Genomic DNA, 115,343 nt, shown 5'->3' with positions numbered 1-115,343 from the left:
ATGTGTAGAAGATAGTTAAAAAAGTCTCACTCATCTTGCCCTCCAACCATCTCAATGCCAGAAATTTCATCTAGATCATCACTATTTGGTGCTAAATTTTGGCTTTTAGTTTCATTTAATTCAGACAAAACACTATCGCTTATAAATTTTGCATGCAACAAGAAGAAAAAATGGTCGCCATTTAATGGATAAAATTTACTATCTTTTATAAGCTGGTGCATCTTTTCTCCACTTTTAAGCGGAGTAGCCTTGTCATTTTGTCCCCAAAATATAAATGCCTTTGAACGAAGGTGGCTAAATTTTGAACTAAAGTCTTCATTTACGACATTTTTTAGCGTTTCATACATCGTTCTGCTCATTCCGCTAACATCTTTTGTGGCAAATACTTTATAAAATTTGCCAAAACCAAAAAGCTTAAAAAATTTAAAAATAGCGATCTTAAGACGCACCAAAAGACGCTTTTTGACTAAAATTCCAGCCGAGCTAAGAAGCACAATATTTTTTGGCTCCAAAAGAGTAGCGACCTTGCCACCAAAACTATGTCCGACTATAATCTCTGGCTCTTTTGGCAGGGTTTGAATAAAGCGTTTAAGTATCTTTGCATAATCACTCGTATTAAGAGGGGTAAAAATGTCACTAGTTCCAAAGCCGGGCATATCAACATAGATATGTTTGTACCCATTAAAATGCTCGCCAAATGCCTTTTTCATTATCTCTTTATTTGCCCCCCAACCGTGCAAAAAAAGTATAGTATTTTCGTGGTTTTGGTTGAGTATTTCGTAGCTGATTTTATATGTTTTTAAGCCGTATTTTATCTCTTTACTCGCCATTACTATCTCTTTTGTTTGATGTGTAAAAATTCTTTAAAATTTCAACCGCCTCTTGCAATCGCTCATACTCGCTCATACTCAAAAGGACGGCTTCAAATTTATTGTTTTTGACGATGACTGCACGCTTTAACTCAGCTTTGCTTATCTTTCCAAGTATTGCACTGAAATTTCGCACAACCTCAGTTGCTGTAAAAACTTCATCTTTGCTAAATGTTGTCATTTGCTCTCTTTATGTAAAATTTTATGCAAAATTTAGCGTATTTTTGGTTATAAACTGCTTATAGGCTATATTTTACCGCCCTTTGAGTGTGTGATAGAGTTAATAAATTTATAATCAACCTTAATATCTCGCTCCTTTACAAGCGAATCCGCAAGCGCTTCAATGACAGCTGTAAAGTCTTCAAACAGATAATTTGCAAGACTTCCTGGATTTGGGTTTATCTCATTTAGATAAACCTCTTCATTAAAGGCAAAAAAGTCACATCGTATAAGCGCTCCATCAAAACCTTGTGAATATATCTTTTTAAATGCATCTTTTAGGTTTTTTTCAAGTTTGTCTGAAATTTCAGCCTCTGTTATCTTCGTCTCGTTTGAAAAGCTCATATATTTTTGTTCATAATCAAGGTACTCTTTCTTTTTTGGCTCCTCTATCATCGAAAAGATAAACTTACCGCCCACCTTACAGCCCGCAATGTTAAATTCTCTTATCGCACTTACAAATGGCTCAACCAAAATTTCATCATCAAATTCAAAGCCCACATCAAGCGCATACTCAAGCTCGGCGTCATCTTTTACTATGCTAATGCCGATACTACTGCCAAGATGACTTGGTTTTAAAATAACCGGATAAGCAGATTTTATACTATCACCGCGTCTTATAACTTCATACTCTAGCGTTCTCACGCCTGCTTTTTGGGCTAAAAGTTTTGTTAGGCTCTTGCTGTAGCTCATGGCACTTGCTTCAAGTCTTGGTCCAATGTAGCTAACACCGAAAAAATCAAGTAAAGCAGCCATCTTTCCATCTTCGCCATCCATGCCGTGAACTAAATTTATATATACATCTACATCTAAAAATTTTGCACCAAAAAGCGACTGGATACTAAATCCTCCATTGCTAAGGATTAAATTTTTACATTTTTTATATTCACCAGAGCTGAAAAAATTTGCACGCATATCTTTGGGATCTATAAGATAAAAATTTCTATCAGCGCTGCAAAATACAAACTCAAGCGGCGCTTTTAATACATTTTTAAGCACGATAGCACTTACTATGCTTATCTCATGCTCGTAGCTTTTTGCGCCAAAAATAACACCAAATTTTTTCATAAATATCCTTTTATCCTAGTTTTTTTAGAGCTTCTTTTACAAGCTCACCAGTAGTTTGGCTTTTGCATTCAGGTAAAATTTTAACTATCTTTTCTCGTTTAAAACCAAGTGCTTCAAGTGCTAAAAGCGCTTCATTTTGATAGCTTGGCACACTTTCATCGCCTACAAGCTTAGCATCACTTAACTCAGCGATAATGCGTCTAGCAGTCTTTGGTCCGATACCTGGGACTTGTTTTATAGTGTCAGCATCGCCGTTTAAAACCGCATTTGTAAAAGCATTTGCGGAAAGACTAGAGCAAACTGCCATCGCCGTACTAGCACCTATACCGCTTAGTTTTATAAGCATTTCAAACATCTTTTGCTCAGAAATATCTAAAAAGCCATAAAGCAAATTTGCATCTTCTCTAATGATTTGCGTTATATTTAGTTCAGTTTTTGCCCCAGTTTCAAGCTTTGCAGAGCAAAAAAGTGAGATAAAAACGCCATAGCTAACGCCACTCACTGTCTTTAGTACCACAAATGCGGGCTCTTTTTTAGTTATAATACCTTCAATAGCTTTTATCATATCCTTCCTTATTGTAACAAGCCTATATTGTTGTCTTTTTTAATGCTAAATTTATCGCCATCTCTTGTTAGTGTCATTATGCGAATCATCTCATTTTGCCTTGTGATATATGAAACCTCTGTTGGAGGGTCGATGACTATAAATTTTATCTCATTTAACTCAAGCCAGTTGCTTCTATTTATTACTTTTGCTGCAAATATACCATTTTGCATAACATCAAGCTCATCTTTTAGCCCCTTGTGCTCGGCTTTTTTTGTCTTAAATTCATGCAAAAGTGCGTTGTAGTCATTAACTAGCTGCTGATATTCTTTTAGTTTTTTCATAAATGTTACAGGCGGAACTATCTTTGCATTTTGAAGCTCTTCCACCTTTGCTTTAATGAGATTTATAGAGCCTTTGTTTTCGTCTATTATCATCTTTTTTGTTTCAAGCTTTTTAGGAATTTTATCTATCTGCTCTTCAAGCTTTTTTATAAGCTCGAGCTGGAGAGGAATTTTATCTGCTTGGTCTCGCATCTTACTAGTGTCTATTATAAATCTATTATTCATGCCTCGCAGATATTTTACATCTATAAGTCTTGCGGCAGTCATCGTGCAGTTTGAGCCAAGTGTCTCTATGATGATCTCCTCAGCTGTTATTGATCCACCCACTACTGAGTTTATCCTTGCTTTTTTAGCTATAACAGTTCCGCCTTCAAGCCTATCTATGCTCACATCATCGGCTTCTACTGTACCTATGTGAACTGCGATATTTGCCGTGCGTGACTTTATCTTTGCCTTGCCATGAGTCTGTCCGCCAATAACCACATCATCTGCTATGACTTGCGCATTTGCAGCGATATTTCCACGGACATTCACCTCTTTTGCCTCGACTATAACACCTGTTCCAATAGCGTCTTTAAAAACATCATCCTCTTTTATAAATAGTGAAACATTTGCATCGATTGAAGTTTGAACTGAGCCTGTGTCACGAAAATTTATCTCATTTACCTCAAGATGCTCTCCGATATCATAAACTCCACCCTTATCACTTACAAAACCTGGCTTTTTAGCGATAAATTTTATACTTGTGTCATCTTCTATTTTATCGATATTTTCGGCATTTACATTTATATCTTTAAATTCGTTATCTTTTGGTTCAGGCATCTTTATAAACTCGCCACGAACATTTCTGCCATTTCTGCCATTTTTTGGCTTTATGCACTCCATTATCACATCGCCAGCCACAACACCTTGCAAAAAGCCACGGCTAGCGTGATTTATCTTATCATTTTGGATATTGTTTGTATTGTTTTTATAGTGAAATATCATCTGCGCATCGGTTGGCTTGTGTGCTTGAGCACCAGTTGTTACTGTAAGGGTGATATCATGATCTATCATCTCTTTTATGCGTAAAATAGAAGCTATCTTTGTTAAATTTTTTCTTAGCTCGTCTTCTCTTATGCCAACTAGAATTTTTGCCTTTATTAGCTGTTTTGCGATATAGTCATAGAGCAAATTTTCATAACCACTGACATGTTTAATGTCTTTTGATGCGTGAATTTTGGCGATAACTTTTGTTAGACTTGAGTTTGCCCCTATGCTTATTTTGGGTAGTTGGTTTTGTGGTGCTTGGCGTATATCAAAGTATTCAACATGATAGCTTTGCTCGATATTTAAACTCTCATCTATAAAAAATGCCGTATCATCAAAAATATCAAGCTCTTTTGACATAAGAGTTACAGGCTCGTTATGCTCGCTATCTGTGTAGCTTGTTACTACATCAAGTAGTCTATAATCAACAAACTGCGGGTCAATCTCTTGCGACTGAGCGATACTAGCTATATCAGCAAGTGGTGTTTTTGTATCGGCTTGAATAGGTGAAAAATAGATTATCTCTTGTGTTTCTTCGCTCAAATTTCCATCCAAAGATAAATTTTTAGTGTGATATTATCTCTAAAATTTTATTAAACTTTGGTTATGCGTGATTTAAAGCTTTTTTTGTTACTATTGTGCTTTTAAAATTTTAGGTAGGTTTATGTTTGTAAAAGGCTTTTTTTCAAATTCAGCTGGCATTATGATTTCTCGTATTTTAGGGCTTGCAAGAGACATTTTGACAGCCTTGGTTCTTGGGGCCGGTATTTATAGCGATCTATTTTTCATAGCTTTTAAAATTCCAAACCTTTTTCGCCGTATATTTGGAGAGGGGGCATTTGCGCAAGCCTTTTTACCAAATTTTGCAAAAGCAAGATACAAAAGTATTTTTAGTGCAGAAATTTTTATAAAATTTCTTTTTTTTATAGGGATTTTGACACTTTTTGTAAATATTTTCACTGGATTTTTTATAAAAATTATCGCAAGCGGACTAAGCGATGAGGCGATAAGTGCCGCCATACCTCTTGTAAATATCAACTTTTACTATCTTGGGCTAGTTTATATAGTTACATTTATGGCATCCTTACTTCAGTATAAAGGGCACTTTGCTACGACGGCGTTTTCTACGGCTCTTTTAAATTTAGCAATGATTATTGCGCTATTGCTAGCTTATGGCAAAGATGAAAAAAGTGTAGCATTTTATCTTAGTTACGGAGTTATTAGCGGGGGAATACTACAAGTTTTAGTGCATATCATCGCTATGCAAAAAACTGGTGCTGGCAAAATTTTCTTTGGAGGGCTTAAAGGCTATGCTACAAAAAAAAGAGATAACATAAAGGGCTTTTTTTCTAACTTTTATCACGGACTTATAGGCTCTTCCGCTATGCAAATAAGCGCTTTTATGGATACTTGGCTAGCTAGCTTTTTAGTAACTGGAAGTATCAGTTATCTTTTTTATGCGAACAGAATTTTCCAGCTTCCACTTGCTGTTTTTGCCATAGCTCTCTCACAAGCACTTTTTCCAAAAATAACAAAGCTGTTAAAAGCAAACGATGAGCAAAATGCTATGTTTTGGACAAAAAAGAGCTTTTATCTGCTACTTTTTACATTAAGCCTAGCTACTATTGGCGGAGTTATTTTGGCAGAGCCAGTTATTTGGCTGCTATTTGAGCGTGGAAATTTTACTCATCAAAATACCATAGAGTGTGCCGCTGTCTTATCTGCATACATGGTTGGGCTAGCTCCTTTTGGGCTAGCAAAAATTTTCTCGCTTTGGCTTTATGCCAAAATGCAACAAAAAAAAGCAGCTAAAATTTCCATCATCTGCCTTGTTGTAAATTTAGCTTTAGCTGTGATGTTAATGCAGCCTCTTGGAGCTGTTGGTTTGGCACTTGCAAGCTCACTTGGTGGCTTTTTGCAACTTGGACTTTTTATCAATGCTTTTGGTTGGAGAAAATTTTTAGATATAATCGAACTTAAAAAACTCATGCTAATTATATCATCATGCGTGGTTTTTACTGTTGTTTTAATGATATTAAAGGAAGTTATTTATGCAAATTTATGATAGCGTTAAAAAAGAAAAGCTAAATTTTAAGCCCATACGAGATGGCGAGGCAAATATCTATCTTTGTGGTCCTACAGTATATGATGATGCGCATTTGGGACATGCAAAAAGCGCAGTAAGTTTTGATATGCTTCGCCGAACACTCATAGCACTTGGCTATAAGGTAAAATTTGTACGCAACTATACAGACATTGATGATAAAATTTTAAAAAAGATAAGCGAAAGTGGTGAAAGTTTAGAGAGTATAACAGATTTTTACATCAAGCGATATAAATCAGACATGAAAGCCCTTAATGTCCTTGAGCCAGACATTTCGCCAAAAGCTACTGAATGCGTTGATGAGATGATAAAATATATACAAAATTTACTTGATAAAGATATAGCTTACAAGCTTGATGATGGTATTTACTTTGACACGAGCAAAGATGAGCAGTATCTTTGCATTAGTGGTAAAAATGCCGATCTTGAAACCATCGCAAGGGTTGATATAAACGAAAAAAAGAGAGATAAAAAGGACTTCGTACTTTGGAAATTTGATGATAAATTTTACGACAGCCCATTTGGCAAAGGTCGTCCAGGCTGGCACTCTGAGTGTGTTGCAATGATTAAAAAATACTTTGATGGAGATGAAAATTTTAATATTGACATCCATGCTGGTGGAGTTGATCTACTCTTTCCACATCATGAAAATGAAGCTGCACAGTGCAGATGTGCCGAACATAAAGCCTTAGCAAAATACTGGATGCATAATGGCTTTATCCAAATAAACGGCGAAAAAATGAGTAAAAGCTTGCAAAATAGCTTTTTTGTAAAAGATGCTCTTTTGCTTTATCCTGGTGAAGCACTTAGATTTTACTTGCTTACAAGCCATTATAGGGCAAATTTTAACTACTCTGAGCTTGATTTGGAGGCTAGTAAAAAGCGACTTGATAAGCTTTATCGCCTTAAAAAAAGAGTGCTAGGGGTTAGCAAAACTAGCTTAAATTTAGAGTTTAAAAAAGAAATCTTGGACGCTTTAAGCGATGATTTAAACACCTCAAAAGCATTGGCTACTCTTGATGAGTTTATAAGGCTTTCAAATGAAAAACTTGATGTAAACCCAAAAGATAAAGCCGCAAAAGGCGAAATAGTAGCAAACATTGCTTTTATAAATGATGTTTTTGGTATCGGCCTGCAAGATAGTTTTGAGTATTTTCAGTTTGGCATAAGTGATGAGCAAAGAGAGCGGATAACAGCGATGATAGCGGAGCGAAAAGAAGCTAAAAAGGAGAGAAATTTTATCAAATGTGACGCCATTAGAAATAAGCTAAATCAAATGGGCATAAACATCATGGATACACCAGATGGTACGATGTGGGAGCATATATAGATGAAACAGCTTGGTTTAAAGGGTGTTTTAAAGCGCTTTGCCCCATATTTTAAAGATTATATCCCCTACTTTGCCTTAGCCATCACGGGTATGCTTTTTGCAAGCCTTGGTACAGCTGCAACCGCATATCTTGTCGAACCTGTGTTAAATAAAATTTTTGTTGAAAAAAATGAGCAGCTTTTATATCTTTTGCCCTACGCTATCATTGTCATCTATGCGATAAAAAATATCGGAACATATATGCAGGCTTATTTTACCGCATATATTGGGCAAGATACTGTTAGGCGTTTTCGTGAGCAAATGATACAAAACTTACTTTCGCTTGATATGAAATTTTTTAATACCTACCGTACTGGCGAGCTCATAAGCAGATGCATAAATGACATAGAGCGTATAAGAACGATCGTTTCAAACATGATACCAGAGCTTATTCGAGAGATTATAACCGTACTAGGGCTTCTTGGAGTTGTCATTTATCAAAGTCCAAGACTCGCATTTTTTGCGCTTATTGTCTTACCAGTAGCGGTGTATCCTATATCACGGCTTGCAAAAAAGATGAAAAAAATCTCAAGGGCCTCGCAAGAAAAAACATCAGATATCACTTCAGTTTTGAGTGAAATTTTTACAAATATAGAGATTATTAAGGCAAATAACGCCCAAAGATATGAACATAAGCGTTTTATTGGTGAAAATAATAAATTCTTTAAGCTAAATTTAAAAAGTGTAAAGATAGAGCAACTAGTTAGTCCGCTTATGGAAACGATAGGCTCTGTCGGAGTTGCGGTAGTTATCATCGTAGGAGGTAAAGAGGTTATAGATGACCGACTTACAATGGGTGCATTTTTCTCATTCTTAACAGCCCTTTTTATGCTTTACACTCCGATAAAGCGTATAGTTGGCATATATAGCAAGATACAAGATGCTGTGGTTGCAAGCGAAAGAACATTTGAGTTAATTGATAAACAAAGCGAAATAATTGATGGTACAAACGAGATAACAAATACCATAAAAAGTATAAATTTTAAAGACATATGGCTAAGCTATGATGATAAAAATGATGTTTTAAAAGGTATAAACTTAAGAGCAAAAGAGTCTGAACTCATAGCTCTCGTAGGCTCAAGTGGTGGCGGAAAAACATCTATAATGAATCTGCTTATGAGATTTTATGAGCCAAAAAGTGGAGAAATTTTAATAAATGAGCAAAGCATAAAAACGCTTAAAGTAGCCTCGCTTCGTAAAAATATCGGCTTTGTAAGCCAGCGCATATACATCTTTAATGATACGATAGCAAAAAATGTCGCTTATGGTAGAGAATTTGACGAAAATGCTGTGATTGACGCATTAAAAATGGCAAATGCTTATGAGTTTGTAAATGGCATGAATGATGGCATAAATAGCGTTTTAAATGAGTTTGGCACAAATCTTTCAGGTGGGCAGCGTCAGCGTATAGCAATAGCAAGGGCACTTTACTCAAACCCACAAATTCTTATCTTTGATGAAGCAACAAGCGCACTTGATAATGAAAGTGAAAAAGAGATAACAAGTGCTATAAATAATTTGCGCCATAAAAAGATAATATTTATTATAGCTCACCGCCTAACAACTGTGCAAAATGCAGATAAAATAGCTGTTTTAGATGGCGGAAAGATAGTTGGATTTGGAAATGATAGCGAACTTGAAAATAGTTGCGAAATTTATGCAAAACTTAAAGGTAAAGCCTTAGTTTAAGGCGCTTTGTGCTAGAATATAAACATTTTAGGCTTAAATGAGGGTATGATGTTTGACTATACTACTTTAAAATCTATATTTTTTAAATTCGATCCAGAAGCTGCGCATAAAATCGTAGAATACAGCATGATGGCAATAGATAAGATTCTGCCAAGTTCACTTAGTTTTGTTGCAAACAAATGTGTTGTAAGTGATGCAAGATTGCAGCAAAATTTACTTGGAAGCATTTACAATAACCCAGTTGGTATCGGCGGTGGCTTTGACAAAAATGGCACGATGTTTTCTGGTCTTACTGCGCTTGGTTTTGGGCATTTAGAATTTGGAACTTTTACACCAAAGCCACAATATGGCAACGATAAACCACGCCTTTTTCGCCTTATTGAAGAAGAAAGTATCCAAAATGCGATGGGGTTTAATAACGACGGAAGCAAAGAGATAAAACGGCGTGTAAGTAAAATACACCCAAATGTCATTCCGCTTTGGGCAAATATCGGCAAAAACAAGATCACACCAAATGAAAAAGCCATAAATGACTATGAAATTCTTGTGCGTGACTTTGCCCAGCTTTGCGATGCTTTTGTGGTAAATATCTCGTCGCCAAATACACCAAATTTGCGTGCTTTACAAGAAAATGAATTTATCACAGAGCTTTTTAGCAGGATAAAGCCACTAACTAAAAAGCCTATTATTTTAAAAATTTCACCAGACTTAAGTCATGAAAAAGCAATAGAAATTTCGCAAAATGCCGTTTCTAGTGGCGCAGATGGGATCATCATCTCAAACACAAGCATTGACTACACACTTTCTAGCTCACCAAATTTAAAGAGCTTTGGTGGTCTTAGCGGAAAGGTTATAACACAAAGATCAAGGGAGATATTTAAAGCCGTTGCAAGCGAGCTTTACGGCAAAACAACACTTATAGCTTGCGGGGGTATTGACAATGCGAAAGAGGCTTATGATCGTATAAAAATGGGTGCTAGTTTGGTGCAAATTTTCACTAGCTTTATATTTAAGGGTCCGATGATTTGCAAAGAGATAAATAGCGGAATTTTAGAGCTTCTTAAAGCTGACGGATACGCTCATATAAGCGAAGCTATCGGTGCAGATGTTAAAAAATAAGGAATACAATTGATAAAATTTAACAAAATAAAACTAAAAAATGGGCTTGAAATTTATCACTTACCGGTAAATAAAGGCTCAAAAGTTATAAGCCTTGATATATTTTACAAGGTTGGTTCAAGAAATGAAACGATGGGCAAAAGTGGTATCGCACATATGTTAGAGCATCTAAATTTTAAATCAACCAAAAATTTAAAAGCTGGAGAATTTGATGAGATAGTAAAAGGCTTTGGTGGCACAAATAACGCCAGCACTGGGTTTGACTATACTCATTATTACATAAAATGTTCAAATCAAAATTTAGAAAAAGGTCTTGAGCTTTTTGCTGAGCTTATGCAAAATTTAAACCTAAAAGACAAAGAATTTCAGCCTGAGCGTGATGTTGTGCATGAAGAACGAAGGTGGCGCACGGATAATAATCCAATCGGCTATCTTTATTTTAGGCTTTTTAACCATGCTTTTATATATCATCCATATCACTGGACGCCTATTGGCTTTATAAAAGATATAGAAAACTGGAGCATTGAAGATATTCGTGAATTTCATCAAACTTACTACCAGCCACAAAATGCTATACTTTTAATCAGTGGAGATGTAAGCAAAAAAGAGGCTTTTGAGATAGCAAAAAAGAAATTTGATGGTATAAAAAATGGCAAAAAACCGCCAAAACTTCACTGTATCGAGCCAGTCCAAGACGGAGCGAAAAGAGCGATTATATACAAAGATACTCAAACGCAAATGCTAGCCATAGCATATAAAACCCCACCATTTAACCATAAAGATCAAATAGGTCTAAATGCTATTAGCGAATATCTTAGCAGTGGTAAAAGCTCAATCTTGCAGCAAGTCTTGATAGATGAACTTCAGCTTGTAAATCAAATTTATGCTTACAACCTTGACAGCATTGATGAAAATTTATTTATATTTCTTGCGGTTTGTAACCCAGGTATAGATGCGCTTGATGTTGAAAAAGAAATTTTAGCTATAATAAAAAATTTAAAGTCAAAAAGTATCGCAAAAGATGATGTTTTGCGTGTTAAAAATTTAATAAAAAGTGATTTTGTCTATTCGTTTGAAAGTGCAACTAGGGTGGCAAATTTATACGGAAGTTATCTTGCAAGAGGTGACATAAAGCCTCTTTATGAATTTGAAGCAAATATCGAAAACATAGACTCTAAAATGCTTCAAGAGATAGCCAAAAAATACTTTATAGACAAACATTCAACGACGATAATACTCAAAAAGGAAGATCAATGAGCGAAATTTTACAAGGTGGTATGACAGCATTAATAACACCATTTAAAAATGGAAAAGTAGATGAGCAAACTTATGAAAAGCTGATAAAACGCCAAATAAAAAATGGCATAGATGTTGTAGTGCCAGTTGGAACAACTGGGGAAAGTGCCACACTAACGCACGATGAGCATCGTATTTGTATCGAAATAGCAGTTGAGGCATGCAAAGGAACTAATACAAAAGTCTTAGCTGGCGCTGGAAGTAACGCCACTCATGAGGCTATCGGTATCGCTCAGTTTGCTCAAAGTCACGGCGCGCACGGTATACTTTCAGTAGCTCCTTACTACAACAAACCAACGCAAGAAGGGCTTTATCGCCACTATAAAGCACTAGCAGCAAGCGTTGAAATTCCTGTCGTGCTTTATAATGTGCCAGGTCGCACGGGCTCAGATATTTTACCTCAAACGGCTATTAGAATTTTTAAAGAGTGTCCAAATGTGATAGGTATCAAAGAAGCTACTGGAAATATCGATCGTTGCGTAGATATACTCGCTCATGAACCTGAAATTTTAGTTTATAGCGGGGAAGATGCGATAAACTACCCTATCATTTCAAATGGAGGGAAAGGCGTTATAAGCGTAACCTCAAACCTACTTCCAAATGAGATAGCAAACCTTTGTCATTTAGCCATAGATGGAAAATTTAAAGAAGCAAAAGCGATAAATGACAGACTTTATGACATTAACAAAATTCTCTTTTGCGAAAGCAACCCTATACCGATAAAAGCAGCTATGTTTATAGCGGGGATTACGCCAACACTTGAGTATCGTCTCCCACTTTGCGAACCAAGTCAAGAAAATCTTGCAAAGATTGAAAATGTAATAAAAAAATATGAGATAAAAGGATTTTAATGGATAATTTACAAAGTGAATTTAAAGGTAAAACGCTGGTTATCAGCGGCGGAACAAGAGGTATAGGTCGAGCCATTGTGCTTGAGTTTGCAAAGCTTGGAGCAAATATAGCTTTTACCTTTAATTCAAACGAAGAGTTAGCAAAAACTCAAGCCAGCGAGCTAGAAAAAATATATGGCATAAAAGCGCGTGCCTATGCGCTAAATATTCTTGAGCCTGAGACATATAAGGAGCTTTTTGTTCAAATAGATGAGGACTTTGATAGGGTTGATTTTTTCATATCAAATGCCATAATCTCAGGTCGAGCAGTTGCTGGCGGATACACTAAATTTATGAAGCTAAAACCACGCGGTATCAACAACATCTTTACCGCAACTGTAAATGCCTTTGTAGTAGGCTCTCAAGAGGCTGCAAAGCGCATGGAAAAAGTGGGTGGTGGCTCTATCATATCTCTAAGCTCGACTGGGAATTTAGTATATATCGAAAACTATTCAGGTCACGGTACAGCAAAGGCGGCGGTCGAAGCCATGGCGCGCTACGCAGCTACCGAGCTTGGTGAAAAAAATATCCGCGTAAATGTAGTAAGCGGTGGACCGATCGAAACAGATGCTCTTAGAGCGTTTACAAACTATGAAGAGGTGCGCGATTATACATCCAAATTAAGTCCTTTAAACCGTATGGGACAGCCTGAGGACTTAGCTGGTGCATGTGTATTTTTATGCTCATCTAAGGCAAGCTGGGTCACGGGTCATAGCTTTATAATAGATGGTGGAACCACATTTAAATAAAAATTAAAAGATAAAAAATGATAAATTTGCCAAATGCTCTTGCTGGTTTTCGTATCATTCTTGCGCCTGTGATGTTTTTTATCCTTGTTGATTTAGCTCGCATAACATCTGAGATTCACATCAGCTGGATAAACTATTTTGCTGGGCTTGTCTTTGTGATAGCCTCAGTAACTGATTTTTTTGATGGCTACATCGCACGTGCTTGGAATCAAAAGACAAAGCTTGGCGCAGTGCTTGACCCACTAGCAGATAAAATGCTAACACTTGCGGCATTTTTAGGGCTTATGATGATAGAGCGTGCTAGCCCATGGGCTGTGTATCTTATCCTTATAAGAGAATTTTTCATCACAGGTTTTCGTGTAGTGATGGCAAGTGATGGCGTAGAAGTTTCAGCCTCTATGGCTGGCAAAGTAAAAACCGTCGCGCAAATGATAGCGATTGGGTTTTTAACCATGCAGTGGTGGGGCGCTGAAATTTTACTTTGGATAGCTGTCGCACTTACGATATACTCTGGATATGAGTATGTAAGAGCATATATAAAAGCGATAAGTGCGTAAGCCTTGATGAGAGCTTAAGCACAAAAGACTTTTTTAGATACAAAAACTAAAATATCAAAAAGCTTTTGTAAATTTTATCTTATAAAAATCTAATAAAGCAAAATTTATAAAAATATCTCCCTAAATCCAAGCAACTTGGCATTCCACTTTTTCTCAACCATCGTCTTTAAAAATGCCGGTATCCATCCGCTAAGTTCTACCCCCAAAACTTGCGCCGTCGCGTAACTATGTCCGATAGAGCATATCATACCATTACTTTTAAAGCGAAATTTCTCATCAGTTTTTTCACCAAAAAGCATAGCTTTAAAATGCCTAGCTAAAAACTCACCCTGCTCGCACGCTATCTGAGCTGTCGGCGGATAAAAGCCACCTTTACCATCACTTACCGCACTCACATCGCCGATATAATAGCGATGCTTGCTGCCTATCGCTTTTAGTGTATCATCGACTTTTACGCGTCCGCGCTCATTTTCCACATCGCTATCACTTACTATACTAGCGCCCTTTACACCCGCACTCCATATGATTATATCAGCATCTAGCGTGTTGCCGTTTTGAAACACTACTTTACCATTTTGCAAGCTATCTATGCGAGTGGAGTGCAAAATTTTTACACCTTTTTCGGTAAGTTTATCGGCTGTTTTTTGGGATAATTTTTCACTAAAAAATGTTAAAAGTCTTGGCGTAGAGCTTATCAGATGCACGCTAAATTTACTAGCCATCTCATTGCTAACGCCGTAAAACTCACACTTTTTTCGTAGCATATCCGCACAACTAGCAGCAAACTCTATCCCAGTAAGCCCACCGCCGCAAACTGCAACTTTAAGACCCTTTTTACTCTCAAAACCCTCATCAAATTTAAGCTTTAAACGCTCTGCTATTTTTCCTGATTGGATATATGAGTCGATAAACATCGCATTTTCAATGCCCTTTAGGTTAAAACTCTCCTTCTCAAATCCAGCCGCCACGACCAAATAATCATACCTAAAATCGCCAAATTCCGTTATCACCCTATGGTTTGCCTCATCTATATCAGTTACTACTTGTTGAACTATCTTTATCTCAGGATGTAAAAATTCCCGCAGATCAAACATGATCTTACCGCTTTTTTCAGCGGTTGCTACCTTATGAAGCATAGTGGAGTGATAGTGATAGGAATTTTTATTAATGATAGTAAAATTTGCAAGCCTAAAACAGGCTTCATCAAGACTTTTTAAAAAAGAAACACCAGCATAGCCAGCACCGATAACAACGATATTTGGTCTCATTTTATCTCTTTGATTGGTTTTTGTTATTATAGCTATTTCTAGATGATTTTTTATAAAATTTTAAATTTTAATATCACAAGTTAAGGCTAACACACACTTCCAACATTAATAGCAAGACCTCCTAGTGCAGTCTCTTTGTATTTTGAGTTCATATCTTTGCCTGTTTCGTACATTGTTTTTATCACTTCATCAAGCCCAACTCTAGGTGTGCTTTTTCTAATAATCGCCATTCTAGCAGCAGCAATGGCTTTTATCGCTCCAAAAGCATTTCGTTCAATACAAGGAATTTGCACAAGTCCACCTACAGGATCGCAAGTAAGTCCCAAGTGATGTTCCATAGCTACTTCAGCAGCACTACACGCCACGCTAGCATTTGCACCATATATCGTAGCCATCGCTCCAGCTGCCATTGAACTAGCTGAGCCGACTTCTGCCTGACAGCCAGCCTCCGCACCACTTATGCTCGCATTTTTCTTATAAAATGAGCCTATCATCATAGCTGTAAGTAAAAATTTCACCGCCTTTTCTTCGCTAAAAATTTGTGTGTGGTTTTTTAGATAGAGCATTACAGCAGGTATCACGGCGCAAGCGCCATTTGTTGGGGCAGTTACGACCTTTGCGCCACTTGCATTTTCTTCAGCAATAGCAATAGCATAAAGCGAGATATAGTCTATTATAGCCATAGGATCATCATTTGCGTAAAGTCGCGCATAAAGTCCTTTGGCGCGTCGGTGTAAATTTAATATCCCTGGCAAATTTGGCTCTTTTGGATTTATTCCAGAGGCATAGACGCCTTGCATAGTTTCCCAAATTTTAGAGCAGTAGCTTTTTATGGTATCTAGCGAGTGAAACTGAAGCTCATAGTTTAAAGAGAGCTCGGCTAAATCCCAGCCGTTTTGTTCGCAAATTTTCACAGCATCAGTAGCGTTATTTACTTGCACTAAAGCTAAGTCGTTTTTTGTAACATCTTCTTTTCTTAAAAGGCAGTTTCTAAGCTCTGCTTCGCTCATTACAAAGCCACCACCAATGGAGTAAAATGTCTTTTTTAAAATTTCACTTTGATTATCAAAAGCACTAAAAATAAGTCCATTTTCATGTAATTTTAGAAATTTATCTTCAAAAACAATATCGTTATCGTAGTTAAAACTTATCTGCTTTTTTCCACAAATTTTTATTATATTTTGCCTTAAGGCTAAGCTTATGATCTCTTCTTGCAAATTTGCATTTAGCTCACTTGCGCTTAATCCACAAAGCCCCCAGATAACAGCCTTATCACTTAAATGCCCTCTTCCAGTTAGCGAGAGCGAGCCAAAAAGTTGAACTTTTATACGAGAAATTTTATCAAGATAAGGTTCTAAATTTTCACAAAATTTATTTGCCGCAATAAGAGGTCCAAGAGTATGAGATGAGCTTGGTCCAATACCTATCTTAAAAATTTCTAAGTTGCTCATTTTTTATATTTTTTAGGGTATTCAAAAAATAAAATTTTCGCACATCCCTCGTTTGCTTCTTTGTATGCTTGTTCAAACTCAAGTGCAAAAATACCACTTGTTGGAATATTGCCAATCACTGAGTCGCTTAAAAGCTCACAAATTTCTGTTATAGCTGGGTTGTGAGCTATGATAAAAATTTCATTTAATCTCTCATCAAGACTTCTTACAAACTCTAAAATTTCTTCACTTCCAGCATTATAAAAGCTTTTTACACTCTTTGGTTTTTTTTTAATTTTTATCATCTCACAAAGTTTTTTTGCACTCTGCTCGCATCTTGTTGCTTCGCTGTAAAAAACTGCATCTGCACCAACATTAAGCTCTTTTAAAACCTTTGCCATAAGCTTTAAATCCCCTTTACCTCGGTTGCTAAGCTCGCGAGTGAAGTCTTTTTTGCTATCTTTTTTCTCTTCGGCTTTTGCATGCCGCATAAAGTAAATTTTACCCATTTCTCCCCCTTGCCACAGACTTTATAGCCTCAAGCTCTGCCGCACTAAAGCCCGCCTTAAGCCTTGCCTCTTCATTTAGTTCTCTAGCACTAGCAAAGGCATTAGGATAAAGCTCTCGAACGATATTTATATATTCATCAGTGCTTGTACCTTCAAGCTCGCAAGCATAGCTAAACCATCGATTGCCCTTACTAACATGACTAACTTCTTCAGCCAAAATGACATTTAGTGCGTCTAAAATTTTTTCATTTCCAGCCTCTTGACTTAGCTTTTTAATAATATGAGCGTTTGCGTCAAGTCCATTTGCCTCCATATATCTTGGCAAAAGAGCCATACGCTTTTTTAAACTATCTTGGGTTTTACAAAGTGCTACAAAAAGTCCATCATGCACCTCAAAGTCGCCGTATTTTGCACCGTATTCTCCTAAAAGTTTCTCTATCATCTTAAAATGGTGTATCTCATCTTGTGCTACTTCAAGCCAGTCAGCATAATAATTGTAAGGCAAATTCTCAAATCTATATGCTGCATCAAGGGCAATGTCGATAGCAGAAAACTCGATATGTGCGATATTGTGTAAGAAATTTAGCTGTTTTTGATGGGATGGTATTTTTTTATTTATATCTTTCATGGCTACAACTTTACAAAATTTCTCATAGCACGGTCTAGTTAGTGGCTTTGCCTTGATATCTCTAGTAAAATTTTGCTTTTTTGTTGTTTTAAATTTTGTATAAAAGTTATCAAATTTCAGAAATTTTATCTCTTTTTCATTCTCGTTTATAATATCCCATATCTCATCAAAAAAGTACATTTTAATCTCTTTTTTTAGGCATTTTATCTTGATTTACCTTGCCATATCCTGCAAATCTATGTGACGCTAGACAAGTTGCTTTATTTTTTTTGCACTTTACAACATAACTATTTATGTTTTTATCACCCTCTTTATGGGTGTCTTTCTTTATTAAATTCATATAATCACGATAAATTTTACCTTTTGTATAATGAACAAATTCTATCGTCGCATCTTCAAAAACTTGCATTACTATGCCTACATGTGTGATATTTTTTTTATCTTTGTTTTTTTTAATTCCGCTTCCCATAGTGTTTGCAAAAAACACCAAATCGCCAGCTGTTGGCATATCAAAATTTATCAGCTTTTTACTCTCGTAAAGGTTAAAAATCGCTTTTGACTTTCTTCCACTTGCATCATAAAATTTCATCACATCTTTTTCAGCATAGTATAAATTAAAGTGATCTTTATTGACAATAGAAACAAAACTTGAACAGTCATGACCAGTCTTTTTTCCTACATATTTTGAAAGTAAAAATTTATCATTTGTATTTAAAACCATATTTTGCGCAACATTTGCTTCTTTGCCATCAAAATCCCCTAAAACAGGCTTTTCTTGGTAAATTTTAGTAGCGCCAATCTCATCTACATTTGGTTTTGGAGCATTAAAAAACGAGCAACCTGTAAGCAAAAAAGCTACTGAAACTGAAATAAACATTAAATTTTTCATTGGAATTCCGATTGTTGGTTTTATGCTATTGTAGCAAAGTTAATATTAAACAAAAGCAAATCTAAGCAAAAAATGTGTATAATCTTTAAAAATTTAATAAGGCTAAAGATGGATTATTTAAAAATAAAAGGTGGAGCAAAGCTTAGTGGTGAAGTTGCTATAAGTGGCGCAAAAAACGCTACTTTACCACTTATAGCACTAACTTTACTGGCAAAAAATACAGTTGTTTTGGACAATATCCCAAATGTTGCTGATATAAAAACACTCGTTCAATTACTTACAAATTTGGGTGCAAAGTGCGAATTTCTTACTCCAAATTCACTAAAAATAAATACAAACGCCATACATTCAACAAAGGCAAACTATGACATCGTAAGAAAGATGAGAGCTTCCATACTTGTTCTAGGCCCGCTTCTGGCGCGGTTTGGGCATTGCGAGGTGAGTCTTCCTGGTGGATGCGCGATAGGTCAGCGCCCCATAGACCTACATCTTAGTGCACTTGAGAAAATGGGCGCAAATATCGAGATAAAAGATGGTTATGTTGTAGCAACAGCTCCAGATGGGCTAAAGGGTGCTCGTATAGTTTTTGACAAGATAACTGTAACTGGGAGTGAAAACATTATAATGGCAGCAGCTCTGGCAAAAGGAACAACACATCTTATAAATGTCGCAAAAGAGCCAGAAGTCGTTCAGTTATGTGAAATTTTAGTAGCAGCTGGAATAGAGATAACTGGCATCGCAACAGATGAACTTGTGATAAAAGGAAGTGCCAAATCTTTGCTTGATATAGCTGACTTTACCGTGATACCAGACCGCATCGAGGCTGCAACATATCTTTGCGCTGGAGCTATCACAAACTCAAAAATAACTATCACAAAATCAAATCCAGCCCACCTAGTCGCGATACTAACTAAGCTAGAGCAAATGGGCTTTGGTTTTGAAATTTTAGAAGATAAGATAACTATCCTGCCAGCACAAAAAGTAAAGCCTTGTGACATTGTAACAACCGAATATCCTGGCTTTCCGACTGATGCACAGGCTCAATTTATGGCACTTGCCTTAATAGCACAAGGCGTAAGCACTATAGATGAGAGACTTTTTGAAAATCGCTTTATGCATGTAAGCGAGCTTGCCCGCATGGGCGCTGATATTGGATTAAATGGACATATAGCGCATATCCAAGGAGGTCTTGAGCTAAACGCAACTGATGTTATGGCAACAGACCTAAGAGCTAGCTCTGCACTTGTTTTGGCTGCACTTGTGGCAAAAGGTGAAACAAGGGTTCACAGGATCTATCATCTTGACCGTGGATATGAGAATTTAGAGCTTAAATTTAAAGCACTTGGTGCTGATATAACAAGGCTTAGCGAATGAAAGTAGAATTTGAGCAAGCAAAAGAAATTTTAAGGCAAAATTTTAACATAAAAGCTAGTAAAATCGTCCCGATAGAAGTAGCTGTGGGTGAAATTTTAGCAGATGATATCTTGGCTATAAAAAATCTACCAGCATTTGACAACTCAGCTCTTGATGGCTATGCTGTGATATATGACAACAAAGAAGATGGCTATGAGCTAATTGATAGTATATTTGCTGGAGAAAAAAAGCAACTAAGCATAAGTGGCAATCAGTGTGTTAAAATAATGACTGGGGCACTTTTCCCAAAAGGTGCGGACACTGTCATCAGGCTTGAAGATGCCATTATAAAAGATGGTAAAATTTATGCAAACGAAAAGCTAAAAAAGGGCGAAGCGCACCGTTTTTGCGGGGAAGAGATAAAAGCTGGCGAACTCTTGATAAAAGCTAAAACAAAGCTAAGAGCTGCTCACATCATGCTTTTAGCTTCACAGGGTATTTCTCACATTAGCGTTTTAAAAAAACCAAGTATCGCCATATTTTCAAGTGGTGACGAGCTAAAAGAGCCTTGGCAAAGCGCTGATGATTTTGAAATTTATAACGCAAATGCCTATGGTATCGGCGCACTTTTAAAAGAGAAGGGGTTAAATTTTTCATATAAAGGCATCATAAAAGATAAACTACAAGACACGATAGAAGCCTTGAGAAATGCACAAAATTTTGATGTTATTTTTTGCTCTGGTGGAGCCAGCAAAGGCGAGGCTGACTATATGAAAGACGCGCTTATCAAGCTTGGCTATGAAGAGCTATTTGAATATATAAATATACGACCTGGTGGTCCTTGCAAAGCATTTGCAAAAGATAAAAAAATAGTTTTTATCTTACCTGGAAACCCTATGGCAGCATTTTTATGCGCTATGTTGCTTGCTTTACCTTTAATTTCTGACACACCGCTTCAGATACAAACTGGCAAAATTCGTGAAAATATAAAATTTAAACAAGGCAGAAGCAATATAGTCTTTTGCAATATCAATGAAAATGGGGAAATTTCGGTCATAGATGGTAACAAATTTGGCTCAGGGATGATAACTCCTATCATAAAAAGTAACGCCATATATCTTTCACAACCTCACGAAAGTGAACTTTTAAAAGATAACATGATAAAAATTTTAAAAATATCTTGACAAATGAGAAAAAAAGTGGTAAAATGCGGACTTCGATTTGGTTGCGGGAATAGCTCAGGGGTAGAGCACAACCTTGCCAAGGTTGGGGTCGCGAGTTCGAATCTCGTTTCCCGCTCCATATTTTTACTCACATTTTTTTTCATCTTTACTACTAATATATATGCAAATACAGTAAATATATACGCTATGTATTGTGTTAAAGAGGATGCTATTACACTAAAAACATTTGGCTTTGAGGGCGAAGATAACGAAATTTTAAACCTTTTATATCGCCGTGCTGCAAAAATAGACAGCTCAAAGCTTAGTGAGATTTTAACTGCAAATTTTAAAAGTTTTGTTGACAAAAGTGGCGGGAGCGTTGCCTTTGTTAAAGATTGTACAGCGATGGACTTCTTGCAAGAGAGGTTTTTAAGAGAGCTTAGCGATAGATTTATGGGTATTAATGTATCAAGCATAAGGTTTGAACCACAATCACAACTAGAAAGTGGATTAAAATTTAAAGAAATTTTTCTAGGCGAAAATGTAAAGTCCACAGGAACCTTCAGGGCTGCTTTTGAAAAAAATGATTTTAGCCTTAAAAATGTCTATTTTGTTTATAGTTTTGATGCACAAATGCCAGTTTTTATAGCGTTAAATGAACTAAAGCCAAAAAGCATTTTGGGGGCTACTGATTATGCAAAGCACTTTGTTGATTTTAATAAATTTGACCGCGGTTCACTCTTAAGCTTTAGTACTGCTCGACTTGTTTCAAGGGCAAATATAAAACCTGGAGAGGTACTTTTAAAGCGCCACTTTATCGAGCTTTCTTTGATAAATAAAGGCGATAAGTTAAATGCAGTCATAAATGAAGGCACACTAAGTGTCATAACCGAAGTTACGGCTCTTGGGAGTGGAAATTTAGGAGAGCTAATAAGCGTAAAAACAAACGATGGCAAAATTTACAAAGCAACAGTAAGCTCGAAAAAAGAGGTTATAATAAGATGAAAGCGGTTATTGGGATAAGTGGTGCAAGTGGCACAGGGCTTGGGATAAAGCTTGCTTTTGCGCTTGATGAGATTTGTGACACACATCTAATAGTAAGCAATGGCGCAAAAGATGTTTTTTTGCTTGAAAATGGATTAAGTATGGATAATACGCTTTTGGATTTTAAGGGTAAAATTTATCAAAATACCGACTTATCGGCTCAGATATCATCTGGCTCATTTATGAGTGATGTTGTTTTTATCACTCCTTGCTCTATTAACACTCTTGGCAAAATAGCCTCAGGCATAAGCGATACGCTTATTACAAGGGTCACAGCCGTTGCACTAAAACAAAGACAGCGTCTAATCCTTGGCGTAAGAGAGATGCCATTTTCTACACTAAATTTAGAGCATATGGCAAAACTTTCAAGTTACGGAGCAGTGATAGCGCCACCGGTTTTAGGCTACTACGCGGACTCAAAAAGCGTAGATGAGATTGAAAATTTTATCATAGGTAAGTGGCTTGATGCGGCTAATATCAAAAACAAATTTTACAAAAGATGGCAGGAAATACAATGAAAGCATGTATCTATCCAGGGACATTTGACCCGATAACAAACGGGCATGTTGATGTTATAAAAAGAGCCATAAAGATCTTTGATAAAGTTATCGTTGCGGTTGCAAAAAGTGATAGTAAGCACCCAATGTTTGATACTGATATGCGCGTTAAAATGGCACAAATGTCAGTTCAAAACTTACCGTGTGTAAGTGTCGAGAGATTTGATAATTTACTTGTTGATTTTGCTAAAGAGCGCAGTATAAATACAGTCATTCGTGGGCTTCGTGCCGTTAGTGACTTTGAGTATGAACTGCAAATTGGCTATGCAAATGCCGCACTTTGGGAGGAATTTGAGACAGTTTATCTGATGCCAAGTTTAAAAAATGCTTTCATATCAAGCTCTATCGTCCGTTCTGTTTTAAATCATAAAGGCGATGTTAGTAAGCTAGTTCCGCATGAAATTTTGCCATTTTTAAGCGAGAAAAACTAATGTATGTGCTATTTGAGGGCATTGATGGTGTTGGCAAAAGTACGCAAATTTCACTTTTAGCAAGAAAATTTCCAAATGCTATCGTTACAAAAGAGCCTGGTGGAAGTGAGTTTGGCAAATTTGCAAGACAAATTTTACTTGAAAACAATCTTTTTCTCTCAAGCCGTGCCGAGCTTTTATTATTTTTAGCTGATCGTGCCGAACACATGCAAAAGCTTATTATGCCAAACAAAGACAAGCTTATATTAAGCGACCGAGGTTTTGTCTCTGGTATATCTTACGCCATAACAAACGATAAAAGCTTAAACATAAAAGAACTTTTGGCTATGAATGAATTTGCCTTAAACGGTGTGTTACCAGAAAAAATTATATTTTTTTACGCCAATAAAATACTTGTAAAACAAAGGCTCTTTGAGCGAAAAACACAAGATAAAATAGAAGCCAGAGGACTAGAGTATCTTTTGAAGGTACAAGAAAATATGCACAAATTTTTACAAAGTCAAAGCTTTGATACACTTTTTATAGATGCTAGCAAAACGGAAGATCAAATTCACGGCAAGATAGTTGATTTTTTAGGATTTAGCTGATAAAACTATTTTATCAGCTTTTTTAGGCTCATTATCCGCTTATATGAGGTCTCTATACGCTCTTTGCTTATTCGTTTTTCATTTACAAGGTCTATGATATGTTGCTTTACTAGCTCTGCGCTCTTGCGACCATCTAGATTAAATTCACTAAAAAGCAAAATATCCCCGCCAGCGTTTATAAACTTAAAAATTTTCTCTTTCAAAGGCTCTGTACCAACGCCCTTCATAAGCATATCATCACTTATCACAACACCACCAAATCCAAGCTCCGTTCTAAGAAGTGAGTTTATGGTTATATGCGAAAGGGTTGCTGGATTTTTGTCATCTAAGTTGCTTACATAAAGATGTCCGCTCATAATAGCCAAAGCCCTACCCTGCGAGATAGCATCTCTATAAGGCAAAAGTGCATCACGAGTAAGCTTTACTACACTTTTATCTTTATGTGAGTCACTTTCTGAGTTGCCGTGCCCTGGAAAATGTTTCATAACACTAATGATACCGTTTGCACCCATCGCATCTATAAAAGTATTTGCATAAAGGCTTACTTTTGCACCATTTGCACTAAAAGCACGCTCTTTTTTGCCTATAATTGGTGAAGCATCACTATGAAGATCAACAACTGGAGCAAAGTTCATATTTATGCCAAGTTCTTTTAAAATTTTACCCATCTTTAAATAAAGCTCGTGCGCCTGCTTTATATCAAGCGTTTCGCCAACCTCTTTTGCGCTGATAAATTTAACTCCAAGCCCACCTAAGCGACTTACTTTACCGCCCTCTTCATCGATAGCTATAAATAAATTTGGAGCTTTGTTTTTAATGGCCAGAGTAAGAGCTTTTAGTCCTGCTTTATCTTTAATATTTCGCCCTAGTAGCATTACACCTCCAAAACGAGAGTATCCTGCATCACTAATCATCACTTTTACACTAGTTTCATTAAGACTTGAACCATTAAAACCGACCATAACCATCTGCGCCACCATAGCACGCAAAGTAGGCTCAGCGGCACTTAGATTTAAACACATAAATAAGGAAAATATTAAAATTTTTATCATTATTATCACTTTTTACTCAGTAGTGTTTTTACACTTTGACTTACATCTTTGCCATCTATCATCGCAGCAACTTCAGCGGCAATAGGCGTATAAATATTGTTTTTTTTGGCTATATTGCAAATAGCCTTTGCAGTAGGAACGCCCTCAGCAACTTCGCCAAGATCGTCTAAAATTTTATCCAAACTTTCATTTTTAGCAAGCCCCATGCCTACTCTGTAATTTCGTGAAAGCACGGATGAAGCTGTCAAAAAAAGATCTCCTGCCCCACTAAGACCTAAAAATGTATCATCTTTTGCTCCAAAAAATTTACCAAATCTAGCCATCTCCACAAGACCACGAGATATAAGGCTGGCACGAGCATTGTTGCCAAGTCCAAGTCCATCGCAAATACCGCCAGCTATGGCTATAACATTTTTGTAAGCACCGCAAATTTCAGCCCCTGTAATATCATCATCAGCGTAGGCTTTCATAAAATTTGGAAAAAAACTAGCAAATTTTTTAGCAAGTTTTATATCTTTTGAGCTTACAACAAGTGCACATGGTAGTTTTTTTTCAACCTCTTTTGCAAATGTTGGACCAGACAAAAAGGCTAAATTTTCACATGGTAAGAAATTCTCATAAATTTCATTTAAAAAGCGATTTGTACTAGTTTCTATCCCCTTGCTTGCAACTAAAATTTTTTGATTTTTAAATTTAAAATTTTTTACAAGCCACTCACTTACGCTTTGAGTGGGTACAGTACTTACTAAATATTCACACTTTAAAGCCTCATCTAAACCAACAAAATCCTGCATATCTCTTGGAGTTCTTGATGTTATTACGCACTCGTGATTTTCTCTTATGGCATGAAAAAGTGCCGTACCCCATTTACCAGCACCTATGACTGCTATTTTCATTTTTAGCCTAATTTTTGTTTTAAAATTTCATTTACTTTCACTGGATTAAAAGCACCTCTACCCTCTTTCATCACCTGACCTACAAAAAAGCCAAACATCTTCTCTTTTCCGGCTTTATATTCTGCTACTTTATCAGCGTTTGTAGCTAAAATTTGCTCGATTATTGCCACTATAGCACCATCGTCACTAACTTGTTTTAAACCTAGATTTTCGATAATATCATCTACATTTTCGCTTGGATTTTGCATTAGATGATCTAACACATCCTTAGCAGCCTTGCCACTTATAGTCCCATCTTCAATGCGAGCTAAAAGCTGTGCCAGCTTTGCACTTCCAACAGGGCTAGTTTCAATAGTAATGCCATTTTTTAATCGCCCGTTAAGCTCTACAAGAAGCCAAGTAGTGGCTAGTTTTGGTGAAATTTTAGCCTCTATAAGCTCTTCAAAAAACTTTGCCATCTCAACACTTGAAACCAAATTTTCAGCATCTGCTTGTTTTATACCAAATTCACTTTGATAGCGTGCTATCTTTTGCTCAGCTAACTCTGGAATCAGAATAGCCTCGTTATACATCTCATCACAAATCTCTACTGGCAACAAGTCAGGATCTGGAAAATATCTATACTCAGCACTATCTTCCTTGCCACGCATTGAACGAGTTACTAAATTTACAGTATCAAAAAGCCTAGTTTCTTGGTATACTTCAGCATCATATTTTCCATCTTCCCACGCTATACTTTGGCGCTCGACTTCATAATCAATAGCTTTTTGAATAAAGCGAAATGAATTTAAATTCTTTATCTCTACGCGCGTATAGAGCTTTGTGTCGCCTTTTGGTCTAATGCTAACATTTGCATCACAACGAAACGAACCTTCTTGCATATTGGCGTCACTTATGTTTAAAAAGCGCAAAATAGAGTGTAGTTTTTTAAGATAAGCTACGGCTTCATCAGAGCTTCGCAAATCAGGCTCAGAAACTATCTCAAGCAAAGGCGTTCCAGCACGGTTTAGATCAACTAAACTACCGTTACCCTCATGGATATTTTTTCCAGCATCTTCTTCAAGGTGTGCTCTAGTTATGCCTATGCGCTTTTGTTTGCCATCAACATCGATAAAAAGCTCACCTCCTTCGACTATCGGTACTTCAAATTGCGAAATTTGATATGCCTTTGGCAGGTCTGGATAGAAATAATTTTTTCGATTAAAGACTGATTTTTTATTTATTTTTGCATTTACCGCAGTTCCAAAGCTTATAGCTTTCTTAACAGCTTCTTTATTTAGAACAGGCAAGGCTCCGGGAAGTGCCAAGCAAGTTGGACATACATTTGTATTTGCCTCTTCTCCAAAACTAGTAGCACAAGAGCAGAAAATTTTTGTTTTAGTGTTTAATTGAGTATGAACTTCAAGTCCTATAACGACTTCAAACATTTTATACCTTTTATTTGATTTTATGTGTATTTTAGCAAATTTTATCTAAATTTTTGGCATAAAAAAAGGCGAGACCCTAAAAAGAGCTCGCCAAAAATAAAGTTAAATTTATATTAATGCTCTTCTACAGCAACAGCGCCAGCAAGATATACATAAGTTAGCATCATAAATATAAATGACTGTAGTACCGCCATAAGCGTAAGTAGTGCATACGCTGGAAGTGGTGCGATAAAAGGAGCAAGAGTCAGCATAACCAAAAGGAAGAGATCATCACCCTTGATGTTACCAAAAAGACGGAAAGAGAGTGAAACGATACGAGAAAGATGAGAGATTATCTCCACAACAAACATAAGTGGCGCAAGAGCCTTGCTTGGTCCCATAAAATGTTTAAAATAGCCAACAAAACCGTTTTTCTTAATACCCTCATAGTTATAATAAACAAATACAACTAATGCTAGCGTAAGGGTCAAATTTAGAGTTGAAGTTGGTGATTCAAAGCCTGGGATAATGCCAATGGCGTTTGAAAAAAAGACAACAAAACCGATAGTAGCAACCAGCGGAAGATACTTACGAGCAAGCGTTTCACTACCAAGAGTATCTTTACCCATAGAAACAACCCCCTCAAGATATGCCTCAACGATATTTTGAAGCCCTCTTGGAACAAGCTGCATTTTTGATGTGGCAAATTTAGCGACTAGGACTATGATTAAAGCGACTAAACAAAAGTGAAAAATATAGACAAATGCGTGGCTATCATAGATCAAATTTGAAAAAAGAAAAATATCTTTCATATACAAAACCCTCTTTTTAGTATTTAAAATTTTAGGCTGATTTTAGCAAAATAAATGTTAAAAGTATTTTAAGATAATGAAAATTTGGGCTATTTTCATAAAAAATTTATATTTTAATTGAAAAAATAGCTATAAACAAGCTTTAAAATAGTTGCCCCAACTACTATCAAAAACATGGTTCTGATAAATTTTACCTCTTTTTTTATGACCATATTTGAGCCAACATAAGCTCCAACTATCTGCCCTACTCCCATCAATAAACCAACAAGCCAAAGTACTTGTCCACCGATGATAAAAACACCAAGAGATACGATATTGCTTACAAAATTTAGTACTTTTGTATGCGCTACTGCTTTTTTCATATTTAGTCCAATAAGTGCTATCATAGCAAACATCCAAAATGACCCAGCACCAGGGCCAAAAAAGCCATCATAAAAACCAAGCAAGAGTCCAAAAGTGATATAAAAAACTTTTACATTCATTCTAGCTTTTTTATCTTCTTCACCTATTTTTGGAGCAAAAAGTGTATATAAAAATATAGCTACCATAAAAAATGGGATAATGATTTGCAAAATTTTAGCATCAAGCATCAAAATAAGAGCAGTCCCGATACAAGCACCAATGAAAGTAAATATGATGCCAAGAAAAATTTGCTTGTAATCAACCATGCCTTTGCGAGAAAAATTTATCACAGCAGTGAGTGTTCCAAAGCTTCCTTGAAGCTTGTTTATAGCGAGCGCCATATGAGGCGGAACACCCATAGCCATTATGGCTGGAAGAGTTATAAGCCCACCGCCACCAGCAATGGCGTCGATAAAACCGCCCAAAAAAGCAGCAGCAAAAAAAACGCAATACGCTATAATATCAAACTCCATACTCACCCCTCTTATGAATAAGAAATAAATATTATAATATTTTTATAAATTTTTAGTAAATACTAAAGATAATAAATTTGCTTTTATTTTATATTTAGTTTGCTAGCTACAAGCAAATGGGAGCATGTGGTAAAATTATATTAATTTAAGTTAAAATTTATTTAACTCAACTAAAACTCTCTCTAGCTCACCTTTTTGTCCTATACGATATAGCGAAAAGTCATATTTTATGGGGTCATCTGAGTCAAATTCACGAAGTTTTTGAGTTATCTCAAAGGCTGAGCGAAAGTCATAGCTTTTACGGCTACAAAGTCCAAGTGAGAGGGAAATTCTATGAGTATGTACATCAAGTGGTAGTAAAAGCTCACTTTTTGGCAAATTTTTAAACAAACCAAGATCTATATCGCTATCACGAACCATCCAACGAAGGTACATATTATAGCGTTTGTATGGGCTTTGTGGACTATTTGTAAAGGCTCTACCATAAAAGAATTCATAACCATCTGAGCGATAGTCGTTTAAAGAGTAGATAAATTTTATAAGCTCGTTTATCCCATCTATCATCTGTCCCTTTTTTTTAAAGCCATTTTGAACTATATGCTCGATATCCTCACTTTTTTTAAAGCGAGATAGAGTTATAAAAATTTGCTTTACATCCTCTATATTTTGAAAGCGGTACTTAAAATTTTCTAGATTTTTTTTAATAACTTGCTCGCTTTCATCAAGCAAATCAAATTCAAGAGAATTTAGAAATTTTACAATCAGCTTAGCATTTCCATAGGCAAAAAGAGCGCAAATAAGCGAAATATAGGGGTCTTTGAAACAGCTAGCGACTTGAAGTGGATCAGCGTAAGAAAAAAGCTCATCGCCACTATTTTTAACAGCAACATGAGCTTCAAGAGTATCTTTAAGTGTCATTGCTTAAGCGAAAGCAGTGTATCAAGCATCTCATCAACTGTTGTAATAATCTTTGCCGCAGCCCCATAACTAGACTGAAAACGAATAAGGTTAGTTAGTTCTTCGTTAGTATCTACACCACTAATTGACTGAAATTCGCTTTCAGCTGTTTTAAATAGCGACTTGCGTGTCTCATGAAGCGTATTATTACTCTCTGTATCACTTGCTATGTCTGTTGTTAGATAGCGATAGTACCCCTCAATAGTCTCGGTTTTGCTTTGAGCCATGCCGTTATTATAAAATGTAAGCTCTTTGTACTGCATCATAACCATTTTATTTGCAACTACATTATTTCCACTGACAGGCTTTGAGTAACCTTTTAGTTTTGTGTGATCAGCTCTAAACTCATCACTTATGGCCATATCTGCTGCTTTTTCACCTTTAAAAAATTTACTTATACCTATAACACCAGGAAAATTTGTGCCTTTATCTTCAAAGGCTATGCTATAAGTACCTTGTGCGTGTTTTGGTGTAATAGCAAATGTTCCTTTATTACTCACTTTGTCATAAAAGTAAGATGCAGAGAAAAAATCATCAACATCATTTAACATATTATTGTCATTATTATCATCAGAATTTGAGTTAAATTCGCCAACAATTGAGTTACCATAAGTCTCATCAGCCATCGTTGTTGTGCCATTAACATTTATAGTTTTTCTAGCTACTTCGGCACCTTGATTATCATAAACTATCACATCAAAAGTGCCGTCTTGTATCTCATTTGAGTAGTTTCTTAATGTTGTAGCTGGTGTTAGATATGAGTGTTCATCAGTACTAGCCATCTCCATCGCAGACTCAGCATAGATATTGTTTGTATTGTGTATAAGCGTGCGCGAAAAGTTATCTAGATTATCAATATATTTTTGTATGGTTCCATCTGAAAATTTATAAGAATTTTGGTCAAAATGCCTTCCTCTAAGATCAAGTGCAGCACCTATTTTTCCATTGTAGATTTTATCTTCCATAGGAATTCTTCTACCATCTTCACGCTCATAAAAAATAGTTGAGAAGTCGTTATTTTGCGTGCTTCTTTCTATTTGAATAGGATGAAAATTTACACCGTCAACTATACTTACACCACCAATATTTAGATAATACCATCTACCCTCATCTGTGATACCGCTATCAACTGGCATATTGCTTCTAATATCATTTTTAAACGAGTCGACATTTACAAGCTTTGACATCGCAAGCTCAAGCTCATCACGCTTATCGCGAAGATCATTTGCATTTATCCTTATGCCAGAGTCTTTTCCGCTCTCAACGCGGTTTATCTCTTTATTTATCTTTGCTATTTGTTCTCCAAGACGGTTTATCTCGTTTATATTTATCTCTATCATCCTATCAAGCTCATGATGAACCTTATCGATATTTTGAGCCGTTGTAGAGATGTGCTGTGACATTGTAGCAGCTTTGTTTAGCAAATTTAGCTTTTGGGCGCCGTCGTCTGGATTTGAAGCAAAATCATTCCATGCACCAAAATACTCTTTCATATCCATCGCTATCCCAACATCTTCAAGATCTGGCATATACTGAGCTACCTCTTGTAAAATTTGTTGTTTGTAGGATGTATTTTCTAAATTTGATGATGCACTTTTTAGTCGTCCGTATGTAAATTCATCATGAATTCTTACTATCGTATCTACTTGTGTTCCAGTGCCAACACCACCAGGGACAGTATTTAGCGACATAGAAGCTGATTGAACAACACGCTGGCGTGTGTAGTAGTTACTATCTGCATTTGTTATGTTATTACCAGTTGTGCTGATTTGCATTTGGGCTGCATTTAGTCCAGATACACCAGTGTTTAGTGACAGAAAGATATTTGCCATTATTTAAACCCTTGTTTTATATGTATTTGTTTCACTTGAATACTCTCCATCTTGAGACTTAAAAATTTCCTTTGCAAGCGAATCAAAAAAGTCTTTTACCAAAACAACATGTCTAGCATACTCTCTATTTTTTACATTTAGAGTTTCTAGTTTTTCACGCATAAGCACTAGTTTGGACTTGACTTCATCGTCCAAAACATCAGCCAAATTTTGCCCACCATCAATCTTTGAAAGACGCACAAGCTCTTTATCCAAAGCCCTTTTTGTATCCTCAAATTTTCTAATGAGAGCATTTTTTGTTTTTACGCTCTCATCAACCGCTGTGTGTTTGGCTTGCTTTATATTTTCTATATCTTGCTCGGTAGTCTTTATAAGCCCATCAAGTGTGCCTATGGCATCATTTATATATTGTTTTAACATCCTAACCTTACCACTTTAATTTAAGCAAGAGTTTGTGCTATCGCCCTTGCTGTTTTACTAATATCTATCTTATAGCTTCCATTTGCTATCGCCTCAGAAATTTGTGCCACCTTGTCACTTTTTTCACTCTGGCTAACATCAGAAGTTTTTTTGAGATCTGTTGATTTGTTTATCAGACCTGTTTGAAGACCTTGATTTACGCCTAAAGAACTTATCATTTTAAACCTTTATATGATTTCTCACCCAACATATCGGCATAAATTGAAATTTCTTAACCCCTTTGCTTTAAAAAATCGTACAAAATATCACTAAATCCTAAATTTCCACTCAAAGCACCACTCATCGTGTCATTGTACATTGATTTATATATATCAGAACCTGCTGTTTTTGGAAAAAGTGAGTTTTTTTCGTCCTCTTTTAGTGCAATATCTAAAATTTGCTTTACCATAAATGCTTCAAACGCATCTGTTTGCTCACGCAAAAGCTTATCTTGGCTCTCTTGAGAGGGCTGAGTAAGCTTATTTGTGTGCAAATTTGAGTATGAGTTTAACGCCATAGTATTATCTATCTTCATTATAAAATCTCCACATCAACATGTATCGCGCCTACACGCTTTAAATTTTCTATGATAGCTATGATATCACTAGGGCTTGCACCAAGTTTACTTAAAGCTCTAGCTACGCTTGCTATAGTTGTTTTTTCATCTTTTATTTTTATAAGATTTGCTGGCGCACTAATAGCTGCTCCATCTTGTAAGTCAATGTCATTATCAGCTAAATTTTCATAAGAATTTGGTTCTATCTTTATCGTTATATCGCCATGTGTTAAAACAACTGGATCAACGCTTACATTTATACCACTAACTATCGTGCCAGTTCGCTCGTCTATAACTATCTTATCATCAGCCTTATAGTCTATATCAAGCTCTAAAATACGGCTCATAAGCTCGATTAAATTCACATCATCTGGTCGTCTAAGCACAACCGTGCGAGCATCTATAGCTAAGGCTATCTCATCTCCTAAATTTGCGTTTATTGTCTCTTGAAGCTGGTTTGCGGTCTTAAAGCTTGAAGTTTTTAGGCTTAAATTTACACTTTGCTGTGTTGCAAAGTCATATGCCACCTCACGCTCAACAAGCGCCCCACCAAGTATATTTCCAGCTGTTACATGATTATTCCCACCGCGACCAACATTTTTGCCTCCGATACTAACCGAGCCTTGCGCAAGCGCGTAAATATCACCATCAACAGCCTTTAAAGGCGTCATAAGCAGTGTTCCACCTTGAAGACTTTTAGCATCTCCAATAGACGAGATAGTTACATTAAGTTTATCGCCATGTCTTGCAAATGGTGGCAAAGTAGCTGTAACTATAACGGCTGCTGTATTTTTTGACTTTATATCATCTGGATTTACCTTGACATTTACGGTTTGAAGCATGTTAGATAAAGCTTGTATCGTAAATTCTGATGTTGAGCCATCGCCAGTGCCATTTAGCCCTACAACCAAACCATATCCGATAAGCTGGTTTTCGCGCACACCTATGACACTTGCGATGTCCTTTATCTGTGTCGCAAAAGAATTTTGCGCAAGAAGTATGAAAAATATCGTTGCTAGAATTTTCTTCATCACAGTCCTTTTTGGATTTAACTGCGATATATAAGCAAAAATTATTCCAAATTTTGATTATGAGTAGTAACTTAGTGTAGTTGCGCCGAATTTTTTTGATTTAAACATAGTAAAATTAGAAATTTTCTCATCAAATTTTATCTGAGATGAGTGCTCAAAAACTATCATGAAAATTTTACTCTCATCTAGACTTTCTACCATTTTTATCGTCTTTTTATAAATATCACTAAAGCCATCTCTGATGTCAAACGGCGGATCAAGATAGAGCACAACTGATTCACTTGCAGATGCTATGATAGCTGGCAAAAGTGCAAAACTATCGCCATGTATGGCTTTTAAATTTTTATCGATACTAGCCATATTTTTTGATGTAAGCTTAAAGGCATCTTTATCTATCTCTATAGCAATGGCGCTTTTTGCACCATTGCTAAACGCCTCGCACGCCATTAAAGCACTTCCTCCAAATCCCTCGATAAAAACCTTACCATAAAGTTCGTCACGCACCGTATCAAAAAATGAACCCTTTACGATGCTTTTTGTACTTCTTGTTATTTTTAAGCTTGGGAGCTCTATCTTTTTGCCTTTAAATTTTCCAGTCGAGATAGTAGCAAAAAGTCTCAACTCTCAGCCTTTACAAGAGCTATCAGGTCATTTTTAAAATTTGTCAACAATACATCAAGCTTTGCCTCAAAATTTTCGCCCTTTATCTTAAAACTTGGTTGCTTTATCTGAATAGCAAAATAAAACTCCTCAAGCGCATTTAGTAAATTTTGTTTTGAAAATGGTAAATTTATGTGTGAGTCTATCAAAAAAACTGGTTTTTGAGAGCTTACTTGAGTATCAGACACGACAAAATCACACTCTTTGTGTGGCGAGACAAATTCTTTACAAAAAAGCAGAAGCGACTTTTGAAGCATAATGCACTCGCATTCAAACGAAATTTTCATAACTTTCCTTTTAAATTTGCATAATTTTAGCAAAAAAATTATAAAATACTATAAAGTTTTTCAAAAAAAGAACGATATACCCATGTAAAGATTTTTCAAGGAGCGAAAAAATGGAAATTCCAAGCAATTCAATTATTAGCCAGCCAATTGTAGATACGGTTGTCTCTAACCCACACACTAGAGAGGTTGAGCCAACTAGTGCATCTGTAAAAGCAGATGTGGATGAGTTTAACGGACTTTCTCAAGAGGAGGCAAAGCTAAAACTTGAAGATATTACTGAGAAGTTAAATTTTCAGATGCAACAGCTTGATACAAATATAAGATTCAGCTTTAATATGTCTGATAAAGTTATGGTTGTGCAAGTTAGGGAGGCAAACACGGGCGATATTATAAGAGAGCTTCCAACAAAAGAGGCGCTAAGAATATCAAAGTATTTTAAGGAAAGCATCGGCATGCTTTTTGACAAGGAGAGTTAAATGGCAGAGGTTTCATCAAGCACTTCAAGTGCTAGTACACCAACAACGAGTGCAAACACATCAAAATACGGAACGCTTGGTCTAGGCAGTAGCAACAAGCTTAGTGATGATTTACTTAATAAACTAAAGGCGGCAGACGAAGCAGCTCAAGTAAATCCAATGACTAGAAAGATTGAAAAAAATACTGATATCAAAGACGATGTTAATGCTGTTATCACCTTGCTTAATAATGTAAATTCATCATTTTCTAAATTAACTGATGAGTCAAACTATGCAAAAAGAGCGGTAAGCTCTACTGGAACAAGCGCTAGTATCACTGTTGCTTCTGGTGTAAGCGTGCAAGACCTTTCACTAGATGTCACGCAACTAGCACAAAGAGATAGCTTTAAGACAAATAAATTTACAAGCCCATCTGAACTTATAGGTATAACCGAAGACTCAAACTTTGAGATAGAGATACGCGGAGTCAAACACTCTATAGATGTTAAAGCTTCGACAACATATCAAGATCTAGCAGATATGATAAATGAGCGGGCGGGCGCTGATGTGCAAGCTAGGATGATAAATGTAGGAAATGGCTATCAGATGGTTATCCAATCAGCAAGCACTGGCGCGGATCAATCTTTTACCCTTACACAAAAAACTGGCGACTCGTTAGCTAAAATAGGTCTAGACAGTACGAAATTTCAAGACAAAGACGAAAAAGGCAATCTCTTAACAAATGAAGATGGCTCACCAAAAATGACATCAAATCTTGAAAAAAATAGGCTTACAACAGCACAAGATGCAAAATTTAACTATAACGGTCTTGAGATAACTAGAACGACAAATAAATTTGATGACTTGCGTTCTGGCATATCGATAACACTAAATGAAGTTGGTAAATCAAGTTTTAATGTTACTCAAGATACAGCCGACCTTGGTAAATTTGTACAAGAGATGGTAGAGCAGTATAACCTTTTAACAGAAAACTTAGACAAAGCTACGAGCTATGATAGCGAAACTGGCAAGTCTGGATATTTGCAAGGCATAAACGAGATAACATCTATAAGACAAACACTTAATAGAATTTTAACAGGTCAAAACGACGAAGGCAAGAGCATAGATCAGTATGGCGTAACAATGAACGAAAAAGGCAAACTTGAGTTTGACGCGTCTCAGTTTTCAGCTAAGCTTTCAGCTGATGCAGAAGATGTTAGAAAATTTTTCATGGGTGCTACAACTATTGAGACTATAACCTACATGGGAACAAGTGCTGTTAAAGATGGTGCTCTAAAACTTGAAGCGGGAGACTTGGTTATAAATGGTCAAACGATAAAACTTGAAGAAACAAGTGCTGGCTCAAGCGCAAAAGATAATGCGTTGGCACTTTTAAAAGCCATAAATAGCGCTGGAGTTTTAGGTCTTAATGCTAGTTTGAGTCCAGATGAAACAAGGATAATACTAAAGATAAGCGATGGTGCAGACATTGAAATAAAAGGTAAAAATAATGTCCTAGCAAATTTTGGTATGAGCGAACAAACTGTAAATGCAAGGAGCACGACAACAGAGGGTTTATTTACAAAATTAACTAAACAAGTTGATAAACTTACTGGAGAAAAAGGATCGCTTACACTTTATAGCTCAAATTTAGTAGAAGAAAACAAAAAATTAGAAAAAGAAAAAGAAAAAGCTCAGACAACACTAAATGAAAAATATCAATCTATGCGCGACACATGGAGCAAGTACGATGCGCAAATAGCTAAGCTTGAAAATCAATTTTCAACACTAAAAGCTATGATCGACGCAGAATTAAAAAGTAAAGACTAAGGGATAAAATGGGCATAAACAATACAGCATACGCAGCATATGCACAGTCAAGTGTTGGAGGCATAGAATCTCCGACTAAACTTATTGAGATGTTATATGATGGTATTTTGAGATTTATTTTTCGCACAAAAAAAGCTATAGAGGCTGGTGATATCGAAAAAAAAGTCTATAATATCAATAAAGCAAATGCTATATTTGTTGAGCTTTTAAATTCCCTTGATTACTCACAAGGAAATATAGCTCACTATCTTAGTGGGCTATATACTAGACAGATTGAGCTTTTAGTTCAAGCAAACATAAAAGACGATATAGCCGCTCTAAATGAAGTTACAAATGTTGTCAAGCAGCTTTCAGAGGCATGGAGAGAGAGCACAGCTCAATGAAGTGGCTAAACGATTTTAAGGTTGCTATCATAAATGAAGATTTTGATGCGATAAAAAGACTTGTGGCTAGTTTTAGCGAGCAGAAATTTTCAGCTCAAGACGCAGTAGAGGCACAGGCTCTAACGGCATCAGCGATTGAAATTTTAAAAACAAAAAGCAAGCATATAGAAGGTGAAATAACCAAGGTTAATAACATTAAAAGATATATGAACTCATAAATCTAGCTTTTATTCAAATTTAGTTAAATTTAAAAATACGACTTTACCATTAAATTAAAATTTTGAGCTTTTTAAAACCCAAAATTTAATCAGTTTTTATATCCCAAAAGCTCTCTTGCATACTTTAGCCCAAGAGCATAGGCTTTGTCGTTTGCAGCAGCCACCTTTTCTGGCACATGAGAAAGCATACTAGCACGCACAATATGCTCATCTATGCAGCCACTCATCGCAACAGCAACACCAAGTGCAACAACACTTTGAGTTATGACATTTCCAACTTCATCTTTTGCAATAGAGATGATAGGGATCTCATAAATTTTCCATCTACTTTTATCCTCTTGGCTTGCCTTAACTAAATTTGGCTCAACAACTATAATGCCACCATCTTTCACACCATCTTTAAACGCATCATAGCTTTTTTGTGCCGTAGCAAGCATAAAGTCTATATGGCCTTCGTTTGCGTAGGGATATAAAATTTCACTCTCATCAAGGATGATATCAACCTTAGTTGGCCCACCGCGCACTTGTGAAGTGTAAGTAGATGCTTTGACTCCATATCCTCCACTCTCTATCTTTGCAGCCGCCAGAATTTCGCCAGCTAAAATAACACCCTGCCCACCAACTCCGACAAATCTAAGCTCACTTTTCACGCTAGCTCCTTAAAATTTATATCCACCCCATCGCGCATTTTGGCAATTACCTTTGCATAGGCTTTTGTGTATTCGGTTCGTTCATCCTTATGAAGTACTCCTAGCGGAAATTTGCCCTCTTTCTCGCTCCCTTCAAGCGCTTCAAATTTGGTCTTATCTAAAATTCTTGAGCTTATCCATTCAAGATTTTTTACAGCTTCGCCCATCTTGTTTTTGCGACCTAAATTTATATGGCAGTTTGAAAAAACATCAAAAAATGCATAACCATCGTGCTCAAAACCATCTTTTAAAAGCCTTGTAAGCTTTGTTGGCTCAAGCACACTCTGCCTTGCCACAAAACTAGCCCCTGCTCCCATTAAAAGCTTGCAAGCATCAAAACTTGGATCAATATTACCATACTCAGCTGTCGCAGTCCAAAAACCCCTTGGCGTTGTTGGACTTGTTTGAGAATTTGTAAGTCCATAGATGAAGTTGTTTATTAAGATATGTTTTATACCTATATTTCTGCGTGCAGCGTGCAAAGTGTGGCTAGTGCCTATGGCAAGACCATCACCATCGCCAGTAATGACGATGACTTTTTTGTCTGGATTTGCCAGTTTTATCCCAGTTGCATACGCTGTCGCTCGTCCGTGTGTAGTATGAACAGTGTTGCAGTTTATATAACTTGAAAAGCGCCCGCTACAGCCAATACCACTTACCACACAAACATCATTCATATCCCAACCAAGCTCATCTATGGCTCGCACAACACTTTTTAATACAACACCGTCGCCACAGCCCCAGCACCAAAGTGTAGGCATCTTATCTGTTCTTAGATATTTATCATAATCAAACGCCATAGAACTCTCCTAGTTTTTTCTCAATCTCAGCTGGACTTATAGGTCTGCCATTTACTTTAAAAAGTGTGCAAAAGTCATTCCTTGCTGTTACTTTTATGACTTCACCAGCATATTGTCCCAAATTTAGCTCACAGATTAGTAGTTTTTTAAATTTCTTTGCTATTTTGCAAAGCTCACTAATACACATAGGAAATAACGATATAGGTTTAAACAACCCTACTTTTACCCCTTTTTGGCGTAAATTTAGCACAGCTTGTCTTGCTGAAAGAGCGACGCTTCCATAGGCTATTATACAGATTTGAGCATCATCTAACATAAACTCTTCAAATTTTTCTATCTCATTTGTATGGCTATCTATCTTATCAAATAGCCTTTTCATGTTATATGCAACTATATCGCTATCTTCAGTCGGAAAGCCTCTTTCTCCGTGATGAAGTCCAGTAACATGATAACGATATCCTTTAAAAAATGGGTTTAGTACAGCTGGCTCATCATGTTTTACCGCATATGGTTGATATTGGCTAGCATCTCCATCAAAGCTTTTTCTTGAGACGATATCTAGCTCTGAAATTTCAGGTATCTTAACCTTTGCTTGCATGTGTCCTATAGTCTCATCAAGCAGCAACATAACTGGTGTCATAAAACGCTCAGCCATATTAAAAGCATGAACTGTCATAGTGTAACACTCAGTTAAGCTTGATGGTGCAAGCACTATCATATTTACATCACCGTGGGTCGGGTTTTTTGCTTGCAAAACATCACCCTGCGCCACTCTTGTAGGAAGTCCAGTAGATGGACCACCGCGCATTACATTTACTATAACAAGTGGAATTTCAGCGATAAAAGAGTAGCCTATCTGCTCAGCTTTTAGCGAGATCCCAGGTCCAGAGCTGGCTGTCATAGCCTTTGTGCCACTCATTGACGCACCAAGAGCAACACATATACCAGCTATCTCATCCTCCATCTGTATGAAAGTTCCACCATTTGCAGGCAAAAGAGAGCTTAACTCATGGGCTATCTCACTGCTTGGAGTTATGGGATAGCCACCAAAAAATTTACAGCCGCACTCGATAGCCGCCCTTGCAACAAGCTCGTTTCCAGTAGTTATAAGCTCTCTCATAGGCTCTCTAATTTTTGAAATTTGTTTGCCCAAATAGCCAAAGCTCTCTCTTTTGCTTCTGGCGTGAGTTTTGCAAATTTAAAGCCTTTTTGAGCGACATATATTGCAAAGTCAGGGCAGTGCAACTCACAATCCCTACACCCAATACAGGCATCAGGATGTACAACCTCTATCATCTTTCCAAGCACAGCACTAGCCTCAAGACGCATACCAAGCACGCCAGCTGGGCAGTTACTAACGCACACATCGCACGCCTTACACCTGCTCTCATCTACCCAAACCGCTACATCATCGCGTATTATCATCTAAATTCTTTCTTTATTTATAAATTCTCTTTGATAAATTTTATATTTTGCACTATTTCAGCCTCACTAGCCTTAAGTGCTTCATTTTCTTTATCCGCTAGATTGAACCCAATAACCTCTCCAACTCCATTTTTGCCGATCTTTGCAAGCCTTCCACAAGCAAAACCATCAAGCACTATACTTACGCTTTGAAGCTCATTTGTATCATTTTTGATGGCTTCACAAATTTTTACAGCTCCTGCAGCTGGCGCATAAAATGCTGAAGTGCCTACTAGATTCACAAACTTTGCCCCACCATTTCTAGTCTGACTGTCTATATGAGCAAACTCATCGTTGTTTAAATTTGTATTTAAATAGTTTTTAGAGATTATCATCTTGTCATTGTGTGCGCCCACCACCTTGCTAGATGAGCAAAACTCGCCTTTTAGCGTCGAAATTTCATAATTTAACCTAGCACTATCAAGCTCACCCGCCATGCCTATTATTCTATTTTTTGCAAAACCGCTAAACTCATAAGCAAGATAAACCATTACATCAAGAGGGTTTGTAACCACTACGATAAAGGCGTTTGGAGCGTATTTTACGATATTTTTAACAGCCATATCAAGTACCTTTGCATTTATAAGCAGCAAATCCTCGCGAGTTTGTCCTGGCTTTCTTGGGCTTCCAGCAGTCATTACTACAATATCACTATTTGCAATCAATGAATAATCATCGCCACCTAATACTTTTAGGTTTTTGTTAAAAACATGAACGCTTTGAGCTATGTCCATAGCTTTTGACTGGGCTGTTGCGCCAAATATATCAACCATCGCAAGCTCATCGCAAACCCCACGCATAGCAAGTGCGTAAGCTGTGCTTGCACCAACATTTCCAGCACCGATAACAGAAATTTTCATCTTTTTTTCCTTTTGTCAAAATCCCATAAATTTAGCACTTTTTTTATTACAAAGTTTTTAAACTCATCTTATTTTTGAGAATTTATATTTGCGTTGTGTTCGTTTAGAGTTTTTGAAAAACGATGTTTTTTGCTCTTTTTATCAAGGACGAAGTAAAGATATTCACTATTAGCTGGCGCGACCGCTGCCTTTATAGCTGCTATGGATACAGCACAAACAGGCGTTGGAGGAACTCCACTATTTAAGTATGTATTAAACTCGCTTGTGTCGTTTTTTATGCGTTCAGGTGTAACTGCCACATGCGAATAAATTCCATAATTTAGCGTGCCGTCCATCTGCAAACGCATGCCTTTATTTAGGCGGTTATAGATAACTGAAGCAACAAGTGGCATCTCAGCTTCATTTGCTGCTTCTTTTTGTATAACGGCAGCAACGGAGAGAATTTTAAACCATTTGCGCTCATTATACTCACCAAAAATTTTCTTACTAATCTCCTCTTGTGCTTTCTTTGATGCATTTACAAGATAGTAAGCTAAGTGTCGCTCTGAAATTCCAAGAGGTATTTTGTATGTATTTGGCACTAAAAAACCATCAGGCAGTGGCGAAAGCGCAAGAACTTCATTATTTAGGCGTTTTGCGTCAAGTCCAAATTTTTGTGCCACTTCATTTAAAAACACTATCTGCGTCTCGCCAGGTATCAATGTTATCTCATTCATTGCAGCTTTTGCACGAGTTAAACGCTCTAAAAACTCACCCTTGCTTAGCTCATTTGCATTCATTTGTATCCAGCCAGACTGTGGCATGCCAAAAAAACGTACTAAAAATTTATCAAGCGAGCTGACATTAAAGTTGCGATTAGCTAAATAAGATATAATTTCGCTCACACTCCCCTTTGGTATAAAGACGACTTTAGAAGTATAAACTGGGCGAGAAAGGTAAAAAATAATGCTAATAGCGCAAATAAGAAAGAGCTCTGTGATGGTAAAAATAGCTATAAATTTACTAAAAATTTTGCTAGTTTTTGTTCTTTCAGTCATTGTTATCCTAAAAATTGGTATTAAAATAGACAGTTTTGAGCTTGTTGGACTAAAACTAGAGCAATTATACATAAAACTTGATAAAAAAATAATTTTTACCGCACAAAACATCACTCTACCAAAACTAAAGACACAAGATACTCACACCTCGGGCTCTGAGTTTTATAAACTTTCACAAAATGCCATCTGGCTAGATAAGATATTTCAAGAAATTTCACTAACGGATGTAAATATAGGCGATATGAGCTTGCAAATTTTATATAAAGATAATACATTTTTTATAGATAGCCCACACATTACAGTTGATATAAAAATACTTGAAATGATCGATGAAAATACTGAAAAAATCAACATAAACAACCTAAATTTCAAAGACTTTAATCTAAGCATTTTTGGAAATGCGAGTGCAAATTTAAAAGATAAAAAGTATGCTTTTAGCGGAGAGTTTAAAACACATGAAATAGCTGGAGGTATCGACCTTGCTTTAATAAAAGATGACTTAAAGTATAAAATTTATGATGCAAACGCTACTTCACTTAAAAATTTTATGCAAGAGATAACTAAAAAAACTGGGCTTGATAAAGAAGTTTCAAACTGGATATATGGCTATATAAAAGCACAAAACTATCACATAAAAGAACTTAATGGTCGCATAAATATCGCAACAGCACAGCCTTACTTAAATGAGCTAAAAGGAGAAGCACAAGCACAAAACTTACAAATTTCGCTTGATAAAAGCCTAAAAGATATAAATGTCAAAGACGCAAACATCACCCTTGAAAATTCTCGCCTTGACTTTAGTTTAAATAAGCCAACTTATGGCGATAAAAAACTTGATGGCTCAAGTTTGCATATTTATGAGCTTTTTGATGAGAAAAAGGCTGGAATTTTTATAAACATAAAGACAAATTCAATCTACGACAAGTCTATAAACGATATCTTAAAAGCCTATAAAATTTCCATTCCAGTAGAGCAAAAAAGCGGTAAAACAATAGCAAGCCTTGATCTAAATATTACCTTTAATGACCTAAATGTAGTTGCAAATGGTAAATTTGATGTAAGCGATGCACAAATAGATATAGCAGACGCTCCATTTAGCGCAAAAAGTGCAAATATTGAGCTTAAAAACACTAATAAATTAGCAATAGCAGCAAAAGATTTTGGTTTAAATTTCTTTAACTCTGACGCAAGCGTTGATATAGATCTTTTAAAAAGCAAAGGGGATATAAACGGCAAGCTAAAAGAGCTTAGTATAGGTGAAATTTTATCATTAAAAGATGAAAATTTAACCGCTGTGCTTGATTATAGTGGCAAAAACACCCTTTTAACATTTGCAAACCTAGGTCTAGAACTAAGTTTTGGCTCTAAAAATAAGATAAATGTAACAAACAAAGCGCTCATAGCACACTCTGCACTACTTTCAAAGCTAAGCATAAATGGCTTTGAGAGCATAAATATCCAAACAAGTGACTTTAAAAACTTTGACATCGTAGCAAAAGAGGCGACTTTTGATCTGCCGTTTTACAAAAAGGATGGAAAAATTTACAACATTGACACATTTAATATCGATGTAAAAGAAAATTTAATAAAAGGCAACACAAAAAGTGGACATTTAAATTTTGAGATCGCAGATGAAAAAGAGGTTAAGCTTGGGGTAAATAACCTTGATGTTTTAATAAAAGCAAGTGGCGATGATGATAACTCGAGCCTAACTGACTCTCTTGGCGATATAAACGCAAACCTACAAGCTAAAAACTCAAACATCATTTTAGAGGACTTTAATCGCACACTAGAACTTAAAGAGTATCAAGTTTGGGCAAAACAAGACTTTATAAAACTAGGTTCAAATGCCTATGGCGGGCGTATAAATTTAAGTAAAAATAAAGATGAGATAACTATAGAAGCGCGCGACATAGACGGCAAATTTGTCAATCAACTCTTTGGAAGTGAGACATTTGAAGAAGGTAAATTTAAGCTAAAGGTTACAGATACAAAAGAGGCTTTAAAGGGGGAAATTCGCTTTTATGATACATACTTTAAAGACTACATCTTTTATCAGCAGCTTTTAACTTTTATAAACTCGATCCCATCGCTACTTTCGCTAAAAACTCCTGACTTTAACCAAAAGGGATTTTCGGCTCAAAATGGCAAAATTTTACTTGAAAAAAATGGTGATATTTTAAAATTTATCGCGATTGAAATTCATGGTACAAGCGCCGATATTTTAGGAGCTGGCATAATAAATTTAAAAACAAAAGAAATAGATATTGACTTGCAAATTGAATTTTTAAAAGACGCAAGCTCTATTATAGAAAATATCCCAATAGTAAATCAAATTTTGCTTGGGGAAAAGCGCAAATTAAGCACTCTTATAAAACTTCGTGGAACTACCAAAAAACCAGAGTATAGTTCACAAGTACTTACTGATACGCTACTTGCACCATTTAAGATAATAAGAAACATCTTGCAAGCACCATTTTTGATATTTGAATAGGCTGGCTTAAACCTAAATTTCATAAAAATTTGATAAAATCAGCCTTATTAGTTTAAAGGAAGTTTCATGATAACAACACTTCGTGGCATGAAAGATATAATGCCAAACGACAGCGCACTTTATGAGTATATCGTAAAAACCTGTGAAGATGTAGCTAAAAACTATGGATTTTCACTTATTAAAACGCCACATTTAGAACAAACTACACTTTTTAAACGCAGTGTCGGCGAGAGTAGCGACATAGTCGGCAAGGAGATGTATCAGTTTGTCGATAAGGGCGAAAACGATGTTTGCTTGCGCCCAGAAGGCACCGCTGGCGTCGTGCGTTCGTTTATAGAAAACAAGCTTGACAAGGCTGGTGGGTTCTATCGATACTTTTATCACGGCTCGATGTTTCGCTATGAACGACCGCAAAAAGGGCGTTTGCGTGAGTTTCATCAGTTTGGCGTGGAGAGTTTTGGCGTGGCTAGCGTGTTTGAAGATGCGTCGATTATTTTGATGTTGGTTGAAATTTTTAATAGGCTAAATATCAGATACAAACTTAAAATCAACTCGCTCGGAGATGTCCAAAGCATGGGCATTTATAGAGAGAAATTGCTAAAATTTCTAAGCTCTCACGAGGATGAAATTTGCGGTGATTGCAAACGACGAAAAGAGCTAAATCCGATCCGTGTTCTTGACTGCAAAGAGCAAAAATGTCAAGAAATTTATCAAAACGCTCCGTTGATGATAGAAAATTTAAGCGACGAAGCAGCTAGCGACTTTGCAAAACTACAAGAAATTTTAACCGCAAATGGCGTTGCTTACGAGATAGACACAAAGCTTGTGCGCGGACTTGATTATTACTGCAAGACGGCATTTGAGTTTGTAAGCGATGAGATCGGAAGTCAAAGTGCTATCGCTGGTGGTGGCAGATACGATCGCTTGGTTGAGTATCTAGGTGGTAAAGCAAGCTATGGTGTGGGCTTTGCGATGGGTATTGAGCGGATAATGGAAATTTTAAAAGAGCATAAAAGTGAGCGAACTGGAGCTTATCTTTGTGCGTTAGATGATGAAAATATAGACTTTATCTTTGAGCTTGGTATAAAGTTGCGTAAAAATTTTAAGATTGAAATCTCTTATGAAGCTAAAAAACTTGCAAAACACATGCAAATAGCTGATAATAAAAACTGTGAAATTTTCCTTTGTATCGGCGAAAATGAGCGAAAAAATGGCAAAATTTTTTACAAAAATTTAGTCAGCAAAACAGAAAAAACAATAAAAATAAACGAGCTTGAAAAGGAGCTTAAAATATGAATGACTATGGTCTTAGCATATGGGGTAATTCAAATTTTGTAATAGAAAATGGCAAGGTTTGCGTAAATGTGCCTAGCCGTCCAGCCATTATCGATATAGTTAAACAAATTCGCGACGATGGCTACCGAGGTCCGCTTTTACTGCGATTTCCACACATGATACAAAAGCAAATAGAACAGCTTTATTCAAGCTTTAATAAGGCTAGAAAAGAGTTTGGATATAAGGGAAATTTTAATGCTGTCTATCCTTTAAAAGTCAATCAATATCCTGGCTTTGTAAAAAACCTTGTAGAGCTTGGAAAGCCCTATAACTACGGTCTTGAGGCTGGAAGTAAGGCCGAGCTTTTGCTTGCTATGGCATTTAATAATGAAAGCGCACCTATAACTGTAAATGGATTTAAAGATAAAGAGATGATAAATATAGGCTTTATCGCAGCTGAGATGGGGCATAACATAACTTTAACGATCGAGGGTCTAAACGAACTTGAAGCCATCGTAGCAACCAGCAAAGAGCGCTTTAAGCCAAAGCCAAACATAGGTCTTCGTATCCGCTTGCACTCTTCAGGCTCTGGGATTTGGGCAAAAAGTGGTGGCATACACTCAAAATTTGGACTAACTTCAACTGAGCTAATAGAAGCTGTTAATATGCTCAAAAAAGCGAATTTACTAGATCATTTTACTATGATACACTTTCACATCGGCTCTCAAATAACTGAAATTCACACCCTAAAAAAGGCACTCAGTGAAGCTGGGAACATATATGCTGAGCTTAGAAAAATGGGTGCTACAAATCTCAAAGCCATAAATTTAGGCGGAGGGCTTGCTATTGAGTATTCACAGTTTAAGCAAACTACAAGTAGAAACTACACACTAACCGAATACGCAAACGATGTTGTATATCTGTTAAAAACCATTGCAGAGCAAAAGGGTGAGTTAGAGCCTGATATATTTACAGAAAGTGGGCGTTTTATCGCCGCCTCTCATGCACTTTTAGTAGCCCCTGTGCTAGAGCTCTTTTCCCAAGACTACACCGAAGAAAAGTTAAATTTAAAAAAGAAAAATCCACAGCTTATAACCGAGCTAAATGACCTTTATAGCTCTATAAAACCAAGCAATGCTCTTGAGTATCTACACGACAGCATACACCACATGGAAAGCGTTTTAACACTCTTTGACCTTGGATATGTTGATCTTCAAGATCGCTCAAATGCCGAAGTTTTGTGTAGTCTAATTAGTAAAAAAGCTGTAAATTTGCTTGGCAATAAAAGCAACATAGATCTAAGCAAAATTCAAAAAGATGTACAAGAACGCTATCTTGTAAATTTCTCTATGTTTCAAAGCTTGCCTGACTTTTGGGGATTGCAGCAAGACTTTCCGATCATGCCGCTTGATCGCTTAGATATCCGCCCTACTTTGCCTGCCTCAATATGGGACATTACATGCGATAGCGATGGCGAGATCTCTTACAATGATGAGAAAAACCCCCTACTTTTACACGATGTTGATGTTGAAAAAGAGGAGTATTTTCTTGGATTTTTCTTAGTTGGCGCGTATCAAGAGGTACTTGGTATGAAACATAACCTTTTTACACATCCAACAGAGGCAACTATAAAAATGACTCAAAGCGGCTTTGAAATTTTGCACCTACTTGAAAGTCAAAGCATACTTGATATAATGGAAGACATGGATTATGATGTCTATGCGATACAAGATACGCTAAATGAGAGATTAGAAAAGTCAAAACTTATTAATGAAACACAAAAAAAGCAAATTTTAGGCGAGCTTTATCTTTTTTTAAATGATAATAGCTACCTAAAAACAATCCAATAACTTTACATATCGAAACATCTACAAAAATTTTCAGGGCAAATTTAGCTAATCTGCCCTGAATTTTAGCCACATTAGTATAAGATTCAAAAAATTTTAAAGGAGATAAGATGCTATCAAAAAGAGTTCAGAGCTTAAGCGAGTCTATAACTATCGCCATTAGCTCAAAGGCCAAAGAGATGAAAGCTGCTGGCATAGATGTGATAAGCTTTAGCGCAGGAGAGCCTGACTTTGATACGCCAAAAGCAATTAAAGATGCAGTTAAAGCCGCACTTGATAAAGGTTGTGGCAAATATACTCCAGTACCAGGCACACCAGAAATTCTAAATGCTATCGCCACAAAGCTAAAGCGAGATAACGGCTTAGAGTATAAAACTACCCAGATTATCACAAATGTTGGCGGAAAACACTCTCTTTTTAACATCTTTTCAGCGCTTATTGACAACGAAGATGAAGTCATCATACCAGCACCTTACTGGGTAACATATCCAGAGATAGTAAAATACTGTGGCGGAAAGCCCGTATTTGTCGAAACTAGCGAAGAAAATGGCTTTAAACTAACACCACAACAGCTAAAAGACGCTATATCTTCAAAAACTAAAATTTTAAGCCTAAACTACCCATCAAACCCCACTGGTGCAATCTATACAAGAGCTGAACTAGAGGCTATAGCTAAGGTTTTAGAAGGAACAAATATCATAGTCATAAGTGATGAAATTTATGAAAAGCTTGTATTTGACGGTGAGTTTATAGCATTTGCAAGCGTTAGCGAAGATGCATTTAAACGAACAGTTACTATAAACGGACTTAGCAAATGTGGGGCCATGCCAGGCTGGCGTTTTGGCTATACAGCAAGCGTTATGAACGATCTGAATGCCGCCATGAAAAGCCTACAAAGCCAAAGCGTAAGCAATATCTGCTCGCTCGTTCAAGCAGGAGCTATACCAGCACTACTTGGAGAAACTGAAGCTGACATCACCCATATGAACGGCGAATACAAAAAGCGCAGAGACAAGGCAGTAAGGCTTATAAACGACATCCCTGGGCTTAGCGTCATTAAGCCAGATGGAGCTTTTTATCTTTTTGTAAATTGTAAAGCAGTTGAACCTGATGATATGAAATTTTGCCAAAAACTACTAGAAGATGGTAAAGTAGCCTGCGTTCCGGGGGTTGGCTTTGGTATGGGTGGCTACTTTAGGCTAAGCTTTGCAACTGATCTTGAGAGCATAAAAAAGGGTATCGAACGCATTAGAGAATTTGTCAAAAACTATCAAAGATAGGCGGTTTTTAAGATACAAAAAGGCTTGCTTCTTAAAATTTAGTTTAATCTTTCTTGATAAAATGTATTAAAATTTCAAAGGAAAAAGATGCAAATAAGCATAAATGGCTTTACTTTTAGCACAAAAGCAAGCGATACAACGGAACTTAGGGCTGAGTTTTTTACACAAGATAGTGAAATTTCAGCCTTTATACAAAAACATGACTTAGCGGATGCGGATATTTTTATACTCAATGGCTTTGCGATAAAAGAGCAACAAGAACTAAAAGATAATGATAAGATAACTCTTATAAAGCGTGGAGTAATGCCAGAAAGGGAAATTTTAAAAGCCATGATAGAGGCTAGAAATTCTCCCGAGCTAAATGCCGCTTTAAATTCTGCCATAATAGGCGTTGCAGGACTTGGAGGACTTGGCTCAAATATCGCTCTTAGCCTTGCTCGCGTGGGAGTATCTAGGCTGATTTTGGCTGATTTTGATGTGGTCGAGCCAAGCAATCTAAATCGCCAGCAATACTTTGTCAGCCATATCGGCATGAAAAAAGTAGAAGCAACAAAAGAGCTTATCACTCAAGTTAATCCATTTGTAGAAGTTATAACTCACGATGTTTATCTAGACGCCAAAAATGTAGCTGAAATTTTTGCCCCCTGCTCTATAATATGCGAGGCTTTTGATAATGTTATAGGCAAAACAATGTTTTTAAATGAAGCTAGCGCAAGCTTAGCAAGTAAACAGATCATTACCGCTTCTGGCATGGCTGGTTTTCATAGTTCAAACATCATAAAAACAATGAAATTTGCTAAAAATGTCTATGTATGTGGCGATCTTAAAAACGAAGCTCGTATAGGTCAAGGACTTATGGCTCCGCGAGTTGCTATTTGCGCAAATCATCAAGCAAACCTGGCACTTCGCCTACTTATGGGGCTTGAAGCTTAAAAAGATAAAGGAAAATCATGAAAAGTATATTTAAAAATGCTGCGATTAGCATTATCTTAATGGTACATCTAATAACAGTGGCTATTATAAATTTTGCACTTCCAAGCTACAAAACACTAACCATCGTAGGTACTGAAGTTAAACGCATGGACAAGGATGGTTTTATAAACAAACAACGCACTGCAAACGGTGTAGTGCGTGATGTATATTTTTTATATACAAAATTTCCAGATAGCGAAAAAGTTATATCTTTTCGCAACGAAGATACCCGCTGGGGCTTTCCATTTTATATGAAATTCAACTCCGCCGACCTACAGGCTAGAGCAACTGCATTTGCCGAAGAAAAGACACTTGTAGAAGTAAAATACTATGGTTGGCGCATACCTATTTTTGATGAGTTTTTTAACGCTATCTCAGTTAAAAAACTAGAAAACACAGAAAACGCCTCTCATCCTATAGTAAGCTACATACTTTACTTTTTAACGCTTGTTTCATTTGTCTCATGTATTGTTTTTGTAAATCGAAAATTTAGACAAATATATTAATTTTATAAGATCAAAGTGCGAGTGCTGTTTTGCAACTCGCACAATGAATTTAATGCACAACTGGCGCATCACCAGTGCAGGGATGATGATGATAATCGTCAAATATAACCTTATCGGTTTGAAATTTTATCCGTTTTTCAGCCCTAATGCGTAAAAACTCATCCTCTTCGATACGCTTAATCTGAATCGCAGCCTTAAAAGTTGGGGTCTTAGCTATCAAGTCCCAGCCGTTACTAGTAAGCTCATTGCAACAGCTTTCCCAGTAGTGGTAGGTCATCTGGATAATGCCATCAGGCACTACATCTGTGATATCTGCCTTAATGACGATATAGCCGTATCTACTCCATGCCTTGATAAACTCTCCATGCTTTATACCATATCTTTTAGCCAAATTTGGGTGCATCTCAGCGATAGGACCTATACTATCTCCGCCATTTTCAATAGCCTTTGAGCGGCGTGTCATTATGCCTCCAGCGTATTGATAGACCTTTCTGGTTGTTAAAAGTTGTATCGGATAGTTCTCATCCGTTGGCTCATCTACGCTTCCAGCCATTACCTCCCAATCATCTGGTAAATTTATCCGTTTTCTAAACTCTGCTTTTGCAGGCTCTATCTCAGCCAAGCTTCCTACATGCAAGCACGGTATCAGCTTACCTTTGCCATCTGGTGTGAAAAATTTCTTATCAAGATACAAGCTTTGTCCACCCATATCATCTTCATTAGGACAAGGCCAGTGAAGTCCGTGATGTTTTTTGATACGATAATAACTCATACCGCCGTATCTTCTAGGATCGCACTTTCTCTCTTCTTCCCAAATTTCTTCAGGGGATTTAAAATTAAAACCCTCTTTTGCACCGAGTCTTCTTGCTATCTCACAGATTATCCACCAGTCTTGGCGTGCATCTCCTGGAGGCGTTATGACTGCTTCGTTATGCTGAACACGGCGCTCAGCATTTGCATACAAGCCCTCCTTTTCACTACTTGCAACACCCGGCAAAACAACATCAGCCTTAAGTGAAGTTTCAGTCAAAAATATATCTTGGCAGACATACATATCAACTTTTGAGATAGCTTTTAAAAAGTGATTTGTATTTGGGTCAGTCATAACTGGATTTTCACCCATCGTCCAGAAAAAGTGAATCCTTCCATCAAGTATCGCATCTGGAACTTCAGTCTTATGAAGTCCTATCTTGCCGCTTAAAAAACCAGGCTCTAAATGCCAAACTTTCTCAAACCAAGCCCTTTGCTCAGGGTCTGTGACTGAGCCTAAATTTGAGAAGATATTAGGTAAAACGCCCATATCACAGCACCCTTGGACATTTTCTTGACCCCTTATAGGCAAGTCGCCACTGCCAAGCTCACCAACATTTCCTGTCAGTAAAAACAAATTTGATATATCACAAACTGCACCAACACCGTGGTTAAAATGCGTCACTCCCATACCGTGAGTGATAACGGCTGGGCGGATAGTCGCATACATTCGCGCGGCTTTTCTTATGTCTTCCGGGTTTAAATTTGCGTACTTACTAACAGCCTCTGGAGAGTAGTCTTTAACCGCTTCACGAACATACTCAACACCTTTTGTGTGCGCATTTACAAATTCCCAGTTTATCAAGTCCTCTTCAAATAGGACATAAATTAGTGCATTTATCACAGCTATATTATGCTCTGGTGCAAGTTGCAAGTGCACATCTGCGCGGCTAGCAAATTCTGTTTTTATCGGATCGATTACTATGAGCTTTGCGCCACGATTTAATGCTGCATAGCGGCTATTGGATGTCCATTTTCTGGGTTTGAACCTATCATCAGAATACAATTGCTATGCGGTCCTATCTCTGTAAAGCTATTTGTTGCTGCTCCGTTACCAATTGTTTTGGCAAGACCTGCCACAGTCGGAGCGTGTCAAATTCTAGCACAGTGATCTACATTATTAGTCCCTATAACCGCACGCATGATCTTTTGAGCCACATAATTATCCTCAAGAGTACAGCGCGCCGAGAAATTTCCAACAAGCGCATCTGGTCCGTATTTTTCCTTAATCTCTTTCATCTTTGCAACAACAAGATCTAATGCCTCGTCCCAGCTAGCTGGCTCAAGCGAACCATCTTTGCTAAAAACGCCATTTTTCTTGCGTATCATAGGTGTTGTAAGCCGATCTGGCGCACCGACATAGTCCCAGCCATAAAAGCCTTTAAGACAGAGATTGCCCTCATTTACTGGGTTGTCATCAACGCCTGTGGCTGAGCGTATCACATTATCTTCAACATGAAGCTCGACCTGACAGCCAGTCCCGCAGTACGGACAAATAACTTTGCCCGTCTTAGCATTTACTCCCATTTTTTCTCCTTCTTAATTTATGCAAATCTTGCATATTTATTACTCTGCAATTTTTGCATAATAAAACTTAATAAAAAATAAAATATATTAAATATTTAAACTATTTTTATAACATAAGTATACTTTTATATAAATACAGAAAAAGTAAAAAATTTTATCTAAAATAGCCAAAATAAAGCATAACGATAAATTTACATTATGTTATAACTATTGATTTTATATTTTAAATAAATTTATTTTAATTAAAAGTAGCTTATTTGCTAAAATATATAAACTATATATTTTTATTAATAAAATAGCCAAAAAATTTTATTTTTTCATAAAAACACTATCAAATTTTATACAATTAAGAGTTCATTTATCCTTTTTAAATATAATCACATTTTAATTCAAATAAAGGATAAAAATGGCATCTGTAAAATTTAAAGGCTCGCCAGTTACTCTGGCTGGCAACTCCCTTAGCAAGGGTCAAAGTGCTCCTGTTGTAAATGTTGTGGCACAAGACCTTTCGGATATTCAAATCGGCGGACAACAAGGTAAAGTGCAAGTTGTGGTCGTGGTTCCATCGCTTGATACTGGCGTTTGTGCTAGTGAGGCTAGGAAATTTAACGAGCATGCTGCAGCACTTGCAAATACTGAAGTGGTCGTAGTTTCGATGGATCTACCTTTTGCTATGGGGAGATTTTGCACAACCGAGGGCATTAAAAACCTAAAAACAGGAAGCGACTTTAGGGCTAAGGAATTTGCTAACGCATATGGCGTTTTATTAGCAGATGGCGCACTTGCTGGGCTTACATGCCGTGCAGTTTTTGTTATAGATGCAAATGGGGTCATCATTTACAAAGAAATTTGTGATGAGATAACAGATGAGCCAAACTATGAGGCTGCTCTAAGTGCGGCAAACGAAGCCAGCACAACATGCTGCGGTAGCTGACACTAAAATTTAGGTTTGCGGTGCAAACAAACTTCAAGCCCCTTTTTTGGGGGCTTTTACAAAAAACCAAATTTAAAATACATAAAATTTTATGTATTTTATCTAGCTTTCATCTAAATCCCAGCAAAAGCCTTTCTTGCATTTACTAAGTCATTTTCATCAGGATGCGACTTTGAAGCTTCCCACCTTGCCAAACGCTCAGGCGTTATCTGATGCATAGCCTTATCGCCCATCTTTTCTACCATCTCTCTCATTTGCTTCATAACTTCATCAGATATGGCTCCTTGACATATAAACTCTCGCAAAACTTCGCAGCCATTTTCTTCAAGCAAAACCTTGCCACCATTTAGCATATGAGCACCATGCTCGCCCTCTGGCTCAGCGCCAAGAGTTATAAAAAGCCCTACTTTTTTATCTTTGATATTTTCTTTTATAAATCGTTTAAATTTGCTATCAGGACCGCCCTTATCGATATAATACCCCAAAGCTATAAAATCAAATTCGCTTAAATTTTGTGCCTTTTGGCTCTCAAAACTAACCGCTTCACAACCAAGCTCATCAGCTATCACCTCGCCAACCTTTTTGGTATTTCCTGTTTGTGAAGAGTAAATCACGATCTTTTTCATCTATCAAATTCCTTTTGTGTTATTTTTGTTATCTCATCAGCTATTGTATTTCCCCAAAAAATTCCATCCAAAGTAAGCTCATAGCCACTTTCGTTTAAATTTAACAATCCCCAGTCTTGCCACTGCTTAAATGTCTGCAAAAGCTCAAAAAAACACTCATCACCAATAAAAGGCTTTATGTCATTAAATTTTAGCACATGATACTGAAAAAACGCTATAAATTTCTTATAGTTTTGCTCGCTTGGCGGTAAAATTCCAAGCATCTGTACGCCTTTTTTCATATTAAATATACCAAAATCCCCAATCTTTCCACCAGAGCCTATACCAAGTGGTAAAATATCTGCGCCAGCATGAGAAAGGCGGATATATCTATAAATATCGCGCCCTATTTTTGAAATTTTAGTTAGTTCAAGCATTTCGTGCGAGCCATCAAGCATCTCTTTTACAAACAGATGGTGCAGCTTTTTATCTCGATCAAGCTCGTAATAACTCGTATCGTGACTCTTGCTAAACTCAGAACCATCTAAAAACTGAAGCGAGTAAAAACTCACGCTATCAACGCCTATTTGTTTTAGTGTTGCAGCATCAAATTTTAACTCATCATCGCTTTGTTTTGGATAGTTATAGATGATATCTGCACAAAGCATACCATCAAATTCTGCCCTTAACTTCGCCAAATGCTCTATCGCTGAGGCTTGGCTATGAGCGCGGTTTAGTAGCTTTCTGCCAGCTTCGCTAAATGTTTGTATGCCTATGCTATATCGATTTACCCCAAGTTCTCGCATTAGGCGAAGCTTGGATAAATTTAGATTATGCAGTGTGCTTTCAAAGCTAAACTCGACATCTTTTGAAAGAGTAAAACTCTGTTTTATCGCCATTATCACACGCTCAAGATGCTTTTCTTTTAGTGTAGTTGGCGTGCCTCCGCCAAAGTAAATAGAGCTAAACTCTTTTTGTTTGATATAGTCAAACTCACTATATTTTTTTATCTCCGCAAGCAAAAATTCTGTGTATTCGTCAAGCTCATCATCAAGCTTTGTGCGGTTCATCGAACAAAACGAGCAGATATTGTCGCAAAATGGCACATGAAAATATATTGCACCATCTTTGTGAGTAGGAGTTTGCGTGTCTAAAAACTCAAACAAATCCTTTTGTTTTGCCATCTTTGCACGCTTAGGATGACCACTATGGTGACCTTTTATCCGTTTAGAAAACATGTTTTTATGCCTTTCATTTTTAGTTCCTCCTCCGTTTGATAATGCGTAAGTTTATCAAATTTTTTTTTAAAATACAAGCTTAATAAGTAAAAATATTTTGTAAATTTTTATTAAATTTTAAAAATGTTTTTTATAAAATACAGATTTAAAAAATGAAAATAAATATCATATAATGTTAGGAGTTTTAATGTCGGATATAAAAACGGCGAGCCATAGTTATAACAAAGCCAATAAAAAAGTCATGCTTTATATATTTGTAGCAAGCGCCATTACAACTTTTGCAGCCGACAATGATGTTTTACTAGATAGTATAGAAGTCATTGAAAAGAGTGAGCAAGATATAAAAGAACGCAAAGTAAGTGAGATAAAAAAGACCACAAAAGATTTAGAAAAACAGCAAGTCTCTGATAGCCGTGATCTTGTAAAGTATGAGACTGGAATTTCAGTCGTTGAGAGCGGTAGATTTGGCGCTTCAGGATACTCAATACGCGGAGTTGATGAAAATAGAGTTGCGATACAAATCGATGGACTAAAACAAGCCGAAACCATTAGCTCGCAAGGATTTAAAGAACTTTTTGAAGGCTACGGAAATTTTAATAATACTCGTAACGGCATAGAGATGGAAAATGTCAAATCAGCAAATATTACAAAGGGAGCTGATAGCATAAAAGCTGGTAGTGGTGCCTTGGGCGGATCTGTAATGTTTGAAACAAAAGATGCAAGGGATTATTTAATTGATAAAGATTGGCATTATGGTTTTAAAGTAGGTCACTCATCAGCAAATGATGAGCGTATGCACTCACATACTTTAGCTGCTAGGTTTAAATGGTTTGATTTTTTGGTTATAAAAACAGATAGAGAAGGGCACGAAACAAAAAACTATGGATACAGCACTTATGATGATAATATTCGTGGCAGAACTCGTGAAAAAGCCGATCCATACAATATAACTAAACAAGGTACGCTTATAAAAGTAGGCTTTCAGCCACACGATGAGCATAGATTTAGCTTTGCAAATGATGTTTATAAATCCAAAAATCAAGGCAATGACTATAGCTACACGCTTTATCCGCCGTCATCAGGTAGTGGTTTTCAGTTTGATCCAAAAAAAGGTGAAAAATACACAGATGACCTTAGTGAAAGGATAAGCCGAAGCTTTACATATGAAAATTTCACACAAACGCCGTTTTGGGATAATGTAAAGATAACATACTCACATCAAAAAATAACACAAAGGGCTAGAAGTGATGAGCGTTGTTTAGAGGGTGATAACTGCCAAGATATAGCAAATAAGGCAGGACTTAAAGTAAATAACTCAAATATAGTAGACAGATATGGCAAAGATTTTGAAGTTACCAAAGAGACTGTAGAGGGAGGTACTGCCAAATTATCAACTATTACAGACTCATCTGGTCAAAAATACCAAAGAGAGATAAAAGCCGAAGATATAAACAACTATCATCTGGATTGTTCTGTGTTTGACTGTTCTGGAACATTAAATTTGTATAAAATGGGTTGGAGTGATGTGCATAGCCTAAAGTTAGATCTATCAAAAACAACACAAATTATAAATGCCGATAGTAATGAGTATGTATTTGATATATCAGAATATGAAAACAATGGTAAAAAATTTAAACAAATCCAAGCACAAAAGCAGTTTAAAAACTATCTTGGTCATACAATAAAAAATAATACAACTGACATTTCTATCATACTACCAAATTCAAAAGGTTTTTTAGAAAATTTATGGAAAGAAAGAGACTTAAACACTCAAACAAAACAACTAAATTTTGACTTTGAAAAAGAATTTGAAATTTTTAGCTTAGAAAATAATTTAAAATATGGTGCTTTATACGGAAAAACTGAAAAATCAATGATAAATCGCACTGGATACTACGGAGAAAGTGCTAAATGGTGGGCTAGCAATGGCAAGGCAGATTGTGGGGCTGGCGGAAAAGATGCTTGGGATGGATTAAAATGCCCTCGCACAGATCCAGAGACATCATTTTTAATACCAGTCGAAAGTAAAAATGGCATGATCTATTTTGCCGACAAGATGAGAGCTACCGAATGGCTTGAATTTGACTTTGGATACCGCTATGATAGAGTAAAATACAACCCAAACTATATCCCGGGCGTAACGCCAAAAATTCCTGATGATATGGTAAAAGGTATATTTATACCGCTTGAGAAAAATAAACTTCAAAAACCTGAATATCCAGAAGCACCAAGATGGTGGAGTAGTAGTGCAGGATGGAATTGCAACAACAGTTCTTGTACTGATCCAGCTTATCTAGCAGCTATGGCAGAATTTAATACCAAAAAAGCACAATACGACGCTCAAAAAGCAGCTTATGAAGCAGAAGAAAATAGAGTAAAAACACAAAACGAAAAAAATCCTGAAAAAAATATCGAGTATCTATCTAGACCAAAAGAATTTTCTAGCGACTCTTACTCCTTTGGAATAAATTTTGATCCATTTGATTTTTTACGCATACAGACAAAATACTCAAAAGCTTTTCGCGCTCCAACAACCGACGAGCTATATCTAACCTTTAGACATCCTGATATGACTATTGTTCCAAATGTTGATTTAAAACCAGAGATAGCAAAAACAAAAGAGATAGCATTTACATTTCATAATAACTCAAGTTTTTTAACACTAAGTACTTTTAGAAGCGACTATACAAATTTTATAGATTTTACATTTATCGGAAGAAAGCAGTTTAATGTAACTGGCACAAACCAAGACAGCGCACTAGACTTTGACATCTATCAAAACATAAATAGACAAGAGGCTAAAGTAAATGGTTTTGAGATAAATTCAAGATTAAATTTAGGTGATGCAAATGAAAAATTAAAAGGTTTTTATATAGGCTATAAGCTTACCAAGCAAAAAGGCAGAATTCAAACCAAAGAAGATGGTAAAGTGCCTATGAATGCCATACAGCCAAAAACCTCCGTATATAGTCTAGGATATGCTACACAAAATGATAAATACGGCGCAGATGTGTATATAACTGATGTAAAAGCCAAAAAGTCACAAGATACTTACAATATGTTCTGGAAAAGCGAAAAAGGTGAGACCATAGGCGGTAAAAAAGTCAGCAACTACCACTCACACTGGCTAAGCGATAAATATACCACTATCGATATCGTAGCCTTTGCCAGACCAGTTAAAAATTTAACTTTTAGACTTGGTGCGTATAACTTAACAGACAAAAAGTATATCACTTGGGAGAGTGCTCGCTCAATACGCTCATTTGGTACAACAAATATGGTTAGAAAAAGTGACAACTTAGGTATAAACCGATTCTATGCACCAGGCAGAAATTTCAAACTAACATTTGAGATGACATTTTAAATTTCGGGGCTTTTGCCCCGTTATTTACTTTTTTGTATGTGGGTTACTAACCCTTGCGCCGTTTAAAATCTCAAACCCCTGCGTATCAAAAGCTGCACCAAAACCTTTTACATAGCGACCCTTGCCAAGTAAAATTTTAACAACATAAAAGTCCTTCATTGCACGGATAAATTTTAAAGATGGATCATCAGAAAATTTCTCTTCAAATTTATCAAAAATCCTCTCCCTATCTTCATCGTTCATAAAGCTAGCCACTGCCTCAAAGCTTACTCTAACCCTTGCAAACGCGCTTTTTGCCTCTACTTCATCTTGTAAAAACATAACTGAAATTTTGTCTGGATTTTGCTTTATAGCGTGATAATGCTCAGCCACAGATGAAAGTGTGATATAAATTTCATTTTCAACCTTAACAAAAGGTGCATACGAACTCACGCTTTTGCCATCTTTTTGGCTTGAGATGATAACTGTTTTAAACCCATCAACAAAGCTTATAAGCCCCTCTTGCGTGGTATTTTGAATGCTATTTTTTTTGATACTTGAGTAAAGCTCGATGATGACATCTTTAAAATTTCCATCCTTTGCCTTACTTAAAAACGGCACAAAAGCACTCTCGCTACCACTTACTATCTGCATACCATCTTCATTTATGTCAGCTATCTTCGCGCCTTCATACTCTTTTATGCCGCCTAGTTTTTGTGCAAATGCCTTAACTATATCAGCATGATCTTTATTCATATGCTCTATCGCAACTTCTTTCATGAATTTCCTTAATATAAAAATGTGATTTTTTAATTTTAACAAAATGTTCTTTAAAAGCTAATTGAATATTTTTTATAAGCAGTAAAATTTATTTTGGGGCTAAGAACCCCAAAAAATTAGTCTAAACTAGAATATAGCTCAGTCACAACATCTCTATAGCTCATAGGATTTGACCCATCAGCCTTAGTTAAAAATTTCGCATAAAAGCTCTGTCCGCCAGCACTTATAGTCATTCCATCTTCATTAATATCAATAAGCCTTGCATCATCCGCATCCTTTATACCTCCTAATTTTTCAGCAAATTCAACCAAAATTTCCTGATGATTATCATTCATGTATTCAATAATCATTTGTTTCATTTTTATATCCTTTTTTGTAAAAATTTTTGATATATATTACCAAAATAATATTTAAAATTTATTTAATCATAAACTTAAATTTATGATACGCAAAATCATTTAATTAATAAATTTCAAATTCTTGCTTTTAACGAGTCAAATTTCTCTACTTGCTCAGGAAGTAGCTTCATCTTTGCGTCACGCCCTACGCTTAGTTTAAAGATATTATTACCCTCTTTGTCATAAAACTGCACAGAAAGCGAAAGCAAACCCATAAAAGTTTGCGATACAAAAAATATTCTATCTATCTCTTCAAATTTTAAGTGCCCACCAAATTTTGACTCTTTATGGTTAAAGTTATAATACCCTTGCATCTTTTTACCGCTTGGGATATTTGTCTTAAATTCTATGATAAAAGCTGGAGTGTTTTTTATAAAAAGAACCTCACCCCAAGTGCCTATATCATTTAAAATCTCTTCAAATTTATCCCCACAGACCTCTTTGCAGTGGCTTGCTGGTAAATTTTCTATAACCTCTATCTCACGAGCTAAGCCAAGTTCTTCGCCTATTTTTGCAAGTGTTATTTTTGGATTTGCTGCAAGAAGTGCTTTTACTTTTTCTTTCATTTTTATCCTTATTTTGAAATTTAAAATTATTATAGCATATTTAATAATAATTTTCAAATTTAACCTTAATAACTTTAAATATTAAATTTTTAAAATTTTAAAATATCTAAAAACAATTTTAACACCAAAAAATCGCTATATACCTATATACAAATAAAATAAGTATTATTTAAAATTTATATAAAATTTTTAAGTTTTAGCTCAGTTATTATTGCATATAATCCTTTTTCATATTTAAAATCAAGGAAAAAATAGTGTCAATAAGTGCTAGAAATCAAGTAGAAGTTGAACTTACAGAAGTAAGAACTGGCGCTGTAAATTCTTTAGTAGTAGGTAAAACAGCTGGCGGCGAAGTGTTAAAAGCAACAGTTACCACAGACAGTGAAAAGGCTCTTGAACTAAAAGTAGGTAAGAAAGCGGTATTTTTGTTCAAGGCTTCTAGCGTTATCGTTGCAAAAGACGGAGAGTTTAAGCTAAGCGCAACAAATCAAGTTGCTGGCAAAGTAAGCGAAGTAAAAGCCGGCTCTGTAAATTCTGAGGTTATTATCGATGCAAATGGTGATAAAATTTCAGCCATCATAACAAAAGAATCAGCCGAAAAACTAGCCCTAAAAGCAGGAGATGATGTAAAAGCTATCATAAAAGCTACAAATATTATAGTGGGCGTAAGGGTTTAACTATAAAATTAAAGAAAAATCTACAAAATTTACAAGCCACTGCGTTTTAGCTTGGCTTTTTTGATTAATGTTTTGTACGATTTATACGATTTTTCTCTCTTTAAAATATTCAAAAAGTTAAAAATTTTAATAATAAATTTTAAATAAAAATTTAAATATAGCCATTTTAGTTAATAAAACTTTTCAATAATAAATTATAACATTACATCAGGAATTTAACTTTAACACAAGGAGTTAAAATGTCAAATCACGATCTCTTATCTAGGATAAATGATAGACTTGACCAACTTAGCAAGTTGCCTGCCGTAAAAGACAAGCTTACCATTACAAAAGCACTAGAAAAAAAGGGTTTTTCTAGGCGTGAATTTATGAAATGGGCTGGAAGCATGAGTGCACTTTTGGCACTACCAGCCACATTTACCCCAGTTGTTGCTCGTGCAGCTGAGCTTAGTGACAGACTTCCTGTTATCTGGCTACATATGGCTGAATGCACTGGCTGTTCAGAGAGCCTCCTTCGAACAGATACACCAACTATAGACAGCCTAATCTTTGACCACATAAGTCTTGAATATCACGAAACATTAATGGCAGCCTCTGGCTGGCAAGCAGAGCATAACTTAGAAGATGCAATACAAAAGCATAAAGGAAAGTATGTTTTGTTGGTTGAGGGCGGCATACCTACAGGAGCCACTGAGTACTATCTTACTATAGGTCCACACGGTGTAAGCGGAAAAGAGCATGCCATAAAAGCCAGCCAGAATGCTGCGGCTATCTTTGCGATAGGTACCTGTTCTAGCTTTGGTGGCGTTCAAGCAGCTCATCCAAATCCTTCAAACTGCGTTGGGCTTAGCAAAGTCACAGATAAGCCAGTCATAAATGTCCCTGGCTGTCCTCCAAGCGAGAAAAATATAGTCGGAACACTGCTTCACTTTATACTATTTGGCACTCTACAGGCTCTTGATGTTTTTAATAGACCAAAATGGGCTTACGGACTACGCATACATGATCTTTGTGAGCGTCGTGGTCGCTTTGACGCTGGAGAATTTGTGCAAAATTTTGGCGATGAAGGAGCAAAAAACGGCTATTGTCTTTATAAGGTTGGTTGTAAAGGGCCTTATACATTCAACAACTGCTCAAAAGAGAGATTTAACTCTCACACAAGCTGGCCAGTACAAGCTGGACATGGATGTATAGGCTGTAGTGAGCCAAATTTTTGGGATACTATGGGTCCTTTTGAAGAGCCAATGGGCGATAGACTTTATGATACAGTATTTGGACTTGGAGCAGATAGCATAAGCGATAAGATAGGCATAGGCGTTTTAACATTAGCTGGCATAGGCATAGCAGCACATGCGGCTATTGCAGCAAGTAAGAAAAATGAAGAGTGAGGCACAATATGAGCGATAAAAGAATAGTGATTGATCCTATAACACGCATAGAGGGGCACCTTCGCATTGAAGTTGTAGTTGATGATGATAATGTCGTTAAGCAAGCTTACTCTGGCTCTACGCTTTGGCGTGGTATAGAGCCGATACTAAAGGGTCGCGACCCGCGTGATGCTGGCTTTTTTACACAAAGAATTTGTGGTGTTTGTACATTTTCACACTACCGAGCTGGAATCGTGGCTGTTGAAAATGCACTAGGTATAACACCGCCACTAAATGCTGAACTTACGCGTACTTTAATGAACGCTGCACTTTACTTGCACGATCATATAGTGCATTTTTACCACCTACATGGGCTTGACTGGGCAGATATAACATCAGCCTTACAAGCAGACCCTAAAAAGGCAAGCGAAGAGGCATTTAAATGGTGTAAAACTCCTTACGCATGTGGTGCAGATAAACTAAAAGAGGTTAAAGACAGAGTTAGTGAATTTGCTAAAAAAGGTAGCCTTGGACCGTTTGCCAACGCTTACTGGGGACATAGCTCGTATAAATTTACACCTGAGCAAAATTTAATAGTTCTCTCACACTACCTTGAGTGTCTTCGCATACAACGCACAGCAGCAAAAATGATGGCGATATTTGGATCTAAAAATCCACATCCACAAAGCCTAACAGTCGGCGGCGTAACTTGCGTTATGGATCTGCTAAGTCCAGCCAGGCTTGGCGAATACATGACTCAGTTTAATGAGATAGCAGAATTTGTAAACAGGGCGTATTACCCAGATATAGTTATGGCGGCAAAAGCATATGCAAATGAGCCGAGCGTTTTAGATGATATCGGGGTTGGAAATTTATATGCTTATGATGAGTTTTTGTTAGGCAGAAACGACTATCTTTTTAAAGGCGGAATTATACTTAATGGCGAGATATCAAAAGTTTATGATGTTGATGATACAAAGATAACCGAGGAGGCTACTCGCGCATGGTACAAAAATGACGCCGCCCTTCATCCTTTTGATGGACAAACAGAGCCAAACTATACGGGGTTGATAGATGGAGAGAGTATCGGAGTTGATGGAAATTTAACTCATAGTAAAAATTTTGACACCAGCGGCAAATATAGCTGGATAAAAGCTCCAAGATATGATGGTAAACCTATGCAAGTAGGACCTATCGCCACCATAGTTATAAACTACGCAAAAGGCAATCCAAAAGTAGTTAAAGTCGTGGATAAGTTTTTACAAGATAGTGGACTTGGGCTAAATGCTGTATTTTCAACACTCGGACGCACTGCAACCCGTATGCTTGAAGCAAAGGTCATTGTAGATCATGGACTTGAGGCATTTAAATCGTTGATTGAAAATTTAAAAACAGACCAAGAAACCTGCGCAAAATACACAATAGACAACTCCAAAGAGTACAAAGGCTACTTTAAGGGCAACGCTCCAAGAGGCGCACTAACTCACTGGTGCCGTATAAAAGATGGAGTCATACAAAACTGGCAAGCGGTTGTTCCTAGTACCTGGAACGCCTCTCCAAAGGACGCAAAAGAACAGATGGGAAGCTATGAAGCTTGCTTGATAGGCACAAAGTTGGCAGACCTTACAAAGCCGCTAGAGATCATACGCAAAATTCACTCATATGATCCTTGTATTGCCTGTGCGGTTCATGTTATGGATGCAAAAGGCACAAAACTTGGCGAATATAAAGTAAATGTAAACGCATAAGGAGCTCACATGTCCAAACACCGACCAGACCGCATTAGCGAGTATGAATTTTCAATCGGACTTAGACTTACGCATTGGATAAGGTTTGTAGCCATAGCTATCTTAATAATAAGTGGCTACTACATATCTTATGTCTTTGTAAGCCCTGAGATAACAAGTGAGCCTACAAATTTTATGAATGCCAAATGGCGTGCGATACATCAAATTTTTGGCTTTGTGCTAATCGCTGCAACAATATTTAAAACTTATCTATTTTTCTTTGATAGACTAAGTCGCAAAGAGGTAGTAAGTGTTTATGATTTTTTTAACCCAAAAATTTGGATCGCACAGATAAAATACTACATCTTCATAGGCAAACACCCTCATCTAAAAGGCGTGTACAATCCGCTGCAATTTATGTCGTATCTTATATTTTATATAGTTTTAGTACTTATTTGTCTTACTGGACTTGTGCTTTATGTACATGTTTATCACGAAGGACTTGGCGGACTTTTGTATGAGCCGATGAGAGTAGTTGAAGAGCTTATGGGTGGACTTGCAAATGTAAGAACGATACATAGGCTGTGTATGTGGTTTATTATATTGTTTGTTCCTATACATGTTTATATGGCTACTTTTAATGCAGTAAAAGGCAAAAATGGGGCCATGGATGCGATAATTAGCGGATATAAATTTGTTAAAGATGAGCATCATAAATGAAAGTACTTATCCTTGGCATAGGAAACATTATGTACTCCGACGAAGGTGTCGGGGTGCATTTTGTAAAGATGATAGAGAAAAATTTTAGCTTTTTAAGTAGCGAGCATGAGCTTGAGTTTGTTGATGGCGGAACTCTTGCAATGGCTTTAACACCCATTATCTCAAGCTATGATAGTGTTGTGATTGTTGATTGTTTGAGTTGTGATGACGGCAAGGCTGGAGATGTTTTTTTCTTTGATTTTAAGAAAATTCCACTTTCTGTCTGCTGGGACGGCTCAGCTCATGAGATAGAGATGTTACAAACTTTAGAGCTAATGAATATGGCTGGGGATTTACCAGAAGTTAAAATTTTAGGTGTCGTTCCAAATCGCATAGAGCCTATGAGCTTTAAGCTATCAGATGATATTGCAAAAGCAAGTCTAGTTATGCAAAAAAGTCTTTTAAAACATCTTGAAACACTAGGCTTTTCATGTAAGAAAAAGGCAAATTTATCCATACTAGACATAGCACAAAGATGCGCTAAAAAAGGACTTTAATGATACTTGCATTTGAGTTTAAATGTTTTGACAACCACGAAATTTTGGCACATATGTTAAAATTTCATGCTAAAAATTTTAAAAACAGCATTGTTATAAAAGATGATAGTGTTACGCTTTTTGTAAGTGGCGATGAGCAAGATATTTTAGCTTTTAGCGATATACTTGGCAAAAATTTAAGTTTTAGCATATTTGTGACAGACTCAAAGGTTTTTGTGACTGAAATTTTTGTGCAAAATAGCACTTTATCAAACGATGTTTTTTGCCCAAATTTAACTCCAATGCAAGTAGAAAAATATCACGAAACCCACTCCTTGGTCAAAAACGAATTTGAAACAAAAAGCCAAATTTCAGTCTTTGGCAAACAAGTAGATGAGATGAACTTTAACGAGCTTTTAGATAGAGTTTGCAACTTTTTAACTCAGGGCAAAGATGTAGTACTTACTTGGCAAGGCAAAGACTTTAAACTTAGCCTGCTTGACACCCTAGCCTCATTTGACTTTATAATCCCCACAAACTTAAGCTTTTTAAATAACATTTTTGAATGCAACGACACAGCATTAAAAGCACTTGCAAGCCTTGAAAAACCGCTCATAAAACTAAAAACCAACGCTATTTTTAGACAAAACCACAAAGATGAACCAACCTTTAGCCACATAAAAGCCCCATCAGATATTTTCACATATGCAGTTTGCGAAAAGTTGGCTAAAAATGCGGTCAAATTTATAGGAGTTAAAAATACTCAAGCTGTAAATTTACAAAAAGTTATTTTGCTTGAAAATGGTTTTTTGGCAGCTTCTAGCAAGAAATATCTGCCAACTGGCGATCATTTTATGATAAGACTAAATAAAAACGGCGATGATGGGATATTTTTTAGTAGAAAAAATGAAAATATTAGCCTTCTTTTAGCACCTAGTTTTAGTAGTTTTGATGAAATTTTAAATCTTGAAAATGGTCAAAAACTACTTAAGAACTTCAAAGCCAACTTCAAACTAACAAATATTAGTCAAAATAGTGGATTTTATACGCTTTTTAGCATAGTTGCAGCACTTTTAAAACAAAAAAAAGAGACCAAAGATTGCGCGCAAAATTTATTTGATCTTGCTTTTGACTTTGGGGCTAATCGAGGTGTTTTGATAGAGTGCAAACGCGATAAACTAAAATTTGAAAACGCAAAATTTATACGAAGCGCCATGAGTTTTATGCTAGCTGGGGCAACTGATAAAAATATCGCCTACGGAGCGATAAGCTCGCTGGCTGGCTTTTTAAACGATCTTTTGTTAGAGTGCGATCTAGTTTCAAAAGATGTTTTGCTTTGCGGAGATGTGTTTGATGATGAGATAGTGGCTAAAATCTTTCATCGTGAAATTTCAAATTTTAATATATTTTTTGAAAACAAAGTCTTTTTAGAGCAAAAATAGAGCAAGTCTCGTGCTAGCAAGGCATTAAAACCGCATTTGAAAGCTCTATACCCACTTGACTTTTAAAGCTCTCACCGTTTTTTATACTCTCAACGACCTCGCCCTCTTCTATCAAAACTACACTATCACACACTAGCTTTACAAGTCTCATATCATGAGTGATAAATAAAAACGATGTCTTGCCTTTTAGACTTTTTATAAGCTTTAATATCTCAACCACAAGTGGCGCATCAAGCGAGCTTAGTGACTCATCAAAGATGATAAGCTTTGGCTTTATAGCCATAGCCCTTGCGATACAAATGCGCTGTAGCTCACCTCCACTAAGCTGTTTTGCACCCTTACTAAGATAGCTTTTGCAAATTCCAAGCTCATCTAAAAGCTCATGTATGCGGTTTATGCGTGCATTTTCATCAAGCCCACTTAGATAAATGAGTGGCTCTTCTATGATCTCTTTTACACTAAAACGCGGATTTACAGCACTTAAGCTATCTTGAAAGACTATTTGTACTTGTTTGTAAAACTCACGCTTTTTTTCAAGATTTTTAAACTCAACTAGCTCATTATTTAGATAAATTTCTCCGCTTTTTTGCTTGATAAGTCCCATTATTATCTTTGTTATCGTGCTTTTGCCAGATCCTGAGCGTCCAAGAAGACCTAAAATTTCTCCGCTTTGCATTTTAAAGCTTACATTTTTTAGCACCTTAGTTTGTGTTTTTACGCCAAAAAATGAGAAGCTATCAAAGCTGTGTGATAAATTTCTAACTTCAAGCAGACTCATAAACTATCCTTATAAAGTGCAAAATGAGCCTCTAAAAGCTCTTTTGTGGCGCTATGTTTTGGCTTGGTAAAAATCTCACTTGATTTTGCTTGTTCCACTATACGCCCCTCACTCATTACTATGACATCATCAGCTAGCTTTGCTACCACGCTAAAATCATGCGTTATAAGCAAAATGCCGATATTTTTACGCTTTACAAGCTCGCTTAAAAGCTCTAAAATTTTAGCCTGCACGAGCAGATCAAGGCTGGTTGTGGGCTCATCTGCGATGATAAACTTAGCCTCACAAACAAGGGATATAGCTATCATCACACGCTGAAGCTGCCCGCCACTAAGCTCAAAAGCATATCTATCAAGCGTGTCTGCACCAAGCCCAACATCGGCTAAAATTTTTACCACATCATCTAGGCTTTTTTTAGCACCACTTGCCTTTATACTCTCTAAAAAGTGCGTTTTTATGGATACTATTTGATTAAACGCTGTTCGTGGGTTTTGCATGATTAGTGCAAACTTCACATCACCTTCAAGGCTAAGCTCGCTTCTTAAATTTGCAGGCGTAAGCCCTAAAAGTGTCATGGCACTTAGGCTTTTACCACTTCCACTTTTGCCAATGAGTGCCGTTATCTCACCCTCTTTTAGCGTAAAATTAAGAGCATCAACTAACACCTTTTTACCATCAAATACACTTAAATTTTTAACTCTCACGGATGCTCCAAATGCTTAACATCAAATTTTTCACGCAGATATTCACCTATAATGTTAAAGCTCATCACACACAAAAATATCATAAAACCAGGATAAAATATCAGCTCAAGATGGCTAAAAATATACTCCTTTGCGTCACTTATCATCACGCCCCACTCAGGCGTTGGTGCTTTAACCCCTAGCCCAAGAAAGCTAAGCCCTGAGATGTGAAGTATGATATGACCTATGTCAAGCGTGGCTAAGACAAGGCATTGTGAGATTATTGGTTTTAGCATATTTTTTTTAAAATTTTGCCAAAAGCTAGCGCCAGATGTTACGCTTATCATGACATATTCGTTATTTTTAAGACTCAAAACTATGCTTCGCACGATCCTTGCGTACCAAGCCCAGTGAGAAAGCGCGATAGCTATGATAATATTTGTAAGTCCAACGCCTAAAATTCCTACCAAAAATAGAGCCAGTATCAGAGTAGGCACACTAAAAAATAGATCACAAATCCTCATGAAAATTTGATCTACTCTGCCCCCTGCAAAGCCAGCTACTCCACCTATAAACACACCTATAAAAAGTATCAAAAATAGCGTTAAAAAAGCGGCCTTTAAAGATACACTTGTCGCAAGTAAAAGTCTAAAAAACTCATCTCGCCCAAGATGATCTGTGCCTAAAAAATGCTCGCTTGAAATACTTTCAAACTTAAGAAGTAAATCCACTTCATTCACATCAGCAGGAACCATGTAGTGCGCAAAAATGCTTATAAAAACCAGCAAAAATGCCATAAAAAATGCAAAATAAACTCCAAATTTTTTCATGCTATCCCAATTCTGATACGAGGATCTATGTAAGCATAGATCACATCTATGATGATGTTTGCGATGATAAAGCTAAATGCCATTAGTAAGATAAAGCACTGAATGACTGGATAGTCGTTATTTATAATAGCCTCAACCGCATACATGCCAATGCCAGGATATGCAAAAACACTCTCAACTATCATCGCACCACCCACAAGCTCGCCAAGGTGCATGCCAAGAGCAGTCACGATAGGAAGCGAGGCATTTTTAAAGATATGGCGAAAAAGTATGGTAAGCTTTGAAATTCCTCGCACCTTTGCATACATGACATGGCGTTGCTCTTTTACTTCAAGGATATTTGCGCGGATTAAGCATGAGTTTATCGCGATACTCATAAGCGATATGGTTATGGCGGGCAGTATGATATGCTCTATGCCACCTATGCCAAAGGGCGGGAAGATTTCAAATTTCACTGCAAATATCAAAATCAGCAAAAACCCAAGCCAAAAATTTGGTATGCAAACCCCAACAAATGAAAACATCCTAACAGCTCTATCTATAAATTTATCCTTATACAAAGCCGAAAGTATCCCAAGCGGTATGGAAAATCCCACAGTAAATAACAGTGCAAGACCAGCTAGCTTTAGTGTCGCAGGAAAGTAATACGCCACATCATCTATCACGGCTCGCCCCGTGATGTATGAAGTGCCAAAATTTAGACTTATGGCATCTTTTAGCCACATGGTGTATTGTTCTAAGATGGGTCTATCAAGATACAGCTGCGCTCTTGCGTGTGCGAGCGCTTCATCGGTCGGTGAGATACCCGAGGCATTTAGGTAGCTCATCGCCGCGTCCGTACCGTTTAGCCTTAGTATCATAAAGATAAAAAGGCTAACGATAAACATCATCGGCACAAGCAAAATAACTCTTTTTATGATAAATTTAAACACTACTTCTCACTTGATTTTATAAATTTCATCTTATCAAATGGAACATGGTTTTTAAGTATGCTGGTTGTTACGCCACTTAAATTTTTACTGAAAATCACCTTATTTGTCTCGTAGGTTATAGGGATATAGATAGCCTCTTCATGTAGTTTATTTAGGACTTCATGGGTTAGCTCACGCTTAGTCTTTGGATCAAGCGAGCTTAAAATTTGCCCTATTTTTTCATCTATTAAAGCCTTGTCTTTTAACCCAAGCTGAGCTTGATAGTCAGCATGCGATGGAAGCCTCATAGATGCTAAAAAGCCCACAGGATCGTAAGGCGCTCCCCAAGTGGAGTTAAATATCGCGCCAAAGTCGCCAGTGCGTTGCTTTTTATAAAAGATAGAGCTCTCATCAGCTTTTATATCAAGCACCGCGCCGATCTTCTTAAAATACGACTGCATTATTTCAGCCATAGACTTTTGAACACCATTTGTGCCTATGTAAATGAGCTCGATCTTAAGCGCTTTGCCATCTTTATAGCGTATCTTATCTTTACCTAAAACCCAGCCATCATTTTCTAAAATTTCATTTGCTTTTTTTAGATCAAAAGCGTAAGGTTGCGCGTTAATATCAGTGTTTTCAAAGCTTTTGTTAAATAAAAAATCAGCCTTTTTTTGTATATCAAAAAAGATCTTTTTCATTATCAAGTCTTTATCTATCGCCATATTTAAAGCTGTTCTTACAGCCTTGCTATCGGTTGGAAATTTATTTGAGTTTAGTGCGACAGCAAGGGTAAAAAGTGGCTCGGAGCTTATCGTGCCAAACTCGTTTTTAAGGCTGTTAAATGTATCTAGCGGGACTTGCTCATCGCCGTATATCAAAGAAATTTCTCCTGTTTTAAGAGCTATGATCTTTGTTGCTGGCTCTGGTATGACCTTGCCAAGAAGTTTATCAAAATGTGGCTTTTCGCCCCAGTAAAGATCATTTTTCACAAACTCATCACTAATGCCCTGCTCGCTTTTTACAAGCTTCCACACACCAGTGCCAATGGGTGATTTTATACCATCTTTTGTCTTGCCGTCCATCATCGCACTAGGCGCTATAAATCTAAAAGGTCTTATAAGGCTTAGCTCTTTTAATGTCGGCTCATAAGCATTTTTTATAAAAAGTTCAACCTCATACTCGCCTATCACCTTTACATCGGTTATGATATTTGCTAGCTCGAGCCAAGCATGTCGCTTGCGGTTATCAAGTATCGCGTCAAAATTTGCCTTTACAGCCGCTGCGTTAAATTTCTCGCCATTTGAAAAGCTCACATCCTCACGAAGCTTAAATTTATACACCTTACCATCATCTAAAATCTCCCAAGAAAGCGCTAAATGCGGATATATCTTGCTATCATCGCCGTATCTTACTAGGCTTTCATAGACCATATCTTGAGCAAACATTTGATTTGGCGAATAAAGGTGCGGATTTAGCTCGCCGACATTTTTTGACATCGCAAAATTTAGCGTCTGCTCTGAAAAAAGAGTAGATAGTAAAAAAGCCACGCATAAAAATATTTTTTTCATAAGTATCCTTTTTTAGTGTTAAATCATCTCAAGTCGCATTAGCTGCATATCCTCGCCGTCTATGACGGATAAATTTTGCGAGCCACAGCTAGGGCAAATGAACTCATTTTTGCTAAGCTCATTTTCCCTGCCGCACTCTTGGCAGCTAACGACGATGTTTTGCACTTTTATGATAAGCTCTGCATCTCCGCAGATACTTTCACACTTGCAAACATCAAAAGCACTTTGCAAATAGTGCGCCTCAACTCCGCTAAGCCGTCCTATCTTTATATGCACCGCAACGATCTTTTTAGCATTTTGCTCTTTGACATTTTTCTCACAAAGTCTAATCAGATCTTGCGCTATACTAAGCTCATGCATAAACACTCCTTAGCAAATTCTAGGTAAGAGCTCGCCCCTTGGTGGCTCTAAAAATCGCTTCGATCCATACGCAGTTTGTAAAATGACATTACCTCCTTTTGTATCTAAAATTTCTCCAATAGCATTTGCATTTGTGTCAAATTTACGCAATATCTCAACCGCTCTAGCCTCATCTTGCTCGCTAACAGCAAGCACAAAGGTGCCTTCATTTGCAAGCTCGTAAGGCTCAAAGCCAAAAAGCTCGCAAATACCAGTAACTTCATCACTTACCTTTATATCAGCCTCTCGCACCAAAATATCAAGGCGCGAAAATTTAGCCCATTCGTTTAAGACAGCACTAAGCCCCCCACGAGTAGCGTCTCGCATAGCAAACGGCTTTATGCCAGCATTTAAAAGCTCCATAACAACGCCCTTTAAGCTCTTGCAATCACTCTCTAAATCGCTTTGAAGCTCTAGCTCTTCTCTGTTTGCAAGCACGACGGCCCCGTGTCGTCCGACATCACCTGAGAGCAAAATTTTAGCCCCACTTACTAGATTTCTAGTCTCGCAGCTATGTATGATATTGCCCACCCCACTTGTGTTTATAAAAATTTTATCACACTTGCCTTTTGGCACTACCTTTGTATCTCCACAAACGACCTTGACATCGCTTTGCTTTGCCACGCTTGCAAGCGAGCTAAGAATGGCTTTAAGCTCATCTATATCAAGTCCTTCTTCAATGATGAGCGAACAGCTTAGATACTTTGCCTCAGCTCCAACCATCGCAAGGTCGTTTATAGTGCCGCAAGCTGCGATCTTACCGATATCAGCTCCGTTAAAAAAAAGCGGAGTTACGACAAAGCTATCTGCGCTAAAGGCTAGATTTTTAAACTCTCCAAGTACGGCACTGTCGTTGTTTTGTCTTAAGATGTCATTATTAAACACTTTAAATATCACATCCTCTATGAGCGAGTTCATTTGTACTCCACCGCCACCATGAGAAAGTAAAATTTTTTCGCCCATTTTTATCCTTTTAGTTTTTCACTACGCTCTTTTGGCGTATTTATAATACGCCGCACAAGCGCCCTCACCACTCACCATACAAGAGCCCACAGGACTTTGTGGCGTGCAAGCTTTGGCAAAGATCTTACACTCAAACGGCTTTGCTCTACCGCGTAAAATTTCAGGGCATATACAGGCCTTGCTCTCTGGCTTGCTTACGACCTCGCAGTCAAAGACCTTTCTAGCGTCTAAAAAGCCAAACTCATCTTTTAGTCTTACTGCGCTGTCTTTTATCACGCCAAGTCCTCGCCACTCAAAGTCACACGGCTCAAAATAGCGCGTCATAAGCTCTTTTGCCTTTAAATTTCCATTTTTTGTTACGACCCTTGCATATTGGTTAAAAACCTCAAATTTCTCATAATTTTGCTGAGAGACTAAATTTAGCACACTATGCATAATGTCAAGTGGTTCAAATCCGCTAACAGCAATAGGTCTTTTATAATCTCTTGCAATACTTTCATAAATTTCATATCCCGTTATCACGCTTACATGGCTTGGTCCTAAAAATGCGTCTATCCTTACATCTTTATCATCCATTATGGCTCTAACAGGCGCTGGAACACTCACATGATTAATATGAAAAAATAAATTTTTTAGCCCAAGCTCAAGAGTTTTTTGGATCAAATTTGCACTCATTGGCGTTGTGGTCTCAAAGCCTATCGCAAAAAATATGACTTTTTTATCAGGGTGCTCTTGCGCTATTTTAATGCAATCAAGCGGTGAGTAAAGTGCCCTTATATCGCGCCCTTCAGCACGCAGTTTTTGCAAGCTTGTAAAAGAGCCGGGCACTCTAAGCATATCAGCAAGCGTGCAAAGTATGCTATCATCCATACTTGCAAGCTTTATCGCCTCATCTATCCTAGCCCTAGGCATAACGCACACCGGACAGCCTGGACCATGGATAAAATTTACATTCTCACCCACTAGCTTATCAAGCCCAAATTTCATAATAGAGTGCGTATGTCCGCCACAAATCTCCATGATATTTAGCGCTCTTTTGCTAGTTGCTATAATGAGCTTGCTAAGTGCTAGGATGAGATCTTTATCGCGAAAATCGTTAATTAAATCCATCGTTTTTCTTTGATGAGTTTATAATTTCATCAAGCCCCATATCGCCCTCGCTCGCGTCAATCTCGCCGTTTTTCATATCCTCAGCCATTTTTCTATAAATTTCAAGGCTTTCAAGGGCATATTTTGTATCGATCTTCTCCATCGCATACCCAACATGGATAAGCACATACTCACCCACATTTACAGGCTCTCCGATAAGATCAAGCGTGACCTTACGGCGAACGCCTAGTGTCTCAACTGTGGCAAAGTTATTTTCATCGATTTCGATCACTTTTGAAGGGATAGAAAGGCACATTATCTAAGCTCTTTTTTAAATTTTAAATAATTAAGCCATTTATCAACGCCCTCACCTGTCTTGCTATCAAGCGCGATGATGTCGGCTTTTGGATTAAGCTTTCTTACTTCATCTCTAACCCTTTGCAAGCTAAACTCAAAGTGTGGCATTAGCGATGTTTTGGTGACTATAATTAGATCTGCCGTGCGAAACATCACAGGATATTTTGAAATTTTATCATCGCCCTCAGGTACGGATAAGAGCACGACATTAAAATGCGCGCCGACATCGTAGCTAGCAGGACATACTAGGTTTCCAACATTTTCTATAAAAACGACATCAAGCTCAGAAAGAGGTAGACGATGAAGCCCTGAATGCACCATAAATGCATCTAAATGGCAAGTCTGACCTGTGCTTATCTGGTGTGCCTTTGCGCCTGCTTGTATGATACGATCAGCATCTTGATTAGTCTCTAAATCGCCCTCAACAACGCCTATCTTAAACTTATCTGCCCTTATAGTGGCTTCTAAAAGCGTGGTTTTGCCAGCACCTGGGCTACTCATGAGATTTACACATAAAATATTATGCTCATCAAGATGGGCTCTATTTGCGCTAGCCTCTTTGTTATTTGCACTTAAAATTTTCTCTATTACCTCTATCGTCTTGCTCTCATTTAAAATAGGATGAGAGTGCGAGTGCTCGCCACTATGATCGTGCTCGTGAGTATGCGTGATAGAGCCATGAGTGTGTTCATGAGTATGAAAACTAACCCCATGCTCATGAGTATGCTCATCGCTATGATCGTGATGGTGCGAATGAGTAGTGCCGTCAGCATGGGTATGCTCGTGTGAGTGAATATTGCCAAAAGAGCAACCGCAGTCTTTACACATTTTTGCTATCCTTACTTAAAGTAGTTTAAGTGTCATTATATCTAGTAAAAATTAAAATTTTGCTTTAATTTTTACTAATTTTTTTAAAAATTTTAGTAATTAATATAATTAAGAAATAGCCCTTATTATAGTAGCAAATGAGCTATTTGACCCAATGCTATGCTTGCATCATTAGTTGGGTTTTGCCTATTTATGTAAAATTTTATGCCATTTTGCTTAAATAAATTTATTACTTTTTCTAATAAGGCTTTATTTTGAAAAACACCACCAGCAAGTAAAATTTCACTATCTTCTTTCACACAAATATCACATATTAAATTTGCAAGCCCATTTATAAAAGCAGTTATAGCTGCTACCTTTTCATCCCTTAAAGCACCTTCAAAGGCATTTTTAAAGCAAATTTTATCATCTACGATATTAAATTCATAACTCACATCTAGGCTCTCGTCGTAAAATTTTTCCATCTTCATACCAGCCTCACCCTCATAACTAACACTATCAAGTCCTAAAACAATACTGCAAAACGCATCAAACATACGACCTACAGAGGTTGTGGCCACGCAAGAACTGCTGTTTTCATATAGCTTTTTTAGATTACTTAGCTTTTTGCCATCAAAACGACTCAAAAACTCGCCAGCTTTGCTTTCTAAGTTATATTTTAAGATAATACTAAGAGCTATTTGATGTATATTTTTTATGCTGCTTTCTGCACCTATTAGCATAAACTCATCAAATTTTAGCATCCTTTTATAGCTATTTTTATCAAGCCACATGACCTCTCCACCCCAAATTTTAGCGTCATCTCCGTATCCAGTACCATCAAAGCAAAAGCCAAGATAACGCTTGCTTGCATCCAAGTTATTTTCAAATATAACAGAAAGCAAATGCGCATAGTGATGCTGCACTTGCGTTATCTTACAGCCTTGATCTTTTGCCCATTTTAAGTTTAGAAAATGCGGATGAAGGTCTGCTACTATCTCATCAAATTTAAGCTCATAAGTTTGTTTAAATAGCTTTATAAGGTTTAAAAAACGCTCAAATGTAGCAACATTTTTTAGATCGCCGATGTATGGGCTTATCATTATCTCGCCGTTTTTATAAATCGCAAATTGATTTTTAAGCTCAGCACCTACCGCCAAGATCGTACGCTCATCTTTAAAGCTAGTATGTATAAATTTTGGATTTACTCCGCGGCTCGTGCGTAAAAATATCGGTCCATTATCTACTATAAAGGCTATACTGTCATCGCTTGGTGAGTAAATTTCTCTATCATTGTCAAGGTAAAAGTCAATTACCCCACCAAGCTTACCTAGCAAATCCTTTTCATTATATATAACAGGTTCGCCAGAGATATTTGCAGATGTGGCTATAATGGCGTTTTGTAAAAAGTAAAAAAGCAAAAGATGAAGCCCTGTGTTTGGCAAAAATATACCTATTTTATTAAGCTCTGGTGCTAAATTTAAAGGTAGTGAATTTAGCTTTGGTTTTAATATGATTATTGGCTTTAGATTTGAAGTTAAAATTTTTTCCTCAGCTTGAGAGATAAAAGCTAGCTCTTTTGCCATTTTTATATCCTTACACATTATGGCAAACGGCTTACTTGGGCGAGTTTTTCGCTCGCGCAAAGTCTTTATACTATCATAATTTGCACTATCACATACTAAATGAAAACCACCAAGCCCCTTTATGGCTAAAATTTTACCCTCTTTTATGAGCTTAGCTGCTATCTGCACACTCTCATCACCCTCTTTTATAACAAAGCCATTTTTATCCTTTAAAACTAGCTTTGGACCGCACTTTGGGCAAGATATAGGCTGTGCGTGATAGCGTCTATCGAGTGGATTTCTATACTCATCTTGACAGCTTTGACACATTACAAATTTACTCATCGTAGTGTTTGGTCTGTCATAGGGCAGTGCTTTTATTATGGAAAATCTCGGTCCGCAGTTAGTACAGTTTATAAATGGATAGTGATAGCGCGCATTTGTGGGGTCAAAAAACTCACGCTCACAATCGCTACAAAGTGCAAAGTCTGGTAAAATAGGCGCATGCTTTGTAGCTGAGCGCGAAGCTATAATATTAAAATCGCTAAAACTCTTATCAAAAAGCTCAACTTTTTCAAACTCATCTATTCTTGCAAGGGCTGGAAGTCTTGCAAAAAGCGCATCTTCAAATCTTTTAATACCATAAATTTCACCAAATAGCGTAAGCTTCACACCCTCATCATCGTTAAAAATCTCACCAAATAGTCCAAATTCCAACGCGAGATTATACACAAACGGACGAAATCCAACACCTTGCACCAAGCCACTTATCTTATAATAAAAACACTTTTTCATAGCGATATTATACAAATTTTAAATAAGAGTTTGTTTATCTTAAAATAAAATAATTAAAATTTATTAATAAAAAAATTTATTTTTGTCAGATAGATGACATAAATTTATCGTAAAAAATAATAAAATTACACCAAGATTTAAATTAGTATTTTAAAGTTTATTTTTAAGTATTACTTTAAATATTGCAAAATCTAAAATCACAATAGAAAGGAGAATTTATGAAACAGCATAAATTTGTGATCGCAGATTACAAACGATGCATCGGCTGTGCTACCTGTATGGCGTCATGTTTTAAGAGTGCTTACGAGCGTGGCAAACTCTCAAAATCACGCCTAACAGTCCTTCGCCAAGCTTATGGCGTTATGCCGACTCAGTGTCGTCAATGCGATGATGGTCCTTGTGCGAATGTATGTCCTACTGGCGCATTGCGTTTTAACGAAAGCTGCATAGAGCTGCATGAAGAAATTTGTATCGGCTGCAAGCTCTGCACTATCGCATGTCCTTATGGTGCTATAAGCTCAAATGCCGAGCTAATGCCTTCTATAAACTACGCGACTGAGCCAAAGTACTATCTTGAGATAGAAAGTCAGTCAGGTGCAAAAAATATCGCTATAAAATGCGATATGTGCAACGGTCGCAAGAACGGTCCAGCCTGTGTTGAAGTATGCCCTACCTCAGCCATTATCATGGTAGATCCAGTAAGTCATAACCACAAACTAGGCAGAAAGATAGATAGTAAGGCAGCTGAGAGCTTTGTGGATAAAATTTTAGCTGGCAAAAATGTCATCTGTGCCCCAAGCACAAAAGAGAGCCAGCTAGAAGGTATCGTGATAAACGAGCTTAGTGCCACCCCTAATGAGATGGCAAAGTCTAGCCAAAATTTAGGAGGCGCACTATGATAACTGTGTATTCTCTATTTTTACTAAGCGGTATAATTAGCATTTTTCTTTACAATGCACAACAAACTGCTGTAAAAGTTGGTTTTGGTCTGTCTGCTGTGAGCTGTTTTTACGCGATGTGCTACTTTGTGGCAAATATGGGCGTGAGCGATAGCTTTGCCTTGGGCGGAAATTTCCTTTATTTACCTACTTTTGCACTAAATCCACTTGGAAACTTCTTTAGTTTTGTTGTGGTGTTTATAGGATTTGCAAGTAGCGTGTATGGCATGAGCTATGCTAAAGAGTATATCAAAAAAGCAAGCGTTGGTGTTTTTGCTTGTTTGTTTAACTTCTTCATCTTATCAATGTTACTTGTTATAAGTGCAAATAATGTATTTTGCTTTATCGTACTTTGGGAGTTAATGACTTTAATCTCATCATTCCTAATCCTAGTAAATGATGGCAAAGGCACGCTAAAAGCAGTCATGGTATATCTTGGTATCGCGCAAATCGGTGCTTTTTGTATAACATGTGGTCTTTTAATCATCGCTTACTACGCAGGAAGCTCCGAGTTTAGTGCATGGGCTGGCGTTAAAATGCCTATGATGGCATCAGTAGTTGTATTTATACTTTTCTTAGTTGGCTTTGGCTCAAAAGCTGGTATGTGGCCTTTTCATGTTTGGCTACCGATGGCACACCCTGCTGCTCCGTCAAATATATCAGCTTTAATGAGTGGCGTTATGATAAAAGTAGCACTTTTTACCCTTGTAAAATTTACTCTATTCTTGCCATTAAGCATTTACTTTGGACTAACAGTCTTAATCCTTGGTGCAGCAAGCTCGCTATTTGGCGTTTTATACGCACTTTGTCAGCATGACTACAAAGCACTTCTTGCTTATCACTCAGTTGAGAACATAGGCATTATCTTGCTTGGTTTAGGAACTGGAATTTACGGACTTACAGCGGGCAATAATACACTTGCAGCTATCGGCTTTTTAGCAGGTTGCTATCATGTGGTAAATCACGCTATATTTAAAGGCTTGCTTTTCCTTTGCGCTGGCTCAGTCCTTCACGCTACACATACAAGAGATATGGATGTTTTAGGCGGTCTTGCTAAAAAGATGCCATGGACATCAGTTGGTATGTTTATAGGTATCATGGGTATCGCTGCACTTCCTCCAGTAAATGGCTTTGTTTCTGAGTGGTTTACTTATCAAGGTATGCTTCAAGGTGCGATGAGTGAGGGGGTATTTGTAAGATATGCATTTACACTTTCAGTTGTAGCACTTGCGCTAACTGGCGTTTTGGTCGGTATGCACTTAAAGCTTTATGCAGTTATCTTTGCAGGCACTCCAAGAGATCAAAAAATTTGGGAAAATGCAAAAGAGAGCCCGATAGGTATGGTTATAGGCATGGTTATACTTATGATAGGCTGTGTTGGCTTTGGTGTGGGTGCAAATTTTGTCGTTGAGTATATAATGACAGCAGTTAGCTCGATACAAGCTACAAGCTATCAAGCAAGCGTGGGCTTAACTCTTACTTCACCTATCGGCAGTATAGTATCAACTCCGCTTATAGCCATCATCTTGTGTTCAACCATGATACTTCCTTTTGCTATCTTAATCTTTATGAAAGCAAATCGCACAGCAGCACGCGAGACTGATCCTTGGGCTTGTGGCTTTAAATACAGCTCTCGTATGCAAATGACTGGCGGACCTTTTACTGGTGATTTAAGACGCATTATGAACTGGCTATTTAAAGGCGAGAGAAAAGTCATCGCAAAAGACTACTTTAGCCCTATAGAGTATCATAACCATCCAAAAGATATATGGTGGGGTATGTTTTATGAGCCAGTCATTAAATGGTGTACAAAATTTGCCGATAAGGCTGGAATTTTCCAAAGCGGCTATACAAATGTCTATGCACTTTACATTTTATTGTATCTTTGTGCTGTGCTTGCAATTAGCTACTTTTTGATATAAGGAGTGAAAAATGCAAACTATACTTTTGATGATTTTTCAAGTCGTCGTTATCGTTTTAGTCGCTCCTTTATTTGATGGTATGGCTAGAAAACTAAGAGCCAAACTTCAATCAAAACAAGGAAGCGATTTTTTCCAAACATATCGCGATATAGCAAAGCTTTTTAAGCGTGGCAGAACAGTTCCTGCGTGCTCACACTGGGTGTTTAGATATGCTCCGTTTTTCTTGTTTGCTACCTCAGCTGCTATCCTAGCTGCTATACCTATAACATATAACCAAAACACAGGTTTTGGTGCTTATGCTGATATATTTGTTATCTTATATCTTGGTGCTTTGCTTAGATTTGTCTTTGGTGCAGCATCTATGGATAGTGGTAACCCATTTGCAGCAACTGGTGGCGGTAGAGAGCAGATGTTGGCTGTTTATGTAGAGCCTGTTATGATAATGTGCCTAATCGTAGTCATGCTTGCAGCTGGTACTTCAAATTTAGTTGAAATTCAGCAAAAAGTTCAAAGTGGCGAGATAGGATACTTTATACCTAGCTTTGCTGTGTCTTCGATAGCGTTTTTATGGTGTATGTATGTTGAAACTGGCAGAAAACCATTTGACTTAGCAGAGGCAGAGCAAGAGCTTCAAGAGGGCTTGCTTGGCGAGTATGCGGGAAGTGATTTGGGCTTGGTGCAAGCTTCACTTATATTAAAACAATTTGCTATGATAGGACTTTTCCTTACTATATTTGAGCCTTGGAATTTTGCAAATCCTTTCTTAGCTCTTTTGGTCTTTGTTCTAAAAACTGGCGTATTTTATGTAGCTGCTGTGTTTATAGATAACTTTGGACCACGCTTTCAAATGACATCTAGCCTTCGCAAAAACGCAGTTTATGCCTTGGCTATATCATTTATAGCTTTGACACTTTATGTGGTGGGGGTGTGAGATGTTTGATGTTTTAGCAATATGTATAATGATTACATCTCTTGCAGTATTTGGTCTTAGAAATTTAAAGCTATCAATAGCTTGCTATGCAGTGCAAACCCTGCTTTTAGTAAGTGTGTTTATGATGCTTTCATCAGCATTTAATGCAGAGCAGTTAAGCACTTGGGCTATGGTAGCATTTGTTACAAAGGTCATCTTTGTACCGACTATATTGTTTATGCTTATTAAAAAGCTAAATGTAGTTAGCGAAGATGAGCCTGTTGGCGGATTTTTCGTAAGTCCAGTTATTGCTATGGGATTTAGCCTAGCGATCGCGATGAGCATACATCCGATATTTTTAGAGTTTTCTCTTATAAAAGAGCAAATTTTACTAATCGCTGCGGCTACGATCTTTATGATGGGGGTCTTTGGCTTTATGCTTAGAAATTCTTTTATCAAGCAAATCTTAGCATACTGCCTTTTTGAAAATGGTATCCACCTAAGTCTAGCACTTATGGCATACAACTCACACGAGCTTGTTGAGCTTGGGATTTTAACCGATGCGATATTTGCGGTTATTATTATGAGTGTTTTGGCTGTGAGATTTTACAAAGCTTATGGTAGCTTGGATACTTCAAAAGCTACGAATTTAAGGGGTTAAAGATGGACAGTTTAGCTTTAGTCTTAATCTTACCATTGCTTGGTGCCCTGCTTTTAATGCTAGCACCAAAGAATTACTCAACCATGAGTCTGCTACATGTCGCAGTCTCAGGAGTAACATCAGCAGCACTTTTGTTTAATGTATGCAAAGTGTTACAAGGTGGGACATTTTTTAGCTTTGATGAGTTTTTGTTCCTTGATAGTCTTGGCTGTGTATTTTTAGTTCTCATTGCTGTTACTGGCTTTTTGGTAAATTTATACGCCACTACCTATATGAAATGGGAGCTTGAAGGCGGACATATAAATTTATGCGACCTTAAAAAATACTACGCACTAAGCCATGTCTTTATCTTTACGATGACACTTAGTGTGATTTGTAATAATGTCGCGTTTATGTGGGCTGCGATAGAGGCTACGACGCTTGCTTCTGTATTTTTGGTTGCTATCTTAAAAGATCAAAAATCAACAGAGAGTGGTTATAAATACATAGTCTTATGTTCTATCGGTCTTGCATTTGCACTATATGCGACAGTACTACTTTACTCAGCAACTTTTGCAAATACCGGCAACGGCGAAGAGGCTATGCTTTGGACTAGCATAATGGCAAATACAGCCACACTAAATGACAACGCCGCAAAGCTTATTTTTGTCTTTGCTTTAATTGGCTTTGGCACAAAAGCTGGTCTTGCACCAACTCACACTTGGCTACCAGATGTACATGCACAAGGTCCAGCACCTATATCAGCTTTACTTTCTGGTGTGCTTTTAAAATGCGCAATGCTTGGTCTTTTACGCTACTATGCTGTCACAGCTGGTGCAGTGGGCTTTGAGTTCGTTCAAGAGATTATGCTAGTATCTGGTACTATTACTTTATTTGTAGGTGCATTTTTCCTTATCCGTCAGCACGATGTAAAAAGAATGTTTGCATACCACTCTATCGTACATATGGGGGTTATAGCTTTTGCGCTTGGCATAGGTGGAAAGCTTGGTATATTTGCAGCTGTATTCCACTGCTTAGCTCACAGCCTTACAAAGGCTTTGGCATTTTGCTCTACTGGCAATATAGCTAGAATTTACGGACACAAAGATATGAGTAAGATGGGCGGTATGATAAAGATAGCTCCTATTACTACGGTGCTATTTGGTGCAGCGGTTTGCTCGCTTGTCGGTGTGCCAGCGTTTGCGATATTTGTAAGTGAATTCTTAGTCTTTAAAGGTGCTATAATGAGCGGACAATACATAGCCGTCACGCTTTTTGCAGTGGCTTTGGTTATCATCTTTGTTGCTGACTTTGCACACTTTAATATGGCTAGCTTTGGCGAGATCAAAGGTGAAGCAGTACATAAAAAAGAGATGAGCCTAACAGAAAACCTTCCGCTTATCGCTCTTTGTTTGCTTATAATCATCTTTGGTGTTTGGCATGTAGATAGCTTTTACACACTCGTTGAAAATAGCGTAAAAATAATAATGGGGGCTTAATATGCGTGGCGATAAATTTGTACAAACTTTGAGTAGCAAAGTTAAAATTTTAGAAACTACCCGCCAGGCGGACGATCAGATAACCGTTTTGGTTGATAGAAATGATTTGCCACTAGCGGTTAAAATTTTATACTACGACATAGGTGGTTTTTTAAGCACGATGATACCAAATGACGAGCGTAGTATAAATGGCTGCTTTGCTCTTTATTATGCCATATCTATGGAAGGAAGCAAAATGAGTGAAGCTGATGACTTTGCTCCTGAGGATAAGTGCTTTATAACCGTTAAAACACTTATCCCAGCCGCAGATCCGACCTTTCCATCTGTTACACCGCTTGTGCCAGCTTGTGTTTGGTATGAACGAGAAGCTTTTGATATGTTTGGCTTGATAGCTGAGGGCTTGCCTGATAAGCGCAGGCTAGTTCTTTCAGATGATTGGCCTGATGGACTTCATCCGCTAAGAAAAGATGCGATGGATTATCGCTACAGACCTGATCCAGTAGCACATAAAGATGAGCCTGAGGCTGAGTTTTTGTTTCCACGAGGCGATGCTGTTGTAGATGTGCCACTTGGGCCACTTCATGTAACAAGTGATGAGCCAGGTCATTTTAGACTATTTTGTGATGGCGATGAGATAATCGACGCTGATTATAGGCTATTTTATCAGCACCGTGGCATGGAAAAACTAGCTGAAAATCGCATGAACTACGATCAAATGGGCTATTTAGCCGAGAGGGTTTGTGGAATTTGTGGATACGCACATGCTATTGCCTGCATAGAGGCTGCTGAAAAGGCTATAAAACTTGAAATTCCACTAAGAGCGCAGGCTATTAGGGTTATATGTCTTGAGATAGAGCGCCTACACTCACACTTATTAAACATAGGTCTAGCGTGCGAGGTTACTGGTAACTACAACGCATTTATGCATATTTTTAGGGTTCGCGAGTACTCAATGGAGCTAGCTCAGCTAGTTACTGGCGGTAGAAAGACTTATGGTAATGTCATCATGGGTGGCTTACGCAGAGATATGACAAACAACGAGATAAAACAAGCCATAGCTATCATAAACAACCTTGAAGTTCAAATAAATGAAATTTGGGATGCGGTTATGGAGGATAAACGCCAAATAGGACGCTGGAAAGGTGTTGGTGTGCTTGATAAGCAAGTAGCTCGTGACTTTAGCCCAGTTGGTCCGAATATGCGTGGTTCTGGCTTTAAGCGAGATAACCGCTATGATCACCCTTATGACTTCTTTAAACAAATCGAATTTGAAGTGGCAATAGAGCATGGCGGAGATGTATTTAGCCGTGAGATGGTAAGATATAAAGAACTAAAAAGCTCTATTCATATCATCCGTCAGTGCCTAGAACTCATGCCTCAAACGCCTATCTCAATCGATCCAAAAACGATGATAAGCCCTGAGAATTTTGCGCTTGGACATGATGAAGCTCCAAGGGGTGAAAATGTACACTGGATTATGCAAGGAAGTGCTCAAAAGGTTTATAGATGGAGATGTAGAGCCGCTACATATAACAACTGGCCATCTTTAAGATATCAGTTTAGAGGCAACAACATCTCAGACGCAGCGCTTATCGTCTGCTCGCTAGACCCATGCTATTCTTGTACAGAGCGTGTAACCTTAGTTGATGTTAGAAGCGGAAAAAATAAAATTTTAACCGAAAAAGATCTTAAAAAGATCTGCCAAAATGGCGGACTTTCTAGAAAGGATTTAAGATGATGAAGTTATTTGACATCACTGAAAAATACGGAAAGGCGACATACGCCTATCCGTTTGAGCCGTATAAAGTTCATGAAAATTTTCGCGGTCAGCCACACTATACATACGATCTTTGCATAGGTTGCGCAGCTTGCGGAGTAGCTTGCCCTAGCAACGCGATAGAGCTAAAGATGAACGAAGAGCAAAGCAAGCTTGTATGGCAATTTGACTGTGCAAGATGTATATTTTGCGGTCGTTGCGATGAAGTCTGTCCAACGGGTGCTGTTAGGCTTAGTGATAGCTTTGAGCTTGCAGTTAAATTTGATAAAAGCGCATTGATACAAAGGGGCGAGCTAGAGGTAGAAAAATGCTCATGTTGCGGTAAGCCTTTTACTCCAAAAAGACTTATAAACTACGCTATACAAAAGCTAGAGACTGCAAATTTACTACCCGGCAGGATAGATGAAGCAAAAGAATACTTGTATATCTGCCCTACTTGCAAGCAGGCAGCATCTGTTGAGCGACTTACAAGAGGTATCGAGGAGGGAATAAAATGAGAACTGTATATGAAGTCCCTGAGGATATAAAAAACGCAAATGATCTAACATCAAAGCTAGAGCATTTAAAAAATATCCAACGCAGTTTTAGCGTTTATAGAATTGACTGTGGAAGCTGTAACGGCTGTGAGATAGAAATTTTTGCCGCCATTACTCCGATGTGGGATCCTGAGAGATTTGGCTTTAAGCTCGTTGCAAACCCACGCCATGCTGATATTTTAGTCTGCACAGGTCCTGTGACTAGACAGATGTATTACCCGCTACTTCGTGCATACGAAGCAGCGCCTGATCCAAAGATCGTCGTAGCTCTTGGTGCATGCGGAAGCAGTGGCGGTATCTTTCATGATGCTTATAGTGTTTGGGGTGGTATAGATAAGATAGTGCCAGTTGATGTCTATATCCCTGGCTGTCCTCCGCACCCAGCTAGCATCATATATGGTCTTGGCATGGCACTTGGCATAATAGATCAAAAGCTACAAAAACGAAGCTTTGAGACCGATCATCTAACGCCTCCGCCAGCTAAGAAGTCAATCATCGGCGATATACTTTTTGAGCGTGACTTACAAGCTGAAAGTAAAAGGCTGATGAGCTATGTCTTTGGTAGGGCGCTTTTTGATAAGTATATGAGCGCTATAAAAGCAGCTAGTGATGTTAAAAATCCAACCCTTGCAAAAGAGGCTTTAGTGGCTGCTATAAAGGCTGAAGATGATCCTAGATATGCTGAGTGTATGGGAATTTTACACAATGATGTCTATTTAAAATACGCTAACGCAAGTAGCGAGTATAGCATAGACACAAAAGCAGTTTGGAATAAAAAATGATACAAGTTTTTAAACTAACAAAACGCCATATGGATGATAATAAAAACCTTTCACGCGAGTTAAAAGAGATAAAAGTCTTTTCAACTTGCGTAGGTCACGGCGTAGGGACGATAGATTTTAGCGAGAAGGTGCTTGAAATAAGCGAAGATGAACTTAGCAAAATCATCGAAAACTCAGGCGAATATGTCAAATTTAAGATAGGAAACATCAGTAAATATTTTGAAGTAGAGATATTTGCCGAACACGCCGCAAAGCTAATTCCGCAAATGTGCGAGTGTGAGTTTAAAGAAATTTTAAGAGGCCTTAAAGAGGGCTACTTAATGCTAAGGAAAATTTTTTAGGGGCTGGTGATGCAAAGTATTAAAAAGGCGATTTTATGTATCGGAAATCCTTTAAGAGGCGATGATGATGTCGGAAACGAAGTCGGTCGTTTGGTAGAAAAAAACCTACCCGAATGGCGAGTGTTTTACGGCGAAGATGTACCTGAAAATGAGTTTAAAGCGATACGAGAGTTTGAGCCTGAAATTTTAATCGTAGTTGATGCAATGAGTGGATTTAACGACGATAAGATCGAGTTTTTTGACCTAAGTGACGATAAAGACTATATCTACTCAACACACAACTTGCCAACACCAGTTTTACTAAGCTATCTGCGTAAAATTTGTGAAAAAACGCTGTTTTTAGGCATTAGTGTTTTGCTTGAAAATGTCCTTGACTTTAAAGAAGGACTTAGCCAAAAGGCAAAAGATAGTGCCAAAAAGGCGTATGAGCGAATTTTAGAGATTGATAGAAATTTAGTTAGTTAAAAATATTTTTACATAAGGAGTACAAGATGCTAAATCCTGCACAAACTGCCCAAGCTATATCTGGGGCGATGGAACACAAAGCACACACGCCAATTTCTAGCATAATATTTTTGGCTATAATGGCTGGTGCTGCGATAGCGATGGGTGATATATTTTGGGCACACTCGACTGTGGGTATGGCTGAAAAGCAGTCTATCGGACTTGCAAATTTTATCGGCGGTATCACATTTAGTTGCGGTCTCATGATGGTGGTTTTTTACGGCGGACACCTTTTTACAAGCTCGATTTTAAGCGGTGTTAGCGCTTATGCTGGCAAGCTAACACCAGGTAAAACCATAGGATACTGGGTGCTTGTTTGGATATGCAACTTCATAGGTGGTGCGCTAATTGCTTATATGTATTACTACTCAGGTTTGCCGCTAAAATTTGATGGCTATATCCTACAACACTTCATACCTGCTGGCATAGGCAAGATAACAGCTCCATTTCATGAGCTTTTTATACGCGGTATCTTTTGTAATGTCTTTGTTTGTATGGCTATTTGGACAGCTACAAGCGAAAATGATCTAAGCGGTAAATTTTTTGCTATTATGTGGATGATAGGCGCATTTGTGGCTTGCTCTATGGAGCACTGCGTGGCAAATATGTTTATCATCACAGAAGCCATCATAGCAAAAGGGCACTATCTAGCAACAGTAGGTGGCGACTTGCACGCACTTTCACATCTATTGCACGGTGTTAGCGTAGAACAGCTAGAGCTTTTAAATTGGAAAAATTTCTTAGTTGAAAACCTAGTGCCAGTAACACTTGGCAATATCGTAGGTGGTCTATTTTTCGTAGGTCTCGTTGGATTTATAGCAAATCAATACGAGATGAAAAAAGAGGCATAATTTTACAACTCCCCATTCTAATAAACTTAACCCCATGGCAGTTTTGCCTTGGGGTTTTACTTTATAAACTTAATAAATTTAATTAGTTTGTATAGCTTTGAAGTTTTTCAAAATCCATTATCAAAAACTCATGTGGTGATATACGCTTTATCACTCCATCTTTTATAAGCTCATTAAACGCGGTAGAGGCACTTTGACGCTTTAACCCAACGAAGCTTGAAAGCACTTTTACAGAAAATGGTAAGAATATAAAATGATAGCCATTTTGGACTAAATTTTGCTCATTTGAAAGCTCTATCAAAAAATTTGCTATACGACCCTTTGCACTTTCAAATAAGATGGATCTGATGATCTGACGCTGAATTAGAGTGATATTTGTAAGAGTTTCTGTATAAAATTTACAAAACCTCTCATTCTCAAAAAGCCAGTCTATCCCATCAGCATCCATAGTATAAACCTCGCTATCTTCTAAGATCTCAAGCACACAACTCTCATCAACTATCGTGATGTTATCCTTTTTTAGATGATATATAATAAACTCCTCTCCATCTTCAAAGAAACAGAGTTTTGCCGAGCCACTTATAAATACAACTATCTTTAAAAAGCTTGCATATATGGTGCTTCCTTTACTCAAATGCTCATAGCTAAATTTTGAGATCTCATCATAGCTTAGCACCGATGCAATGTTTGTTTCAAGTAGTCCTAAACGAGATTTTTTCATTCTATCCTTTCAAGGTGGCTAAAATTATATCTGAAAAATTTTAAAATTTATTAAAATAACTACTTTAATATTTTAAGATTAATATCGAAATTCATATTATAAATTTTATAAAAAATCATAAAAAATTTATTTTTAATTTTTTTTATTTTTTGTAAAATTATTTTTAAATACCCATATTTTCGTTATTTAATAATATGCAAAAAAAGCATATTATTAAAATTATTTTAAATTTTTTTAGTAATTTTAAAATTAATTTTATTTAATTAGTGATATAATTTATTTTGAATTTAATCAGAAAGGATAAAAATGCAAAGCGTGGTAAAAACCACCTGTCCGTATTGTGGAACGGGCTGTGGGATTGATCTTATCGTAAAAAATGGCAGGATAGTTGAGGCAAAACCGACTGAAAACCACCATGTAAATGATGGCGAACTTTGCCTTAAAGGTATGTTTGGCTGGGAATTTGTAAATTCTCCAAAACGCCTAACCAAGCCACTTATCCGCAAAAAAAACGGTGTTTTTGACAAACACGGCGAACTAACGGAAGTAAGCTTTGATGAGGCTTATGAATTTGTGGCGCAAAAATTTAAAACTACCGTTGAAAAGTACGGCAGTAACGCTATTATGGGCTTTAGCTCTGCTCGCTCAAACAACGAAGACAACTATGTTTTTCAAAAATTTTTTAGAGCACAAGGTAGTAACAATGTAGATCACTGCGCTCGTCTTTGACACGCTCCAACAGTGGCAGGTCTTGCCAACACACTTGGAAACGGAACGATGACGAACGACTTAGTTGAGTTTGCAACCGATACTGATGTGTTTTTGCTAATAGGCACAAACACAAGCGAGTGCCACCCTATCATCGCCATGCAAATGCAGCGCGGACTTGAAAGGGGCGCAAAGATGATCGTGATTGATCCAAAGCGTACAGATATGGCGAAAAAGGCTGATATTTACTTACAAATTCCTATTGGTGCAAACATCAAAACACTAAACACTATGATGAATGTGATACTCTCTGAAAATTTACAAGATGATGAGTTTATCAAAAACTACACTATAGGATATGAGTGGCTAAAAGAGGCTGTAAAAGACTTTACTCCAGAGCGCTTCGAGCGCGAAACTGGCGTGAGTGCAAAGCTTATTACTGAGGCTGCTAGGATGTATGCAAAGGCTAAAACTGCTGCTATTTGCTATACTATGGGCATCACTCAGTTTACAGACGGAACATCAAATGTCTTTTGCCTTTCAAATTTAGCCCTTTTAACTGGAAATTTAGGCAAAAAGGGCGCTGGTGTAAATCCGCTGCGCGGACAAAACAATGTCCAAGGCGCATGCGACATGGGGGCATTACCAAATGTTATACCAGCAGGAGCTGTAAATTCTCCTTACGCGCAAGAGCAAGCTCGTAAAGTATGGCACTTTGAACTAAATCCAACTCCAGGATTTAAACTTACGCAAGCCCCAGACAAGATAGATAGTGGCGAGATAAAGCTACTTTATGTTTTTGGAGAAAACCCTGTAATGAGCGACCCTTGGACAGAACATTTTGTTCATGCTGTTCATCATCTTGACTGCTTTATTGTACAAGATCTTTTTTTAACTGAAAGCGCACAAAAAGCTGATGTAGTCTTACCAGCTGCGTGCTGGGGCGAAAAAGATGGAACTTTTCTTAATACATCTCGCCGTGTTCAGCGCACTCGCAAAGCCAGTGAGCCAGTTGGTGGTGTAGAACCTGATTGGAAAGTGGTATGCAATATCGCTAAAAAGATGGGGCTTGAGGGGTTTGGCTTTCATGATGCAGAGCAAGTTTGGAATGAACTTAGAGAACTTCAACCAAAATTCTTTGGTGGCATAAGCTACTACCGCCTTGAAAAACTTGGTGGAATTTCTTGGCCTTGCCCAGACGAGGAGCATCCTGGCACACCAGATCTTTATACAGATAAAATTTCTATGCTACCTGATGGCAAATTCCGTTTTGCACCAGTTATCTACCTTGAAGATAAAGAGCAGCGCGCAAGTGCTGAGGCTGAATTTAGAGCAAGACTAAACATCCCTGATACTCATCCAGTAGGTAGTGGAGTGCTTAGTGAAGTGCCTGATGAGGTCTATCCTTGCTTATTTACAACGGGTCGTAAGGTATATCATTATCACACTGGCACTATGACACGAGAATGCCCTGCCCTAGAGCATGGTGCTGGAATGGAGGGCGCGCTTATCGAAGTTAGCGAAGATATCGCTAGAGAAAGGGAGCTTGAAGAGGGTTGCTATGCGCTAGTTGAAAATAAAAGGGGTAAGATAGCAGCTAAACTTCGTATCAACCCAGACCTAAGAGAAGGCACGATATTTACGACATTTCACTACAGTGAAGCAGATGGAAACGAGCTTGCAAACGCAAGCGATCCAGACCCACTTTCTGGTATCACTCCACTTAAAATGACAATAGCAAACATTAAACGCATAAATGAAGATGAGTTTATAAAATTTAGGGAGCAAAACGAGATAAAAATGCACTCTGAAACTCCGTATCTGTCTGCTAGTAGATAAATTTTTAAAGCCAAGAACTAACTCTTGGCTTTTTAATAATAGTAAAAAATGTTAAATGAAATACTTAGTAATTATTCATCATGGTTTATCTACATTTTATATTGTCTTAGTATAATTGCTAGAAAATTTACAAAAAATAAGGATATTTTATGAAAAAACAAAAAAGGATACTTCTCTCCATTGCGCTTGCTAGTGCTTTAAGTACTTGTGCATTTTCACAAGATATGAATGTAAATAACTTTCATTATAGAGATTATCTTGATCTGGGTCAAAATAAAGGCGTTTTTAGCAACACTATCGGCGAAGTCATTTTAAAGGCAAAGGATGGTAGTGAGTTTAAATTTGCTCGTGTACCAAGCCAAGCCGCTCGCACTATAGACGGCTCTATTACATCGCTTGGGCGAAACTATGCGGTTACAGCAGATCATACAAAAAATGTGTTTTCAGCCATTAGTTTTGATGGTAGGGGAAGTAACTCGACCACTTTTGGGCAGACAAACTATAAATTTTTAACAGGTCAGCACGCAACATCCAACACTGGGTCAAAATACTCAACCGACACACTATATATAAAAACAACAAAATATATAGTCGAAGGTGAAATTTCACCAGCAGATATCGATCAAATAGCGGTTTCAACACAGATAACTCGCGATAATGCAAATGAAAATATAGCAAAAATAGGCAGATATTTACAGAGTATAGATGGCAACAATGACGGTAAAATCGTACTTTATCAAGCTGGAACAGGGTATTTAGAGCTAAATCACTCATCCAATCTTAGCGGAACAGGCAACTATTCTCGAGGTGGTGGAATTTTTGATCTAAGCGCAAACACAATTTTAATAAATTTTTCCAACAGCTCTAACAATATCACACTAAGCGCAAAGGTCAATCAAAAATTTACAAACAATACAACAACTGGCGATAGCGGAAGTGGATTTTATCTTTATGACGGGCAAAAATGGGTTTTAATTGGCGTTTTAAGGGGACATCTAAGTGGTGATGCAAACTGGATAGATCTATCTTATGTAACCAAACAGGATTTTGAAGATTATGTAAGCAAATACGAAAGTCGCTCGGCAAATTTAGAGCAAAATAAAGATAACATCATATCTAACAATCAAACATTTAACATAGCAACCAACCAAGACTTAGGCTACGGTGGAATCGTAGTGGAGAGTGGAACGACCACGATAAATGGCACTGGAAGTCTAAAATTTGCTGGATTTGATATCGCCGAAAATGCAAGCGCAAATTTAAACACAAAAATTCAAGAAGACCTACACAAGATCGGAGCTGGAACGCTAAATGTAGGTGTCGCAACTGGGACAAATTTGCGCCTTGGCAATGGCGAAGTCGTATTAAACACCGATAATGCTTTTAATAAAATTTATGTAACCAGCGGTAGAGCAACACTCAAACTTGCAGATAGCATAACTAGCTTTAACGCAGATAATTTATTTTTTGGCAACGGTGGTGGGAAACTGGATCTAAACGGTAAAAGCATAGAGGTTAAAAACTTCTCCGCAAACGATAGTGGCGCAAATGTCATAAACTCATCTCAAACCGATTCAACCATAACTCTAAAAGGTAACGAAAATTCCGATACAATCGTGCATACAGCCATCGGTGGAAGCGATAAAAACAAAATAAATTTAAAAGTCGAAAGCACAAATGATAAAACGCTAGTTTTTAACGCAAATACCCAAATAGATGGCACTTTAAGCGTTACAAATTCCAAAGTTGCCATACACGGACACCCAACCACACACGCTATAAAAACATCAAATACATCAGTCTCTACAATAAAACAATATGACAAAAATATACCAGAATATATGGACTTAGAGCGTCCATCAACGCTTGCTCAGCCAGACTGGGACAAAGTGAAATTTGAAGCCAAACAAGGCGTAAAGCTTGAAAACTCAACGCTAAGTATCGGCAAAGAGAGCGAGTTTAACTCAGACATTACGGCAAATGGTGCTTCAGCTATAAATTTTGGCGGAGATATTGAGTATTTTATCGACAAACTTGACGGAAGCAATACTCAAAACGGCGGACTATCATATGCTCAGCAAATCGAAAACCAAAAGTTAGATGAGAAAAATCAGGGCAACGATACGATAAAATTTAGTGGCACAATAACTGCAACTGGAACAACCGCTATAAAATCTAGTCTAACGCAGTTTGCTCCAACATTAAAACTCTCTGAAAATGCAACTTTAAAAGCTAAAAATTTAACTATCAGTGATGCAAACAAAGTTGATTTTGCAGGTAACTCAAAAGCCGATATAGATGAATTAATACTTAAAAACATTTCAAATAGTAGCGACAAACTAACAAAAGCGATGACGGCCACACTAAAAGTAAGCAAATCTTTAACCTTAGATAATGCAAAGAATTTAAATCTAAATAACAATCTGGTGAGTAACTTAAACGAGCTAAATTTGATAGCCAAAAATGGCAGTTTAGTCGAAGCAAACGAAAAAACAAGTCTAAAAGGACTAAGCCTAGATGCTTCAACATATTCTCAAAAAGGAACTGGCGAGCTAAGTATAAATGGTGGAAATATCGAGCTTAAAAACGGCTCAATATTAACAGCAGACACACTAAAACTAGAAAATTTCACAAATGAAAATTTCAAGATCACAGACTCAACATTTGGTATTAAAAATTTAGAGGCAAAAAACTCAACAATCAACATAACAACACTAAACAATAATTCAATACTAGAAAATCTGACAGCCAGTGGCAACAGCGAAATCACACTCAAAACTTGGGATGAGAATAAATTTGATAATCTTAAAACACAAGATAGTGCAAAGATTAATCTTAAAGAGCTTAGCTTTGATATGTCAAACGAAAAAAGCGTAAATACAAATATTGCAATTTTAGACTCTTTAACACTAAATGGTGTCGGTTTATTTAATGGAAATGACATCAAGATAAACACGATAAAATTTAATAATCTAACCTTTGCTGATGCACTTAAAATTGAGTTAAATTTCAGTGATGTTTTAAAAGAAAATATCGACAAAATAGACTATGAAAAAGACTATGAAATTATCGTAGCTACAAATTTAAACGGCAAAACACCATATGTTAAGCTATCTAATGGAATTTTTGCAACAAGTTTCGTAGCTGATAATAAGCTAAAAGTAAAATTTACAAAAGAAGATCCAAAAAGTGAAAATGCTCTTAAAAATCTTACAGACAACCAAAACAACGAGCTTTTAAAAGCGATTATCTCTCATACAAATAGCGGTGCAAGTCCAGAACTAGCAGCACAGATAGAACTAGCAGCACACACAAAGGATGTGGGTGCAATGAAAGAAATTTTACAAAAGACTGAAAGTGAACTTAAAAATATCAGCGAAAATTCTGATGCGACAATAGCAAACAGTATGCTTTTCTCATCAAATTTAGTGATGAATTCTCGCCTTGCACACTTGAAATTTACTCCAAAACTAACTATGCAAAACGCCTTTAAATATGCTCTTGCGAGTGGTTCAAACGACGATGTAAAAAAAGTTTTTGAAGCAATTGAAGCTAACAAAGCTAAAAACAGCTTTTGGTATAACTTTGGCGGTGGCTATTTTAAAGAAAATAGCAGTGCGGATATGAAATTTTATTCAACAAATATTGGATATGATAAGCTTAACGATGTTGGTCAAGGTAGCGTTATTTATGGCGCTATGGCTGGTTTTAGTGGCGCAAAATACAAAGCCAAAAACTATCAAGACAACTCAAAAGCTTACAATATCGGCATTTACGCAGACTATGAAAACACAAACGCATATGAAGCTACCGCAAATTTAAGTCTAATCTATATTAAGAGCGAGAAAAATTTTACTCTCTTAAATAACCAAGAAAATGCTAAGAATAACGGCTACGGCGTGCTTTTATCAACATATCATAAATATCGCTTTGACATTTCAGACTCACAAAGTATAAAGCCACTTGTTGCGATTGAGGCTGACTACACAAAAATGGATGGCTTTAAAACGCAAAACTACAAACAAGATAAATTAAGCAAATTTGGTGTTAGTCTAGGTCTTGGTGCAGAGTATAACATCCTAAACAGTACACAAGCTCACACGATCCAAGCTATCGCCAAAAAGCGAATACACCGCTCAAACAACAATGTGAAGCTAAATTTAAGCCAAGCAGACTCATTTTTGGAATATAAAACAGACAAAACTCGCGTAAAATACGAGCTAAACTATATCGGCGAAACTAAACTAAATGAGGGCTTTACCCTACAGTACAACATCGGTGGCAACGCTGATTTTAAGGGTAGTTATGGTGGTAAAGCTGGTGTCAAGCTGGAATATAAATTTTAAAAAATACCAAAAAATCAAGGCGTAAATTCATTTTACGCCTTATAAAACCCATAAACTTATGTGCTTTATAGTCTTAAATTATCTTTATTTTGATGTATAAGACGCCTACTAAATAAAATTCATTGCCAATATACTTTAAAATTACAATAACTGCAAATTCATTAAATCTTAATCACATAGGTAAAAAGCATTTGCCGTAATAAAAGCTCAAATTTATGTTAATATTTAGCCAAAATCTCTATTTTGCTAAATTTTTATTTTATTCAAGCTTATAATAAAGTATATCCAATAATATAGCCTGAAAGATCTTTGTAAGGTTTTTAAAATATACTTAGGATACGAAAAGTATATATGGTGCCTGAGGTCGGACTCGAACCGACACAAGGTTGCCCTTACCAGATTTTGAGTCTGGCGCGTCTACCAGTTTCACCACTCAGGCTTTTAAAGTTTATTATTGTATCAAAAATTTATAAAAAGCAGATTAAAAAGCTGGAAGCCAAGTGGCTTCCGAGCAAGAAATTATTTCTTCTTAGCAGCTTTTTTGCCACCAGCAGCTACAACTTCTTTAAGTTTTTTACCAACTTTAAATTTTACAGCTTTGCTAGCTGGTACATCAATAACTTTCTTTGTTCCAGGAACGCGAGCTTTTCTAGCAGCTCTGTCAGTAGTACTAAATGTACCAAAACCGATAAAGCTTATGCTATCGCCTTTAACAAGAGCAGCAGAGATTGTCTCAAGAGCAGCATCAACTGCTTTTAGAGAATCTTTTTTAGAAAGACCAGCCTTATCGGCAACAGCTTGAATGAATTCAGCTTTTTTCATGAACTATCCTTTGTTTGAAGTGTTACAGTGCCTATTTTACACTCTTTTTTTAAAAAAAACAATAGCTTTGCCCCTAAAATTCACAAAATTTACAAATTTCTTTGCAAATTTTCCATGTTTTTAGCAAATTTCAAACAAAAGTTCATTTTTATATCCTATCTTTTTTATATCAACAAGTGAAATTTCATCAAATTTCATAGACATTAGCTCATTTTTGTTTTTTACATCATTTTTTGCTAATTCTCGTAAAATTTTACCCCGATAGACCTTAGCATAATGGCTTACCACCTTACCATTTTTTATAAATTTATATGTATAAAATTCTTGCTTTAGTTCATAAAAATTCTCATAAAACTCAGCTCTTAAATCAACAACCACTTCATCTTTTAAAAACTCATCAATAGCAAATGAGAAATTTTGCTTATAAAACTTCTCAATATTTACACTATCTAACTTTTGACCCTGCTTTAGTTTATACTCTGGCAAAAGATCACTTGCTAGTACGACACCAAAGAGGTTTGAAAATATCAAAGTATTTTCATCTATATATGTACGAGCCTTTTGGTTTAATCTCTCATATCCAAGATGAGTATAAGCCACGCCGCTATAGCGTAAAATAGCCTTTATACACCCCTTTACAAAGATACTTTCGCAAAGTCCTTGTGAAATTTCTTTAAGTCCAAAAAGCCTACAAAGCTCATCCTTAGAGGCATTTTTTACAAAATCATCATAAATATTTAAAATCAAAGATCGTTTTTCATAAAGCTCGGGAAATATAAAATTTTCTTTTTGTACCGACACATCACTACTTTGGGTGCTTTTAGCTTCGCTTGGCGAAAATAGAATTTTCATTTTTTTCTCCTTTTTTTGTGATTATAGTATAAATTTTTTTGATTTTTTACCGATATAGGGCTAAAGGAATGAAATTTGCTTTTATGCAATAAAAACTTAGGATATAAAAATGAGAATAACAAATCAACTTCAATACGCCCAAACTATGCGCAACTATCAGCAAGGTATGGCAAATGTTAATAAATACAACCTGCAAATTTCAAGTGGAACAAAGATACAAAATTCTTATGAAAGTGCGGCTATTTATAATGATGGCATGAGGCTTGATTATGAGATTACGACACTTGAGCAAATAAAAGAGGCAACCTCAAAGTCTCAAAATTTCTCAAAAAATAGCGATAAACAAATGCTTGAGTTTAGCAAACAGCTTGATAACTTTAAAACAAAGCTTATCCGTGCAGCTAGCGATGTTCACAGTGTAACATCTCTTGAGGCTCTAGCAAATGACCTTCAAGGCATTAAAAACCATCTTATGAATATCGCCAACTCATCTGTAAATGGTCAGTTTTTATTCTCTGGTTCGGCAGTCGATACAAAACCTATAAGTGCTGATGGAACATATAATGGCAATGCTGAGTCAATGAAAACAGTTGGCGGAAGCGGTATTGAGATACCTTATAATATAAATGGCTTTGATATTTTTCAAGGCAGAGACAATGACTATAACAAAATACTAACAACAAATGTCTTACTGACTGACAAAACAAGTCCAGATATAGACGGCGAGAAAAAATACATTACCGAAGAGAGTAAGCTAAGAAATTTAATAGGCTTAAACTACGCAAAAGATAGTATAGCCTCGGCTAATAACGACGGTCTTAAAAACTACAAGGGCAGCATAGAGCATGACTTTGACTTTTTAGATAGCACAAAAGTAAAATTCCCAGACACTTTCTTTTATATGCAAGGAGTAAAGCCCGACGGAACTAGCTTTACGAGTAAATTTAATATGACTCATGATGCAAGTATTCGCTCAGTCCTTGATAAGATAGGTATAGAGTTTGGCAACACAGACAAATCAAAGGTTGTTGATGTAAGTTTAAACAATAGTGGACAAATAGAGATAAAAGACCTTACTAAGGGTAGTCAAGTCCTAAATTTTCACCTTGTAGCAGCCACAGAACAAGCAGATAATAAAGAAGGTTTAGCGGCACTATCTGCCCCAGGACACACATCTGCAGCATCAGTAACAACACTAGCTGACCTAGAAACTGCAGCAAAAGCTGGTAAAATTTATATAACAGATTTTACAAAAAATAACTATAAAGATAGTGGCGACGAAACAGTAAATAGCTTTGACTTTGATAAAGTAAAGCTTGAACGCAAGGATAACAAACTGACCGCAAATATCACACAGCTAAACCGAACCACAGGAGAGTATGCAACAGACGCTACACGCCTTAGTGAAGTAGCTAACACAAAACAACTTTATACTGGAAGCGAAGATAAATATAACATAGACGGTCAAGTGATAGGACTTGAAGTAAAGTCAAGGGCTGGAACAAAGTACCAAATCGAAGTTAAGCTAGGCACAAAAGATCCTTCATCTCCAGTTTCATTTAGCATCAAAGGAACTGATATTAATGGCAACGCTATTTTTGGTGGCGCTACAAGAAATTTAGCCGTCTATCATGCTGAGCCAAATGGCATACAAAAAGAGCAAAGAACGCAAACTGATGACTTTACATATAGACAACTTATGGATATCATAGGTATGGCAGCAACCGACAGCATACCAACGCTTCTTTACGCAGAAAGTCCTTCAATAACTGAAACTCAACGAAAAGCCAACTACGACGCATATATGAGTGCAATAGAACAGTCAAGAGGTATGGCTGAAGTAAATTTAAATCAAAAAGGACAAATCGTCTTAACAGACAAACAAAATGCCGTAACAAAGATAGAAGTTGCTATGTATAATGCAAATGAAAGTGGTAAATTTTATGGCGATAGCACAGGTCAAACAGCGGCAACAAAACAGGGTGAAGGCTCTGTTTTTAACTTTATGCAAAACAACGCCCTAACAATAGATGAGCCTGGCATAGATCTTTTTAAAGATTTAGATCAGATGATACAAGCTGTAAAAAAAGGAAATTTGCGTGCAGATGCTGATAGTAATAACCCAAGAAATACAGGCATACAGGGTGCAATAAAAAGACTTGATCACATTATGGATCATGTTAGCAAAGAGTCCGTAAAGATAGGTTCTTACACAAATTTACTTACTAGCACAAACGAGCGCTCAAGCATAATGAGCGTAAATATCGCAAGTGTAAAAAGCGACATCATAGATACAGATGTTGGACGAGCTTATTTAAATTTAACCCAAAAGATAATGAGCTATCAAGCGATGCTACAAGCCACTTCAAAGATAAACCAGCTAAGCCTACTAAATTATATGTAAGCCATTTTAGGCGTTTTTAAAAGCTCTGTTGATATAATAGAGCTTTTAAATTTTAAAGGATTAGCCATTTTACGACAAACTATTTTTATCATATCAACTTGTATTTTAATCTATTTTGCACTTTGTACATATCTGCCAATGGCTGACTTTGTTGGTAGCTTTGGGCAGTTTTTAGGTACCTTAAATCTCTCGCTTTTTGGGCTTTTATCATACATTTATCCATTTTTACTAATCGCCCTAGCCTACTTTTTATATAAAAATTTTATAAACTTTAATATCGATCTAGCGCAGCTTGGAGTTGGTAGCTTTTTGCTGGGGATAGCACTTTTAATGTTTGAAGCATTTTTGTTTGATGCTCCTTTTGATGGAATTGTTGGTAAATTTATAAACGATGCTTTAAACGAAGTTATCGGAAAGCTAGGCACTTTTATCATTATTATGGGACTTTTTGTACTGTCTATAAGCATGGTTTTTAAAGAGGGTATTTTATCTTTAATAAAAAAAGCCTATGTTGATCCAAATACAACAATAAAGATACCTCCTATCGCTCAAGCTGATACTCAAACAACTCAAGAGTTGCAATCTTTGCAAAGACAAATTCCTGAGCCTGCACTAAAGCCAGAAAAAGCAAAACAAGCTTTGCAAAAACAAGAGCCAAAATCTGAAAAAATTTCAAACGAGGCTGAAATTTTAGAAAATGTAAAAGAGCTTGTGATGCAAGATGAGCTTGATGAGCTTGAAAAACCAGCTATAACACGCCACTCCCGCAAAAATAATGTAGAAATTTTAAATGAAGTTGCCGAAAATAAAAAGCTACTATCTCAAATCGAGCAAGGAAAAGTTGAAAAGCCAAAAAACTTTGAGCTGCCATCACTAAAATTTCTAGCCGATCCGCCAAAGCGCACAAATAGCGTAAATGAAGACGAGATCGATCAGAAAATTTCAGACCTACTTGATAAGCTAAGGAAATTTAAGATCAACGGTGATGTTGTTAGGACTTACACGGGACCAATCGTGACAACATTTGAGTTTAAGCCAGCGCCAGATGTAAAAGTAAGTAAAATTCTTACCCTACAAGATGACTTAGCCATGGCACTAAAAGCTCAAACTATCCGCATACAAGCACCTATCCCTGGCAAAGATGTTGTTGGTATAGAGGTCCCAAATAAAAATACAGAAACCATTTACTTAAAAGAAATTTTAGAAAGCGATATCTTTAAAAATGCTGCTAGCCCCCTTACAATGGCACTTGGTAAAGATATAGTAGGTGCGCCATTTATAACAGACCTAAAAAAACTTCCTCATTTACTAATCGCAGGAACAACGGGCTCTGGAAAAAGTGTAGGCATAAATGCTATGCTTTTAAGCCTACTTTACAGAAATTCTCCGCAAACTTTACGCCTTATGATGATAGATCCAAAGATGCTAGAATTTAGCATCTATAACGACATACCGCACCTATTAACTCCTGTCATAACTCAGGCAAAACAAGCCATTACGGCACTTTCAAATATGGTTGCTGAAATGGAGCGTCGATATAGCATAATGAGCCACGCAAAAGTAAAAAATATAGAAAGCTATAACGAAAAGATGAAATCAGAAGGCGGCGAGCAGTTTCCATATATCGTAGTTATCATAGATGAGCTAGCTGATCTTATGATGACAAGTGGCAAAGATGTTGAACTTTACATAGGTCGCCTTGCGCAGATGGCAAGAGCGTCTGGTATACACCTAATAGTAGCCACCCAGCGTCCAAGCGTAGATGTTGTGACTGGTCTTATTAAAGCAAATTTGCCAAGTCGTGTAAGCTACCGTGTCGGTCAGCGTATTGATAGTAAAGTCATACTTGATCAAATGGGCGCAGAAAGCCTACTTGGTCGTGGTGATATGCTCTTTACTCCCCCAGGAAGCCCTGGTGTTATCAGACTTCATGCCCCTTTTGCCAGTGAAAAAGAGATTGAAAATATAGTTGAATTTTTAAAAGCACAGCAAGAAGTCGTTTATGATGAGAAATTTTTATCAGATGGTGGCAACAACAGCGATGGTGGCAATATCGAAGGAATTGCCGCAGGCGAGCTTGATGAGCTTTATGAACAGGCAAAAGAGATAGTATTAAGCGAGCAAAAAACATCTATATCATATCTGCAACGCCGTCTTGGTGTTGGCTATAACCGTTCTGCAAATATACTTGAGCAAATGGAAAGAATGGGTGTTTTAAGCACTTTAAACGCCAAAGGACAGCGAGAAATTTTATAATTTTTAACTTTTTTTGCCGTTTGTCCTTGACAAATGATAAAAAAATCTGTATAATTCAATTTCTTTTTTAAAGCGTTGGGGTATCGCCAAGCGGTAAGGCAACTGGTTTTGGTCCAGTCATTCAGAGGTTCGAATCCTCTTACCCCATCCACACTTCAGTTCAAATTTCATATGACGCAGAGTAGAGCAGTGGTAGCTCGTCGGGCTCATAACCCGAAGGTCGGCGGTTCAAATCCGTCCTCTGCAACCAGTTCAAAGCTTCGAAATACGAAGTTTTAAAGTGGTTAAAAAACCTTTAGCCATCTTTACAAAATACTTTGTGTCAAAATTGTGCCAGATAAAGTCGGTTCTATTTTTTATCAAAGCACCTTTTTGACAGCCTTTTCTTTATTTGGCACATTGTGCCAAATAGCCAAAAAAGCCAAATTTTACAAGCTTATCTCCTGTAAAAATTTGGCTCTTTGCTTGTTGTCTTCTACACTTTTAGCATATCTTTTAAATGTTATCACAGCATCACTATGACCCATCATCTGAGAAACCCACAGTGGGTCTTCGCCCTTGCCTATCATGATAGAAGCAAATGTATGGCGTGTTTGATAAAAGACCCTATGAGCCAGTCCAGCCTTTTTTAGAGTGTTAGTCCATTTTTTGCTTAAGCTTTTTGAGTCATACAAGAAAGAGCCATTTAGTCCAGTAAAAACCCATTCGCTATTATTGCCCTGCTTTAAGGCAAGTAGTGCATCTTTTACATAAGGTAGCATCGGTATAGTCCTTATTGAATTTTGCGTTTTAGGGGGCTGTATTTGCCCTTGTCTTATGGCTTTATCTATCCTGATAGTCTCTTTTTCAAAGTCTATATTCTCCCAACGCAAAGCTATAAGCTCACCAGTTCTCATTCCTGTAAAAAATGCTACTTTTAGCACATTTGCAAAGTCTTTATCAGCCACTTTTATCATCAAAGCAACTTCATCAAGACTTAGCGGATTTATGGCTACTTTTTCGTTTTGTAGCTTTGAAATCGCATTAAACGGATTTTTGTCTATTAGCTCGTTTGATACGGCTGCTTTTAAAACAAGTTCAAACACTGAGCGTAGATTATTTATGCGTTTTGCTGAAAGCTCTTTTTTTAGCTCATTTTGCCATTGTTTAAGCTCCATTGGCTTTATCTCGCTTAGATTTTTCTCTCCAAACTCAGGAAGTATGCGTCTTTGCAAGTCTTGCATATAACCTTTAAGTGTCAAATTTCTAACCTGTCCCTTGTGAGCATCCAAAAACTCATACGCAAAGTTTTTAAATTTAACCTCTCTTGCGTCCTTGTTTTTACTCTCTCCTTTTGCTATCATTTGCTCTGTTATGATACTTAACCAGTGTTTTTCAGCCCAAGCAAGTGTGTATTCGTCTGCTACTTTGCTTGTGCTGAGACGGTAGCGTTTGCCGTTTATTGTGCCTTGCACCCATACATATCGCCCCCTAATATAAGCGTGTTTCATTTTATCTCCTTTGTCTTTTACAAAAGAGACACTGCTGTTTTTCGCCAAGCTGTATTTTACCACACTGAAGTTCTCAGTTTGTTTAAAGCACTCATTGACACAAACCATTTCCCACTCCTTAAAAATATCTCTTTATCAGGCTCAAGCCTTTTATCGATCACAGCTCGTTTATACACTCCGCTGTAACTTAGTCGTAAAATTTCCGCTACATCTTGCAGACTTAAAAGCTGTTTGCTTCTACTTTTTAGCTCACAAAGTAAAATATCTAGCTTTGCATCTATCTCTTTTAGTTGCATCTGTAATGCCTCTAAGCTACTCCTTTGCATTTATCCGCTCCCATAGCTTACCTTTGCCCTTTTTGGCATAAATTTTAGCTATTATTCGCTCTTTAAAGCTCGTTCCATAGCCTAAAAATTCTATCTTTTCAAGCTCATCTGTGCTAAAAAGCTCACCTATTTGCTGCCCTACATCTTCGCCGTTACAAAATCTCATAAACAGCCTCTCACCTTCATCTTGTGCCACATCACCCAGCACCTCCTTTACATAAAACGCCACCATCGCAGCACTTATAGCGTTACCAAAGCCACGATTAAAGCCAAGCGTATCATAAAGCAGCATATCTAAAAACCGCTCGTGCTGATTAACTGGCACAAAACTCAAAAGCTCACCCACGCCCTTTTCTTCGTAAGGGATGAAATTTGCCCTTTGCGAGATTATCGCCATTAAGTTCATCTTGCCCTCCTACAAGTAAAAAAATCTAAGTTCGCCTTTTTTAATAGCGTAACTAACCGCCCTACCATCCACCATCGCATCGCCGTTTTGGATAAGCTCTTTTGCTCTATCCACTCCGCCAAGCATAGCACAGATATACTCACTCTCATTTTGTTTTTGCGTCACCACATTTTGATTTTTTTGCACTGGCTCATACACATCGCGCCAACCGTTGCGTATAGCTCTATCTAGTAGCTCATCGCAATCATAGCCCTTAGCCTCAAGGCTTGCTAGTCTTGCTACCATACGCTCAGCCGCCCTTTGCGTTAGCGGTGCTTTTATCTCCTTTCTCATCGCCACAAAGTCGCCCCACATCTTAGGACTTACGCTTAAAGGTAAATTAAGATTTAAAATATTTATAACATTTTGAGATTTTTTCTCGCTTTTAAAAGCAGTGAGATTTTCTTTTTTGATCTCTTTAAGCTCGTTTAAAATTTGTTTATCAAAATCAAAATTTTTTCTTTTTAAATTTTCTTTTTTAAATTTATTATATATATTAATAGGTTCTCGTGTCGGTTTTTGCCGACACGAAACGGATTTCGTTTCGGTTTCTGCCGACACGAAATTGCTATCCGTTTCGGTTTCTGCCGACACGAAATCAAAATCCAATTTGGTATAAATTTTCCTACCACTTCGATTTTTTATATTTGTATAATAAATTTTTATATAGCCACCTTTTTCTAACTCGTCTAGCATTTGTATGATTTTGTCTTTGCCACACTTCATATTTTTCATCAAAAACTCATTTGTTGCATAGCAAAACTCATCTTCGTTACTTGCAAGGCGGTTAAGCCTCATATAAAAGATTTTCGCCTTATCGCTTACACTTTCATCCATCTCTAAGCGAGTAGGCATATAAGAAATTTTAGCCATTTTAAGCCTTTTTATAAATTTATGCCAACACTCCCAAAAGCACAGGCATAAATTTATAAGTGCGTAATATTTTATGTAAAATCTTACGCATAATTCAAGGGCGACCAATGCTAGGTTTTTACTCTACGCACTAGCCGCCCACCATTTGGCCAATTAACAATGCTAAGTAAAATATCACGCAGTTATCCACGCCGTGCATGGAGCTATCTAGCAAACGCTTCTGCTTTATAAGCTTATTAGCTCTAAAACCCTGCTGATTAATTTTTCACGAGTTAAGACAGCAGGGCATGAGAGCCAACGGCTATGCGTTGGTAACACTCACATAGCCAAGCTCTTTTAGTTTTATATAGGCTTTTGACGCTTCTGAATTAGGATGAAAAAAGCCCGTTCCTTTTTTTCTATCCAATAGCCCATGCACGGCTTTAAGCTTAAAGTTATATTGCTTAGCAAACGCACTAATCGAACCATAATCTAGTATTATCTGCTCTTTATTAAATGTCATTTTTAGCATTAAACAGTTCCTTCCTTGTTGTTTGTGTTGTTTATCTAATCTCTCACACCTAGCCTTAGGTTAAATAACCCGTGGGCGTTGAGTGGATAAATGCCGAAGTTTAGGGGGTTTGCGTTGATTTTAGTTATTGGATTTTGTCACAATGTGCCAAAGTGAGCCAAAGCTTAAGCAATTTTTTGGCTTGATGTGCCCCATGTCTTAGATTTTGCTTAAGTAAGTTTTGATTTTATTTTTCAGAAATTTTATTTTTTTGGCTTGATCTCTCTGTCAAAAAATATTTTTATCGCAAGTGGTATTACAAAGCCCTTTTTTTAGAGCCGATTGGGGGGGGGTCAAAGCCCCATACAAATTTAAATATCAAACGCTACTTCACCTATACAAACTATTTAAATTTTGAAGTTTTTGCAAAAAGTATATAATTACAAAGGCGTATAACATAAAAGGCTACTTGATGAAAATGCGTATTTTTAGGGCTTTATACTTTATTTGTATTATTTTAACCGCTACTGCATTTGGAGGCATTATAGGAATTCCTCTTTTTATAATTACATTGATCACGCAATATATTATATTTGGAAGTATAAATCCAAACTTTGTTTTTGTTGATATGGATAAAAAAATATTAATAAAATTTATAAATTTTTGCTGGAAAATGTGGGATTTGTTGGCTGTGATATATCTATTTGTAAGCGTTTTTGAAGCAAAAGAGTTTGATCCGGATGGGTATTATTTAATTGTTGCATTTGTTTCATATGCTATATATATCGATAGTAAGTAAAATTTTACTAGGCAAAGTCGAGCTACCTACTGCGTTATGAGTAGGTAGTCTTGTAAGGCAGGTTAATTGACCTGTAAGCTTTCATCTGTTTTGACACTAAAAATTTTTAAAACTATTTATTTTTAGTGCGTGGGATGATTTTAATTAAAATTTATTTTTAAAATGATACAATTTCTTAAATAATCTTACAAATCCACTCAACGCCCACGGGTTATTTAACCTAAGGCTGAAAATTTATCCATTTTTTTACGCTTTTAATTAAGTTTTGTTTTAGATATTTTCAAGCCAAGCTATAAACCACAGCAAAGACCAAACCCAAACCACCAGCCCAAACCACCAGCCCAAACCACCAGCCCAAACCACCAGCCCAAACCACCAGCCCAAACCACCAGCCCAAACCACCAGCCCAAACCACCAGCCCAAACCACCAGCCCAAACCACCAGCCCAAACCGATTTACACACCTTGCAAATACAAAATTTCACGGACCAAGCCCTTTTTTTAGCCATTTTAGACACTCTTTAACCACTTCAAATACATTTATCCCTTTTGCAAAACTTGCACAAATTTTTAAAACCCAAAAACTCCACGCAAAAATCCATAAAAAAATCGACAAAAATCATAATCTAAAAGCCAAACGCATACCACCAAAGTAAGCAAAATATCAAAATTTTTACAAAAAAGTGGCGGGCGGCGGATGATGCTAGAGTACGACACCCACTCAAACAGTAAAGCCAACCGCGTCAAGAGCAAACCGCCATCCAAGCAACGCCGAGCGACAATTCCACATCATAACTACAAGCAAGGCAGCAAACAACCACCATCTAAAGCCAAAAGCAGCAATGCAGCACTTCACGCATCACAGCTACACACAAGCCACGCCTAAGCAGCCAAACGCCACTCATAATATTTTTGAAATTCAAGCCTTAAGTAAGCATATTTACTATTTGATTATTAATACAAAACTAATTAATCTAACCACCACAAAGTCGCTCATTGATTTGCGATTTATAAATTTGCATCTATTTTGTCTAAACGCCAAACAAAATACACAAAGCAAAAGGCAATTAAATTATAAAAATCCAAATAAACATATCAAACAAGCCCACCAAGACAAAAACTCACCTAAACCAATATCCAAATAGCCTAAAACATCAAAACGCCTTAAAACGGCTTTAAATGCTTTTTAAAAGCAAAATGTATTTTTTATTAATTTAAGTAGCCTTTTAGCTACGAAATATTAGAATAGCCAAGTGGAAATTATTAAAAGTTCAAGTTTTAAAAAATGGCTAGACAATTTAAGCGACAATATCGCCAAAATTGCCATCACTCGCCGTATCGATAAGATACGCAAACACGACCATTTAGGCGATTATAAGCATATAGACGGCGAGATTTACGAGCTTAGAATATTTATAGGTAAAGGTTATCGTATATATTTTGCGGTGCGAGATGATAAGCTAGTCATACTTCTTTGTGGCGGTGATAAAGGCACTCAGAGCCGAGATATAACAAGAGCAAAAGAGATTTTAAAGGACTATAAATGAGTGAAAAATTTACAGTATTTCGTGTCGAAGATTTTCTAACAAGCGACGAGCTACGCAAAGAGTATCTTAGACAAGTTTTAGCCGATGGTGACATAGACGAGTTGCGTCGTGCGATATTTTACATCGCCAAAAGCCAAGGCGTTGGGGAAGTTGCCAAAAAAGCAAATTTAAACCGAGAGAGCTTTTACAAGATGTTTAAAGAAGGTGCAAAGCCAAGATTTGAAAGTATCTTTAAAGTCATGCAAGCGCTAGATATAAAGCTTACTTGTGCATAAGATTACGCCGTTTAGCAAGACAACAAGCTTTATTTAAGATAATTATTTTTTTAATTACACTAAAAACAAAGGCTAAAGCATGACGGCAAATATTATCCAGATAGGAAACTCACACGGTATTAGACTACCTAAAAAGCTTATTGAACAGTTTGGTCTTACAAAGGTAAGCTTAGAAATTTTAAAAGATGGCATATTTTTACGCCCTATAAAGCAGTGTGATATATCTACATGGGACACGCCAGAGCTTCGCCACTTAACCAAGCAAGAGGCACAAAATAACGACTTTAATGAGTTTGACATACAAACAAACGATTGGAAGTGGTAATGCAATTTAGAAAAACTGGATTTGATACCATCACGATACCATATAAACGCCCTATAAAGCCTATTTGTGTAAAAATTGCATTAAAAGCAATAAAGGAGCAAAGATGAAAGATTTAAGCTATTATCTAGCTTTGCCTTATGAAATTTTAGTCCGTCCTTTAAGCCCTGAAGAAGGCGGCGGATACTTAGCCAGATATAAAAACTATCCGCTTGTAATGGGTGATGGAGAGAGCGAAGCTGAAGCAATAGCGGATGTCAAAAAAGCATTTGAGTTTGTAATAGCTTCGGATTTAGCAGAAGGTAAGGCGATACAAGAGCCTACTAGTCAAACTAGCAAGGTGCGTGTAAATGTAAGCTTATCACGCCAAATTTTAGACGCTATCGATAAAGTTAGTAAAAACCGCTCAGCCTTTTTAGAAGATGCAGCAAAAATGGCGTTAGGCTGATTGTGTTTTAAATAAGTTTTAAAAGAGATGTTTAAATTTGATTAAGCTTGTGATGTGTATAATTACACAAAGGGGCTAGATGAGTAAGAGAGAAAAGCTAATTAAAGAGCTAGAAAATAACACTAAAAATATAAGGTTTGATGTTATTAAAAATCTACTTTTGACAAGTGGCTACACTATCCAAAGCGTTAAAGGCTCACATCATAACTTTACAAATGGCAAAATTTTAATCACAATACCATACCATAAGCCAATCAAGCCGTATTATGTCAAAATGGTTTTAAAAGCGATAAAGGAACAAAGATGAAAGATTTAGATTACTATAGAAATTTACCTTATAAAATTGAGCTTAAAAAGATAGCCGATGATGAGGGTGGAGGTTGGGGAGCTTTTATGCCTGAGTTTAACGGCGTGGCGTTATTTTGGGGAGATGGCAAAACAAAACAAGAGGCATTAAATGAGCTTGATTTAGCCTTTGATGTAGCCATTCAAGGGCTTATAGATAGTGATATAGCCATCCCTGAGCCTACTAGTCAAACTAGCAAGGTGCGTGTAAATGTAAGCTTATCACGCCAAATTTTAGACGCTATCGATAAAGTGAGTAAAAACCGTTCAGCCTTTTTAGAAGATGCAGCAAAAATGGCGTTAGGCTGATAACCTAGACATTACTTAGTTGCTGAGAGTTTGGCTTTGACTGCACTTTTTTAAGTAAAATTTAAAATAAAGGTTTAAAATGCAAACGGCAAAGATTTTTAAAAGCGGTGAAACGGTGGCTGTTCGTATCCCAAGAGCGATAAATTTAGATGGTATAAAAGAGTTTGCTATTTGCCAAACCACCAAAAACGAGATAATATTAACCACTGTCGTAAATAACGACAAATACAGCGAGCTAGACACCATTTTACAAGATGCAAAAAAGATAAATTTTGATATTGAACCTCCACAAAGACTGCCACCGACTGAGAGGGCATAAAAGGCTAATTTGTAGCCTTTTACTTCGCCACTTTGGTATTTTTATTTTTCAAATGACATATATTATATAAAATTATGATATAATTATTTTATAAATACTGGGAGTAGATAAGTGATTTATGAATGGGATGAAGTAAAAGCACTACTAAATATCGCAAAACATGGCGTAAGTTTTGACGAAGCAAAAACGGCGTTTTGTGATGAATATGGTATTGTCGTTTTTGATGAAGAGCATTCAAATGACGAAGAAAGGTTTTATCTATTAGCAATGAGTGAAAAAGATAGAATTTTAGTTGTTATTCATTGTTATCGCCATGAAGACACCATTAGGATAATATCGGCACGAAAAGCCACGACAAAAGAAAAAAAGCAATACAAAGGACAATTATGAAAAAAGAGATTGATTTCTCAAAAGGGATTAAAAATCCTTACATAGATAAAAATCTAAAAAGACAAATCACGATAAATTTAAATGGTAAAGCTATAGATTATTTTAAAGAAATGGCAAACAAAAAAGGTGTACCATATCAAACACTAATTAATATTTTTTTAAATGATTGCGTTGATAAAAAGCTAGATATTGCGGTTGTTGGTGCAAAGTGATTAAACAAAGTTGAAGGGCATAAAAGGCTAATTTGTAGCCTTTTACTTCGCCACTTTGGTGTTGCCATACTTCGCAGGGCATAAAAGGCTAATTTGTAGCCTTTTACTTCGCCACTTTGGTGTTGCCATACTTCGCAGGGCATAAAAGGCTAATTTGTAGCCTTTTACTTCGCCCTGCTCATCTCCTCTTTTCCTTCTGCTACTTTTTTGAGTGAATTAGCTTTTATCTCTGCTATTTTAGCCTGTTTTAGCTCTAAATCAAGCTGTGCATTTTGCATTTGCATCATAGCCATAGGATCTTGATTTTGAGTTTGTTGTGCGTCTAGTTGTGCCATCATCTCTTCTACATCTCTTGCCACTGTGCTATCTGTATCTCTTAGCATTATAGGGATTAGCGCACTTGCCATTTCTGGCTTTATAGGTGCTATTGTTTTTACTATCTCGCCCCATGATTTTAACAAATCCTCACGCTTAGTTTTGTTTGCTGGTATTGAGTGTAAGCTTATATCATAGTACCCTACTTCTATCTTGTTTTTTACTATCGCCTTACCATCTTTGCCTACTATCATATTACCATTTTCATCTTTTAAACGCTCATTTATTACAAAGTAGCGATTTGCGTTATCCTTTTCACTGATTCTAAATACTTGCTCAGCATCAAAATAGTGAGTTATTAGCTCCACAGCCTTTGTAAATGCTATCTTATCTATCATTTCAGAAGCGATTAAAAAAGTTTGTAGGCTTATCGTTCCAGCGTTATTTCTTTGCTCTATGGCTGAACCGCTTAGCCTAGTTACTGCAAAGCCTAGCGTTTCATCATTTAGCCCACTTAGTTTTTGTACAGTCGCCCTTGCGTCAGCTATCTTTGCACTTAGGTTTGCGATTTGTGGTTGATTATTTGTGATTTGTATCTTTTTATTGCTAAGCGCTCCATTTTTTACGCGAGCTACTGAGTTATCTATATTTATCTCTTTTGCAAACTCCTCTGCATCTTCTACTGCATCAGCTTCATAAAGTACCTTGCTTGATCCTATCATATTGGCCATTCTATTTTCAGCAAAATTTATAAAGTCTATCTGTGGCTTTAAATTTCTAAAAAACCCATACCAGTTATTATCATGATCTATAGCGTATTTTTGGATAGCAAAAGGATGAGAGCCATTTTTAAAAGGGCTTATCTCACTTTTTAAAAGCACATCTGTATCACCTATTATATATCTATTCCAGATATAGGCTTTATCTTTTATCTCTTTTACCCAAAATTCATATATATTTACTCTTTTTCGATGTGATGTGATGAAATTTAGCTTTAATTCATTTGCTTTAGAGCCAAAAGCTAGTTTTGCATCATCAAAGTCCATACTAAGCAGCTTTATAAAAAATTTCGCATCACTTGCATCATCTTTTAACGAATACGGATCTATTAAAAAGCATTCAGGGCTTATACGCTTCATTGTTATAGTCTTTTCTTTTTTGCCAAAGCTATCACTGCTTTTTAGCTCTTTTATCCATACTTCAAGCACTCCAAGCCCTAAAAGCAAGTCACTATCACACGCCCTTTTTTCCTTTAAAAACTCTGTCGTATCGCTAATGGATTTTAGTATATCGCTTAAGACAGCAGCTTTATCTCTATCCTCTCTTTGCCTGCCCACTACCTCCATTTCTTGTCTTGCCATACCTTTATAGCCTTTTATCTTTTCCATTATCATGGCTAATAAATTCTCATAAATAGGCGGCTGTCCTCGCTCTTTTAGCGTGGCTTCTACATCAGATGGAAGCTGCTTACCACTATAATACTCTTTTGCTTGTCTATACTCTCTTATGCTTTTTGCATTGCCATCACTTGCTTGTTTTAACATATCTTTTAGTTGTTCGATATTTAACATCTTTTTCCTTTAGATTTTTTCATTTAATTTTGGATTTTCAAATTTCATCGGTCTTTTAAAGTTTCTATCAGAATAAAAGGTTATAATATTTTCACTGCTGCTGGTTATTGGTAATTGAGGAAACGCACCACTATTTTTAGTGGGCGGTAAGCCTCTCCCAGCAGCTTTATTGCTTACTACAAGCTTAAATTTTACGCTGTGCTTAGCAATATTTTTTATATCCTTTTTAAACTTTATTGACTTAAGCTTTATTTTGCTAAAATTATATCCAAGTAGGTTATAATTGTAATATTTAAACATAATGTTTAATCCCTACTAATACAATGAGTGGTGTAATTGTAAGTTAGGATATTATTTCCTATACCACTCATTTTATATCTCTCTTTCGCTATCTTTATTAAATTTTAAACTATTTTGTTCTAAAATCTCCTTTTTAGGCAGGTTATCATCGTAATTTTGGCTATTATAGTTCAACCCTGCCTTTCTATTTGAATAAAAACTTATAACCCTTTCGTTATTTTTATTATTCCCTACGATTATCCTAAATCTCACATTATTATCATCGAAATAAGTATATACACGCTTATTTTTAACTTCTTGCATTGTTGCTTTGCGTAACATTTGTCCCATATTTAGATATTCTTGACTTGTAACCCAACCATCAGCATTTTTGTTTAAATGCTTTTGAATATGCAAAGCTCCATATCCACTTTTTAGTTCGCCTTTTTTAATTTGATCTGTCTTGCCTTTTTCAAACTTTATAATTTGTTCTATATTTTCTAAATCCTTGTATATAATAGTAGATTTTTTATCATTAAATGCCACATTATAAATCCCACGCTTTTCCTTTTGCTTTGCCCATTCTAGATACTTTTGTTTTAAAAACTCTGTTGGCTTTGAGTTTGCTATCTCATAAGCCACCTTTGGATTTTTAAACTCCATAGGCTTTTTAATATTCCTATCAGAATAAAAGGTTATAATACTCTCATAAGGGCTGGTTGAAGTAATGTCGGGGGTGGATCCGACCCCAGCCCTTTTTTCATATACTACTAGGCGAAATCTCACGCCATCTTTATCCGCCCACTCATACACTCTACCGCCTTTATCATCTATAAAAGGTTCGCCATATTTTGTAACATACTTGCGGATACTCTCACCTAAATTTAATAACTCATCATTACTTACATAGCCAAACCTTTTGCTATCGCTCATATGCCTTATTTTTATATGCTCTGCCCCTTTACTCTTGTCGCCTTTTGCGTATCTTAGAGCATTTTCTACACTTTGCAAATCTTGTTTTATATATGTTGCCTTTTTATTGTTATGCGTTACATTATAAATCCCACGCTTCTGTTTTTGCGTAGCATCTTTTACGCTCATCATCGCATTATCGCTCACATCATCAAGCTTTAACACTCTTATATCTTTTAGCTCTGGATATGCGCTAAATAGCTCATCATCTTTTAAAAACTCACCTAAGCTCTTTGCATCTTTGTTTATGATTTGTCCGCCTTTTGGATTTATCTCAAATTTCCATTTATCATCTAGCTCATCTTTAAACCAGCCTGTTTTTTGCCAGATTGTAGCTTCATCAACTCCGTTTTTAACCATTTTTAAAGCTTCGCTAAGTCTTGCTTTGTTTGCAGTGAGCGCTCTTTGCCCTGCAAAGCTATTTATGCTGCTATCAGGCGCTTTTGCGTAAATTTTGCCTAAAAGTTTAGGATTACCCTTTGCCATCTGTGGGAACTGTTGTGATAGACCTAAAAATTTATTATAAAGTTTTGGACTTAGCTTACCTATAGCCACTCCAGCCACTTTTGAGCCAAATGCTCCATACAAAAAGCCCTTGACAAAATTTTCAGGGTTAAACTCGCCATTTTCATCCTTGCTGTTTAGCACTCCGCTAATCAATCCGCTACCAATATGCGCATTAGCTAAAATTTTGTCTACTTGTGGTATAATTTCATCAGAGTTGGCAAAAGCAGCGTTTTTGCCGTCAAAGCTATCAACGGGTGCTTTGCTGGTAGCTTTCTCTAAACTATCATCAAAAGCAGTTACTATCCATTTATTATTTCCTATTCTTACTCTGTTTTCATTCCAGCCTTGATTTAGCCCTACAATATAATTTTTGTGAGTGATATTATAGCCATTATGCGTCTGGCTTATCTCCCCTTTTTCAATCACT

Annotated in this window: 116 protein-coding genes, 4 tRNA genes and 1 pseudogene (1 of these 121 running past the window's edge); 60 read left to right on the top strand and 61 right to left on the bottom strand. The window is 36.9% G+C overall.

The genetic code is table 11. The annotated features are described in order from the left end of the window. The 6 genes from U5B17_RS03460 to U5B17_RS03435 form a co-directional block, all read right to left on the bottom strand. On the bottom strand, positions 1-34 hold the 5' end (the start) of the coding sequence (locus U5B17_RS03460) for a Mur ligase family protein (protein ID WP_430803979.1). It extends 1,400 nt beyond the left edge of the window; only the first 34 of its 1,434 coding nucleotides appear in the window; its start codon is at positions 32-34; the stop codon falls past the left edge of the window. Then, positions 27-830 carry an EstV family lipase gene (estV, locus tag U5B17_RS03455; protein WP_430803978.1) on the bottom strand — a complete coding sequence of 268 codons (804 nt, stop codon included), beginning with the start codon at positions 828-830 and terminating at the stop codon, positions 27-29. The genes U5B17_RS03460 and estV overlap by 8 nt, the downstream gene beginning before the upstream one ends. Next, positions 820-1,050 carry a type II toxin-antitoxin system Phd/YefM family antitoxin gene (locus U5B17_RS03450; RefSeq protein ID WP_430803977.1) on the bottom strand — a complete coding sequence of 77 codons (231 nt, stop codon included), beginning with the start codon at positions 1,048-1,050 and terminating at the stop codon, positions 820-822. The genes estV and U5B17_RS03450 overlap by 11 nt, the downstream gene beginning before the upstream one ends. 65 nt (positions 1,051-1,115) lie before the next feature. Then, the gene (locus tag U5B17_RS03445; RefSeq protein WP_430803976.1) at positions 1,116-2,156 is read right to left on the bottom strand and encodes a D-alanine--D-alanine ligase; all 1,041 of its coding nucleotides are present in this window, start codon (positions 2,154-2,156) and stop codon (positions 1,116-1,118) included. 10 nt (positions 2,157-2,166) lie between these two features. Beyond that, positions 2,167-2,721 (bottom strand): Holliday junction branch migration protein RuvA, encoded by a 555-nt coding sequence (gene ruvA / locus U5B17_RS03440; protein WP_430803975.1) that lies wholly within the window; start codon positions 2,719-2,721, stop codon positions 2,167-2,169. Between the two features lie 8 nt (positions 2,722-2,729). Further along, complete coding sequence (locus U5B17_RS03435) at positions 2,730-4,616, bottom strand: flagellar assembly protein A (protein ID WP_430803974.1); 1,887 nt, start codon at positions 4,614-4,616, stop codon at positions 2,730-2,732. A gap of 121 nt (positions 4,617-4,737) precedes the next feature. Between U5B17_RS03435 and murJ the strand changes: the two genes are divergently transcribed. From murJ to pgsA, 8 genes are read left to right on the top strand one after another with little or no spacing between them, the layout of a single operon-like run. Beyond that, complete coding sequence (gene murJ / locus U5B17_RS03430) at positions 4,738-6,138, top strand: murein biosynthesis integral membrane protein MurJ (RefSeq protein ID WP_430803973.1); 1,401 nt, start codon at positions 4,738-4,740, stop codon at positions 6,136-6,138. After that, a complete protein-coding gene (cysS, locus tag U5B17_RS03425; protein WP_430803972.1) occupies positions 6,125-7,507 on the top strand; it encodes a cysteine--tRNA ligase in 1,383 nt (460 codons plus the stop codon). The genes murJ and cysS overlap by 14 nt, the downstream gene beginning before the upstream one ends. Then, positions 7,508-9,235 carry an ABC transporter ATP-binding protein gene (locus U5B17_RS03420; RefSeq protein ID WP_430803971.1) on the top strand — a complete coding sequence of 576 codons (1,728 nt, stop codon included), beginning with the start codon at positions 7,508-7,510 and terminating at the stop codon, positions 9,233-9,235. A 45-nt stretch (positions 9,236-9,280) separates the two neighbouring features. After that, a complete protein-coding gene (locus U5B17_RS03415; RefSeq protein WP_430803970.1) occupies positions 9,281-10,354 on the top strand; it encodes a quinone-dependent dihydroorotate dehydrogenase in 1,074 nt (357 codons plus the stop codon). A gap of 9 nt (positions 10,355-10,363) precedes the next feature. Then, positions 10,364-11,611, top strand: coding sequence for a M16 family metallopeptidase (locus U5B17_RS03410; protein WP_430803969.1), 1,248 nt, complete (start codon positions 10,364-10,366; stop codon positions 11,609-11,611). Continuing rightward, entirely contained in the window at positions 11,608-12,501 is an 894-nt protein-coding gene (dapA, locus tag U5B17_RS03405; RefSeq protein WP_430803968.1) for a 4-hydroxy-tetrahydrodipicolinate synthase, read from the top strand. The genes U5B17_RS03410 and dapA overlap by 4 nt, the downstream gene beginning before the upstream one ends. Next, positions 12,501-13,289 carry an enoyl-ACP reductase gene (locus U5B17_RS03400; protein WP_430803967.1) on the top strand — a complete coding sequence of 263 codons (789 nt, stop codon included), beginning with the start codon at positions 12,501-12,503 and terminating at the stop codon, positions 13,287-13,289. Before dapA ends, U5B17_RS03400 begins: the two co-directional genes overlap by 1 nt. Before the next feature lie 17 nt (positions 13,290-13,306). Then, positions 13,307-13,846 carry a CDP-diacylglycerol--glycerol-3-phosphate 3-phosphatidyltransferase gene (gene pgsA, locus U5B17_RS03395; protein ID WP_430803966.1) on the top strand — a complete coding sequence of 180 codons (540 nt, stop codon included), beginning with the start codon at positions 13,307-13,309 and terminating at the stop codon, positions 13,844-13,846. A gap of 104 nt (positions 13,847-13,950) precedes the next feature. Here pgsA and U5B17_RS03390 read toward each other — a convergent pair whose 3' ends face one another. The 5 genes from U5B17_RS03390 to U5B17_RS03370 form a co-directional block, all read right to left on the bottom strand. Next, positions 13,951-15,114 (bottom strand): NAD(P)/FAD-dependent oxidoreductase, encoded by a 1,164-nt coding sequence (locus U5B17_RS03390; RefSeq protein ID WP_430803965.1) that lies wholly within the window; start codon positions 15,112-15,114, stop codon positions 13,951-13,953. A gap of 86 nt (positions 15,115-15,200) precedes the next feature. After that, on the bottom strand, positions 15,201-16,565 hold the full coding sequence (locus tag U5B17_RS03385; RefSeq protein ID WP_430803964.1) for an L-serine ammonia-lyase: 1,365 nt from the start codon (positions 16,563-16,565) through the stop codon (positions 15,201-15,203). After that, on the bottom strand, positions 16,562-17,053 hold the full coding sequence (locus tag U5B17_RS03380) for a SixA phosphatase family protein (RefSeq protein ID WP_430803963.1): 492 nt from the start codon (positions 17,051-17,053) through the stop codon (positions 16,562-16,564). The genes U5B17_RS03385 and U5B17_RS03380 overlap by 4 nt, the downstream gene beginning before the upstream one ends. Next, the gene (locus U5B17_RS03375) at positions 17,046-17,861 is read right to left on the bottom strand and encodes a ferritin-like domain-containing protein (RefSeq protein ID WP_430803962.1); all 816 of its coding nucleotides are present in this window, start codon (positions 17,859-17,861) and stop codon (positions 17,046-17,048) included. The genes U5B17_RS03380 and U5B17_RS03375 overlap by 8 nt, the downstream gene beginning before the upstream one ends. Position 17,862: 1 nt before the next feature. Next, positions 17,863-18,570 (bottom strand): hypothetical protein, encoded by a 708-nt coding sequence (locus U5B17_RS03370; RefSeq protein ID WP_430803961.1) that lies wholly within the window; start codon positions 18,568-18,570, stop codon positions 17,863-17,865. 108 nt (positions 18,571-18,678) lie between these two features. Between U5B17_RS03370 and murA the strand changes: the two genes are divergently transcribed. The 7 genes from murA (at position 18,679) to tmk (ending at position 23,705) form a co-directional block, all read left to right on the top strand. Next, positions 18,679-19,944 carry a UDP-N-acetylglucosamine 1-carboxyvinyltransferase gene (murA, locus tag U5B17_RS03365; RefSeq protein ID WP_430803960.1) on the top strand — a complete coding sequence of 422 codons (1,266 nt, stop codon included), beginning with the start codon at positions 18,679-18,681 and terminating at the stop codon, positions 19,942-19,944. After that, complete coding sequence (locus U5B17_RS03360) at positions 19,941-21,107, top strand: molybdopterin molybdotransferase MoeA (protein ID WP_430803959.1); 1,167 nt, start codon at positions 19,941-19,943, stop codon at positions 21,105-21,107. The genes murA and U5B17_RS03360 overlap by 4 nt, the downstream gene beginning before the upstream one ends. A gap of 43 nt (positions 21,108-21,150) precedes the next feature. Continuing rightward, positions 21,151-21,225, top strand: a tRNA-Gly gene (locus U5B17_RS03355). A 68-nt stretch (positions 21,226-21,293) separates the two neighbouring features. Further along, positions 21,294-22,091 carry a flagellar basal body P-ring formation chaperone FlgA gene (gene flgA / locus U5B17_RS03350; protein ID WP_430803958.1) on the top strand — a complete coding sequence of 266 codons (798 nt, stop codon included), beginning with the start codon at positions 21,294-21,296 and terminating at the stop codon, positions 22,089-22,091. Next, positions 22,088-22,648, top strand: a complete 561-nt coding sequence (locus U5B17_RS03345) for a UbiX family flavin prenyltransferase (RefSeq protein ID WP_430803957.1) — start codon at positions 22,088-22,090, stop codon at positions 22,646-22,648. Before flgA ends, U5B17_RS03345 begins: the two co-directional genes overlap by 4 nt. After that, positions 22,645-23,118 carry a pantetheine-phosphate adenylyltransferase gene (coaD, locus tag U5B17_RS03340; protein ID WP_430803956.1) on the top strand — a complete coding sequence of 158 codons (474 nt, stop codon included), beginning with the start codon at positions 22,645-22,647 and terminating at the stop codon, positions 23,116-23,118. Before U5B17_RS03345 ends, coaD begins: the two co-directional genes overlap by 4 nt. After that, positions 23,118-23,705 (top strand): dTMP kinase, encoded by a 588-nt coding sequence (gene tmk, locus U5B17_RS03335; RefSeq protein ID WP_430803955.1) that lies wholly within the window; start codon positions 23,118-23,120, stop codon positions 23,703-23,705. Before coaD ends, tmk begins: the two co-directional genes overlap by 1 nt. Positions 23,706-23,710: 5 nt before the next feature. On the opposite strand, the gene U5B17_RS03330 is transcribed toward tmk, so the two are convergent. The 13 genes from U5B17_RS03330 to U5B17_RS03270 form a co-directional block, all read right to left on the bottom strand. Next, complete coding sequence (locus U5B17_RS03330; RefSeq protein ID WP_430803954.1) at positions 23,711-24,757, bottom strand: glycoside hydrolase family 3 N-terminal domain-containing protein; 1,047 nt, start codon at positions 24,755-24,757, stop codon at positions 23,711-23,713. A 5-nt stretch (positions 24,758-24,762) separates the two neighbouring features. Beyond that, complete coding sequence (locus U5B17_RS03325; RefSeq protein ID WP_430803953.1) at positions 24,763-25,653, bottom strand: NAD(P)H-dependent glycerol-3-phosphate dehydrogenase; 891 nt, start codon at positions 25,651-25,653, stop codon at positions 24,763-24,765. A 2-nt stretch (positions 25,654-25,655) separates the two neighbouring features. Then, entirely contained in the window at positions 25,656-27,080 is a 1,425-nt protein-coding gene (gene gatB, locus U5B17_RS03320) for an Asp-tRNA(Asn)/Glu-tRNA(Gln) amidotransferase subunit GatB (RefSeq protein WP_430803952.1), read from the bottom strand. A gap of 113 nt (positions 27,081-27,193) precedes the next feature. Further along, positions 27,194-27,871: a F0F1 ATP synthase subunit A gene (locus tag U5B17_RS03315; protein ID WP_230056435.1), complete on the bottom strand. Its 678-nt coding sequence runs from the start codon at positions 27,869-27,871 to the stop codon at positions 27,194-27,196. Between the two features lie 113 nt (positions 27,872-27,984). Beyond that, positions 27,985-28,746 (bottom strand): TSUP family transporter, encoded by a 762-nt coding sequence (locus U5B17_RS03310; protein ID WP_430803951.1) that lies wholly within the window; start codon positions 28,744-28,746, stop codon positions 27,985-27,987. 150 nt (positions 28,747-28,896) lie between these two features. Next, complete coding sequence (locus U5B17_RS03305; RefSeq protein WP_430803950.1) at positions 28,897-29,664, bottom strand: TIGR02757 family protein; 768 nt, start codon at positions 29,662-29,664, stop codon at positions 28,897-28,899. After that, entirely contained in the window at positions 29,661-31,535 is a 1,875-nt protein-coding gene (gene flgK / locus U5B17_RS03300; RefSeq protein ID WP_430803949.1) for a flagellar hook-associated protein FlgK, read from the bottom strand. Before flgK ends, U5B17_RS03305 begins: the two co-directional genes overlap by 4 nt. A 3-nt stretch (positions 31,536-31,538) precedes the next feature. After that, entirely contained in the window at positions 31,539-31,955 is a 417-nt protein-coding gene (locus U5B17_RS03295) for a flagellar export chaperone FlgN (protein WP_430803948.1), read from the bottom strand. Between the two features lie 20 nt (positions 31,956-31,975). Next, entirely contained in the window at positions 31,976-32,173 is a 198-nt protein-coding gene (locus tag U5B17_RS03290; RefSeq protein ID WP_430803947.1) for a flagellar biosynthesis anti-sigma factor FlgM, read from the bottom strand. Positions 32,174-32,226: 53 nt separating this feature from the next. Beyond that, the gene (locus U5B17_RS03285) at positions 32,227-32,529 is read right to left on the bottom strand and encodes a rod-binding protein (RefSeq protein WP_430803946.1); all 303 of its coding nucleotides are present in this window, start codon (positions 32,527-32,529) and stop codon (positions 32,227-32,229) included. Continuing rightward, positions 32,529-33,572, bottom strand: coding sequence for a flagellar basal body P-ring protein FlgI (locus tag U5B17_RS03280; protein ID WP_430804266.1), 1,044 nt, complete (start codon positions 33,570-33,572; stop codon positions 32,529-32,531). The genes U5B17_RS03285 and U5B17_RS03280 overlap by 1 nt, the downstream gene beginning before the upstream one ends. 66 nt (positions 33,573-33,638) lie before the next feature. Then, complete coding sequence (locus U5B17_RS03275; RefSeq protein ID WP_430803945.1) at positions 33,639-34,202, bottom strand: RsmD family RNA methyltransferase; 564 nt, start codon at positions 34,200-34,202, stop codon at positions 33,639-33,641. Further along, positions 34,199-34,528 carry a hypothetical protein gene (locus U5B17_RS03270; protein WP_430803944.1) on the bottom strand — a complete coding sequence of 110 codons (330 nt, stop codon included), beginning with the start codon at positions 34,526-34,528 and terminating at the stop codon, positions 34,199-34,201. The genes U5B17_RS03275 and U5B17_RS03270 overlap by 4 nt, the downstream gene beginning before the upstream one ends. A gap of 110 nt (positions 34,529-34,638) precedes the next feature. On the opposite strand from U5B17_RS03270, the gene U5B17_RS03265 reads away from it, so the two are divergent. Genes U5B17_RS03265 through U5B17_RS03250 form a run of 4 tightly spaced genes read left to right on the top strand, consistent with a single transcriptional unit; the run spans position 34,639 to position 37,414 of the window. Further along, positions 34,639-35,004, top strand: a complete 366-nt coding sequence (locus U5B17_RS03265; protein WP_430803943.1) for a flagellar protein FlaG — start codon at positions 34,639-34,641, stop codon at positions 35,002-35,004. After that, positions 35,005-36,813, top strand: coding sequence for a flagellar filament capping protein FliD (gene fliD, locus U5B17_RS03260; protein ID WP_430803942.1), 1,809 nt, complete (start codon positions 35,005-35,007; stop codon positions 36,811-36,813). An 8-nt stretch (positions 36,814-36,821) separates the two neighbouring features. Continuing rightward, positions 36,822-37,196, top strand: coding sequence for a flagellar export chaperone FliS (gene fliS, locus U5B17_RS03255; protein WP_230056423.1), 375 nt, complete (start codon positions 36,822-36,824; stop codon positions 37,194-37,196). Next, positions 37,172-37,414 carry a hypothetical protein gene (locus tag U5B17_RS03250; RefSeq protein WP_430803941.1) on the top strand — a complete coding sequence of 81 codons (243 nt, stop codon included), beginning with the start codon at positions 37,172-37,174 and terminating at the stop codon, positions 37,412-37,414. Before fliS ends, U5B17_RS03250 begins: the two co-directional genes overlap by 25 nt. 89 nt (positions 37,415-37,503) lie before the next feature. Here U5B17_RS03250 and U5B17_RS03245 read toward each other — a convergent pair whose 3' ends face one another. From U5B17_RS03245 to mltG, 6 genes are all read right to left on the bottom strand, one after another. Further along, a complete protein-coding gene (locus U5B17_RS03245; RefSeq protein ID WP_430803940.1) occupies positions 37,504-38,064 on the bottom strand; it encodes a 2-oxoglutarate:acceptor oxidoreductase subunit OorC in 561 nt (186 codons plus the stop codon). Beyond that, positions 38,061-38,903 (bottom strand): 2-oxoglutarate ferredoxin oxidoreductase subunit beta, encoded by an 843-nt coding sequence (locus tag U5B17_RS03240; protein ID WP_430803939.1) that lies wholly within the window; start codon positions 38,901-38,903, stop codon positions 38,061-38,063. Before U5B17_RS03240 ends, U5B17_RS03245 begins: the two co-directional genes overlap by 4 nt. After that, positions 38,893-40,023 (bottom strand): 2-oxoglutarate synthase subunit alpha, encoded by a 1,131-nt coding sequence (locus U5B17_RS03235; RefSeq protein ID WP_430803938.1) that lies wholly within the window; start codon positions 40,021-40,023, stop codon positions 38,893-38,895. The genes U5B17_RS03240 and U5B17_RS03235 overlap by 11 nt, the downstream gene beginning before the upstream one ends. Further along, on the bottom strand, positions 40,020-40,328 hold the full coding sequence (locus tag U5B17_RS03230; protein ID WP_430803937.1) for a 4Fe-4S binding protein: 309 nt from the start codon (positions 40,326-40,328) through the stop codon (positions 40,020-40,022). Before U5B17_RS03230 ends, U5B17_RS03235 begins: the two co-directional genes overlap by 4 nt. A gap of 17 nt (positions 40,329-40,345) precedes the next feature. Further along, entirely contained in the window at positions 40,346-41,227 is an 882-nt protein-coding gene (locus U5B17_RS03225; RefSeq protein WP_430803936.1) for a lactate/malate family dehydrogenase, read from the bottom strand. Positions 41,228-41,295: 68 nt separating this feature from the next. Then, positions 41,296-42,264, bottom strand: coding sequence for an endolytic transglycosylase MltG (gene mltG, locus U5B17_RS03220; protein WP_430803935.1), 969 nt, complete (start codon positions 42,262-42,264; stop codon positions 41,296-41,298). On the opposite strand from mltG, the gene U5B17_RS03215 reads away from it, so the two are divergent. The 6 genes from U5B17_RS03215 (at position 42,173) to U5B17_RS03190 (ending at position 50,638) form a co-directional block, all read left to right on the top strand. After that, positions 42,173-44,758 carry a YhdP family protein gene (locus U5B17_RS03215; RefSeq protein ID WP_430803934.1) on the top strand — a complete coding sequence of 862 codons (2,586 nt, stop codon included), beginning with the start codon at positions 42,173-42,175 and terminating at the stop codon, positions 44,756-44,758. The genes mltG and U5B17_RS03215 overlap by 92 nt on opposite strands. 66 nt (positions 44,759-44,824) lie before the next feature. After that, entirely contained in the window at positions 44,825-46,054 is a 1,230-nt protein-coding gene (gene hisS, locus U5B17_RS03210; protein ID WP_430803933.1) for a histidine--tRNA ligase, read from the top strand. Next, complete coding sequence (gene speA / locus U5B17_RS03205; protein ID WP_430803932.1) at positions 46,051-47,883, top strand: biosynthetic arginine decarboxylase; 1,833 nt, start codon at positions 46,051-46,053, stop codon at positions 47,881-47,883. Before hisS ends, speA begins: the two co-directional genes overlap by 4 nt. A gap of 107 nt (positions 47,884-47,990) precedes the next feature. Continuing rightward, entirely contained in the window at positions 47,991-49,160 is a 1,170-nt protein-coding gene (locus U5B17_RS03200; protein ID WP_430803931.1) for a pyridoxal phosphate-dependent aminotransferase, read from the top strand. A gap of 87 nt (positions 49,161-49,247) precedes the next feature. Continuing rightward, positions 49,248-50,093 carry a sulfur carrier protein ThiS adenylyltransferase ThiF gene (gene thiF / locus U5B17_RS03195; protein ID WP_430803930.1) on the top strand — a complete coding sequence of 282 codons (846 nt, stop codon included), beginning with the start codon at positions 49,248-49,250 and terminating at the stop codon, positions 50,091-50,093. Positions 50,094-50,110: 17 nt separating this feature from the next. After that, complete coding sequence (locus U5B17_RS03190; RefSeq protein ID WP_430803929.1) at positions 50,111-50,638, top strand: DUF1523 family protein; 528 nt, start codon at positions 50,111-50,113, stop codon at positions 50,636-50,638. Positions 50,639-50,687: 49 nt separating this feature from the next. On the opposite strand, the pseudogene U5B17_RS03185 reads toward U5B17_RS03190, so the two are convergent. Next, positions 50,688-52,975: pseudogene (locus U5B17_RS03185) on the bottom strand (molybdopterin oxidoreductase family protein). A gap of 406 nt (positions 52,976-53,381) precedes the next feature. Between U5B17_RS03185 and prx-suh the strand changes: the two are divergent. Next, positions 53,382-53,909, top strand: a complete 528-nt coding sequence (gene prx-suh / locus U5B17_RS03180) for a thiol peroxidase Prx-SUH (RefSeq protein WP_430803928.1) — start codon at positions 53,382-53,384, stop codon at positions 53,907-53,909. 113 nt (positions 53,910-54,022) lie between these two features. Here prx-suh and U5B17_RS03175 read toward each other — a convergent pair whose 3' ends face one another. After that, the gene (locus U5B17_RS03175; protein WP_430803927.1) at positions 54,023-54,535 is read right to left on the bottom strand and encodes a flavodoxin family protein; all 513 of its coding nucleotides are present in this window, start codon (positions 54,533-54,535) and stop codon (positions 54,023-54,025) included. After that, a complete protein-coding gene (locus U5B17_RS03170) occupies positions 54,532-55,752 on the bottom strand; it encodes a radical SAM protein (protein ID WP_430803926.1) in 1,221 nt (406 codons plus the stop codon). Before U5B17_RS03170 ends, U5B17_RS03175 begins: the two co-directional genes overlap by 4 nt. Positions 55,753-55,939: 187 nt before the next feature. Here U5B17_RS03170 and U5B17_RS03165 point away from each other — a divergent pair, with 187 nt between their 5' ends. After that, on the top strand, positions 55,940-59,116 hold the full coding sequence (locus U5B17_RS03165) for a TonB-dependent receptor domain-containing protein (RefSeq protein ID WP_430803925.1): 3,177 nt from the start codon (positions 55,940-55,942) through the stop codon (positions 59,114-59,116). Positions 59,117-59,140: 24 nt separating this feature from the next. On the opposite strand, the gene U5B17_RS03160 is transcribed toward U5B17_RS03165, so the two are convergent. The 3 genes from U5B17_RS03160 to hutX form a co-directional block, all read right to left on the bottom strand. Further along, complete coding sequence (locus U5B17_RS03160; protein WP_430803924.1) at positions 59,141-59,875, bottom strand: HugZ family heme oxygenase; 735 nt, start codon at positions 59,873-59,875, stop codon at positions 59,141-59,143. A gap of 116 nt (positions 59,876-59,991) precedes the next feature. After that, positions 59,992-60,234: a DUF2470 domain-containing protein gene (locus U5B17_RS03155; RefSeq protein WP_430803923.1), complete on the bottom strand. Its 243-nt coding sequence runs from the start codon at positions 60,232-60,234 to the stop codon at positions 59,992-59,994. A 113-nt stretch (positions 60,235-60,347) separates the two neighbouring features. Continuing rightward, a complete protein-coding gene (gene hutX, locus U5B17_RS03150; RefSeq protein WP_430803922.1) occupies positions 60,348-60,839 on the bottom strand; it encodes a heme utilization cystosolic carrier protein HutX in 492 nt (163 codons plus the stop codon). A 254-nt stretch (positions 60,840-61,093) separates the two neighbouring features. Here hutX and U5B17_RS03145 point away from each other — a divergent pair, with 254 nt between their 5' ends. From U5B17_RS03145 to U5B17_RS03120, 6 genes are all read left to right on the top strand, one after another. Then, positions 61,094-61,516: a TOBE domain-containing protein gene (locus U5B17_RS03145; RefSeq protein WP_430803921.1), complete on the top strand. Its 423-nt coding sequence runs from the start codon at positions 61,094-61,096 to the stop codon at positions 61,514-61,516. A 239-nt stretch (positions 61,517-61,755) separates the two neighbouring features. After that, on the top strand, positions 61,756-62,904 hold the full coding sequence (locus tag U5B17_RS03140) for a hydrogenase small subunit (protein ID WP_430803920.1): 1,149 nt from the start codon (positions 61,756-61,758) through the stop codon (positions 62,902-62,904). A gap of 8 nt (positions 62,905-62,912) precedes the next feature. Beyond that, positions 62,913-64,631, top strand: a complete 1,719-nt coding sequence (locus U5B17_RS03135) for a nickel-dependent hydrogenase large subunit (RefSeq protein ID WP_430803919.1) — start codon at positions 62,913-62,915, stop codon at positions 64,629-64,631. Between the two features lie 9 nt (positions 64,632-64,640). After that, on the top strand, positions 64,641-65,330 hold the full coding sequence (gene cybH / locus U5B17_RS03130; RefSeq protein ID WP_430803918.1) for a Ni/Fe-hydrogenase, b-type cytochrome subunit: 690 nt from the start codon (positions 64,641-64,643) through the stop codon (positions 65,328-65,330). Continuing rightward, positions 65,327-65,866 carry a HyaD/HybD family hydrogenase maturation endopeptidase gene (locus tag U5B17_RS03125; RefSeq protein ID WP_430803917.1) on the top strand — a complete coding sequence of 180 codons (540 nt, stop codon included), beginning with the start codon at positions 65,327-65,329 and terminating at the stop codon, positions 65,864-65,866. The genes cybH and U5B17_RS03125 overlap by 4 nt, the downstream gene beginning before the upstream one ends. Then, positions 65,866-67,287: a hypothetical protein gene (locus U5B17_RS03120; RefSeq protein ID WP_430803916.1), complete on the top strand. Its 1,422-nt coding sequence runs from the start codon at positions 65,866-65,868 to the stop codon at positions 67,285-67,287. The genes U5B17_RS03125 and U5B17_RS03120 overlap by 1 nt, the downstream gene beginning before the upstream one ends. A 13-nt stretch (positions 67,288-67,300) precedes the next feature. Here the strand turns inward: U5B17_RS03120 and U5B17_RS03115 are convergent, their stop codons facing one another. The 11 genes from U5B17_RS03115 to hypF all read right to left on the bottom strand — a co-directional run bounded on the left by U5B17_RS03115 (position 67,301) and on the right by hypF (position 78,035). Beyond that, positions 67,301-68,065 carry an ATP-binding cassette domain-containing protein gene (locus U5B17_RS03115; protein ID WP_430803915.1) on the bottom strand — a complete coding sequence of 255 codons (765 nt, stop codon included), beginning with the start codon at positions 68,063-68,065 and terminating at the stop codon, positions 67,301-67,303. Beyond that, complete coding sequence (locus U5B17_RS03110; RefSeq protein ID WP_430803914.1) at positions 68,062-68,769, bottom strand: ATP-binding cassette domain-containing protein; 708 nt, start codon at positions 68,767-68,769, stop codon at positions 68,062-68,064. The genes U5B17_RS03115 and U5B17_RS03110 overlap by 4 nt, the downstream gene beginning before the upstream one ends. Beyond that, entirely contained in the window at positions 68,766-69,578 is an 813-nt protein-coding gene (gene nikC, locus U5B17_RS03105; protein ID WP_430803913.1) for a nickel ABC transporter permease subunit NikC, read from the bottom strand. Before nikC ends, U5B17_RS03110 begins: the two co-directional genes overlap by 4 nt. After that, on the bottom strand, positions 69,575-70,510 hold the full coding sequence (locus U5B17_RS03100) for an ABC transporter permease subunit (RefSeq protein WP_430803912.1): 936 nt from the start codon (positions 70,508-70,510) through the stop codon (positions 69,575-69,577). Before U5B17_RS03100 ends, nikC begins: the two co-directional genes overlap by 4 nt. Beyond that, positions 70,510-72,060 carry a nickel ABC transporter substrate-binding protein gene (gene nikA / locus U5B17_RS03095; RefSeq protein ID WP_430803910.1) on the bottom strand — a complete coding sequence of 517 codons (1,551 nt, stop codon included), beginning with the start codon at positions 72,058-72,060 and terminating at the stop codon, positions 70,510-70,512. Before nikA ends, U5B17_RS03100 begins: the two co-directional genes overlap by 1 nt. 18 nt (positions 72,061-72,078) lie before the next feature. Then, entirely contained in the window at positions 72,079-72,420 is a 342-nt protein-coding gene (gene hypA / locus U5B17_RS03090; protein ID WP_430803909.1) for a hydrogenase maturation nickel metallochaperone HypA, read from the bottom strand. Between the two features lie 9 nt (positions 72,421-72,429). Continuing rightward, a complete protein-coding gene (hypE, locus tag U5B17_RS03085) occupies positions 72,430-73,422 on the bottom strand; it encodes a hydrogenase expression/formation protein HypE (protein WP_430803908.1) in 993 nt (330 codons plus the stop codon). A gap of 21 nt (positions 73,423-73,443) precedes the next feature. Beyond that, positions 73,444-74,532 (bottom strand): hydrogenase formation protein HypD, encoded by a 1,089-nt coding sequence (hypD, locus tag U5B17_RS03080; protein ID WP_430803907.1) that lies wholly within the window; start codon positions 74,530-74,532, stop codon positions 73,444-73,446. Further along, positions 74,519-74,827, bottom strand: a complete 309-nt coding sequence (locus tag U5B17_RS03075) for a HypC/HybG/HupF family hydrogenase formation chaperone (RefSeq protein ID WP_430803906.1) — start codon at positions 74,825-74,827, stop codon at positions 74,519-74,521. Before U5B17_RS03075 ends, hypD begins: the two co-directional genes overlap by 14 nt. After that, the gene (hypB, locus tag U5B17_RS03070) at positions 74,827-75,696 is read right to left on the bottom strand and encodes a hydrogenase nickel incorporation protein HypB (protein ID WP_430803905.1); all 870 of its coding nucleotides are present in this window, start codon (positions 75,694-75,696) and stop codon (positions 74,827-74,829) included. The genes U5B17_RS03075 and hypB overlap by 1 nt, the downstream gene beginning before the upstream one ends. A gap of 125 nt (positions 75,697-75,821) precedes the next feature. Next, positions 75,822-78,035, bottom strand: coding sequence for a carbamoyltransferase HypF (gene hypF, locus U5B17_RS03065; protein WP_430803904.1), 2,214 nt, complete (start codon positions 78,033-78,035; stop codon positions 75,822-75,824). A gap of 218 nt (positions 78,036-78,253) precedes the next feature. On the opposite strand from hypF, the gene U5B17_RS03060 reads away from it, so the two are divergent. From U5B17_RS03060 to U5B17_RS03010, 11 genes are read left to right on the top strand one after another with little or no spacing between them, the layout of a single operon-like run. Further along, positions 78,254-78,934, top strand: a complete 681-nt coding sequence (locus tag U5B17_RS03060) for a 4Fe-4S dicluster domain-containing protein (RefSeq protein WP_430803903.1) — start codon at positions 78,254-78,256, stop codon at positions 78,932-78,934. After that, positions 78,931-80,895, top strand: a complete 1,965-nt coding sequence (locus U5B17_RS03055; protein ID WP_430803902.1) for a proton-conducting transporter transmembrane domain-containing protein — start codon at positions 78,931-78,933, stop codon at positions 80,893-80,895. The genes U5B17_RS03060 and U5B17_RS03055 overlap by 4 nt, the downstream gene beginning before the upstream one ends. Positions 80,896-80,905: 10 nt before the next feature. Further along, positions 80,906-81,826, top strand: a complete 921-nt coding sequence (locus tag U5B17_RS03050) for a respiratory chain complex I subunit 1 family protein (protein WP_430803901.1) — start codon at positions 80,906-80,908, stop codon at positions 81,824-81,826. 1 nt (position 81,827) lies between these two features. After that, a complete protein-coding gene (gene hyfE / locus U5B17_RS03045) occupies positions 81,828-82,466 on the top strand; it encodes a hydrogenase 4 membrane subunit (protein WP_430803900.1) in 639 nt (212 codons plus the stop codon). 2 nt (positions 82,467-82,468) lie between these two features. Further along, positions 82,469-83,944 (top strand): hydrogenase 4 subunit F, encoded by a 1,476-nt coding sequence (locus U5B17_RS03040; protein WP_430803899.1) that lies wholly within the window; start codon positions 82,469-82,471, stop codon positions 83,942-83,944. Between the two features lies 1 nt (position 83,945). After that, positions 83,946-85,682, top strand: a complete 1,737-nt coding sequence (locus U5B17_RS03035; RefSeq protein ID WP_430803898.1) for a hydrogenase large subunit — start codon at positions 83,946-83,948, stop codon at positions 85,680-85,682. Beyond that, entirely contained in the window at positions 85,679-86,218 is a 540-nt protein-coding gene (locus U5B17_RS03030) for a formate hydrogenlyase complex iron-sulfur subunit (RefSeq protein WP_430803897.1), read from the top strand. Before U5B17_RS03035 ends, U5B17_RS03030 begins: the two co-directional genes overlap by 4 nt. Next, the gene (locus U5B17_RS03025) at positions 86,215-87,039 is read left to right on the top strand and encodes an NADH-quinone oxidoreductase subunit B family protein (RefSeq protein WP_430803896.1); all 825 of its coding nucleotides are present in this window, start codon (positions 86,215-86,217) and stop codon (positions 87,037-87,039) included. Before U5B17_RS03030 ends, U5B17_RS03025 begins: the two co-directional genes overlap by 4 nt. Next, positions 87,036-87,380: a formate hydrogenlyase maturation HycH family protein gene (locus U5B17_RS03020; RefSeq protein ID WP_430803895.1), complete on the top strand. Its 345-nt coding sequence runs from the start codon at positions 87,036-87,038 to the stop codon at positions 87,378-87,380. Before U5B17_RS03025 ends, U5B17_RS03020 begins: the two co-directional genes overlap by 4 nt. A gap of 18 nt (positions 87,381-87,398) precedes the next feature. Beyond that, positions 87,399-87,845, top strand: a complete 447-nt coding sequence (locus U5B17_RS03015; protein WP_230056738.1) for a hydrogenase 3 maturation endopeptidase HyCI — start codon at positions 87,399-87,401, stop codon at positions 87,843-87,845. A 26-nt stretch (positions 87,846-87,871) separates the two neighbouring features. Next, a complete protein-coding gene (locus U5B17_RS03010) occupies positions 87,872-88,735 on the top strand; it encodes a formate/nitrite transporter family protein (RefSeq protein ID WP_430803894.1) in 864 nt (287 codons plus the stop codon). A gap of 82 nt (positions 88,736-88,817) precedes the next feature. Here the strand turns inward: U5B17_RS03010 and U5B17_RS03005 are convergent, their stop codons facing one another. Continuing rightward, the gene (locus tag U5B17_RS03005) at positions 88,818-89,456 is read right to left on the bottom strand and encodes a Crp/Fnr family transcriptional regulator (RefSeq protein WP_430803893.1); all 639 of its coding nucleotides are present in this window, start codon (positions 89,454-89,456) and stop codon (positions 88,818-88,820) included. Between the two features lie 306 nt (positions 89,457-89,762). Here U5B17_RS03005 and fdhF point away from each other — a divergent pair, with 306 nt between their 5' ends. Both fdhF and U5B17_RS02995 read left to right on the top strand, forming a co-directional pair. After that, on the top strand, positions 89,763-92,003 hold the full coding sequence (gene fdhF / locus U5B17_RS03000) for a formate dehydrogenase subunit alpha (protein WP_430803892.1): 2,241 nt from the start codon (positions 89,763-89,765) through the stop codon (positions 92,001-92,003). A gap of 149 nt (positions 92,004-92,152) precedes the next feature. Then, a complete protein-coding gene (locus tag U5B17_RS02995) occupies positions 92,153-96,349 on the top strand; it encodes a S6 family peptidase (RefSeq protein ID WP_430803891.1) in 4,197 nt (1,398 codons plus the stop codon). A gap of 352 nt (positions 96,350-96,701) precedes the next feature. Here U5B17_RS02995 and U5B17_RS02990 read toward each other — a convergent pair. From U5B17_RS02990 to U5B17_RS02980, 3 genes are all read right to left on the bottom strand, one after another. After that, positions 96,702-96,788: transfer RNA gene (locus U5B17_RS02990), tRNA-Leu, on the bottom strand. Positions 96,789-96,868: 80 nt separating this feature from the next. Continuing rightward, positions 96,869-97,171: an HU family DNA-binding protein gene (locus U5B17_RS02985; RefSeq protein WP_430803890.1), complete on the bottom strand. Its 303-nt coding sequence runs from the start codon at positions 97,169-97,171 to the stop codon at positions 96,869-96,871. A gap of 120 nt (positions 97,172-97,291) precedes the next feature. Then, on the bottom strand, positions 97,292-98,023 hold the full coding sequence (locus U5B17_RS02980) for a YaaA family protein (protein WP_430803889.1): 732 nt from the start codon (positions 98,021-98,023) through the stop codon (positions 97,292-97,294). 109 nt (positions 98,024-98,132) lie between these two features. Here U5B17_RS02980 and U5B17_RS02975 point away from each other — a divergent pair, with 109 nt between their 5' ends. The 4 genes from U5B17_RS02975 (at position 98,133) to U5B17_RS02960 (ending at position 102,933) form a co-directional block, all read left to right on the top strand. Further along, positions 98,133-100,427 carry a flagellin N-terminal helical domain-containing protein gene (locus tag U5B17_RS02975; RefSeq protein ID WP_430803888.1) on the top strand — a complete coding sequence of 765 codons (2,295 nt, stop codon included), beginning with the start codon at positions 98,133-98,135 and terminating at the stop codon, positions 100,425-100,427. A 138-nt stretch (positions 100,428-100,565) separates the two neighbouring features. Next, positions 100,566-102,683 (top strand): FtsK/SpoIIIE family DNA translocase, encoded by a 2,118-nt coding sequence (locus tag U5B17_RS02970; RefSeq protein WP_430803887.1) that lies wholly within the window; start codon positions 100,566-100,568, stop codon positions 102,681-102,683. A gap of 76 nt (positions 102,684-102,759) precedes the next feature. Further along, positions 102,760-102,834, top strand: a tRNA-Gln gene (locus tag U5B17_RS02965). A 24-nt stretch (positions 102,835-102,858) separates the two neighbouring features. Further along, positions 102,859-102,933, top strand: a tRNA-Met gene (locus U5B17_RS02960). 178 nt (positions 102,934-103,111) lie between these two features. On the opposite strand, the gene U5B17_RS02955 is transcribed toward U5B17_RS02960, so the two are convergent. The 5 genes from U5B17_RS02955 to U5B17_RS02935 all read right to left on the bottom strand — a co-directional run bounded on the left by U5B17_RS02955 (position 103,112) and on the right by U5B17_RS02935 (position 106,328). Then, positions 103,112-104,173 (bottom strand): tyrosine-type recombinase/integrase, encoded by a 1,062-nt coding sequence (locus U5B17_RS02955; protein WP_430803886.1) that lies wholly within the window; start codon positions 104,171-104,173, stop codon positions 103,112-103,114. 56 nt (positions 104,174-104,229) lie between these two features. Beyond that, on the bottom strand, positions 104,230-104,499 hold the full coding sequence (locus U5B17_RS02950; protein ID WP_430803885.1) for a hypothetical protein: 270 nt from the start codon (positions 104,497-104,499) through the stop codon (positions 104,230-104,232). Continuing rightward, positions 104,486-104,905 (bottom strand): hypothetical protein, encoded by a 420-nt coding sequence (locus tag U5B17_RS02945; protein ID WP_430803884.1) that lies wholly within the window; start codon positions 104,903-104,905, stop codon positions 104,486-104,488. Before U5B17_RS02945 ends, U5B17_RS02950 begins: the two co-directional genes overlap by 14 nt. Positions 104,906-104,914: 9 nt before the next feature. Then, positions 104,915-105,817 (bottom strand): helix-turn-helix domain-containing protein, encoded by a 903-nt coding sequence (locus tag U5B17_RS02940; protein WP_430803883.1) that lies wholly within the window; start codon positions 105,815-105,817, stop codon positions 104,915-104,917. Positions 105,818-106,118: 301 nt separating this feature from the next. Further along, positions 106,119-106,328 carry a hypothetical protein gene (locus tag U5B17_RS02935; protein ID WP_430803882.1) on the bottom strand — a complete coding sequence of 70 codons (210 nt, stop codon included), beginning with the start codon at positions 106,326-106,328 and terminating at the stop codon, positions 106,119-106,121. Positions 106,329-106,779: 451 nt separating this feature from the next. On the opposite strand from U5B17_RS02935, the gene U5B17_RS02930 reads away from it, so the two are divergent. After that, on the top strand, positions 106,780-107,106 hold the full coding sequence (locus U5B17_RS02930; protein ID WP_430803881.1) for a hypothetical protein: 327 nt from the start codon (positions 106,780-106,782) through the stop codon (positions 107,104-107,106). A gap of 280 nt (positions 107,107-107,386) precedes the next feature. Here U5B17_RS02930 and U5B17_RS02925 read toward each other — a convergent pair whose 3' ends face one another. Together U5B17_RS02925 and U5B17_RS02920 are read right to left on the bottom strand one after the other, a co-directional pair. Further along, positions 107,387-107,614, bottom strand: a complete 228-nt coding sequence (locus tag U5B17_RS02925) for a hypothetical protein (RefSeq protein ID WP_430803880.1) — start codon at positions 107,612-107,614, stop codon at positions 107,387-107,389. Between the two features lie 212 nt (positions 107,615-107,826). Continuing rightward, positions 107,827-107,961, bottom strand: coding sequence for a hypothetical protein (locus U5B17_RS02920; RefSeq protein WP_430803879.1), 135 nt, complete (start codon positions 107,959-107,961; stop codon positions 107,827-107,829). Positions 107,962-108,358: 397 nt separating this feature from the next. Here U5B17_RS02920 and U5B17_RS02915 point away from each other — a divergent pair, with 397 nt between their 5' ends. From U5B17_RS02915 to U5B17_RS02875, 9 genes are all read left to right on the top strand, one after another. After that, positions 108,359-108,652: a type II toxin-antitoxin system RelE/ParE family toxin gene (locus tag U5B17_RS02915; protein WP_430803878.1), complete on the top strand. Its 294-nt coding sequence runs from the start codon at positions 108,359-108,361 to the stop codon at positions 108,650-108,652. After that, on the top strand, positions 108,649-108,927 hold the full coding sequence (locus U5B17_RS02910; protein ID WP_430803877.1) for an addiction module antidote protein: 279 nt from the start codon (positions 108,649-108,651) through the stop codon (positions 108,925-108,927). Before U5B17_RS02915 ends, U5B17_RS02910 begins: the two co-directional genes overlap by 4 nt. Positions 108,928-109,006: 79 nt before the next feature. After that, positions 109,007-109,252, top strand: a complete 246-nt coding sequence (locus U5B17_RS02905) for an AbrB/MazE/SpoVT family DNA-binding domain-containing protein (RefSeq protein ID WP_430803876.1) — start codon at positions 109,007-109,009, stop codon at positions 109,250-109,252. Positions 109,253-109,355: 103 nt separating this feature from the next. Continuing rightward, entirely contained in the window at positions 109,356-109,697 is a 342-nt protein-coding gene (locus tag U5B17_RS02900) for a type II toxin-antitoxin system HicB family antitoxin (RefSeq protein ID WP_430803875.1), read from the top strand. Between the two features lie 79 nt (positions 109,698-109,776). After that, on the top strand, positions 109,777-110,004 hold the full coding sequence (locus tag U5B17_RS02895) for a type II toxin-antitoxin system HicA family toxin (RefSeq protein ID WP_430803874.1): 228 nt from the start codon (positions 109,777-109,779) through the stop codon (positions 110,002-110,004). Continuing rightward, positions 110,001-110,351, top strand: coding sequence for a type II toxin-antitoxin system HicB family antitoxin (locus U5B17_RS02890; protein WP_430803873.1), 351 nt, complete (start codon positions 110,001-110,003; stop codon positions 110,349-110,351). Before U5B17_RS02895 ends, U5B17_RS02890 begins: the two co-directional genes overlap by 4 nt. A 79-nt stretch (positions 110,352-110,430) precedes the next feature. After that, the gene (locus U5B17_RS02885) at positions 110,431-110,670 is read left to right on the top strand and encodes an AbrB/MazE/SpoVT family DNA-binding domain-containing protein (protein WP_430803872.1); all 240 of its coding nucleotides are present in this window, start codon (positions 110,431-110,433) and stop codon (positions 110,668-110,670) included. 111 nt (positions 110,671-110,781) lie between these two features. Beyond that, entirely contained in the window at positions 110,782-111,060 is a 279-nt protein-coding gene (locus tag U5B17_RS02880) for a BrnT family toxin (RefSeq protein ID WP_430803871.1), read from the top strand. After that, positions 111,057-111,272, top strand: coding sequence for an antitoxin (locus tag U5B17_RS02875; protein ID WP_430803870.1), 216 nt, complete (start codon positions 111,057-111,059; stop codon positions 111,270-111,272). The genes U5B17_RS02880 and U5B17_RS02875 overlap by 4 nt, the downstream gene beginning before the upstream one ends. 164 nt (positions 111,273-111,436) lie before the next feature. Here the strand turns inward: U5B17_RS02875 and U5B17_RS02870 are convergent, their stop codons facing one another. The 3 genes from U5B17_RS02870 to U5B17_RS02860 all read right to left on the bottom strand — a co-directional run. Beyond that, positions 111,437-113,158, bottom strand: a complete 1,722-nt coding sequence (locus tag U5B17_RS02870) for a portal protein (protein WP_430803869.1) — start codon at positions 113,156-113,158, stop codon at positions 111,437-111,439. Between the two features lie 9 nt (positions 113,159-113,167). Then, a complete protein-coding gene (locus U5B17_RS02865) occupies positions 113,168-113,458 on the bottom strand; it encodes a hypothetical protein (RefSeq protein ID WP_430803868.1) in 291 nt (96 codons plus the stop codon). Positions 113,459-113,530: 72 nt separating this feature from the next. Then, a partial coding sequence (locus U5B17_RS02860; RefSeq protein ID WP_430803867.1) for an LPD23 domain-containing protein occupies positions 113,531-115,343 on the bottom strand: 1,813 nt, incomplete at its 5' end.

Origin of the sequence: Campylobacter australis, from assembly GCF_050586305.1 — a bacterium.
GTDB lineage: Bacteria > Campylobacterota > Campylobacteria > Campylobacterales > Campylobacteraceae > Campylobacter_A.
Note: the sequence above shows the minus strand (reverse complement) of the source record. Positions and strands in the feature narration are given on the sequence as shown.

Bases quoted from the DNA above. Each gene is read 5' to 3' on its own strand.
- hypF (WP_430803904.1), bottom strand. From the start codon at position 78,035: ATGAAAAAGTGTTTTTATTATAAGATAAGTGGCTTGGTGCAAGGTGTT.
- U5B17_RS03230 (WP_430803937.1), bottom strand. From the start codon at position 40,328: ATGATAATACGCGATGATGTAGCGGTTTGGGTAGATGAGAGCAGGTGT.
- U5B17_RS03190 (WP_430803929.1), top strand. From the start codon at position 50,111: ATGAAAAGTATATTTAAAAATGCTGCGATTAGCATTATCTTAATGGTA.
- U5B17_RS02890 (WP_430803873.1), top strand. From the start codon at position 110,001: ATGAAAGATTTAGATTACTATAGAAATTTACCTTATAAAATTGAGCTT.
- speA (WP_430803932.1), top strand. From the start codon at position 46,051: ATGAATGACTATGGTCTTAGCATATGGGGTAATTCAAATTTTGTAATA.
- hisS (WP_430803933.1), top strand. From the start codon at position 44,825: ATGATAACAACACTTCGTGGCATGAAAGATATAATGCCAAACGACAGC.
- U5B17_RS02910 (WP_430803877.1), top strand. From the start codon at position 108,649: ATGAGTGAAAAATTTACAGTATTTCGTGTCGAAGATTTTCTAACAAGC.
- U5B17_RS03235 (WP_430803938.1), bottom strand. From the start codon at position 40,023: ATGAGAGAGCTTATAACTACTGGAAACGAGCTTGTTGCAAGGGCGGCT.
- U5B17_RS02865 (WP_430803868.1), bottom strand. From the start codon at position 113,458: ATGTTTAAATATTACAATTATAACCTACTTGGATATAATTTTAGCAAA.
- U5B17_RS03040 (WP_430803899.1), top strand. From the start codon at position 82,469: ATGGACAGTTTAGCTTTAGTCTTAATCTTACCATTGCTTGGTGCCCTG.
- murA (WP_430803960.1), top strand. From the start codon at position 18,679: ATGGATTATTTAAAAATAAAAGGTGGAGCAAAGCTTAGTGGTGAAGTT.
- fliS (WP_230056423.1), top strand. From the start codon at position 36,822: ATGGGCATAAACAATACAGCATACGCAGCATATGCACAGTCAAGTGTT.
- U5B17_RS03450 (WP_430803977.1), bottom strand. From the start codon at position 1,050: ATGACAACATTTAGCAAAGATGAAGTTTTTACAGCAACTGAGGTTGTG.
- U5B17_RS02945 (WP_430803884.1), bottom strand. From the start codon at position 104,905: ATGAACTTAATGGCGATAATCTCGCAAAGGGCAAATTTCATCCCTTAC.
- tmk (WP_430803955.1), top strand. From the start codon at position 23,118: ATGTATGTGCTATTTGAGGGCATTGATGGTGTTGGCAAAAGTACGCAA.
- gatB (WP_430803952.1), bottom strand. From the start codon at position 27,080: ATGTTTGAAGTCGTTATAGGACTTGAAGTTCATACTCAATTAAACACT.
- U5B17_RS03035 (WP_430803898.1), top strand. From the start codon at position 83,946: ATGCGTGGCGATAAATTTGTACAAACTTTGAGTAGCAAAGTTAAAATT.
- U5B17_RS03445 (WP_430803976.1), bottom strand. From the start codon at position 2,156: ATGAAAAAATTTGGTGTTATTTTTGGCGCAAAAAGCTACGAGCATGAG.
- U5B17_RS03295 (WP_430803948.1), bottom strand. From the start codon at position 31,955: ATGTTAAAACAATATATAAATGATGCCATAGGCACACTTGATGGGCTT.
- U5B17_RS02885 (WP_430803872.1), top strand. From the start codon at position 110,431: ATGCAAACGGCAAAGATTTTTAAAAGCGGTGAAACGGTGGCTGTTCGT.
- U5B17_RS03420 (WP_430803971.1), top strand. From the start codon at position 7,508: ATGAAACAGCTTGGTTTAAAGGGTGTTTTAAAGCGCTTTGCCCCATAT.
- U5B17_RS03345 (WP_430803957.1), top strand. From the start codon at position 22,088: ATGAAAGCGGTTATTGGGATAAGTGGTGCAAGTGGCACAGGGCTTGGG.
- U5B17_RS02925 (WP_430803880.1), bottom strand. From the start codon at position 107,614: ATGGCTAAAAAAAGGGCTTGGTCCGTGAAATTTTGTATTTGCAAGGTG.
- U5B17_RS03175 (WP_430803927.1), bottom strand. From the start codon at position 54,535: ATGAAAAAGATCGTGATTTACTCTTCACAAACAGGAAATACCAAAAAG.
- fliD (WP_430803942.1), top strand. From the start codon at position 35,005: ATGGCAGAGGTTTCATCAAGCACTTCAAGTGCTAGTACACCAACAACG.
- U5B17_RS02940 (WP_430803883.1), bottom strand. From the start codon at position 105,817: ATGGCTAAAATTTCTTATATGCCTACTCGCTTAGAGATGGATGAAAGT.
- U5B17_RS03360 (WP_430803959.1), top strand. From the start codon at position 19,941: ATGAAAGTAGAATTTGAGCAAGCAAAAGAAATTTTAAGGCAAAATTTT.
- coaD (WP_430803956.1), top strand. From the start codon at position 22,645: ATGAAAGCATGTATCTATCCAGGGACATTTGACCCGATAACAAACGGG.
- U5B17_RS02955 (WP_430803886.1), bottom strand. From the start codon at position 104,173: ATGAAACACGCTTATATTAGGGGGCGATATGTATGGGTGCAAGGCACA.
- hutX (WP_430803922.1), bottom strand. From the start codon at position 60,839: ATGAAAGAAAAAGTAAAAGCACTTCTTGCAGCAAATCCAAAAATAACA.
- U5B17_RS03020 (WP_430803895.1), top strand. From the start codon at position 87,036: ATGATACAAGTTTTTAAACTAACAAAACGCCATATGGATGATAATAAA.
- mltG (WP_430803935.1), bottom strand. From the start codon at position 42,264: ATGACTGAAAGAACAAAAACTAGCAAAATTTTTAGTAAATTTATAGCT.
- prx-suh (WP_430803928.1), top strand. From the start codon at position 53,382: ATGGCATCTGTAAAATTTAAAGGCTCGCCAGTTACTCTGGCTGGCAAC.
- U5B17_RS03135 (WP_430803919.1), top strand. From the start codon at position 62,913: ATGAGCGATAAAAGAATAGTGATTGATCCTATAACACGCATAGAGGGG.
- dapA (WP_430803968.1), top strand. From the start codon at position 11,608: ATGAGCGAAATTTTACAAGGTGGTATGACAGCATTAATAACACCATTT.
- U5B17_RS02870 (WP_430803869.1), bottom strand. From the start codon at position 113,158: ATGTTAAATATCGAACAACTAAAAGATATGTTAAAACAAGCAAGTGAT.
- U5B17_RS03030 (WP_430803897.1), top strand. From the start codon at position 85,679: ATGATGAAGTTATTTGACATCACTGAAAAATACGGAAAGGCGACATAC.
- U5B17_RS02950 (WP_430803885.1), bottom strand. From the start codon at position 104,499: ATGCAAAGGAGTAGCTTAGAGGCATTACAGATGCAACTAAAAGAGATA.
- flgA (WP_430803958.1), top strand. From the start codon at position 21,294: ATGTATTGTGTTAAAGAGGATGCTATTACACTAAAAACATTTGGCTTT.
- hypA (WP_430803909.1), bottom strand. From the start codon at position 72,420: ATGCATGAGCTTAGTATAGCGCAAGATCTGATTAGACTTTGTGAGAAA.
- U5B17_RS03305 (WP_430803950.1), bottom strand. From the start codon at position 29,664: ATGACACTTAAAGATACTCTTGAAGCTCATGTTGCTGTTAAAAATAGT.
- U5B17_RS03170 (WP_430803926.1), bottom strand. From the start codon at position 55,752: ATGTTTTCTAAACGGATAAAAGGTCACCATAGTGGTCATCCTAAGCGT.
- nikA (WP_430803910.1), bottom strand. From the start codon at position 72,060: ATGAAAAAAATATTTTTATGCGTGGCTTTTTTACTATCTACTCTTTTT.
- U5B17_RS03390 (WP_430803965.1), bottom strand. From the start codon at position 15,114: ATGAGACCAAATATCGTTGTTATCGGTGCTGGCTATGCTGGTGTTTCT.
- estV (WP_430803978.1), bottom strand. From the start codon at position 830: ATGGCGAGTAAAGAGATAAAATACGGCTTAAAAACATATAAAATCAGC.
- U5B17_RS03265 (WP_430803943.1), top strand. From the start codon at position 34,639: ATGGAAATTCCAAGCAATTCAATTATTAGCCAGCCAATTGTAGATACG.
- U5B17_RS03005 (WP_430803893.1), bottom strand. From the start codon at position 89,456: ATGAAAAAATCTCGTTTAGGACTACTTGAAACAAACATTGCATCGGTG.
- U5B17_RS03380 (WP_430803963.1), bottom strand. From the start codon at position 17,053: ATGGGTAAAATTTACTTTATGCGGCATGCAAAAGCCGAAGAGAAAAAA.
- U5B17_RS03250 (WP_430803941.1), top strand. From the start codon at position 37,172: ATGGAGAGAGAGCACAGCTCAATGAAGTGGCTAAACGATTTTAAGGTT.
- U5B17_RS03055 (WP_430803902.1), top strand. From the start codon at position 78,931: ATGATAACTGTGTATTCTCTATTTTTACTAAGCGGTATAATTAGCATT.
- ruvA (WP_430803975.1), bottom strand. From the start codon at position 2,721: ATGATAAAAGCTATTGAAGGTATTATAACTAAAAAAGAGCCCGCATTT.
- hypE (WP_430803908.1), bottom strand. From the start codon at position 73,422: ATGGGCGAAAAAATTTTACTTTCTCATGGTGGCGGTGGAGTACAAATG.
- nikC (WP_430803913.1), bottom strand. From the start codon at position 69,578: ATGAAAAAATTTGGAGTTTATTTTGCATTTTTTATGGCATTTTTGCTG.
- U5B17_RS03330 (WP_430803954.1), bottom strand. From the start codon at position 24,757: ATGATAAAAATTTTAATATTTTCCTTATTTATGTGTTTAAATCTAAGT.
- U5B17_RS03125 (WP_430803917.1), top strand. From the start codon at position 65,327: ATGAAAGTACTTATCCTTGGCATAGGAAACATTATGTACTCCGACGAA.
- U5B17_RS02975 (WP_430803888.1), top strand. From the start codon at position 98,133: ATGAGAATAACAAATCAACTTCAATACGCCCAAACTATGCGCAACTAT.
- U5B17_RS03155 (WP_430803923.1), bottom strand. From the start codon at position 60,234: ATGAAACAAATGATTATTGAATACATGAATGATAATCATCAGGAAATT.
- U5B17_RS02875 (WP_430803870.1), top strand. From the start codon at position 111,057: ATGAAAAAAGAGATTGATTTCTCAAAAGGGATTAAAAATCCTTACATA.
- U5B17_RS03240 (WP_430803939.1), bottom strand. From the start codon at position 38,903: ATGGCGTTTGATTATGATAAATATCTAAGAACAGATAAGATGCCTACA.
- U5B17_RS03225 (WP_430803936.1), bottom strand. From the start codon at position 41,227: ATGAAAATTTCTGTTATCGGTGCTGGAAATGTTGGTGCAAGCACAGCT.
- U5B17_RS02935 (WP_430803882.1), bottom strand. From the start codon at position 106,328: ATGCTAAAAATGACATTTAATAAAGAGCAGATAATACTAGATTATGGT.
- U5B17_RS03310 (WP_430803951.1), bottom strand. From the start codon at position 28,746: ATGGAGTTTGATATTATAGCGTATTGCGTTTTTTTTGCTGCTGCTTTT.
- U5B17_RS03120 (WP_430803916.1), top strand. From the start codon at position 65,866: ATGATACTTGCATTTGAGTTTAAATGTTTTGACAACCACGAAATTTTG.
- U5B17_RS03285 (WP_430803946.1), bottom strand. From the start codon at position 32,529: ATGAAGATAGATAATACTATGGCGTTAAACTCATACTCAAATTTGCAC.
- cysS (WP_430803972.1), top strand. From the start codon at position 6,125: ATGCAAATTTATGATAGCGTTAAAAAAGAAAAGCTAAATTTTAAGCCC.
- pgsA (WP_430803966.1), top strand. From the start codon at position 13,307: ATGATAAATTTGCCAAATGCTCTTGCTGGTTTTCGTATCATTCTTGCG.
- U5B17_RS03370 (WP_430803961.1), bottom strand. From the start codon at position 18,570: ATGAAAAATTTAATGTTTATTTCAGTTTCAGTAGCTTTTTTGCTTACA.
- U5B17_RS03415 (WP_430803970.1), top strand. From the start codon at position 9,281: ATGATGTTTGACTATACTACTTTAAAATCTATATTTTTTAAATTCGAT.
- U5B17_RS03270 (WP_430803944.1), bottom strand. From the start codon at position 34,528: ATGAAAATTTCGTTTGAATGCGAGTGCATTATGCTTCAAAAGTCGCTT.
- hyfE (WP_430803900.1), top strand. From the start codon at position 81,828: ATGTTTGATGTTTTAGCAATATGTATAATGATTACATCTCTTGCAGTA.
- U5B17_RS03140 (WP_430803920.1), top strand. From the start codon at position 61,756: ATGTCAAATCACGATCTCTTATCTAGGATAAATGATAGACTTGACCAA.
- U5B17_RS03290 (WP_430803947.1), bottom strand. From the start codon at position 32,173: ATGATAAGTTCTTTAGGCGTAAATCAAGGTCTTCAAACAGGTCTGATA.
- U5B17_RS03160 (WP_430803924.1), bottom strand. From the start codon at position 59,875: ATGAAAGAAGTTGCGATAGAGCATATGAATAAAGATCATGCTGATATA.
- hypB (WP_430803905.1), bottom strand. From the start codon at position 75,696: ATGTGTAAAGACTGCGGTTGCTCTTTTGGCAATATTCACTCACACGAG.
- U5B17_RS02980 (WP_430803889.1), bottom strand. From the start codon at position 98,023: ATGAAAATTCTATTTTCGCCAAGCGAAGCTAAAAGCACCCAAAGTAGT.
- hypD (WP_430803907.1), bottom strand. From the start codon at position 74,532: ATGGATTTAATTAACGATTTTCGCGATAAAGATCTCATCCTAGCACTT.
- U5B17_RS03165 (WP_430803925.1), top strand. From the start codon at position 55,940: ATGTCGGATATAAAAACGGCGAGCCATAGTTATAACAAAGCCAATAAA.
- U5B17_RS03010 (WP_430803894.1), top strand. From the start codon at position 87,872: ATGCTAAATCCTGCACAAACTGCCCAAGCTATATCTGGGGCGATGGAA.
- U5B17_RS03060 (WP_430803903.1), top strand. From the start codon at position 78,254: ATGAAACAGCATAAATTTGTGATCGCAGATTACAAACGATGCATCGGC.
- U5B17_RS02930 (WP_430803881.1), top strand. From the start codon at position 106,780: ATGAAAATGCGTATTTTTAGGGCTTTATACTTTATTTGTATTATTTTA.
- U5B17_RS03375 (WP_430803962.1), bottom strand. From the start codon at position 17,861: ATGTACTTTTTTGATGAGATATGGGATATTATAAACGAGAATGAAAAA.
- flgK (WP_430803949.1), bottom strand. From the start codon at position 31,535: ATGGCAAATATCTTTCTGTCACTAAACACTGGTGTATCTGGACTAAAT.
- murJ (WP_430803973.1), top strand. From the start codon at position 4,738: ATGTTTGTAAAAGGCTTTTTTTCAAATTCAGCTGGCATTATGATTTCT.
- U5B17_RS02970 (WP_430803887.1), top strand. From the start codon at position 100,566: ATGGCTGACTTTGTTGGTAGCTTTGGGCAGTTTTTAGGTACCTTAAAT.
- U5B17_RS03025 (WP_430803896.1), top strand. From the start codon at position 86,215: ATGAGAACTGTATATGAAGTCCCTGAGGATATAAAAAACGCAAATGAT.
- U5B17_RS02905 (WP_430803876.1), top strand. From the start codon at position 109,007: ATGACGGCAAATATTATCCAGATAGGAAACTCACACGGTATTAGACTA.
- cybH (WP_430803918.1), top strand. From the start codon at position 64,641: ATGTCCAAACACCGACCAGACCGCATTAGCGAGTATGAATTTTCAATC.
- U5B17_RS03385 (WP_430803964.1), bottom strand. From the start codon at position 16,565: ATGAGCAACTTAGAAATTTTTAAGATAGGTATTGGACCAAGCTCATCT.
- U5B17_RS03325 (WP_430803953.1), bottom strand. From the start codon at position 25,653: ATGAAAATAGCAGTCATAGGTGCTGGTAAATGGGGTACGGCACTTTTT.
- U5B17_RS03050 (WP_430803901.1), top strand. From the start codon at position 80,906: ATGCAAACTATACTTTTGATGATTTTTCAAGTCGTCGTTATCGTTTTA.
- U5B17_RS02900 (WP_430803875.1), top strand. From the start codon at position 109,356: ATGAAAGATTTAAGCTATTATCTAGCTTTGCCTTATGAAATTTTAGTC.
- U5B17_RS03200 (WP_430803931.1), top strand. From the start codon at position 47,991: ATGCTATCAAAAAGAGTTCAGAGCTTAAGCGAGTCTATAACTATCGCC.
- U5B17_RS02995 (WP_430803891.1), top strand. From the start codon at position 92,153: ATGAAAAAACAAAAAAGGATACTTCTCTCCATTGCGCTTGCTAGTGCT.
- thiF (WP_430803930.1), top strand. From the start codon at position 49,248: ATGCAAATAAGCATAAATGGCTTTACTTTTAGCACAAAAGCAAGCGAT.
- U5B17_RS03315 (WP_230056435.1), bottom strand. From the start codon at position 27,871: ATGAAAGATATTTTTCTTTTTTCAAATTTGATCTATGATAGCCACGCA.
- U5B17_RS03400 (WP_430803967.1), top strand. From the start codon at position 12,501: ATGGATAATTTACAAAGTGAATTTAAAGGTAAAACGCTGGTTATCAGC.
- U5B17_RS03115 (WP_430803915.1), bottom strand. From the start codon at position 68,065: ATGAGTCTGCTTGAAGTTAGAAATTTATCACACAGCTTTGATAGCTTC.
- U5B17_RS02895 (WP_430803874.1), top strand. From the start codon at position 109,777: ATGAGTAAGAGAGAAAAGCTAATTAAAGAGCTAGAAAATAACACTAAA.
- U5B17_RS02985 (WP_430803890.1), bottom strand. From the start codon at position 97,171: ATGAAAAAAGCTGAATTCATTCAAGCTGTTGCCGATAAGGCTGGTCTT.
- U5B17_RS03215 (WP_430803934.1), top strand. From the start codon at position 42,173: ATGCTAATAGCGCAAATAAGAAAGAGCTCTGTGATGGTAAAAATAGCT.
- U5B17_RS03075 (WP_430803906.1), bottom strand. From the start codon at position 74,827: ATGTGCCTTTCTATCCCTTCAAAAGTGATCGAAATCGATGAAAATAAC.